This is a genomic window from Mesorhizobium sp. M0991 (assembly GCF_040318915.1).
GTDB lineage: Bacteria > Pseudomonadota > Alphaproteobacteria > Rhizobiales > Rhizobiaceae > Mesorhizobium.
This window is the reverse complement of the sequence record NZ_JAMYNE010000008.1, coordinates 111,877-227,219: the sequence shown is the minus strand read 5'-3', so window position 1 is coordinate 227,219 and position 115,343 is coordinate 111,877. Positions and strand designations below refer to the sequence as shown.

At 61.7% G+C, this 115,343-nt stretch carries 94 protein-coding genes, 1 tRNA gene and 5 pseudogenes (2 of these 100 only partly in view); 63 read left to right on the top strand and 37 right to left on the bottom strand.

The window, feature by feature from the left end; translation table 11 throughout:
* Positions 1-680, top strand: the 3' portion of a protein-coding gene (locus NKH70_RS14975; RefSeq protein ID WP_352977472.1) for a ribonuclease activity regulator RraA. 70 nt of this gene lie to the left of the window's left edge; only the last 680 of its 750 coding nucleotides appear in the window; the start codon falls outside the window, past its left edge; its stop codon occupies positions 678-680.
* Here NKH70_RS14975 and NKH70_RS14970 read toward each other — a convergent pair whose 3' ends face one another.
* Genes NKH70_RS14970 through NKH70_RS14960 form a run of 3 tightly spaced genes read right to left on the bottom strand, consistent with a single transcriptional unit; the run spans position 681 to position 4,246 of the window.
* Entirely contained in the window at positions 681-1,502 is an 822-nt protein-coding gene (locus NKH70_RS14970; RefSeq protein ID WP_353025569.1) for an alpha/beta hydrolase, read from the bottom strand.
* A gap of 11 nt (positions 1,503-1,513) precedes the next feature.
* Entirely contained in the window at positions 1,514-3,001 is a 1,488-nt protein-coding gene (locus tag NKH70_RS14965) for an NAD-dependent succinate-semialdehyde dehydrogenase (protein ID WP_353025567.1), read from the bottom strand.
* 18 nt (positions 3,002-3,019) lie between these two features.
* Positions 3,020-4,246 carry an iron-containing alcohol dehydrogenase gene (locus tag NKH70_RS14960; protein ID WP_353025566.1) on the bottom strand — a complete coding sequence of 409 codons (1,227 nt, stop codon included), beginning with the start codon at positions 4,244-4,246 and terminating at the stop codon, positions 3,020-3,022.
* 197 nt (positions 4,247-4,443) lie between these two features.
* Here NKH70_RS14960 and NKH70_RS14955 point away from each other — a divergent pair, with 197 nt between their 5' ends.
* The 6 genes and pseudogenes from NKH70_RS14955 to NKH70_RS14930 all read left to right on the top strand — a co-directional run bounded on the left by NKH70_RS14955 (position 4,444) and on the right by NKH70_RS14930 (position 7,338).
* The gene (locus tag NKH70_RS14955) at positions 4,444-5,133 is read left to right on the top strand and encodes a GntR family transcriptional regulator (RefSeq protein ID WP_502908360.1); all 690 of its coding nucleotides are present in this window, start codon (positions 4,444-4,446) and stop codon (positions 5,131-5,133) included.
* Positions 5,134-5,284: 151 nt separating this feature from the next.
* Complete coding sequence (locus NKH70_RS14950; protein ID WP_353025564.1) at positions 5,285-5,878, top strand: DJ-1/PfpI family protein; 594 nt, start codon at positions 5,285-5,287, stop codon at positions 5,876-5,878.
* Between the two features lie 104 nt (positions 5,879-5,982).
* A pseudogene (locus tag NKH70_RS14945) lies at positions 5,983-6,327 on the top strand (zinc-binding dehydrogenase); the annotation flags it as partial.
* Between the two features lie 90 nt (positions 6,328-6,417).
* A pseudogene (locus NKH70_RS14940) lies at positions 6,418-6,542 on the top strand (EamA family transporter); the annotation flags it as partial.
* Positions 6,543-6,674: 132 nt separating this feature from the next.
* Entirely contained in the window at positions 6,675-6,902 is a 228-nt protein-coding gene (locus NKH70_RS14935; RefSeq protein WP_352977483.1) for a CopG family transcriptional regulator, read from the top strand.
* Positions 6,899-7,338: pseudogene (locus tag NKH70_RS14930) on the top strand (TA system VapC family ribonuclease toxin). Before NKH70_RS14935 ends, NKH70_RS14930 begins: the two are co-directional and overlap by 4 nt.
* Positions 7,339-8,051: 713 nt before the next feature.
* Here the strand turns inward: NKH70_RS14930 and NKH70_RS14925 are convergent.
* From NKH70_RS14925 to NKH70_RS14910, 4 genes are all read right to left on the bottom strand, one after another.
* Positions 8,052-8,273: a hypothetical protein gene (locus NKH70_RS14925; RefSeq protein ID WP_352977485.1), complete on the bottom strand. Its 222-nt coding sequence runs from the start codon at positions 8,271-8,273 to the stop codon at positions 8,052-8,054.
* Between the two features lie 205 nt (positions 8,274-8,478).
* Positions 8,479-8,721, bottom strand: a complete 243-nt coding sequence (locus NKH70_RS14920; protein WP_292653697.1) for a type II toxin-antitoxin system Phd/YefM family antitoxin — start codon at positions 8,719-8,721, stop codon at positions 8,479-8,481.
* 491 nt (positions 8,722-9,212) lie between these two features.
* On the bottom strand, positions 9,213-10,340 hold the full coding sequence (locus NKH70_RS14915; protein WP_353025562.1) for an NAD(P)/FAD-dependent oxidoreductase: 1,128 nt from the start codon (positions 10,338-10,340) through the stop codon (positions 9,213-9,215).
* Positions 10,341-10,404: 64 nt separating this feature from the next.
* Positions 10,405-11,406: an SIS domain-containing protein gene (locus tag NKH70_RS14910; RefSeq protein ID WP_352977489.1), complete on the bottom strand. Its 1,002-nt coding sequence runs from the start codon at positions 11,404-11,406 to the stop codon at positions 10,405-10,407.
* Between the two features lie 102 nt (positions 11,407-11,508).
* On the opposite strand from NKH70_RS14910, the gene NKH70_RS14905 reads away from it, so the two are divergent.
* The 4 genes from NKH70_RS14905 to NKH70_RS14890 all read left to right on the top strand — a co-directional run bounded on the left by NKH70_RS14905 (position 11,509) and on the right by NKH70_RS14890 (position 16,202).
* Positions 11,509-12,411, top strand: a complete 903-nt coding sequence (locus NKH70_RS14905; protein ID WP_353025561.1) for a PfkB family carbohydrate kinase — start codon at positions 11,509-11,511, stop codon at positions 12,409-12,411.
* A gap of 114 nt (positions 12,412-12,525) precedes the next feature.
* Positions 12,526-13,362, top strand: a complete 837-nt coding sequence (locus tag NKH70_RS14900) for an ABC transporter substrate-binding protein (protein WP_352719119.1) — start codon at positions 12,526-12,528, stop codon at positions 13,360-13,362.
* Positions 13,363-13,438: 76 nt separating this feature from the next.
* A complete protein-coding gene (locus NKH70_RS14895; RefSeq protein ID WP_352719118.1) occupies positions 13,439-14,968 on the top strand; it encodes an amino acid ABC transporter permease/ATP-binding protein in 1,530 nt (509 codons plus the stop codon).
* A gap of 88 nt (positions 14,969-15,056) precedes the next feature.
* Positions 15,057-16,202: a LacI family DNA-binding transcriptional regulator gene (locus tag NKH70_RS14890; protein ID WP_353025560.1), complete on the top strand. Its 1,146-nt coding sequence runs from the start codon at positions 15,057-15,059 to the stop codon at positions 16,200-16,202.
* Between the two features lie 234 nt (positions 16,203-16,436).
* Here the strand turns inward: NKH70_RS14890 and NKH70_RS14885 are convergent, their stop codons facing one another.
* Positions 16,437-17,513: an FAD-binding oxidoreductase gene (locus NKH70_RS14885; protein ID WP_353025559.1), complete on the bottom strand. Its 1,077-nt coding sequence runs from the start codon at positions 17,511-17,513 to the stop codon at positions 16,437-16,439.
* A gap of 91 nt (positions 17,514-17,604) precedes the next feature.
* Positions 17,605-18,462: a LysR family transcriptional regulator gene (locus tag NKH70_RS14880; protein WP_353025557.1), complete on the bottom strand. Its 858-nt coding sequence runs from the start codon at positions 18,460-18,462 to the stop codon at positions 17,605-17,607.
* A 133-nt stretch (positions 18,463-18,595) separates the two neighbouring features.
* Between NKH70_RS14880 and NKH70_RS14875 the strand changes: the two genes are divergently transcribed.
* The 6 genes from NKH70_RS14875 (at position 18,596) to NKH70_RS14850 (ending at position 25,409) form a co-directional block, all read left to right on the top strand.
* Entirely contained in the window at positions 18,596-19,678 is a 1,083-nt protein-coding gene (locus tag NKH70_RS14875; RefSeq protein WP_353025555.1) for an amidohydrolase family protein, read from the top strand.
* Positions 19,679-19,689: 11 nt separating this feature from the next.
* The gene (locus tag NKH70_RS14870) at positions 19,690-20,043 is read left to right on the top strand and encodes a Rieske (2Fe-2S) protein (RefSeq protein WP_352808893.1); all 354 of its coding nucleotides are present in this window, start codon (positions 19,690-19,692) and stop codon (positions 20,041-20,043) included.
* A gap of 112 nt (positions 20,044-20,155) precedes the next feature.
* Positions 20,156-21,763 carry an ABC transporter substrate-binding protein gene (locus NKH70_RS14865; protein WP_353025554.1) on the top strand — a complete coding sequence of 536 codons (1,608 nt, stop codon included), beginning with the start codon at positions 20,156-20,158 and terminating at the stop codon, positions 21,761-21,763.
* Between the two features lie 100 nt (positions 21,764-21,863).
* Entirely contained in the window at positions 21,864-22,910 is a 1,047-nt protein-coding gene (locus NKH70_RS14860; RefSeq protein ID WP_353025553.1) for an ABC transporter permease, read from the top strand.
* Positions 22,907-23,791: an ABC transporter permease gene (locus tag NKH70_RS14855; RefSeq protein ID WP_353025552.1), complete on the top strand. Its 885-nt coding sequence runs from the start codon at positions 22,907-22,909 to the stop codon at positions 23,789-23,791. The genes NKH70_RS14860 and NKH70_RS14855 overlap by 4 nt, the downstream gene beginning before the upstream one ends.
* The gene (locus NKH70_RS14850) at positions 23,781-25,409 is read left to right on the top strand and encodes an ABC transporter ATP-binding protein (RefSeq protein ID WP_353025551.1); all 1,629 of its coding nucleotides are present in this window, start codon (positions 23,781-23,783) and stop codon (positions 25,407-25,409) included. Before NKH70_RS14855 ends, NKH70_RS14850 begins: the two co-directional genes overlap by 11 nt.
* 207 nt (positions 25,410-25,616) lie before the next feature.
* On the opposite strand, the gene NKH70_RS14845 is transcribed toward NKH70_RS14850, so the two are convergent.
* Complete coding sequence (locus tag NKH70_RS14845) at positions 25,617-26,657, bottom strand: EscU/YscU/HrcU family type III secretion system export apparatus switch protein (protein WP_353025550.1); 1,041 nt, start codon at positions 26,655-26,657, stop codon at positions 25,617-25,619.
* Between the two features lie 90 nt (positions 26,658-26,747).
* Between NKH70_RS14845 and NKH70_RS14840 the strand changes: the two genes are divergently transcribed.
* On the top strand, positions 26,748-27,545 hold the full coding sequence (locus tag NKH70_RS14840; protein ID WP_353025549.1) for a tetratricopeptide repeat protein: 798 nt from the start codon (positions 26,748-26,750) through the stop codon (positions 27,543-27,545).
* A 696-nt stretch (positions 27,546-28,241) separates the two neighbouring features.
* On the opposite strand, the gene NKH70_RS14835 is transcribed toward NKH70_RS14840, so the two are convergent.
* The 6 genes from NKH70_RS14835 to NKH70_RS14810 all read right to left on the bottom strand — a co-directional run bounded on the left by NKH70_RS14835 (position 28,242) and on the right by NKH70_RS14810 (position 33,885).
* Positions 28,242-29,600 carry a type II and III secretion system protein family protein gene (locus NKH70_RS14835; RefSeq protein ID WP_352454230.1) on the bottom strand — a complete coding sequence of 453 codons (1,359 nt, stop codon included), beginning with the start codon at positions 29,598-29,600 and terminating at the stop codon, positions 28,242-28,244.
* A 44-nt stretch (positions 29,601-29,644) separates the two neighbouring features.
* A complete protein-coding gene (gene sctV, locus NKH70_RS14830) occupies positions 29,645-31,792 on the bottom strand; it encodes a type III secretion system export apparatus subunit SctV (protein WP_352745151.1) in 2,148 nt (715 codons plus the stop codon).
* 17 nt (positions 31,793-31,809) lie between these two features.
* Positions 31,810-32,121: a tetratricopeptide repeat protein gene (locus NKH70_RS14825; RefSeq protein WP_352745154.1), complete on the bottom strand. Its 312-nt coding sequence runs from the start codon at positions 32,119-32,121 to the stop codon at positions 31,810-31,812.
* Positions 32,122-32,146: 25 nt separating this feature from the next.
* Entirely contained in the window at positions 32,147-32,578 is a 432-nt protein-coding gene (locus NKH70_RS14820) for a hypothetical protein (protein ID WP_353025547.1), read from the bottom strand.
* Positions 32,575-33,579, bottom strand: coding sequence for a SctD/MshK family protein (locus NKH70_RS14815; protein WP_352749238.1), 1,005 nt, complete (start codon positions 33,577-33,579; stop codon positions 32,575-32,577). The genes NKH70_RS14820 and NKH70_RS14815 overlap by 4 nt, the downstream gene beginning before the upstream one ends.
* A gap of 123 nt (positions 33,580-33,702) precedes the next feature.
* The gene (locus tag NKH70_RS14810; protein WP_126092905.1) at positions 33,703-33,885 is read right to left on the bottom strand and encodes a hypothetical protein; all 183 of its coding nucleotides are present in this window, start codon (positions 33,883-33,885) and stop codon (positions 33,703-33,705) included.
* Positions 33,886-34,082: 197 nt separating this feature from the next.
* Between NKH70_RS14810 and NKH70_RS14805 the strand changes: the two genes are divergently transcribed.
* Together NKH70_RS14805 and NKH70_RS14800 are read left to right on the top strand one after the other, a co-directional pair.
* Positions 34,083-34,958, top strand: a complete 876-nt coding sequence (locus tag NKH70_RS14805; RefSeq protein WP_352449139.1) for a MurR/RpiR family transcriptional regulator — start codon at positions 34,083-34,085, stop codon at positions 34,956-34,958.
* A gap of 76 nt (positions 34,959-35,034) precedes the next feature.
* Positions 35,035-44,904, top strand: a complete 9,870-nt coding sequence (locus NKH70_RS14800) for a LysM peptidoglycan-binding domain-containing protein (RefSeq protein ID WP_353025546.1) — start codon at positions 35,035-35,037, stop codon at positions 44,902-44,904.
* Here NKH70_RS14800 and NKH70_RS14795 read toward each other — a convergent pair.
* Together NKH70_RS14795 and NKH70_RS14790 are read right to left on the bottom strand one after the other, a co-directional pair.
* On the bottom strand, positions 44,888-45,853 hold the full coding sequence (locus NKH70_RS14795; protein ID WP_353025544.1) for a LysR family transcriptional regulator: 966 nt from the start codon (positions 45,851-45,853) through the stop codon (positions 44,888-44,890). The two genes, NKH70_RS14800 and NKH70_RS14795, sit on opposite strands and share 17 nt — an antisense overlap.
* 3 nt (positions 45,854-45,856) lie before the next feature.
* Complete coding sequence (locus tag NKH70_RS14790; RefSeq protein ID WP_353025542.1) at positions 45,857-46,579, bottom strand: L,D-transpeptidase; 723 nt, start codon at positions 46,577-46,579, stop codon at positions 45,857-45,859.
* 436 nt (positions 46,580-47,015) lie between these two features.
* Between NKH70_RS14790 and NKH70_RS14785 the strand changes: the two genes are divergently transcribed.
* From NKH70_RS14785 to NKH70_RS14725, 13 genes are all read left to right on the top strand, one after another.
* On the top strand, positions 47,016-47,459 hold the full coding sequence (locus NKH70_RS14785; protein WP_353025540.1) for a type III secretion protein: 444 nt from the start codon (positions 47,016-47,018) through the stop codon (positions 47,457-47,459).
* 17 nt (positions 47,460-47,476) lie between these two features.
* The gene (locus tag NKH70_RS14780) at positions 47,477-48,106 is read left to right on the top strand and encodes a hypothetical protein (protein ID WP_352705959.1); all 630 of its coding nucleotides are present in this window, start codon (positions 47,477-47,479) and stop codon (positions 48,104-48,106) included.
* A 22-nt stretch (positions 48,107-48,128) separates the two neighbouring features.
* Positions 48,129-48,956 (top strand): type III secretion system inner membrane ring lipoprotein SctJ, encoded by an 828-nt coding sequence (gene sctJ / locus NKH70_RS14775; protein WP_353025538.1) that lies wholly within the window; start codon positions 48,129-48,131, stop codon positions 48,954-48,956.
* Complete coding sequence (locus NKH70_RS14770) at positions 48,953-49,573, top strand: SctK family type III secretion system sorting platform protein (protein WP_353025536.1); 621 nt, start codon at positions 48,953-48,955, stop codon at positions 49,571-49,573. Before sctJ ends, NKH70_RS14770 begins: the two co-directional genes overlap by 4 nt.
* A 5-nt stretch (positions 49,574-49,578) precedes the next feature.
* Complete coding sequence (sctL, locus tag NKH70_RS14765) at positions 49,579-50,193, top strand: type III secretion system stator protein SctL (RefSeq protein WP_353025534.1); 615 nt, start codon at positions 49,579-49,581, stop codon at positions 50,191-50,193.
* Positions 50,190-51,548, top strand: coding sequence for a FliI/YscN family ATPase (locus NKH70_RS14760; protein ID WP_353025532.1), 1,359 nt, complete (start codon positions 50,190-50,192; stop codon positions 51,546-51,548). The genes sctL and NKH70_RS14760 overlap by 4 nt, the downstream gene beginning before the upstream one ends.
* Positions 51,535-52,017 carry a hypothetical protein gene (locus NKH70_RS14755; RefSeq protein ID WP_352454244.1) on the top strand — a complete coding sequence of 161 codons (483 nt, stop codon included), beginning with the start codon at positions 51,535-51,537 and terminating at the stop codon, positions 52,015-52,017. Before NKH70_RS14760 ends, NKH70_RS14755 begins: the two co-directional genes overlap by 14 nt.
* Before the next feature lie 29 nt (positions 52,018-52,046).
* On the top strand, positions 52,047-53,159 hold the full coding sequence (gene sctQ / locus NKH70_RS14750; RefSeq protein WP_353025529.1) for a type III secretion system cytoplasmic ring protein SctQ: 1,113 nt from the start codon (positions 52,047-52,049) through the stop codon (positions 53,157-53,159).
* Entirely contained in the window at positions 53,152-53,805 is a 654-nt protein-coding gene (gene sctR, locus NKH70_RS14745) for a type III secretion system export apparatus subunit SctR (RefSeq protein ID WP_352745180.1), read from the top strand. Before sctQ ends, sctR begins: the two co-directional genes overlap by 8 nt.
* A gap of 17 nt (positions 53,806-53,822) precedes the next feature.
* Positions 53,823-54,092 (top strand): EscS/YscS/HrcS family type III secretion system export apparatus protein, encoded by a 270-nt coding sequence (locus NKH70_RS14740; RefSeq protein WP_352467364.1) that lies wholly within the window; start codon positions 53,823-53,825, stop codon positions 54,090-54,092.
* Positions 54,093-54,101: 9 nt separating this feature from the next.
* Positions 54,102-54,917, top strand: a complete 816-nt coding sequence (gene sctT, locus NKH70_RS14735; RefSeq protein WP_352591469.1) for a type III secretion system export apparatus subunit SctT — start codon at positions 54,102-54,104, stop codon at positions 54,915-54,917.
* Positions 54,918-55,078: 161 nt separating this feature from the next.
* Positions 55,079-55,921: a D-glutamate cyclase family protein gene (locus NKH70_RS14730; RefSeq protein ID WP_353025527.1), complete on the top strand. Its 843-nt coding sequence runs from the start codon at positions 55,079-55,081 to the stop codon at positions 55,919-55,921.
* 143 nt (positions 55,922-56,064) lie between these two features.
* A complete protein-coding gene (locus NKH70_RS14725; protein ID WP_353025525.1) occupies positions 56,065-56,922 on the top strand; it encodes a protein-L-isoaspartate O-methyltransferase family protein in 858 nt (285 codons plus the stop codon).
* A gap of 1,391 nt (positions 56,923-58,313) precedes the next feature.
* On the opposite strand, the gene NKH70_RS14720 is transcribed toward NKH70_RS14725, so the two are convergent.
* Positions 58,314-59,117, bottom strand: a complete 804-nt coding sequence (locus NKH70_RS14720) for an IclR family transcriptional regulator (protein ID WP_353025523.1) — start codon at positions 59,115-59,117, stop codon at positions 58,314-58,316.
* 240 nt (positions 59,118-59,357) lie between these two features.
* Here NKH70_RS14720 and NKH70_RS14715 point away from each other — a divergent pair, with 240 nt between their 5' ends.
* From NKH70_RS14715 to NKH70_RS14700, 4 genes are read left to right on the top strand one after another with little or no spacing between them, the layout of a single operon-like run.
* Entirely contained in the window at positions 59,358-60,410 is a 1,053-nt protein-coding gene (locus tag NKH70_RS14715) for an ABC transporter substrate-binding protein (protein ID WP_353025521.1), read from the top strand.
* Between the two features lie 18 nt (positions 60,411-60,428).
* The gene (locus NKH70_RS14710) at positions 60,429-61,937 is read left to right on the top strand and encodes a sugar ABC transporter ATP-binding protein (protein ID WP_353025520.1); all 1,509 of its coding nucleotides are present in this window, start codon (positions 60,429-60,431) and stop codon (positions 61,935-61,937) included.
* Positions 61,934-62,899, top strand: coding sequence for an ABC transporter permease (locus NKH70_RS14705; protein ID WP_353025519.1), 966 nt, complete (start codon positions 61,934-61,936; stop codon positions 62,897-62,899). Before NKH70_RS14710 ends, NKH70_RS14705 begins: the two co-directional genes overlap by 4 nt.
* A complete protein-coding gene (locus NKH70_RS14700; protein WP_353025518.1) occupies positions 62,896-63,867 on the top strand; it encodes an ABC transporter permease in 972 nt (323 codons plus the stop codon). The genes NKH70_RS14705 and NKH70_RS14700 overlap by 4 nt, the downstream gene beginning before the upstream one ends.
* Here NKH70_RS14700 and NKH70_RS14695 read toward each other — a convergent pair.
* Entirely contained in the window at positions 63,841-64,782 is a 942-nt protein-coding gene (locus NKH70_RS14695; protein WP_353025516.1) for an amidohydrolase family protein, read from the bottom strand. The two genes, NKH70_RS14700 and NKH70_RS14695, sit on opposite strands and share 27 nt — an antisense overlap.
* Before the next feature lie 77 nt (positions 64,783-64,859).
* Here NKH70_RS14695 and NKH70_RS14690 point away from each other — a divergent pair, with 77 nt between their 5' ends.
* The 4 genes from NKH70_RS14690 to NKH70_RS14675 are packed head-to-tail and all read left to right on the top strand — an operon-like array spanning position 64,860 to position 68,824.
* The gene (locus tag NKH70_RS14690; protein ID WP_353025515.1) at positions 64,860-66,179 is read left to right on the top strand and encodes an alanine racemase; all 1,320 of its coding nucleotides are present in this window, start codon (positions 64,860-64,862) and stop codon (positions 66,177-66,179) included.
* A 49-nt stretch (positions 66,180-66,228) separates the two neighbouring features.
* Positions 66,229-66,573 (top strand): RidA family protein, encoded by a 345-nt coding sequence (locus NKH70_RS14685; protein ID WP_353025513.1) that lies wholly within the window; start codon positions 66,229-66,231, stop codon positions 66,571-66,573.
* A 9-nt stretch (positions 66,574-66,582) separates the two neighbouring features.
* Entirely contained in the window at positions 66,583-67,590 is a 1,008-nt protein-coding gene (locus NKH70_RS14680) for a succinylglutamate desuccinylase/aspartoacylase family protein (RefSeq protein WP_353025512.1), read from the top strand.
* A gap of 55 nt (positions 67,591-67,645) precedes the next feature.
* Entirely contained in the window at positions 67,646-68,824 is a 1,179-nt protein-coding gene (locus tag NKH70_RS14675) for a hypothetical protein (RefSeq protein WP_353025510.1), read from the top strand.
* A gap of 435 nt (positions 68,825-69,259) precedes the next feature.
* Here the strand turns inward: NKH70_RS14675 and NKH70_RS14670 are convergent, their stop codons facing one another.
* Both NKH70_RS14670 and NKH70_RS14665 read right to left on the bottom strand, forming a co-directional pair.
* Entirely contained in the window at positions 69,260-70,336 is a 1,077-nt protein-coding gene (locus NKH70_RS14670) for a tartrate dehydrogenase (RefSeq protein WP_353025508.1), read from the bottom strand.
* Positions 70,337-70,415: 79 nt separating this feature from the next.
* Positions 70,416-70,928: a phosphatidylglycerophosphatase A family protein gene (locus NKH70_RS14665; protein ID WP_353025506.1), complete on the bottom strand. Its 513-nt coding sequence runs from the start codon at positions 70,926-70,928 to the stop codon at positions 70,416-70,418.
* Between the two features lie 236 nt (positions 70,929-71,164).
* Between NKH70_RS14665 and NKH70_RS14660 the strand changes: the two are divergent.
* From NKH70_RS14660 to NKH70_RS14645, 4 genes and pseudogenes are all read left to right on the top strand, one after another.
* A pseudogene (locus NKH70_RS14660) lies at positions 71,165-71,401 on the top strand (CDP-alcohol phosphatidyltransferase family protein); the annotation flags it as partial.
* A 44-nt stretch (positions 71,402-71,445) separates the two neighbouring features.
* Positions 71,446-71,787, top strand: coding sequence for a hypothetical protein (locus NKH70_RS14655; protein WP_353025576.1), 342 nt, complete (start codon positions 71,446-71,448; stop codon positions 71,785-71,787).
* Positions 71,788-71,856: 69 nt separating this feature from the next.
* A complete protein-coding gene (locus NKH70_RS14650) occupies positions 71,857-72,291 on the top strand; it encodes an antitoxin Xre-like helix-turn-helix domain-containing protein (protein WP_352570002.1) in 435 nt (144 codons plus the stop codon).
* A complete protein-coding gene (locus NKH70_RS14645; protein ID WP_352832712.1) occupies positions 72,288-72,770 on the top strand; it encodes an RES family NAD+ phosphorylase in 483 nt (160 codons plus the stop codon). The genes NKH70_RS14650 and NKH70_RS14645 overlap by 4 nt, the downstream gene beginning before the upstream one ends.
* A 51-nt stretch (positions 72,771-72,821) precedes the next feature.
* Here NKH70_RS14645 and NKH70_RS14640 read toward each other — a convergent pair whose 3' ends face one another.
* The 6 genes from NKH70_RS14640 to NKH70_RS14615 all read right to left on the bottom strand — a co-directional run bounded on the left by NKH70_RS14640 (position 72,822) and on the right by NKH70_RS14615 (position 78,222).
* Positions 72,822-73,841 (bottom strand): LLM class flavin-dependent oxidoreductase, encoded by a 1,020-nt coding sequence (locus NKH70_RS14640; protein WP_353025505.1) that lies wholly within the window; start codon positions 73,839-73,841, stop codon positions 72,822-72,824.
* A 161-nt stretch (positions 73,842-74,002) separates the two neighbouring features.
* Positions 74,003-74,209 (bottom strand): hypothetical protein, encoded by a 207-nt coding sequence (locus NKH70_RS14635; RefSeq protein WP_352832718.1) that lies wholly within the window; start codon positions 74,207-74,209, stop codon positions 74,003-74,005.
* Positions 74,210-74,227: 18 nt separating this feature from the next.
* Positions 74,228-75,370 carry a DegT/DnrJ/EryC1/StrS family aminotransferase gene (locus tag NKH70_RS14630; RefSeq protein WP_352454268.1) on the bottom strand — a complete coding sequence of 381 codons (1,143 nt, stop codon included), beginning with the start codon at positions 75,368-75,370 and terminating at the stop codon, positions 74,228-74,230.
* Positions 75,371-75,623: 253 nt separating this feature from the next.
* Positions 75,624-76,547 (bottom strand): carbohydrate kinase family protein, encoded by a 924-nt coding sequence (locus tag NKH70_RS14625; RefSeq protein ID WP_352977603.1) that lies wholly within the window; start codon positions 76,545-76,547, stop codon positions 75,624-75,626.
* Entirely contained in the window at positions 76,544-76,990 is a 447-nt protein-coding gene (locus NKH70_RS14620) for an RbsD/FucU family protein (protein WP_023679299.1), read from the bottom strand. The genes NKH70_RS14625 and NKH70_RS14620 overlap by 4 nt, the downstream gene beginning before the upstream one ends.
* A gap of 2 nt (positions 76,991-76,992) precedes the next feature.
* Positions 76,993-78,222, bottom strand: coding sequence for an ROK family transcriptional regulator (locus tag NKH70_RS14615; protein WP_353025504.1), 1,230 nt, complete (start codon positions 78,220-78,222; stop codon positions 76,993-76,995).
* A 229-nt stretch (positions 78,223-78,451) separates the two neighbouring features.
* On the opposite strand from NKH70_RS14615, the gene NKH70_RS14610 reads away from it, so the two are divergent.
* From NKH70_RS14610 to bglA, 10 genes are all read left to right on the top strand, one after another.
* Positions 78,452-79,468, top strand: coding sequence for a sugar ABC transporter substrate-binding protein (locus tag NKH70_RS14610; RefSeq protein WP_353025574.1), 1,017 nt, complete (start codon positions 78,452-78,454; stop codon positions 79,466-79,468).
* 89 nt (positions 79,469-79,557) lie between these two features.
* Entirely contained in the window at positions 79,558-80,640 is a 1,083-nt protein-coding gene (locus NKH70_RS14605; protein ID WP_353025502.1) for an ABC transporter permease, read from the top strand.
* Positions 80,637-81,425: an ATP-binding cassette domain-containing protein gene (locus tag NKH70_RS14600; protein WP_352665846.1), complete on the top strand. Its 789-nt coding sequence runs from the start codon at positions 80,637-80,639 to the stop codon at positions 81,423-81,425. Before NKH70_RS14605 ends, NKH70_RS14600 begins: the two co-directional genes overlap by 4 nt.
* Before the next feature lie 175 nt (positions 81,426-81,600).
* A complete protein-coding gene (locus NKH70_RS14595) occupies positions 81,601-84,069 on the top strand; it encodes a glycogen/starch/alpha-glucan phosphorylase (protein WP_353025501.1) in 2,469 nt (822 codons plus the stop codon).
* 145 nt (positions 84,070-84,214) lie between these two features.
* On the top strand, positions 84,215-86,428 hold the full coding sequence (gene glgB / locus NKH70_RS14590) for a 1,4-alpha-glucan branching protein GlgB (protein WP_353025500.1): 2,214 nt from the start codon (positions 84,215-84,217) through the stop codon (positions 86,426-86,428).
* A 35-nt stretch (positions 86,429-86,463) separates the two neighbouring features.
* The gene (gene glgC, locus NKH70_RS14585; protein WP_353025499.1) at positions 86,464-87,729 is read left to right on the top strand and encodes a glucose-1-phosphate adenylyltransferase; all 1,266 of its coding nucleotides are present in this window, start codon (positions 86,464-86,466) and stop codon (positions 87,727-87,729) included.
* Positions 87,730-87,732: 3 nt separating this feature from the next.
* Positions 87,733-89,178: a glycogen synthase GlgA gene (gene glgA, locus NKH70_RS14580; protein ID WP_353025497.1), complete on the top strand. Its 1,446-nt coding sequence runs from the start codon at positions 87,733-87,735 to the stop codon at positions 89,176-89,178.
* A 3-nt stretch (positions 89,179-89,181) separates the two neighbouring features.
* Positions 89,182-90,810, top strand: coding sequence for an alpha-D-glucose phosphate-specific phosphoglucomutase (locus tag NKH70_RS14575; protein WP_353025496.1), 1,629 nt, complete (start codon positions 89,182-89,184; stop codon positions 90,808-90,810).
* A 401-nt stretch (positions 90,811-91,211) separates the two neighbouring features.
* On the top strand, positions 91,212-93,218 hold the full coding sequence (gene glgX / locus NKH70_RS14570; RefSeq protein WP_352977610.1) for a glycogen debranching protein GlgX: 2,007 nt from the start codon (positions 91,212-91,214) through the stop codon (positions 93,216-93,218).
* Positions 93,208-94,836 carry a beta-galactosidase BglA gene (gene bglA / locus NKH70_RS14565; RefSeq protein ID WP_352914446.1) on the top strand — a complete coding sequence of 543 codons (1,629 nt, stop codon included), beginning with the start codon at positions 93,208-93,210 and terminating at the stop codon, positions 94,834-94,836. The genes glgX and bglA overlap by 11 nt, the downstream gene beginning before the upstream one ends.
* A gap of 16 nt (positions 94,837-94,852) precedes the next feature.
* Here bglA and NKH70_RS14560 read toward each other — a convergent pair whose 3' ends face one another.
* The 3 genes from NKH70_RS14560 to NKH70_RS14550 are packed head-to-tail and all read right to left on the bottom strand — an operon-like array spanning position 94,853 to position 97,290.
* Positions 94,853-96,637 carry a pilus assembly protein TadG-related protein gene (locus NKH70_RS14560; protein WP_352914449.1) on the bottom strand — a complete coding sequence of 595 codons (1,785 nt, stop codon included), beginning with the start codon at positions 96,635-96,637 and terminating at the stop codon, positions 94,853-94,855.
* A gap of 1 nt (position 96,638) precedes the next feature.
* On the bottom strand, positions 96,639-97,118 hold the full coding sequence (locus NKH70_RS14555) for a TadE/TadG family type IV pilus assembly protein (RefSeq protein ID WP_352721220.1): 480 nt from the start codon (positions 97,116-97,118) through the stop codon (positions 96,639-96,641).
* Positions 97,099-97,290: a hypothetical protein gene (locus tag NKH70_RS14550; RefSeq protein WP_352914451.1), complete on the bottom strand. Its 192-nt coding sequence runs from the start codon at positions 97,288-97,290 to the stop codon at positions 97,099-97,101. Before NKH70_RS14550 ends, NKH70_RS14555 begins: the two co-directional genes overlap by 20 nt.
* 209 nt (positions 97,291-97,499) lie before the next feature.
* On the opposite strand from NKH70_RS14550, the gene NKH70_RS14545 reads away from it, so the two are divergent.
* The 4 genes from NKH70_RS14545 to NKH70_RS14530 all read left to right on the top strand — a co-directional run bounded on the left by NKH70_RS14545 (position 97,500) and on the right by NKH70_RS14530 (position 102,913).
* Positions 97,500-99,092 carry a peptide ABC transporter substrate-binding protein gene (locus NKH70_RS14545; RefSeq protein WP_352914453.1) on the top strand — a complete coding sequence of 531 codons (1,593 nt, stop codon included), beginning with the start codon at positions 97,500-97,502 and terminating at the stop codon, positions 99,090-99,092.
* 165 nt (positions 99,093-99,257) lie between these two features.
* Positions 99,258-100,181: an ABC transporter permease subunit gene (locus tag NKH70_RS14540; protein WP_292653620.1), complete on the top strand. Its 924-nt coding sequence runs from the start codon at positions 99,258-99,260 to the stop codon at positions 100,179-100,181.
* A complete protein-coding gene (locus NKH70_RS14535) occupies positions 100,174-101,292 on the top strand; it encodes an ABC transporter permease (protein ID WP_352914456.1) in 1,119 nt (372 codons plus the stop codon). The genes NKH70_RS14540 and NKH70_RS14535 overlap by 8 nt, the downstream gene beginning before the upstream one ends.
* A gap of 1 nt (position 101,293) precedes the next feature.
* Positions 101,294-102,913 (top strand): ABC transporter ATP-binding protein, encoded by a 1,620-nt coding sequence (locus NKH70_RS14530; protein ID WP_352914459.1) that lies wholly within the window; start codon positions 101,294-101,296, stop codon positions 102,911-102,913.
* 70 nt (positions 102,914-102,983) lie between these two features.
* On the opposite strand, the gene NKH70_RS14525 is transcribed toward NKH70_RS14530, so the two are convergent.
* Positions 102,984-103,060, bottom strand: a tRNA-Pro gene (locus tag NKH70_RS14525).
* Between the two features lie 206 nt (positions 103,061-103,266).
* On the opposite strand from NKH70_RS14525, the gene NKH70_RS14520 reads away from it, so the two are divergent.
* Entirely contained in the window at positions 103,267-104,781 is a 1,515-nt protein-coding gene (locus NKH70_RS14520) for a phosphomannomutase/phosphoglucomutase (protein ID WP_502908359.1), read from the top strand.
* A 17-nt stretch (positions 104,782-104,798) separates the two neighbouring features.
* Positions 104,799-107,070 (top strand): annotated as a pseudogene (locus tag NKH70_RS14515) (AGE family epimerase/isomerase).
* Here the strand turns inward: NKH70_RS14515 and betB are convergent.
* Genes betB through betI form a run of 5 tightly spaced genes read right to left on the bottom strand, consistent with a single transcriptional unit; the run spans position 107,034 to position 113,335 of the window.
* Entirely contained in the window at positions 107,034-108,497 is a 1,464-nt protein-coding gene (betB, locus tag NKH70_RS14510) for a betaine-aldehyde dehydrogenase (protein WP_352914465.1), read from the bottom strand. The pseudogene NKH70_RS14515 and the gene betB sit on opposite strands and share 37 nt — an antisense overlap.
* A gap of 58 nt (positions 108,498-108,555) precedes the next feature.
* On the bottom strand, positions 108,556-110,208 hold the full coding sequence (gene betA / locus NKH70_RS14505; RefSeq protein WP_352914467.1) for a choline dehydrogenase: 1,653 nt from the start codon (positions 110,206-110,208) through the stop codon (positions 108,556-108,558).
* A 3-nt stretch (positions 110,209-110,211) separates the two neighbouring features.
* Positions 110,212-111,219: a threonine/serine dehydratase family protein gene (locus NKH70_RS14500; RefSeq protein WP_502908358.1), complete on the bottom strand. Its 1,008-nt coding sequence runs from the start codon at positions 111,217-111,219 to the stop codon at positions 110,212-110,214.
* Positions 111,219-112,748: a choline-sulfatase gene (betC, locus tag NKH70_RS14495; protein ID WP_352914473.1), complete on the bottom strand. Its 1,530-nt coding sequence runs from the start codon at positions 112,746-112,748 to the stop codon at positions 111,219-111,221. The genes NKH70_RS14500 and betC overlap by 1 nt, the downstream gene beginning before the upstream one ends.
* The gene (gene betI, locus NKH70_RS14490) at positions 112,745-113,335 is read right to left on the bottom strand and encodes a choline-binding transcriptional repressor BetI (protein ID WP_352449081.1); all 591 of its coding nucleotides are present in this window, start codon (positions 113,333-113,335) and stop codon (positions 112,745-112,747) included. Before betI ends, betC begins: the two co-directional genes overlap by 4 nt.
* A 226-nt stretch (positions 113,336-113,561) precedes the next feature.
* On the opposite strand from betI, the gene NKH70_RS14485 reads away from it, so the two are divergent.
* Both NKH70_RS14485 and NKH70_RS14480 read left to right on the top strand, forming a co-directional pair.
* Entirely contained in the window at positions 113,562-114,728 is a 1,167-nt protein-coding gene (locus NKH70_RS14485) for an acetyl-CoA acetyltransferase (protein ID WP_352914476.1), read from the top strand.
* A gap of 129 nt (positions 114,729-114,857) precedes the next feature.
* On the top strand, positions 114,858-115,343 hold the beginning of the coding sequence (locus NKH70_RS14480) for an asparaginase (RefSeq protein ID WP_352914479.1). It continues 519 nt past the right edge of the window; 486 of the gene's 1,005 nt are visible here — the first part of the coding sequence; its start codon is at positions 114,858-114,860; its stop codon lies off the right edge, out of view.

Below are 115,343 nucleotides of genomic sequence, written 5' to 3'. Positions count from 1 at the left end.
CGACGGTTGCCGGCACGCTTGGCCACATGGGCTTCCGCAATCCGCACATGGTCGGTCCGGTGGCGCAAAACCACGGGAAGTCGATCGTCGGGCCGGCGCTGACGCTGCAGTTTCTGCCGCAGCGGCCGGACCTGTTCACCGAGGGAGAATATGCCGATCCGGAGACCCAACTTCACCGGCACGTGCTCTACCACGCGCAGGAGGGCGATGTGGTCGTGGTCGACGCGCGCGGCGACATGAGCTCGGGCGTCTTCGGCGATATGATGTCGACTTATTTCAAGGGCAGGGGCGGGGCGGGTATCGTCATCGATGGGTGCATGCGCGACCGGCCCAATGTCGAAAAGCTCGACCTGCCCCTATGGCTGCGCGGCTGGACGCCAAATTATCACGTGCAGACCAGCATCTATCCCAATGCCGTCAACGTTCCGATTGCCTGCGGCGGTGTCACGGTGATCCCCGGCGACATCATCGTCGCCGACGACGACGGGGTGGTGGTGCTTCCCGTCGTGATGGCTCCGAAGGTGATCGAAGAATCACAGAAGCATCACGATTGGGAGGAGTTCTCGCGAGCGAAGCTCATGGAGGGCGGTCCGTTGCAACGCTACTATCCGCTGCATGACGATGCCCGCGGAGAGTACGAGGAGTGGCGCAAAACAAATCGCCTGGAGAACCCGAGTTAGTCAGCAGGCCTTGGCGATCAGTTTTGCCAGGCAATCGGCAGCCTCGGTCCCCGGCACGCCGAGCTCTCTGACACTGTCCATGTGGTTGCGGTTCGTGAGCACACGCGACGTTACCAGCGACCCCTGCCGCAGCAAGCTCGCTATGAATCGATCGGCTTGCTGATGGAAAGGTGGCGTCTCATTGGCTCCGACCAGAACCGTCGCCTTGGTTTGAGGATCATGCCGACAGGCGAGCGGCGTGAACATGGCGACTTCCTCGTCGGTTATTCCAATCTCGTTGGCGAGAAAGGAATCCTGGAGCGGTTTCAAATCGTAGAGCCCGCTCAGCAGAAGGGCTGCCCTCACATTCGAGGAGGTATGCGCGCCGTCGAACAGGAACGTTGCAAGATGTGCTCCTGCCGAATGACCACTGACAGTCAGGGCCGTCGGGTTTCCACCATGATCGGCGATGTTGGCCAGGACCCACTGCTTGGCGCGGCGCACCTGGTCGACGATCGTCGCCATTCGGACCTTGGGCATCAGAGCATAATCAAGGATGACGGCAATGGCCCCGGCCTGGGTTATCGTCGTCGCCATGTATGAATAGTCGCGCTTGGAGAACATTCTCCAGTAGCCGCCATGGACAAAGATGTGCACCGGAAGCGCCGTTCTTTTGCACGCGGGAAAGAACAGGTCCATCGTCTCGGTCGGATCTGGTCCGTAGGCCACGTCTGCGGCCATCGCAATGGCGGCGCGGGCGGCCTCGCTGCGGTCAACAATGTCCTGCACGATTTGGTCAAAGTCAGCAACGTGGTCGCGGATGCGAAAGGGATCGCCTTGCATTCTTCTTCTGCTCACATGCTGACGGCGAGGTATTTCGCCTCCATGAACTCGGCAATGCCGTGATGCTGCCCTCCCTCGCGGCCGAGCCCGCTCTGCTTGACGCCGCCGAAGGGGGCTGCAGGATCAGACATCAGCCCGCGGTTGAGAGCGATCATCCCGGCCTCGATCCGGGAAGCCACCCGCATGCCGCGCGCCAGATCGCGCGTGTAGATGTAGGCAGCAAGCCCATATTCGGTGTCATTGGCGCGTGCGATGACCTCGGCCTCGGCTTCGAAGCTCGAGATTGGCGCCACCGGCCCGAATATCTCCTCATGCGCCATCTTTGCGTCGCCCGGCACGTCGCGAAGCACCGTCGGAGGATAGAAGAAACCGCGTCCGGACAGCACTGAGCCACCGCACAAGACCCGCGCGCCTCGTGCGACCGCGTCGACGACAAGGCGGTCTATCTTCTCGACCGCCTTCTTCGTGATCATGGGCCCGCATTCCGTGTCCGGGTCGGTGCCGGCGCCGACCTTGAGCGACGACATCCGCTTCTCGAGGCCCTCGGAGAAGGCTTCGTAGATGCCAGATTGCACGTAGAGGCGGTTTGCAGCCGTGCAGGCCTCGCCGGCGTTGCGCATCTTGGCCACCATTGCGCCATCGAGCGCTGCTTCGAGATCGGCGTCGTCGAACACAATGAACGGTGCGTTGCCGCCGAGTTCCATGGAACACGAGACCACATGCCTGGCAGCCTCTGCCAGCAGAGCGCGACCCACACCCGTCGAACCGGTGAAGGAGAGTTTGCGCACCCGCGGATCGGCCAGCATGGCGGCTGTCAAAGGCCCGGGACTGGAGGTTGTCAGGACGTTGACCACCCCCGGCGGAACGCCTGCGTCCTGGTAGAGCGCGGCTAGCGCGTAGGCGGTAAGCGGGGTCTCACTGGCCGGCTTCAGGATCACCGTGCATCCAGCGGCAAGTGCCGGCGCGATCTTGCGCGTCGCCATCGCGGCAGGAAAATTCCAGGGCGTGATCAGGACGCAGATGCCGATTGGTTCGTAGTCGACCACAATGCGATTGGTGCCGGAAGGCGCAGTACCGAATTCACCGGTAATGCGAACGGCCTCCTCGGCATTCCAGCGGAAAAATTCCGCGGCGTAAGCGATCTCGCCTCGGGCATCCCGCAGGGCCTTGCCGTTTTCCAATGCGATGAGAGTAGCCAGTGCCTCCGATCGTTCCGTCATCAACTCAAAGCAGCGTCTGAGGATCTCGGAACGCTTTCGCGGCGACGTTGTCCGCCAGCCATGGGCCGCCTTGGCAGCGGCGTCAACGGCGGCGGCCGCGTCCTCCAAGGTCGCATCGGGTACGGCAGCGATGACGGCTTCCGTCGAAGGATCGATGACCGGAATTACCCTGCCATCCGCGGACTGCCGCCATTGGCCGTCAATATACAGCCCGTGCGAAATCGTGTGGAAGTCGCTGACGCCCTGATCATCCGACAGAACCTGTGAAAACGTGTTCATCTCGATATTCCCGATTGTTTACATGACGCAGCTGGCGAGGTCGCCATCAAAGGCGGCCTGGACCAGGCGTCGCATGGATCCCAAATCGAATGGCCGCGGATTGTTCTTGATGAGGCGCTCGATACCGATCGCTTGTTCCGCCGTCCAATCGAGCTTGTCGGCAGGCAGCCCTAGCTCGGCCAACGTGGGGATGATCCCGATTGCCCCAAACAGCCGACTGACCTCGCCAATGGTCGCGTCGGCCAACTCTTCGGGCCTCCGGCCTTTTCCATCGAGGCAGAGCGCGCTGGCGATCTCGGCCATCTCGGTCGCTGCGGCGGTTCTGTTGTACTTCATGACGTACGGCAGCATGGTGGCGACACCCATTCCGTGAGGGGTGTGGGTTATCGCGCCAACCGGGTATTGCACTGCGTGCGCTGCCGCCGTACCGGCCGTTCCGAACGCGCAGCCGGCTGCAAGTGCACCCATCATGACGTCGGCCCGGGCGTCCTCGTCAGACGGCTGGCGGTATGCCGTTTCAAGGCTTCGGCCAAGCAGCTTGATCGCCAGCAGGGCGAAATGATCGGTCAAAGCGGTTGTGCCGATAAAGACATGTTTCTGGGGAAGGCCGGGATCGGTCCCACGCCTGACGGCGGTGAAGGCCTCGATTGCATGCGTCAGCGCATCGGCGCCTGCGATCGCTGTCAATGCCGGCGGGCATGTCATCGTCAGTTCAGGATCGCAGATGGCCGCGGCCGCGATCAGGTACGGGCTGGAGATGCCGACCTTCAACGTGCGATCCGGATCCGCGATCACGGCAACCGGGGTGACTTCAGAGCCGGTGCCGGCTGTCGTCGGCACCGCGATCAGCGGCAGTGTCGGGCCGGGCACCTTGAACTCACCGTAGTAATCCTGGAGCTGACCGCCGTGACTGATGAGCAACGCCGCGCATTTGGCCATGTCGAGACAACTGCCGCCGCCAATGCCGATCACCATGTCGGGCGCGAACTTCCGTGCTTCCTCGACGCAGACGGCAACGGTGTCCCGGGGGACGTCGGGTAGCACACGGTCATGCACCAGGACGTCTATCGAGGCGGCTCGCAGCGCCGCGACGATCTCTCCGAACGGGCCCGTTGCGGCAAAACGTTCATCGGTGCAGACGAGTGCGCGACGCCCGAGCCTGGCTGCGACAACCGGGATGACGTGGCGTTGGCCCTTCCCGAACAGGATTTCGCGCGGCAGCCTTATGGCAGCGAAAAGGCTCATGATCTGCATCCTGTGATGATGTCTGGAAAGGCCGCGGGGGCGGCACGCTGTTCCAGCAGGGCCACCGCAAGTGCCATTGCTTTGTCTCGAAACGGCCTCAAATTATATCCTCTATAAAATCGTATAGGATATAGGATTGCATTAATCGGAGCATCGTGTTAGCAACTCGATGTGTCAAGAGGCAAAACATGCAGGCCATGAACTTACTCAATGCGGACGATACGAACCTCGGCGGGCGTATCCAGCGCTCCAGCAGCCTGGTTGAGGACGTCTACGAAGCGATTTTTGCGCAACTCATGTCGTTGAAGATTGCGCCGGGTTCCCGGATCACGGTCGACAGTCTGGTCAAGGAGTTCAACGTATCCCACACGCCGATCCGCGAGGCGCTCGGCCGGCTCGAAGGCGAAGGCCTGGTGCTGAAGACGCATCTGATCGGTTACCGCGCTGCGCCGCAGATCACGAAACGGCGGTTTGACGAACTTTATGAGCTTCGCCTGCTGCTCGAACCTCATGGCGCAGCCAAGGCAGCCGCGCTCATGGACGAGGTAAAGCTCGCGCAACTTCAGAAGTCGGCCGGCGTCATGGCGCGCCGTGAAGGCAAGGACGAGCGCCTGCGGTATTCCAACTTCGCCCGCCAGGATGCCATTTTCCATGACAAGGTCATGGAATTCGCCAACAACGAACTCGTGCGTGAGACACTGGCGCACCAGCATACCCACTTCCACATATTTCGCCTGATGTTCCATTCGCGCGTCACCGAGGAGGCGCTTGACGAGCATGAGGCTATTCTGGCCGCTTTGGCTGCGGCCGATCCTGCCGCTGCCGAGCAGGCGATGCGTCGCCATATCGAGCATTCCCGCGACCGTTTGTTGCTGGCGTTCGACTGAGACTGTCCCGATGTCCCCGTCCCCGCAGTCGACGATCATCACGCAGGCCAGTGCCAACGAATACTACTTCCCCGATTCACCCTTCTAGAAACTCAACCCCACCGGGCAAGTACAGGTCTGGCCCGGCCGTTGTCACAGGAAAGGAAGTACCATGCCAGGCAAAAAGATCCTGATGCTGACCGGTGAATTCACCGAGGAATACGAAATCTTCGTCTACCAGCAGGCGATGGAAGCGGTGGGCCACACCGTTCATGTCGTGTGCCCAGACAAAAGCGCCGGAGACCTGATCAAAACATCGCTGCACGACTTCGAGGGCGATCAGACCTACACCGAAAAGCTCGGCCACTATGCGCTGATCAACAAGACCTTCTCCGACGCTGAGAAGCAGCTGGATCAATACCACGCCGTTTACTGTGCGGGCGGACGTGGCCCCGAATACATCCGCACCGACAAGCGCGTACAGGCGATGGTGCGCCACTTCCACGAAACCAAGAAGCCGATTTTCACGATTTGCCACGGCGTGCAGATCCTGATCGCGGTCGACGGTGTCGTGCGTGGCAAGAAGGTCGGCGCACTGGCGGCATGCGAGCCGGAGGTGACGCTTGCGGGCGGCACCTATATCGACCTGTCTCCAACGGAGGCTTATGTGGATGGGACGATGGTTTCGGCAAAAGGTTGGACGGCGCTTGCAGCGTTCATCCGCGAATGCCTGAAGGTGCTGGGGACGGAAATCCGCCACTCGTAGACCTTTGCTCCGGCGCATCCAAAAAGGGTGCGTCGGTTCCTTTGCTGCGGAGGAAACTTGTCACCGCCAATTCGGCTTCGGATCATAAAGCACCTGCATCACGAACTGCGGGAACAGGTTTCGACGTCGTCTTCGAGGCAACGGGAAACAGCCGTTCGATGCAGTCTGCCTTTGCCTATGTTGCCCATGGCGGCGTCATGGTGATGGTAAGCGTCGTGCCGGACGACATAACCTTCTCAGATCCAGAGTTCCACCAGCGCGAAATGATGCTGATCGGCAGTCGCAACGCGACGCGTGGGGATTTCCAGCACATCATTGCCTCGATCCGCGATGGAAAAATACCAATCGACCAGCTCGTCACCCACCGCACCACCCTGCGCGACAGCCCACGCGACATCGCAATCTGGGCGAAGCGGAAGTCTGGTCTGATCAAGGCCATTTCGACGTAGCGGGATCTGGCTGACGTCAGCAACACAATCAAGATATGTCATCGAGCCCTGGTGCTGCATTATGGGAGGGGGGAGTGGCTCGGTGACGCCAGGCTAAGCGTCGCGCTTGACGCGGTATTCGCTGTGGTTTTCCTCAGTGACAATTGTCCCTGCCGAACTGGCTTGGCGTTTCACTGATTGCAGCGGGCGCAGTTCTCGTCGCATACAAAGGTTGAAGCCGTGGAGCGACGATCCTTCCGGCACAAAACGTGTTCCATGCAAAGTCCACCGGGTATTCGCACCGCTTGAGTATCCGGCGTCGCTGCTCTATGTGATGCGTGATGATTGATGCGCACCAAGGAGGCGATATGAGAACCACTTTGGCAATCGATGACGACGTCCTGGTCGCGGCCAGGGCCATAGCGCGGCAGCAGGATCGCAGCCTCGGCGAGGTCATCACCGATCTCGCCCGGCGCTCGCTGCGCCGGCCTCAAGCCGGCGGCGAGCGCAACGGGATTCCTCTGCTGTCGCCTCGGCCGGATGCACCTCCTGTCACGCTTGAGACGGTCAACGCCTTGCGAGACGAACTGCCGTGACGTTCCTGCTCGATGTCAATGTGCTGATCGCACTGATAGATCCTGGCCATGTCGCCCATGACGACGCCCATGGCTGGTTCGAAGTGACCGGTAACGCGCCGCATGGGCTACGTGTCCCATCACCGAAAACGGCGTCCTGCGCATCGTCGGCAACCAAAGATATCCCAATTGTCCCGGCTCGCCCGCCGTCGTTGCGCAAATCGTTACCAAGTTGCGGGCCCTGCATGGGCACAGCTTCTGGCCCGACGATGTGAGCCTGGTTGGCTCTGGCGACATCGATGCAGCGAAAATCCTGACCTCGGCACAGGTCACCGATACCTATCTTCTCGCGCTCGCCAAGGCGCGTGGCGGCCAGCTTGCAAGTTTTGACCGCAAGCTGTCGGCGGCGGCCGTGAAGGGCGGGAAGTCTGCACTGCACCTGATTCCCACAAGGTAGACCACCGGGCTCTTTGGTCTGTTCCCGCAGTTTGAGAGGGCGTAGCCGCGCAGCACCATCAGGCCGTTGCGCTCAGGCGCAAACGCGCGACCGTTGGTCGAAGGCCACGATTGTCTCGATATACCGCCTCTCATCGAAAGCGGTTGTTACCTGGGCCCAGAAAGCCCGGCTCGGATTCTACACCGCGGGCACGATCCAAAGTCGCCTCAGCGTCGTTGGCCAGCTCGCGGTTCTTTCTGTTCCGGCCGCTTTTCCGGCGCCGGCCCTTTCGATGCTGCGCTCGCTGACAGTTGGATACGTGTGGATCGTCCCGACGCGGCTTGTGTCTGCCGCGCGACTGCGTTGTCGCCGATGGTTCAATGGGTCGGCTTTACCACGCCGGCCTCGTCGAAGGGATGAGGCGGCATGCCAGGAGCATCTGCCCCCCAGCATTGCAGCCACCCTTGTCCCGCATATCGGCGCGTTGTCGAACTGCCAAGGCCGTTTGTGCCCGTTTTTTGCGCAAACAGGATTTTAACCGTGTTGCCGGGCCGACCGGCGGGTCAAGCACCTCTGGGCACAAAATGCCTTCCTGGCCAGATGGCGCAGGTTGCCAGGTCGTTGTCGGTCAAAGTCGGCCAGAAACTCGCGGCGGTCCAAGGGCAGCAGGGCATTGAGAGGGTCGAAGGCTTCGGCACGTCGAACGACATAGGCAGGTGGGTCGAGCGAAGAGGTCAGTTGCCATTCGCGAGCGGCCCGAGAATTCGGACTCCCTGGCGGCGCGCGGCAAGTGCGAGCTTGCGATCGAGGGTGGCCAGCGGCAACTCGGTTTCGATTGCCAGCGCAAGATAGGCGGCGTCATAGGCGCTGAGCCCGTGCGAAGCCGCTAGCGTCAGCACCGCGCCGTCCGACCCGCCGCTCGCGTCCTCCAGTGGCAATCGGCGCAGCCGTGCCATGGTGGTGCAGCTTCGCCCGCCGCGATGCGGCCACGCCGCTCGGCAATCAGTACGACGTTACGCACCTCGTGCCAGAACAAGGAAGGGACAGGCGCCGTTGTTCCCGGCAATCGTCGCATCAGGGCGGTCGCCGCCTCGCTGTCTTCATCAGAAAGAATCCGCCATGGAAAGGTCGACAACGAAAGGCATCAGACGATGATCGCCATCAAGCGCGGCGCCCTTCATCGCGCCAGGCCCGAATTTCGTCCTGCGTCACGGGCTTGGCGCGGGCGCGGGCAGCGCTGATCTCTTCGATCACGGCTTCGACATCGTTGCGCCGTTGAATGCGCGACAGTTTAGCGATGGGATCGTTGCCGCGCGAAATAATCACCTCCTCGCCTGCTTCGACCCTTGAAAGCAGTTCCGAGAGATGCGTCTTGGCCTCGCCAACTTTCACCGTGATGGGCATTTCCTGTCCTTGTACGCGTCGGGGCCCTCGTGGCGAGCCGTGTTCATTGCCGTTGAGCTGAGTGTGGATTGCCCGACAATCGCTGTGCGCGACAATAGGCGCAATGCTGACGCTTGATCAAAGCTTGGTCAAGTCACTACGCCTGGACACTGCCGACCCCTCGCACGCCGCAAGGCGGGCCGTCTCTCAACAAGGTGAAATTGTTCCTTCTGGTGGAACGCGTTTCTGATCGTGCGCAGTATCTGGTTTTCGCAGATGCGGAGGCTTGCGCAACTTGTCGCGCTCAGCGCACTCCAGTGGATCGCGAGCGGCTATCTGGCCATAGTTTGCGGGGCATTCATCTTCTCCCTTGGGCGTCCGCGCTTGGGCGCGCAGCGCCGTCGCCGTGTCTGTTGCCGTATGACGACAACCTAATCACGCGATCCTGTCACCCATCTCTTCCCCAGGCCCGCGGCCCATCTGGACGGTTCGGCCTTGCCCCAATTGCCCTTTCAGCTGAAACGATTAGCGCGAAACGTTGCAAGCATGGGATGCGGATTGCCGGAGACGATTTCTTTGGCAAGCAATTCGCCGACGATCAATCCGAGCGTGGCGCCGCTGTGGCTAAAGGCGACGTGAAGACCGGCGACGGTCTCGACGGAGCCGAGCACTGGCTCGCCGTCGCCCGGGATGGGCTTCGGGCCAACTGCATAGGTAGCGAGTTCGAGCCGCGGATTGCCCTCGAGCACCGCACTAGCCTCGTCGAGCAGTCCTTTTATGGTCTTGTAGTGCACGGTGTAGGTGCCGTCCGAGTTGACCACGACTTCATCCTCCGACCATGCCGAATCCAAAACAAGTGCGCCATCCGGCGTCGGGCGCACCGCCACGCGCGGCGTATTCAGCACGGCACGGAGCTCGGTCTTGATCGGCTTGGTCGTCAAGAGAAGTGAAATCGGCGTAGCGTCGGGGATATGGACTCCGATCTCCGCAAGCATGACAGGCGTCGCTGGCCCAACGGCAAGGACCACTGTATCCGCCTTTAACGGCACACCGTCGGCAGTGACGACGCCACGCGCGCGACCACCTGTGGCATCTATCCGCACGCGTCCAGCGTCCCGAACAAGCTTACCGCCGCGGGAGCGGAATTCATTGAGCAGCAGATCGATCAGGCAGGGCAGGTCAACCCATCCTTCGCCAGGATTGAAGATGGCACCCTGCGGGGTGATTGCGCTGGCGTTGACGCCGGGCGTCACTGCACCGACTTCGGCAGGGCCGAGCAGAAGCGCGTGATAGCCAATATCCTGCTCCAGCTGGCAGATGGACGCGATCTGGTTCGCCTCATCATCCGCATCCCAGGTGAGGCCGCCGTCAAAGCGAAGCCACGACGCCGTTTCCGGCCTTGTGGCGGCCAGGGTCCGATAACGGTCGATGCCTGCAAGCCTCAAGCGGTGGTAGGCAGTGTCCGCACGTCGCGCTGAGTTCAGCCAGGAAAGTGAACGGCCGGATGCACCGTTGGCCGGCGCGCCGTCATTGACAATGGTTACATCAACGCCAAGACGAGCAAGGTGCAACGCGGAAGAAATACCGAAGATGCCTGCGCCGATAACAACGACATGGCGGGGCTTTGGGGATGCAGTCATAGAGAAATCCTTCTTCGCAGAAGACGGGCTGGGGGTTGTTGGATCGCTGCAGAGTGCGGCGGAACTAATAGTCGGTGAGCTTCTTCATGTAGCGCCGGCCCTCAAGCATTGGCCGGCCGCGCAGACCGGCCAGCTCGTAGGCAAAACGCCATAGAGTGTCGAAGAAGACCAAGGGCACGAGATAGGGTTTGATGTGTTCGGACATACCGCTGAGGTCGAGTTCCGCTCCATCGAGCACCAGGATGTTTTCCCGGCTGCCGTACTTGAAAAGGAAATCGCGGGCGCGTTCGGAAAGGCTCCGCGTTTCGTCCAAACCCAGCAAGACCACGAAGCAAGCGTCCCGGTCCACCACCTCAAATGGACCGTGAAAGAATTCGTTGGCGTGTATGGCTTGCGAGTCGAACCACTGCATCTCCATCAACACGCAGATGGCGTACGAATAGGCCGCACCATAGCTGGCACCGCCGGCCAGTGTGTAGATCGCTTTGCGCGGCGCGAAACGGGGTGCGAAGGCCTGAAACCGGGCGGCATAGGTCCGGTGCGCACGTTCGATCGCCGGCTGAAGATGGCTCAGGCTCATCAGCAGATCGGCGGTCAGCCCAGCATTCTCCCGAGCATCGATTAGGCCGGCCAGCAACGTGTAGAGCACGCCGTAATTGCTGCGGGCTGCATCGATCGGTTTGCCCGTCGTGTAGGAGGCCTGGTACGCCACAGGGTGGTCGACGGCGCGCGCGAGGGGCGATACCTGGTCAAGGGTCATGCCGATTGTCGTTGCGCCTCGATTTCTTGCGTGATTGGCCGCTCGGACGGTCTCCTTGGTGGTTCCGGTCTGCGAGCAAAGGACAACGAGCGTGTCAGGTCCCAACCGTCGCGGGTCTCGGCAGACGAACTCATCCGCGTTGTAGATGTCGCAGGCGAATGTGCCGCTGCGACGGTCGACGAAGTATTTGCCTGCCATCATGATCGAGAGCGAGCCGCCGCACGCCACGAGAAACAGGTGCGAAAACTGCCTGCCCGCCGTAGCGGTCAGGGTGCGTTCTACGTCGGCGGGAAGGGCGGAAATCATGAGGGTCCTCTTCTCGATGATAGAGCTTGGGCCGGCGCACAATTGACAAATGGCAGGCCATTGTGCGAACGTTCTCATATCCTTTAAACTGAAAGGCCTGCGATGGTCAAGATTGCCGCGATGGGCGACAACGTGGTCGATTGTTATCTCGCTCGCGGCGAGATGTATCCTGGCGGAAATTGCCTCAATGTCTCGGTCTATGTCAGCCGCTTCGGCGGGCAGTCGGCCTATGTTGGGGCGATCGGCAAAGACCGGGCAGGGGACTTGATCCACGCCGCACTCAAGTCCGAGCGCGTGGACGTCACCCGATTGCGGCGCCTTGAAGGGCCGACCGCCTATTGCCTCATAGGTCACCGAAACGCCGATCGGATCTTCCTGGACTTCGACCTCGGCGTCTCGATGTTCACGCCGACGCAAGAAGATCTGCATTTTCTCTCGGGCTTTGAGGCCGTTCACATTGGCCAATCCAGCGGGTTAGACCCATGGGTTGCTGCGGTATCGAGTAAAGCACTGTTATCTTACGATTTTTCAACGCGGCGGGACCCGGGACATCGACTCGAGATTGGGCCTCATTGCTATCTGGCCTCCGTCTCGGGTGATGGTCTCGACGACAATGAATTGGCTGCAATCGCATCCGAACTTCTTGCATGTGGTTCAAGGTGGGTTTTGGTGACTCGTGGTCGAGCCGGCGCCGTGCTTCACAGCGACACCGTCTCCTACCGCACCCCGGCGCAGCTGGTCGAACCCGTCGATACCCTGGGCGCGGGCGACACCTTCATCGCCAGAACGCTATTCGGCCTGCTTAAGGAAGAGGCGCCTCAGAATATTCTCCGCGATGCTGCAGAGGCGGCGGCTGCTACCTGTCAGTACTACGGCGCGATCGGCCATGCGGCAGCAATCGATATTGGAAAAATTACGGTGGAGATCCTCCGCGGAACGGCACAGGAAACCAGTCTAGCTGCGAAATTCTCCCGACCAATTGACGCGAGAAATGGACAATGCTAGACGAAGTGATAACGTTCTCATTCATCTAACTGAACGCCGCCCAGGAGCGTTTTGATGGATTAGACGTCGAGTGGGATCGCAGGCCGAGTTCGGCCAATCTTAAGAGGAGAAGACATGCAAACGAATTCAAGCAGGCGCCAACTGGTGAAATGCGGTCTGGCGCTGACTATCGCTCTTGTGACAGGACTTAGCACGTTGGCTGCATCAACGCAGGCAAAGGCGGCCACCAATCCCTACAACCTCATTGACCCTGCTGTGATCAGTGTCGGGACGATGGGCGATGCGAAACCCTATGTCTTCACCGACGCCAACGGCAACTTCACCGGCTTCGACGCTGAACTCTTCCGCGACGTGGCGCGCCGGCTCGGGTTCAAGGAGGAGCAGGTCGTTTTCACCGGCCAGGAATTCTCGGCGCTCCTGCCGTCTGTCGCCAACGGTCGCTTCGACGTCGCTGTCGCCGCCATCGGCACGACCGCGGAGCGCAAGAAGACAGTGGATTTTGGCGACGGCTATCTCGCCGGCTACCTGTCGATCATTTCGGCGGATCCGGCACTGACAAGTAATGAAAGCACCGCCGGAAAGCGCATCGGCGTGATCCAGGGGACGCTGCAGGAGATCTATGCAGAGAAGAATCTGAAGGGCGACATCGTCAAATTCCCCGACAACAACACTGCGGTGGCGGCGCTGAACAACGGAACGATCGATGGCCATTTCACTGACTATGAGTCGGCCAAGCAGTATGTGGAGCGCTATAAGAACCTGAAGATAACCATGAATGTGCCGTCCTTCGATGCGCCGGCCGGGTTCGTGGTCAAGAAAGGCAACGATGCCTTCCGCGAGGCGCTAAACAAGGCCCTGCGCGAGGCCATGGACGATGGCACCTGGAAACGGCTGCACGAGAAGTGGTTCCCGGGCACTCCGATGCCGGATCAATATCTGCCCAAGAAGTAAATTCGCGCGTATTTGTTATCGTTTCCGGCCGGACCCGTGAGCAACGGTGCCCGGCCGAGTTGTAGATGGACTTGATATGAGCTGGTTCGACACCTTCGCCCGCAGCTTCCTGGATTTCCAGGCGATGGCAGAAGTTCTGCCGAACATGGTGACGGTCGGCCTCAAGAACACCTTGATCCTGGCCCTTGCCTCGACGTTTTTCGGGACGCTGATCGGTATCGTACTCGCCGTGATGGGGATTTCCGAGAACCAGCCGCTGAAACTCCTTGCCCGAGTCTACACCGATATCTTCCGCGGGCTTCCTGCCATTGTCACAATCCTGATCATTGGCCAAGGCTTCGCGCGGTTGGGCCGAGATCTGTTCGGTCCATCGCCTTATCCGCTGGGCATTCTGGCGCTCAGCCTGATCGCCGGCGCCTACATCGGGGAGATTTTCCGCGCCGGCATTCAGAGCGTCGAGCGTGGTCAGATCGACGCCACGCGCACTCTCGGCATGACATATGGCCAAGGCATGCGCCTTGTGGTGATCCCGCAAGGCATCCGTCGCGTCCTGCCTGCACTGGTCAACCAGTTCATCGGCAATGTTAAAGACTCCAGCCTGGTCTATTTCCTTGGTCTGCTCGCCTCCGAACGCGAACTGTTCCGCGTCGGCCAAGACCAGGCTGTGCTGACCGGCAACTTGTCGCCGCTCTTGCTGGCCGGCGTGTTCTATCTCGTGATCACGGTGCCGCTGACCCATCTCGTCAACTACATCGACGCGCGCATGCGTGTCGGCAAACGAATCACCGCCGTGCAGAGTGGCCTCAAGGAAGTCACCGAGCTTGCCGAAGCCGTCGTGCCGGGCGCAGCGACGTTGCCCGCAGCACAGCCCATTCGCTTCAAGGGTGGGGGCATCGAGGTGAAGAATATCGACATGGCCTACGGCGCCGTCCAGGTGCTCCATGACGTCAGTCTGAAAGTGCAACCCGGGACCGTCACCTGCCTCATCGGTCCGTCCGGCTCGGGCAAGTCCACCTTGCTGCGTTGCCTCAACCGCCTAGTAGAGTGTCGAGCCGGTGACATTCTGCTCGATGGCGAAAGCATCTACAAACAGACCCCTGACCAGCTCCGGCGGCGCGTCGGCATGGTTTTCCAGCAGTTCAATCTGTTTCCCGACCGCAGCGCGCTCGCCAACATCACTCTGGCGCTGCGCAAAGTTAAACGCATGTCGCGCGAGGAGGCTGAGGGCGCGGCCTTAGCCAGGCTGCATGAAGTCGGACTGCTGGAGCGCAAAGATCATCGGCCGGCCAATCTCTCGGGCGGGCAACAGCAGCGGGTGGCCATCGCGCGTGCGCTCGCCCTCGAACCCGAAATTATGCTGTTCGACGAAGTCACCAGCGCGCTCGATCCGGAATTGGTCAAAGGCGTCCTGAACTTGATGGCCGATCTCGGTCGGGGCGGGATGACGATGGTGGTCGTAACACACGAGATGAATTTCGCCCGCAAGGTCGCGAACCAGGTCGTATTCATGGACGAGGGGCGGATCGTCGAGGCAGGGCGACCGGAGGACCTTTTCGACAATCCGCAGAGCCCGCGTCTTCGGCGCTTTCTGTCGGAGGTGCTGTGATTCAAATGGTGTGCGCAACGGCGGGTGCTGCGGTGTTCGGCCTTGCGGGGCGTGCCTAACTGCCGCTAGTTCGTCGCCACGACGTTGCATGGTCGGCGGGACTTGCTGGGTGACTCAAAGATCCAAAAACGCAACTATCATCGAAGTCGCTCGCCGGGCTGGAGTGAGCTCTGCCACGGCTGGGCGCGTTCTTGGTGACTACGGCTACAGCAGCCCTGAGGTCCAGGAGAAGGTGCGCGCCGCAGCAGCTGCGCTGGGTTATCGCCCCAATCGCCTGGCCAAAGGTCTGATCACCGGTAAGACGCAGACTATCGGAGTTGTCGTGGGCGACATCGAAAGCCCATTCTATGCAAGCGTGCTGCGCGGAATAGGGGACGTCGCGCGCCGTGGCGGCTTCGGGGTTATCGTTACGAATAGTGACGAAAATGCCGAACTCGAGCGAGAGGCGGTGCAGCTGCTGTTGGAAAAGCAGGTCGATGGTTTAGTCGTCTCATCGACCTTCTTGGACAAGCCGGATCATCTTCGTGACGCAGTCGCGGCCGGCTGTCCCGTCGTGCAGTTCGATCGCATCGTGGCGGGCATGGAAACCGATTCGGTCGTGGTCGATAACGTTTCTGTAACGCGTAGCAGCATAGCGGCGATCATCGCCGCCGGACACAGCCGCATCGGAATATTGGCGGAACTCGGGCCGGACCAACGCGATGATGTTGGCTCCTTTGTGACGAACGCTGATCTCTCCAGCTCCGACGTTCGCTACCATCATCCAAGCTGGCAACGATTGTTGGGTTATCTCGAAGCCCATCGCGCTGCGGGCATTTCGCCGGATCCGCAGTTGATCCGCCGCGTGGCGGTCTATTCCAGCGAGGCAGCACGAAAGGAGGCACTCGATCTACTGACAATGCGCAATGCGCCGTCCGCCCTGTTTACCGCGGACGGTGTGATGTCGACAGGCGTTCTGGAGGCGACATCCGCACTGAAGCTTGCGATTCCGGGAGAGGTTTCGCTGCTTTGCTTCGACGATCTCGACTGGATGCAGTTCGTGGCCCAAGGTATCACAGCCATCGCGCAGCCGGCGCATCTGATCGGGGCGACGGCAGCCGAGCTTCTCTTGAAGAGGCTGGCTGGCGACACCGCACCGTTTGAACACCGTGTCCTCGCGGGTCGCCTGGTGAACCGTAATTCGATTGCGGTTCATCTCAACCGCAACGCCCCTGATCCGGCCGCGACGGTGTAGCTGGAGCCGAATTGCCGCGCCTCTTTGTGCCGAGGTCGATCCCATGCAACGGCTGAATGATAGCTCAAGCGTATTGCTGGGTAGGACTTTTGTCGCTTGCGATGCCCAGCGTGAGCTGCGCCAGAAATGGGGCAAGCCCATCCGGGTTCCGAAACCTAATCACTTGCGGTCGCAGTAGTATGGCTTGGTCGTTGAACGCATAGGCTGCCCGATTTCGTTCCGCGATGGGTAGAATTAGAGATCAAGCAAAATGTCGCCTTGTGGGCGGCTGCAGCACGCCAGGATATAGCCTGCCGATTTGTCCTCCAAGGTCAGTCCGCCTAGGTCATCCATGACGACTTCGCCGGACAGCTTGGCGATCCGGCACGTACCGCAAACTCCCTGCTGGCAAGCGGTTGGGACATAGACGCCACATTGGCGCGCCGCTTCCAGCAGGGTCTCTCCGGGCGCGCAGTGATATGCAAGGCCGGAGCGGGCGAAGCGGACCGAAGACGAAACCTTTGAATCCGATAGCGAACGCGAAATGTTGCCGCCCCCGAAGCTCTCCTCATGATACTGTGAAGGGGCGAGCCCGATTGCATCGAGGCAGCTGCGTGCAGCCTTCATGTAGGATTCCGGCCCACAGGCGAAAACTGTGCGGCTATGGAGATCGGGAACCAAGGTCACGAGCATCTCATTGTTAATTCGCCCGGTTGGACCCGTCCAGGCCGGGTCTCCGTGACTGCAAATGCAAGTCACATGAACATTGGGAAAGCGAGCGGCAAGTGCGTCCAGTTCGAGCCGAAAAATGATGTCGTCCGGCGTTCTCGCACTATGAATGAAGTGGATCTCCTGGTCGGCTGCGCGGTCGGTAAATGCCCGCAGCATTGACATGACGGGAGTTATCCCGCTGCCACCTGAGAGGAAGAGGGACTTTGCATGCGGCAGATCGTCGAGATTGAACGAGCCGAGCGGGCCTTCGATTTCGATCCCATCGCCTGGCCTGAAATTGTCATGGAGCCAATTCGAAACGAGCCCGCCCGGCGTCCGTTTCACGGTAATCTGAAGGTCGAGCGGTCGCGTCGGTGGTGACGAAACAGAGTAGGAGCGCGTCACTGCGGCACCGTCGATCCTCAGGTGCACCAGAACATACTGGCCAGCGCTGAAGCAGAACATCCGATCAGAAGCGGGTGTGAGAACGAAGGTTTTCACATCGTGCGTTTCGTCGATCACGCGCCGGCAGAGCACAAGCTGCGGTGTGGTCTGTGCCCGTTGCCGGTGACGCTTTGTTGGGACGAAGCCGGAGGCTGCAAAGGCCGCGTATGCATTCATCAGTCAACTCGGGTTTGAAGTCGAGCCAACATGCCACTTCAAACCCCGCTGAACAGCCGCGCAATCCTGCCTTTATGATCGGTAATTTCGATTAGACTTCCAGTGACATCACAGCAACCTGGAGAGCTCGGATGCCTTTGCGAATAATTGGTTCGTGTTTGCGGCGCGCGAGTATCGCGGTGTGGACTGGCTGGTGCAGCGTCGGCGCTCCCTCGACGAGGAACGATGGGAGCTCCGCAGTGAACCTGCGCGCATCGTCGCTACGCATATAACAGGTGCCGCCCGTTCGTCGGAGCATGATCTCCGCCAGAGTTTCCGATCCCGTCGAAAGCCGACAGATCGCCAGCTCGGCCAGCAGCTCTGCGTGCGTCTTTTCCAGCACGGCGGTGTAGCCCGGGCGAATGTAGGTTTCAGGGTCGACGTCGGACAGCGTTCTGGCAGCCGACGAAACCATCACATATTCCTCGACCATCAGATGTTCGTAGGCGATCTCAGGCAGGTAGCGAGGAGCATAAAGGACGGCGATATCCAGATTTCCCATGCTTAAGTCGCTGACCATCTGGTTCGAATAATCCGACTCGACATGGATCGAGGATTTTGGAAGGGCCTGGCACAATGTCTCGACCCATCCCGGCAGAACCGACCGGGTCATGCCTACCTGTGCGGCGATGCGCAAGGTGCCCTCGAACCGGTTGAACGCTCGCACGTCGTGTCGAGCTTGCGACCAGGTCGACAGCAGGGATCTGGCGTAGGCTTCGAACCGCCGTCCTGCGGCTGTCGGCTCAGCACCGGCGCGCCCGCGCTGGAAGAGCTCGGACCCGATCGCGCTCTCCAGATTCTTGATCCGGGTGCTGATCGTCGACTGGGTCAATCCCAACCGCTCGGCGGTGCGATTGAAATTTCGCGACTCGATGATGTCGAGAAAGGTTTCGATGTGATCTAGCTGCACGTGACCTCCAATCGAAAAAGTCGATCATATTGCGCTGGATCATAAGCTTGATCAAACAATACTCAAGGCGGAAGCTGCATGGGAGAAATCGGCCGGCAGCATCGACCAGGCTGAAGCTACGGAGCTGAGCAACGTGTTCATAGTCGACTGCGATTGTCACAATTACTGGTCAAGCGCCACTGTACTGGAGCCCTACCTTTCCGGCCTGTGGAGGGACATGTTCGTCGAAGGCGAGAAGACAGGTCCCGTTGGCGCCTTCCCGCATGGCCATCGTCCCTGGTTTCATCCGCAGGACTTCTCCCGCAAGGACGTCCGTCCGAAAACGGAAGCCGACAACTATCTCATCATGAAGGAGAAGCACCTCGACAAGTACAAGGTCGACGTGGCGATCCTGACCGGCGACGAGCCGATCGAGGCGTCTACCCTCGCCAACCCCTATTATGCCAGCGCTCTGGTCAGCGCCTACAATGACTACCAGATCGATCACTGGCTACCGAAGGACGATCGCTTCATGGGCTCGATCATCATTGCGCCACAGGATCCGAAGCTCGCGGCCGCAGAGATACGCCGCTTGGGCAATCATCCGCGGATGGTTCAGGTTCTTGCCTCGCAAGGCTCTGTCAAGCCGTATGGTGACCCGTTTTACCACCCGATCTATGAAGCATGCGCCGAAGTGGGGCTGCCCTTTGCCATTCATCTGGGCGGCCATGGCGGCGTGAATTCGACCGCGATTGCTCCTGCCCCGACGACATTCTTCTGGGAGACGCACGCCATCCTGCACATGTCGGCGATTTCACATGTCGCAAGCATGATTGCGCATGGCGTCTTCGAAAAATGGCCGGACCTCTACTTCGTCGTCATCGAATGCGGCGTGGCCTGGGTGCCGTCGGTATTGTGGCGCCTGGATGCGGATTACAAAGCGCTGCGCAAAGAGACGCCATGGCTGAAGATGCTGCCGTCGGAATATTGCCGGCGCAACATCCGCTTTTCCACGCAGCCGCTGGAGCAGCCCGCAAACATTCAGCATCTCTGGTCCACTCTCGAAGCGATGGACGGCGAAAATACGCTGATGTTTGCCTCCGATTATCCGCATTGGGATTACGACGACGCCAACACGCTGCAAATCCCTCCCGCCTGGAAGAGCAAGATCATGGGGCTGAATGCGTTGGAGGTCTACAAACGCATCCCCCGCGCGCAAGCGGCGAATGCCGCCTGAGGAAGCAGACGATGCCTGAGAAGACATATATTTGCCGTGTCGACGAGATCGAAACCGGATCTCCCTTCATCGCCAAGATCCGCAGCCTTTCGGTCGGGGTTTTCCGCATCGGAGATTCATTCCACGCGCTGCTGAATGTTTGTCCGCACCGCGGCGCTCCGCTTTGCGAGGGGCCGCAATGCGGAACAACTGCGCCGGTCGAACAGGCGCAATTCATCTATCATCGCGAAAACGAGATTGTGCGCTGCGCCTGGCATGGCTGGGAATTCGACATCAAATCAGGCGCGGCCCTGGTCGATCCGTCCGTTCGCGCGCGCACATTTCCAGTCACCGTCGAGGCGGGCAGCATCTATGTGACAGCCTGATCGAGGTGCGGATTTGAGCGGTCAGAAGAAAGGGTGATCGCGGCTGACGAGCAGATTTCTTCACAGGTGCTTGACGAACAATAACGCGGAAAATCCGCAATGGGAGAGTCAAATGTCAGAATCTGAATACAAGCTTGGTATCGCTCAAAGCCAGATTGGCCGCGGCAAGATTTCCCGTCGCGACTTCATTCATCTTGGGCTGGCCGCTGGGCTGACGCTTACCGCTGCGGACAAGCTCTTCGTCAGCACGGCCCGGGCCGAACCGCTGCAGGGCGGCTTCGCCAAGCTCGGCATGGCACATGGCGCAACAACGGATTCGATCGATCCGGCCGGCTACCCGGACACATTCACACAAACCGCGTTCTCGGGCTCGATGTCCAACAGCCTCACCGAGGTCGACGCGAAAGGCAACGTCCAACCGGACCTGGCCGAGAGCTTTGAATCATCGGACGGGGCCAAAACCTGGGTCTTCAAGCTGCGCAAGGGCGCAACCTTCCACAACGGCAAGAATGTCACGGCGGACGACGTCGTGGCTTCGCTGCGCTATCATATGGGCGACGAAACCAAATCGGCGGCGAAGCCGCTGCTTGAACCTGTCGCCAGCATCAAGGCGGACGGCCCGGAGACGGTTGTCTTCACGCTCAAGAGCGGCAACGCCGATTTCCCCTACATCATGAGTGACTACCATCTGGTCATCATGCCGGCCAAGGATGGCAATGCGGATTGGGGATCAGGCGTTCGCACCGGTGCTTTCGTGCTTGAGAACTTCCAGCCCGGAGTTTCGGCCAAGCTCAAGCGCAATCCGAACTACTTCAAGAACGGCAAACCCTATCTCGACGAGGTGGAGTTCATCGCCATCACCGATCTCGCCGCTCGCATGGCCGCGTTATCGACAGGGGAGGTGGACTATATTGGCCGCGCCGACCTCAAGACCCTCGGCATGTTGAAACGCAATCCCAAGGTGGAGATCGTCGAGGTCACCGGCTATGGCCATTATACGTTGCCGATGAATGTCACGATGGCGCCGTTCGACAATCCGGACGTCCGAATGGCTTTGAAATGGGCGATCAATCGTCAGGAGATCGTCGACAAGATCTTTCTCGGCCACGCCACCGTGGCCAACGACAACCCGATCGCGCCGGCAATCAAATTCGCCACGAATCCGCAGCCGCAACACAGTTTCGATCCGGAGAAAGCCAAGCATTATCTGAAAAAGGCCGGAATGGAAAAACTGAAGGTGGATCTCTCGGTCGCCGATGCCGCTTTTGCAGGCGATGTGGACGCGGCTGCGCTCATCCGCGAGACGGCCGGCCAGTGCGGCATCGACGTAAACGTGGTGCGCGAGGCCGAGGACGCCTATTGGGACAATGTCTGGCTCAAGAAACCGTGGTGCGCTTCCTATTGGAGCGGTCGCGCGACCGCCGACTGGATGTTCACACAAGCCTTCGCCGCAGACTCCAGCTGGAACGAGTCGTTCTGGAAAAATCCTCGCTTCAACGAGTTGCTTGTCCAGGCGCGCGCCGAGACGGACGAGGCCAAGCGGTCGGCAATGTATGCCGAGATGCAGCAACTGACCCATGATGATGGCGGCAGCATCGTACTGGTCTTCAACAATTTCGTCAGCGCCAAATCCAATAAGCTCGCACATGGCGAAGTGGCGCCGAACTGGGAGAACGATGGACTGAAGATGGCCGAACGCTGGTGGATCGCCACTGCGTGAGAGTGCGGGCCGGACCCGTGATGGTTGCGAGGGTCCGGTTGGCCCCGGTGTGCCCTGCCGGATGTGGCGGGGCAGCGGCCGCAACGGGAAACGCGTGCAAATGAACCCCGTCGCAAGAACGGTTCTGCAGCGCCTTGGCCTCGGCCTGGTCACGCTGTTCATCGTGTCCATCATTATCTTCTCGGCGATCGCAATGCTGCCGGGCGACTTCGCCAAGGCGACGCTCGGGCAATCCGCGACACCCGAAACGGTCGCCGCCTTCCAGCGAGAAATTGGCATCGACCGTCCGCCTGTCGAGCGCTACTTCGTCTGGGTCGGGCAGATGCTCCACGGGGATTTCGGCTCTTCGTTCGCGAGCCGCACCGGGTACCGGCGAACCGTGGCTGAGATCATCGCGCCACGCCTCTACAATACGATGTTCCTTGGATCGATGACCGCGCTGTTAGCAGTTCCGCTGGCCCTGGGACTTGGCATCCTCGCTGCGCTCTACCGCAATGGCTGGTTCGACCGGCTGGTGAACGCAGTGACGCTGACAACCATTTCGTTCCCGGAGTTTTTCGTCGCCTATATGCTTGCCTATCTGGTCATCTCGCGCGACACGTTCATCGGATCCGAGTTCGCACAATCCCTGCCGCACTGGCTCGCAGTGTCACTGAACTGGATGCTCAACGCATTTCCCAAGTTCCCGACATTGTCGAATGTGAACGACCAGACGCCATTCTGGGAGCATGTCTGGAGAGTAGCCTTGCCGGCAATCACACTTACGCTCGTCATTGTTGCCCACATGATGAGAATGACACGAGCGGCGATCATCAACATGCTGGCAAGCCCCTATATCGACATGGCGCGTCTGAAGGGAATGTCGCCGATGGCCATCGTACTCAGGCATGCGTTGCCCAACGCCTGGGCTCCGATCGTCACGGTGGTAGCGTTCAATCTCGCTTATCTGGTCGTCGGAGTGGTCGTGGTCGAAGTGGTGTTCGTCTATCCCGGCATTGGTCAGCTGATGGTTGATGCGGTCAAATCCAGGGATGTTCCGGTTGTCCAGGCCTGCGCCCTGATTTTCGCGGCGACCTACATCCTGCTCAATCTGACCGCCGACATCATTTCGATCGCCACCAATCCAAGGCTCTTGCATCCACGATGACCAGCTACGAACCCATCGCTCAGGTTCACAGGCTGAGGCGCTCGCGTGCCACCCGGGCCAAAACGGCGCTGAAGAAGGCACCCTTCAGTGCCTGGTTCGGCATCCTGGTGATCATCGGCTATGTCATCGTTGCGGTGTTCGCGCACTGGATCGCCCCATACGGCGAAACGCAGGTCTTCAGCGAAGCCTTCGCATCGTGGAGCCAGCAGTTCAAACTGGGAACCGACCAGCTCGGCCGCGATATGCTCACACGCTTGATTTACGGTGCGCGCAACACCATCGGTATCGCCGTCGCGACCACACTGCTGTCCTTCGCAGTCGGCGTCTCGCTCGGCCTTCTTGCCGCATTGTACAGGGGATGGCTCGACCAGATACTTTCGCGTGCGGTGGACGTGTTGATGTCGATCCCAAGCCTGATCTTCGCCCTGGTGCTGCTTTCGATCTTCGGGTCGTCGATCACCAGCCTGATAATCATCATTGCGCTGCTCGATTCCACCCGCGTCTTTCGGCTCGCACGCGCCGTCGGGCTTAACGTAGCAGTGATGGAATATGTCGAGGTGGCGCGATTGCGCGGCGAAGGCCCGAAATGGATCATCGCCAAGGAAATCCTTCCCAATGTCATGCCGCCGCTGGTCGCGGAGTTCGGCTTGCGATTTTGCTTCGTATTCCTCACGATCGCGGCACTGTCCTTCCTGGGCGTCGGCATTCAGCCGCCGACCGCCGATTGGGGATCGATGGTGCGCGAGAATGCAACCCTGATCACCTACGGCGATGTCACGCCGCTGCTGCCGGCCGGCGCGATTGCCCTCCTCACGGTATCCGTGAATTTCGTCGTCGACTGGTTCCTGCACGCAACAAGCGGGTTGCGGGATGAAAGGTAGCGGTCCGGCCTCGCGCGAAAAAGGTAAGGATCTACTTCAGATCCGCAATCTCCATGTGGAGGGCTTCTCGGACGAGCGATGGCATCCCATTGTCCGCGGGGTCGATCTGGCGCTGAAGCGGGGGGAGGTTCTTGGCCTGATCGGCGAGTCAGGCGCCGGCAAATCCACCATTGGCCTCGCCGCGATGGGTTACGCCAAGCCGGGCTGCCGTATCACACAGGGCTCGATCCTGTTCGACGGGCTCGATCTTCTGGCACTCAGCGAAACAGGGCGGCGTCGCCTCAGAGGCTCCCGTATCGCCTATGTCGCACAAAGCGCCGCGGCCTCTTTCAATCCGGCCCACCGGCTCCTCGACCAGACTGTCGAAACTGTGGTGGCGCATGGGATTGCCAGCCGAGAGAAAGCGAACCGGAGTGCCGTCGATCTTTATCGGCGTCTTCAGCTTCCAGACCCGGAGACCATCGGCTTTCGCTATCCTCATCAGGTTTCCGGCGGACAGTTGCAACGGGCAACGACCGCGATGGCGATGGCCTGTCGTCCGGACCTCATCGTCTTCGACGAGCCAACGACGGCGCTCGATGTGACGACGCAGGTCGAAGTTCTCGCCTCCATTCGCAATGTCGTGGAGGAATTCAACACGGCTGCAATTTATGTGACGCATGATCTGGCGGTGGTGGCGCAAATGGCGGACCGCATCATGGTTTTGCGCGATGGACTTACCGTGGAGGAGGCTGAAACACGCCAGATGCTCGCCTCGCCCAGCCAGGAATATACCAAAACGCTCTGGGCCGTGCGCAAGCTCGCCAAGCCCGAAGTTCCGGCCGATGAATATCTGCTTACGATAGACAACGTCACCGCGGCTTACGCGCGGAGGGTCAAGGTGCTCCAGGATGTCTCCATCAAAGTTCCACGTGGACGAACAGTGGCTGTGGTCGGCGAATCCGGTTCCGGGAAATCGACGCTCGCTCGCGTCGTTACCGGCCTGTTGCCGCCGCTTTCGGGGTCGATTTCCTTTGCCGGCCAGGCCCTTTCCAAGACCCTGGAGACCCGCCCAAAAGAGATTCTGCGTCGCATACAGATGATTTATCAAATGCCCGACAACGCGCTAAATCCGCGCCAGACGGTCGAAGAAGTCATAGCTCGGCCGCTTGAATTCTATCTTGGCCTCAAGGGAGCGCAGCGGGATCGGCGGATCGGCGAACTCATGCACATGGTCGAGATGAGCGAAACTTACTTGGATCGTCTGCCGGCCGAACTGTCGGGGGGCCAGAAGCAGCGCGTTTGCATCGCCCGAGCGTTGGCCGCCGATCCGGAACTGATCATCTGCGACGAAATCACGTCTGCGCTCGACCAGATTGTGCAGGAGGAAATCCTCAAGCTGTTAATGCGGCTTCAGCGCGAGCTCGGCATGAGCTACATTTTCATCACCCATGACATTGCCACCGTGCGGGCGATCGCCGACGAGGTTGTGGTCATGCACCAGGGGAAAGTCGTTGAGCAGGGATTGAAGAGCGAAATTCTCACGCCGCCGCATGCCCCCTATACCGAACGGCTTTTATCCTCCGTGCCGGAAATGGATCCGGATTGGCTGACAAGGCTGCTGGCCAGCCGGGGCTGAGGACGCATTGTTATTCAACGCGAATGAACGCAAGCTGCGGATCGGGCGGCATGACAGGTCCTCCGAAACGCCCTCATTGAATCGGCCTGCTCGGTCTTCCGCCGTGCCGCCTTGACACTGACGGATGCGCGACCAGCGGACTTCCGCTTCGCTTCCACCAGCCGACAGGGCTAGACTGGCATAGAACGACAATCGCAGGATTTTGGCTCAAGTGAGCCCGTGCCGGACGAGGTGGCGAACGACCGGGGAAAACATCTGCTGGCCGATATAAGACCCGATGTTCGCATTTTCGAAGATCGCTTGGGCGGTAACGGCATCCTCGACTATGGGGATACCTGCCTCGCGCGCCTGAGCCATCATATCTTCGGCCGCACGGCCCTGACCCTTGCCGACAATTGTCGGCACAGGCGTTTCGCCCTTGACGTAGCGCAACGCCACGGCGCGCTCGCCTGACACCAAGACGATGACCGCGTTTTTCACACCTAGCTTCGCAGGCTGCATCACTGCTTCGCGCCGCTGTCGCTGCTGTTCACGGCGGATCAATGGATCGCCTTCGAGATCTTTGTGTTCGCGCTTGTATTCGGTTGTTGTCATGCGCATGTCCCGTAGGAACAGCCAGCGCTGAATAGGAACATCGATCAAGCCGATGACGATAAAGGCCAGGGCGGCGGCAGTCCCGAGAGGTGTCATCACCGCCTTGATGGTCGGCTCCAGGCATGTCTGACCACAGCCTGGCGCATCGAAGAGAGGCTGTAGCCAGGCGATCAGGATGAATACGAAAAGGCTTGCCAGGAACACCACCTTGACGAGGCCCTTGGCGAACTCGATGACATTGCGGAGCGACAGGATCTTCTGAAGGCCCTTCGCCGGGTTTATGCGATCGAACTGCGGCTTGAGCGGCTCGAACGAGAAGACCGGCCCGAACGTGGCCAGCATGCCGAAGGCTACGGTGAGAACCACAACGATGCCGACTAGCGGCAATGTGGCAAGCATCAGCAATGAGAACGAGTGGTGGATGGCACGCAGGCTGACCTCCTCGAAAGAGCCGCCGGGCACCGTCACAGTCTGCACGAGTTCCGAAAGATATTTGAAGAGCAGCGGCCAGCAAAAATAGAGATAGCCAAGCGCTGCGAAAAGAGTGAAGCCGGATACCAGGTCGCGGCTTTGCGAAACCTGGCCCTTGCGGCGGGCGTCACGAAGCTTCTTGTCGGACGCCGGTAATTTCTTTTCCTCAGCTTCTTCGGCCATGTTGCAATCTTACCGCACTATCGTGGTTCCAGTCGGCCGATGCCCTGTGTAAGGTGGGACGGGCTTGAATACGGAGAGGTGGATTTGCGGTTGCGTGTCGTATTCATGCCAGTCGTCGTCGCGCTGGCGCTGAGCGGTTGCCAGACGACCCAAACCGGCTCCGTGCAGGCCAAGGCGCAGGGCCCATCGTCTCAATCCGAGCGCCTGATCAAGCTTGCCGACGATATTGATGCGCGCGGAGAAAGTGATACCGCCATCGCGCTCTACCAGCGCGCCGCAGCAATGCCGGGCGCCAAGGCGAGCGCGCTCGTCAAGACAGGCGACGCTTACATGCGGGCAGGCTATCCTGCCGATGCCGCCAAAGCTTATCGGGCCGCGCTGGCCAAAGCTCCCAATGACGGGGGAGCAATGCTTGGGCTTGGCTCGGCGATGATGGAGGTAGGCGATATCGATGCAGGCATGCGCGCGCTTGCGCAGGCAGCGCCGCTGGTCAACACCAGCGGCGCCTACAACCGATTGGGCGTTGCGCAGACTTTCGCCGGGCAGACAGGGCAGGCGCAGGAGACTTTCGCCCAGGCGTTGAGACTTGCGCCGGGCGATCTTGACGTCGAGACCAACATGGCATTGGCGGCAGCCCTCGAAGACAATTCCGCTGCGGCGCTGCCGCTGGTGCAGAAAATTGCCGCCGCTCCCAATGCGCAATTGCACCACAAGCGCAACATTGTGGTGGTGTACGGGCTTCTTGGCCAGGCCGACCAGGTCAAGGCCTCGCCGCCAATCGGGCTGACGACCAAGGAGGTGGCCACCCTGCTTGCCCGCGCAAGAACCATTCGGCTGAAGGGCAGCACTCAGGCCAAAGCGAAGGCGCTCGGCTCCATCCTCGGCTAGCGAATCGGGCCGGAGGGCCTGAAGCGATCTTCCGCCAAGCGCGACGCGTAGGGTGACACTACGCGGGCGAATACCGCGCCGGCTCACTCGACTGGGAGCGTTGTTTGCGGCACCGACGGCGCGCTGTTGGCGCCGCCTATCGGAGCCTCCTCGCCATCGAGGTAGCGACGGGCCGCGCGCGCGGTCGGTGCCGCCGCCGCCGGGGCCCGGGGGGGGGGGGGTTCGGGGGGGCGCGGGGGGTGGGGGGTGGGGTGGGCCGCCCGGGGGGGGGGGGGGGGCGCCGTGTTGCGCCCCCCCCCGGCCGGGGCGCGGGGGGGGGGGGGGGGGGGGGGGGGCCCCCCCCCCCGCCGCCGGGCCCATGCGGCGGCCTTCTACGAGGTCACGCTGGCTTTCGGACATCCGCTGAAGATTGAAGGCATTGGCGCAACCGGGCGGCAGATGGGAGCCGACGCCGGAGACGATCGTCAGATTCGTCTTGGCAGCAGAGTTGTCGTCGTCGGCTGGCTCGGCCAGACAGGCATCGGGAGCAAGAACTGAGCCGCCGACACCTTTCTCGGAGCCGCCTGCATCCGTCGAAACATAGTTGTAGCCAGGCGAATAATCCTGCCGCTGTTGCGGGCTGCTCGCGCAGCCGGCCAGAACCAGCGCTGGAACAACGCAGAAAAATGCGATGGGGGATGTCATATCCGGTCCTCGTTACTTGATGATCAGACCCGTCGCCGATGCGTCATTGGCGTGCTTGCGGCTGCGGTGCTTGGCTGCCGGACGATCAAGCGGCGTGGCGAGGCTGTCGCGCACCGGTTCCACCAGATAGGGCGTAATCAAAATGACCAGTTCGGTCTCTTCGTGCTGGAAACGCTGTGATTGAAAAAGCGGGCCAAGCACCGGTACATCGCCCAGCACCGGAAACTTTTCCAGATTGCGCGAAGTCCGCTGCTGGAAAAGGCCGGCGATCGCAAATGTCTGACCGCTCGCCACTTCGACCGTGGTGTCGGCCTTGCGCACGACGAAACTCGGCATGGCGAAACCGTTGGCGCTTACGGATCCGGTCTCAGATAGAGAACTGACTTCCGGCTGGACATGGAGCGCGATGCGATTGCGGCCGATCAGCGTCGGGGTGAAGCCGAGGGACACGCCGAAGGGCTTGTATTGGACGGTGACGACGTCGGTTCCTTGCGGGATCGGAACCGGAATTTCGCCACCGGCGAGAAAGCTTGCCGTCTGACCGGTCATGGCCGTCAGGTTCGGTTCGGCCAGTATCTTGACGATGCCGTTGCGTTGCAGGGCTTCGATCAGAATGTCGAAGTTCAGGCCATGCGCCTGGTCCATGTTCAAACCGAAATTCCCGTTGCCCGAGGGCACACCGTTGTCCTGGAACATGTTGAATTCGAAGCCGCCGCTCCTGTAGCCGACGGACCAGTCGACGCCGTAGGACTGCAGTTCCGTGCGCGAGACCTCGGCGAAGCGAACCCGAATGTTGACTTGCTGTGAGCCCTGCACGGTCATGTTGTTCAGCGGCGGCTGTTCCGGTGGCGAGAAGGTCCGGGCGACATTGTCCAGATCCGTTGCCTCATCGACGCCTCGCGCCTCGCCTGTTGCAACGATACGGGTGCCAAAAATGTGGAGATTTGTCGCCGAGCTCGGCTGCATTGCTTGCTTGGCTTCGGTAGCAGGCGTGACATCGGGGGTGACGCGGAACTGGGCCGTTGCCTCGATCCGTTCATCGGCCGTGATCGCAATGAGGTTGGTCAGGCCGGGTTTGAGGCCGAACACATAGACCATGCTCGGCGACACGACCTGAAGGTCCGCGATCGTGGTGTCGGCAATCAGCACGGATTCGACCGGTTCATTGAACCGCAATAAGCGTCCTTGCCCGACCGGCAAGCCGACCGTTGGTTTGCTCGGCAACGCTGATATGTTCTGTGCCGTCGCATCGGCCAGTGTGAGCAACAACGCCAGCAGGACACCAATCGTCGCGATAGCGAGCCGGCCTAAATCTGCCCGCCGGGCGAAAGCGGCTGATCCTACGCCTGCCGCGGTGTTGTGGATGGTCATGCCATTTCTCTCCTGAATCCCCAATGTCGTCCGTCCGGCTGGCGTCAGGAGGGCGCCTCCTGCGCGGCATTCGCCTGAGCCGACGGGAGCGAATGGGAGACGACGCGCGCGCCGGCTTTGCCGGAGCGGCCGGCGATCGTGGCCAGCGGCTGGACATTGAACTCGTGTGCGAGTTCCTGGAAGGATAGGACCGGAAGCTCGATGCCATTGTGTGCCAGCAGGCTGCGCATGTGACGGCGCACATCCATCGCGGCGAGGACGACCGGTGAAACATCGGTGGCGTTCTGCGACCGGGCTCGCTCGATTTCGGTGACCAAAGCCTGCGCATCATCGTCCGACAGATTCAGGAAGGTGCCGGTCGACGTGCTTTGCACCGCGTTTCGCAGGATGTCTTCGGCCGACCGCTGCAGCACATAGGCCGCGATGATGTTGTTGCGGCCGGCGAAGCGGAAGCTGATCTGGCGCTTCAAGGATGTGCGGACATGTTCCGTCAGCAAGAGGACGTCCTGTTCGCGTTGGCCCCATTCGATGAGTGCCTCGAGGATAAGGCGCAGATTGCGGATCGGGACGTTTTCCCCGACGAGCCGGCGGAGCACTTCCGCGATCTTCTGGAGCGGCACGGTCTCCTGCGCCTCCCTGACCAGATCCGCATAATCCGGTTCCATGTCCGAGAGCAGCCTGCGTGTCTCCTGAATCCCGACGAAATGGCCGGCATAAAGACGAAGTGCATGGCCGGTCCATTTGGCCGCTATTTGCACCGGCGTTGAGAAGACGAACCCGGCTTCCTTCAGTGCTGACAGGTAGCTGTCATCGGCCCATTCGAATTTACGCAGACCGGCAATCGGAGAACCTTTTTCGTAGGGTATTTCGAGCAGATCGAGATGCGTCGTGTCCGCTTCGACAAGAACACGGTTGGCACGAATTTCGGCATCCAAGATGGGCGCACCTTCCAGATCGACACGGACGCTTCGTGGCGAAAGCATCTCGTCGACCTGCATACCGATGGCCGGAACGTCGACACCGAGATCACCGAAGAGGTCGCGGCGCACGCCGTCGGCGAGCGCGGCAAATTCGAGCTCCGGGACCAAGCGTCCGAGCTCGGTTCCGAAGCGCACGACGACGCGGTAGGACGGAGACAGTGTTGCGGTGGAGATTGCCGAAAGCGACGCGGAATTCCCCCGCTGTGCAGGCGCGGCGATATGGCCGATGTCTTGAGGCTCGGATTCCTGGGCGGTGCGGCGATTGATTGCATAGGCGCCGGCTCCGCAGCAGGCACCTAGGACTAGGAAAGCGATGGAGGGGAAGCCTGGCACCATGGCAAGGCCGACCATGATCACCGCGGCGAGCGCGAGCGCGCGGGAGTCGCGCAGCAGCTGGCTGGTTATTTGCCGGCCAAGATCGCCCGTTCCGTCCGCGCTGCCGACGCGCGTCACCATTGTGCCGGCGGCCACAGCGACGAGCAGTGCAGGTATCTGCGCCACCAGGCCGTCGCCCACGGTGAGCAGCGTGTAGGTCGCAGCCGCGTCGCCGATCGACATATCGTGCTGCAGCGTACCGACTGCGAAACCACCGATCAGGTTGACCAAAATGATCACAATGCCTGCGATCACGTCTCCCTTGACGAATTTCATGGCGCCATCCATTGCGCCAAACAGCTGGCTCTCGCGCTCCAGCTGCTGGCGCAGGTGGCGTGCCTCCGCCTGATCGATGTCGCCGTTGCGCAACTCGGCATCGATGCTCATCTGCTTGCCCGGTAGCGCATCGAGCGTGAAGCGCGCGGCCACCTCGGCGACGCGTTCGGCACCCCGCGCAACAACGATGAACTGCGCAACAGTGATGATCAGGAAGATGACGAGGCCCACCGCAATGCTGCCACCGACGACGAAGGTGCCGAAGGCGGTAATGATCTCGCCTGCGTCGGCCTGGAGCAGGATGAGTCGCGTGGTCGTGATCGTGATCGCCAGCCGGAACAAAGTGGCGATGAGGATGACCGACGGCAGTGACGAAAACTGGAGTGGATGAGAAACGTAGAACGAGGCCAGCAGGATAAGCACGCTGATGGCGATGTTTGCGGTGATGAGAATGTCGACGAGAAACGTCGGCAATGGAATGAGCATCATCACCACCGCGACGAGCATCAGGATGGCAATGACCAGATCGCTGCGGCGTGACAGCCTGGCAAGAAATTGCATCAGTCGTTCCGAGACGGTCATCCGACGCCTCGTTGCGACAGGAAGTTAAGCAAGGCACTGCGCGCCTCCGTCTTGCGCCCCGCCACGAGCAAGGCGCGGCTCTTCAGCAATGTAAGCACCGGGTGATCCATTCCTTCCAAGGTCTCCAGCCTGGCAATCGTGGCAAGCGCCTTTTCCGCCTCGCCATCGAGTATGAGAAGGTGCGCCAACGTTCTGAGGATGCCGGCATTTCCCGGCGAGAGCTGTGCAGCAATAAGCAGGTAGGCCGCGCCCCGCTTTGCCTGCCCGTGACACCCGTAGAGATAGCCTAGGACATGCAAAAGATGCACGGTGTCACGCGGCTCGGTCAGAGTTCTATCCTTCCTGCATGCGACCAAGCAGATCGCGATGACGCTCGATTTCATCCTCCATCAGCGTTCTGGCGAGCGTCTTGAGTTGCTCCCCGCCCTCCAGGTTTGGGACCAGGTGCGTTACAAGATGCTGGAGAATAGGCACGGAGCGACGCAGGATGGCTGGTTCGGGAATATTGGGCATGACGAAATTGGCGAGTATCTCGTCGAGCGACTCGCCGGCCGCACCTTGAGAAGCCTGGAATTCCGCCGTTTCCGGCCTTTCTGCACCGGCGGCTGATTTCGTCCCCTGAGCACGGTTTGCTGCTTTGTCGACCCCATTCATCCGCCGCCGGCTGATGGCCTGGCCCCGCACACCTTCCGCCTGCCGCCCCTCGCGGCCCGCCGTGTCAACCCGTGCCGTGTCGAATCGTGCCGCTTCAAGCCGCCGGTTCACGGATATTTCAGCGCGACCGTGGCGCCGCCCTTGGTCAGGAAAAGTTCGGTTTCGCCGATGTGTTTGACGGCCCAGCCGTCATCGGTGAATGCACCTTCGTGATAGCGCGCCCCATCGGCTGCGATGACGTAGGGCCGCTCGCCATACCAGATCGCCTGCAGCCTCAGGCGCGGGGCCTGCTGCGCATTGCCAACCATGACGTTTGAGATGAGGGGAAGGTAAGCGCCGAACGACTGATCGAACCAGGATTGCGTTTGTGCCCAGACATCACTCTTGTCATTCGGGATCATACCCGAGACCACGAGGCGTCCCTCCGATTGCAGAACCGTTAATGTGCTTATGCCGGATTGCTCGAGGCGCAGCTTGAGCTGGCTTTCCGCTTCGGCGGCAGTGTGGATTTGCGCTGGCGATGAATCGTCCAGGATTTTTTCCCCTGCCTGGCCGACGAAAGCCACTCTGACTGGTTGCCCGTCTTGAGAGGACGCCTTTGCGCCAATCTCTTGCTTGGCGAAAGAAAACCCGTTCGCGGCGACGGAAATTGCGAGAACCGCACAGAGAACGCTGCTCGCGACTAGCAGCGGGCGATTGGCAAAGGACCATCGATTGGGTACGCGTTGCAGGCTGACCAGCTTGATGCGCGCCTCGCCAACACTTATGGTGAGCGGCAGCCTGCAGCGGCTGCCATGTCCCTCATGGATGGTCTCGCCCGTGGCCAACGTGACATCGCCGCCGACGGCTTCGATTTCAACTTGGCTGCCCTTGCGCCGCAGCCTTGCGTGAATCGGTGCGATGCCGGCATCGCGCAGGACAATGTCCGACTCAGTGCTGGAGCCGATCGTATATTGTGGCTCGACCAGACTGACTTCGGCGCCGGCGTGAAATCCGTGGGTCACGCTCAGCGCAATGGAATGTCCGGTTTCCGGAGAGGGGGCGATGATCGATCCGAGTCGGCGCGCCGGCGCTGCTGGTTCCAGATGTTTGGTGATAGGACGAGCGGTCATGCCACTTCATCTCCCGCCGATGACCATTTCAAATGCGGCCTGATGACGGCGCTGAAAAAATTGCGCCGTGCAAAGTACGCCGCCGGGTGCTTGCGGCGGCGCATGGTTCGGGAATCCGCCGCCTTAGGCCTTTTCAGCCGACTGGCCGAGCGTCCTGGCGGTGCTCATCAGCATGTCATGCTGGGATTTCGCGATCTCTTTCGTGATCTCCAGGCCAAACATGCGCTCCTGGTGCTTGATCATCTTGTCCAGGTTCTGTTCCGGCGACCCTGCTGAGCCGGAGGTAATGGGAGGGGTAGCAGCCATCATTGTCTCCTTGAGGGACTATCCAAGTTGCAAACTCCGGACTCACATCGCTGCAGTCCGGAGGGTTGCGAAGGCAGCTTAAGGCAGCATGGCCGAAAATGAAAGTCCAGTTGGAATATTTGAGACACTTCGGTTCCAACTGTTGCGTCGCGTGTGTTCAAGGAGTACCTTGGCAGGTGGGTGAATGGGGTTTCAGAATGGAAAAAGGTCCTTTGGCCGAGCTTTTGGTCGAACGGTTCGAGACTATGCCACCGCAGTTGCGGGTCGCCGCACGTTTCGTGCTGGATCATCCCAAGGATGTCGCACTGATGTCGATGCGCGAGCAGGCGCACCAGGCCGGCGTTTCGCACAGCACGATGATGCGGCTGGCGCGATGGATTGGCCTTGAAGGCTACGAAGATATGCGCAGCCTTTATGCGCGCGCGCTGCGCGAGACCATCGCGGGCGAGCCGGCGCGACAGGGTATCGGACAGCATGGCGATCCGGGATATTCGACTGCCGGCGTCGTTGCCGACACGCTCGCCGCCCAGATCTCAAGCCTTGGCGAATACGGCAACGCCATGCAGTTCATCGCGGCAGCCGGTCTGCTCGCCCGGTCACGCGATCTGTTCGCTGTCGGCTCGCGCGCCGCCTATCCGGTCGCGAGCCACTTCGTTCACATCATGTCCTTGCTGGCTGGCACCGACTGCAAGGTGACGCTTGTCGGCGAGATGGCCGGACCGGGCCTGGATGCCCTCCAGCACGCGGGACGCGGAGCGGTACTTCTTGCGGTGGGCCTATCGCCCTACGAGCGCACGACGATCGACGTTGCGCGCCAGTCGGCTCGGCAGGGCATCGGCGTGGTGGCGATCACCGACAGCAGCGTGTCGCCGCTGACACAGATCGCGCGGGAAACAATTATCGTTACGTCAAATTCGCAGTCGTTCTTCCGAAGCATGGCGCCGGCGTTCGCCGCCGTCGAGATTCTGGCGGCGCTGGCGGCAGCGCAGTCTGAAACGAACGCCGCAGAACGGGTAAAACAGTCGGAAGAGCAGCTTGCTGCTTTCGGCATTTATTGGAAGCCCCCTCGATAACATCCGAAAGGTTGCGATCGGGCGGGCGTGACGGCAGCCAGGCTGCCGGCAACGTTGATTTCCGGAGATCGTCCTCATGGTTCGCCCGATAACGCCCACCAAGCCGCCGGTCCAGCCGCAAAAGGTCAATGCCAAGGCAAACGCCGCGCAGATAGCGCGGCTGGAGGCCCAGGCTGCCAAGCTGCGGGAGCAGATCAGGCTTGCCAACAGGATGGGCGAGCGTGATTGGGCGGCACAGGCCCGCCAGGAACTGGCCCATGTGAGCACGCAACTGGATTCGCTTCAGTCGCCGCCGGTTGCGGCTTCGGCAGCGCCGAGTGTCAACGTCGTCAACGCCAGCAACGGCACATCCGTCAATGGCAGGACGGTGACCCCGGCTCTCTACACGCAGACCGATCTCGCGCTGGCCGCGACACCGGTGAAACTGGATGGCAGCACGCCCGAAGACAACGGCGCGGAAGCGACGGCTGCGCGCAACATTGTCAGCGACGTTACCGGCGGCAAAAGCATCGACCAGATTGCATCTGCCCGGGGCGTGACGCGCGAACAGGTTATCTCCGCGCTCAGGTCCGGCGGGATGACCGTTTCGACCGCTGACCCGAGCGGCAATGGCGACGTGCTGACGACGAAGATCACGGATGCCAGCGGCCGCACCATCACGCAATATTACGACTACCAGCACGACAGCTACTACACGAGCGTGGAGCAACCCAACGGCACGGCAACCACTACGCCGATCCGGGATGGGCTCGGGCGCAAGGAAACCAGCAGCTATAATCCCGACACCGGTGCCATCACGACGCGTTACGAAGACGATCTGCGCACCGGAACCGTCACCGAGCGGACCACCTTGCCGAACGGCGCTTCGGTGGAAACCGTTACACCCGGGAACGGGCCGGCCTTGCCGGTCACCACCGTCAACGGTCCAGATGGTCGCAAGACCGTCCTCGCTGCATCTCAGGATCCGGGCGGGGCAACCACCCAGGGCATCAAGGATGATCTCGCGGACGGCAAGAGCATCGAGCAAATCGCGCAGGAAAGGGGTCTGACCAACGAGCAGGTCATCGCCGAGCTGCAGGCCGCCGGCTATCAGGTCACGACGCGCGAACCGACGAGCGACAATGGTGACGTGCAGTCGGTTGAAGTCGTCGATCCGCACACCGGCGACAAGACCGTCTACTATCACGACTACCAGCATGATGAGCGCACCGCCGTGACGACGTCTGACGGCAAGGAAACGACGGTGTCGGAGGACGGGAACGGCAGGACGCGCAACAGTGTTCGCAACACCGAAACGGGCGAGACCACAACCACAATGGTCGATCCGAAGGCCGGAACTGAAACCACGATCGTCACCGACAAGGACGGTCGGGTGACGACAACGACTACCGAGGAGATCAATGACGGCGAGCCCGTCGAGTACGAGGTCAAGCCAGGCGACAACCTGACCCTGATAGCGCAGCAATATGGCGTGTCGCTGGACGATCTGAGGAGAACGAACCCCGAGCTCTTCAATTCCCCTCGTGACCCCGACATCATTCACCCGGGCGAAAAGGTTACCATCGAAAACGGTACCCGCACGACCGTGGAAGTCACCTTCAACGGTTATACGCTGACCACGAGCCCTGATGGCAGCATGACGCTGCACAACAACACCACCGGGACCGACCTGAAGATCGAAGCAGGAAGTACGCAGGAGGCGTTGGCCAGGACGCTGTTGGCGGTGAACCCCAACAGCAGTGATGCCACGGAGGCAAAAGAGGGCGAGGTCGTAAAGACCTTCGTCGAAGGGCTGCTGGCGGGTGAAGCCTTGCCCAGTCTCATCGACGCGGCAGAAGAAGCCGGACAAAACAAACAGGACCTGATCGAGAGATATGGTCTAGGTACCGTCGCCACGCCCGAGCTGGACGGTGAGAACAGGGTTGTCAATCCATTCGGCGATCCGCCGCAGGGTAATGCACCCTCCGGCGGAAAGTGGACGCCGATGAAGATCGATGGCGTCTGGACCTGGGTCGATCCCGAGGTGGCCCAGGCCATCATTGCTGAGAACATCGCGCTGTCCCAAATTACAGAGACGCGAGCTCTGGCCGGTCAGCGGCAGGAACAGTTCAACGTCTATATGCTCGACTCCGCCTACAAGGATGCTGTTGATGGGGCGCAGACAGTTATAAACGAGGCGTTGGCACCCCATGGTCTGCAATGGACCCCGCAGAAACCGGAAGGCACGCTTGCCGATGCGCAGGAGCGGCTTACCAAGGCCAACACCTTGCTGCAGAACGCGCAGGATGCCCGTGGCGAATATGAGACTGCCGGGCGCATTCTCGCCGACGCCATCACCCAGCAGAGCGAACTAGCCCCGCTGATTGATCCCAATGCAGACGTTGCATCCGCGCAAGGGCAGCCAGGTCCCAATCGGCAAACGCAGTACGCGCAAGGCCTCGCGGATCATGCGGCTGTCGATCAGCTGTTCTCCGAAGTCGGCCTGCATCTGAGCAAGGGCGACAAGCTCACCATCGACTTCCTGGTGGGGCAAGCCGAGCTTGACGGCATTCCGACCGACTCGAAGGAATATCAGGACCTCAAGGCGCTGCAGACGACAGCAGGCAATCAGCTCGAATTGGCGGAAGCCTATCAAAGCTACTTCAACGCCCATGCCGATGCCACGCAAGTGGGTGCGCAGCAGACGGACCTCGAGCAGAGACTGCTCGCCGAATATAATAGCGAGCACCAGTTTCTGTTCGAACAGGGAAAGAAACATCAAAGGGTCAGTGGCGATTATCTGGGTCTCTTCCAATCGCAAAAACTTGAGGTCCGCGACGGCCAGCTGTGGGTGGTCAACCAGTTCGAAGAGGGCACGACCGAGCAGCAGCTCACCTACAATCTGAGCGAAACGAACATCAGGGATGAGTACCGCGATCGGCAACTCAACAAGGACTGGCAGCAGCTTTTGGGCGGCAGCAGTTCCACCGGGCCGGTGTGCACGGCAAATGGCCTGGAAGCGGTGAGGGCCAGCGAGGCGCAGGCGGCGCAGAATCTCAACGATGTCCTGGATCGGCAGCTCGGCGACAGCATTGAAGACCTGAACTCCGAGCTGTCAACGCTGCAGACCAACTTCAACAATGCGTTGACGGAGCACGGGCCAGGAACAGTCGATGCTCCTGAAGGCACCCTGCCCAATGGCGTGCAGCCTGTCGAGATCAACGTCGGCGGACAGACAATCAAGGTGGCGCCGGAGGTTGCCCAGACATACAACGAGATAGGGATCGATGCGTTGACCCAGAGCGGGAAGGCAGTCTGGATCGACCTGGATACAAAAGATGACGATGCCAGTGGACGCTGGGTTGATCCCGAACTAGCGGTCGCCAAACTCAAGCTGGACGCGACAAGGCTTCAGATAACGCAGGCCGAGGAGCTGCGCGGGCTGGTGCAAGGCTTCAGCGACTATCATGAGCTTCGGTCCACCGATCCCTCGTTGCTGGTTGACCGCAACAGCACGGTGGATAAGACCTATCTAGACGAGCATGAGCAGCAGACGCTTGACGGCATCTATCAGCCGAAGTTCCAGCAACTGCTCGACAGCGGCTACGACAACGAGTTCCGTGAACAGCGCGGCACGGTCCTTGAGGAGACGGTCGCCAGAACGCTCGGCATAGATCGTTCGACCGAGGAAGGTCGCGAGGCGATCGAGAATGTGACGGAAGAGATCCGCGACATCGGCGGCGACAATCCTTATGTGCGCAGCGTGCCGATTTTCTATGTTGACGACGAGGTCGGGACACAGCAGGTCGCGCTGTTTGCTGTGCGTGACGGAGACGGCAACACTCGCTATGTCGATGTGACCGGCAAAAAGTTCGACGACCTCGGAGATTTCCAGGACAACAACAACCAGTTCGGCGAAGATGGCAAGCTCGTCGTCCCCAAGGGTCTGGAGATGAAGGCCGGCGATGACGGCAGGATCGAACTGGAAGTCGTCAAGTCGCGCAATGTTTCTGCTTGGGACAAGGTCGTCGATCCGCTGGTTGGCATCGGGACGGGTATAGCCACCATTCTGTCGTTCACGCCGGCCGCGCCGATTGCAGCACCCTTGGCCTATACGGGCGCTGCCTATCTCGGCACCCGAGCGGTCATAAATCAGGTCAACCATCTGGAACATGGCGGCGAGTGGGACGATACCGAGTCGCTGATGAATGTCGCCAGCGTGGCAACCACGGTTCTGCCGATCGCTTCCAGCGGTCTGCGCACCATTGGATTAGCAGGAAGGGAAATGACGGCCGCCGGATTGGCGGGAAAGGAAATGACGGCCCTGCAGGCCTTCCGTGGCAGCCTAGGCGCAACACGGTCCAGCTCGCCCCTGGCGCTCGAAACCCGAACCTACATACAGTCGACCGCCGGCCTGAACAAGCTGGCGTGGGGAGCGGATGTCGGCTCCGTGATTGTCGGTGCACCTTTGCTGGCGACATCGGCCTACGATCTCGCCGTCAACGCAGACCAGATGAACGGTCTTCAGCTTGCCAACGCGCTTACGGGCCTTGGCACCGGCATTGCCGGCACGGGCCTCGGCATTCACGGTCTGCGGACACTGCGACCTGGAACGGGCACGCAGGCAAGCGCCAATGGTCCCGGCGCCAACCAGCCATCGGGCAGCGGCGGACCGCACCAGCCGCCGCCATGGTCCGACGGCAGAGGACCACGGCAGTCGCCTCCGGCGCTGGAACCCGGCCCCTCCGGACGTCCGATGAATGTCTATGAAATTGGCGCCGACGGCGTTTACAGGCCGACGGGGGAGCGGGTCTTCCAGGATCCCAACCATCCTGTGATACCGGGAGAAGTGATCAAGACCAGCGACGCCAGCGGTGACGGTCCGACGATGCTGCCGGGCCGCGATCCGCATGGGTCGACCGGGCGCAATTCACCGCCTCCCGCTGATAGCGATCCCATCATTGTGCCGAACAAGCCGGCAGGAAAAGACGACTCGATGCGCCTCGTCTGGGATCCGGAGACGCGCAGCTTCACCGGCATGCCGGAAGCCGACACAAGCGGGTACATCTACACCAGTGGCAAGGATACCAAGACTCCCTCAGCCTATCTTGACGGGCTGAGCGTCGAGCAGCTTGTAGCGCGATACGAGGCAGAAAAGAGCTATTATTCGAACCGCGAGTTGGCCGAGCGCTACGGCCCGGATGGCGTTCAGATACCGCGCACGCCGCTCCGCGACATACTGCCCGACTTCCGCATCGGCGTCACATTCCGGACGCGCTTAAATACGGGCCAGGCCTTCGACATCGGCTCGCCGACGGTCGCGGCCGTGGGCTTCGGTATTGGGACAAAGACCGATGTCGGCATGATCGGGTGGTCGGTCGTCGACAGCATCAACCAGCGCAGCCTGACACCATTCACGGATGCGCTCGGCACTCAAGGCGTCGTATCCTACCGGGCACGGGAATACAGGAACATCACCGGGCTTCAGGCCGGTGTCTGGCCGGTGTCCAATCAGACGGCTTTCCCGGTTCGCAGCAGCGATCTTTCGGCGGCGGCAACCAAGGCGATATTCAGCGATGCGACTGGCTACAACGCCAAGCCGCTGGATGCTACCATCGTCGGCGTGACGCCAGACGGCGAAGGCACCGTGATCGAGATGACCTATACGCCTTCGCTCAAGGGCGAGGAGGTCACGCTCGCCCCCGGCCAGCACGATTTCCTTGGCGTGCCGGCGGAAAACAGCGCTGGCCACGTCAAGCTGGAAGGTGCGCTTCCGTTCGACCGTGTCATGACCGAAACAAAGGTCGGACTGCGGCTGCCGATCGTGGCCAATCATGTCGGGGCGGTCGACCAGATGCCACGCGTCGGCTTCGAGAAGCGCCCGGAAGTGCCCGTCAAGGACACGCTCCAGCCGGGTGACATCGTGTCGAAGCAGACCTACGACCAGATCCAGTCCGCTCTCGGCTCGACAAGCCTGAAGATCCAGTTCGCGGTCGAGGATCCGGCGAAGGCGTCCGAACTCATCGCAGCGATCGGACAGGGTGATGGCATCCGGTCGATCCGCGACCTCGTCAAATCAGGTCAGATCGATCGGTCGAACACAGTTTCGTTTGTTGATGAACCGACGCTAAGCGGGTTGCGGCTTTCGGCCGTACCGGGCAAGGCGCCCACGGCAGACATCGTTTTGCTGACCGGTGAGAAGGCACGCGTCGTCAATCCCGAGGCGATGCTGGTCGACATCATCTTCAACGACCGCAACAGGCTTCCCGGTGTGCTGGGTTTCAATCCCGACCGGACGATAACTTCCGCGGCCTATAAGGTGAAATCGACGGTACAGTCATGGCTGCCGGCGCGCTTCAGTCCCGACGAGACGCCGCAGCCCCGTTATATGCCGAGCGCCGGCAACATCTATCAGAACCTGTACGGTTCGCACGGCACGCCGGCGACACGCTACACGCTTTCACTGTCGACACCTCCTCTGCCTGCCGGGGCGGTGGCTTTCAGTGCTGAAGTGAGAATCCAGTACAAGTCCAAGGCTGCCAAGGTCGCTCCTTCAATCGCCAAGGATGAAACAGCGACGCTGACCTTCGATCGAGCCGATGGACAGAATGAAACGCTGACGGTCCCGGCCTGGCTTGCTCATGCCTTAGAAACCTCGCGTGACGGCGCGGCGACAGCCATTCCGAAGGGTGGCAAGGCCTCCCTGGAGCAGTTCCTCGGCCAACTGGAAAAGAAGGCGAGACCCGACCAGCGCGCGGCGATAGAGCAATTCCGGACGGAATTCGGCCCGTCAATCGTCGATGGCGGCTTCATGCGCCAGAACGTTGCCGATGGCGTGCTGACGTTCCTCTCCTCGCAGGTGGGCAGCCGCCGAAGCGGACCGATCCAGATAAGGGACGAGAACGGGCAGTCCGTGACGGCAACCCGTTACGGACCGCTGCCAAAGAGCCCGGAGAATGTCTATGTGCCGCCGGCCGACGGGTCCAGGGCGAATGGCGACGAACCGGAGTTGGTGCATAGATCGCATATCCTGTTCCGGGATCCGGAAACCGGAGAGCCCTATGTTCTGCCATGGATACGTGGTGCTTCCGACGACCATGTGCCGGGGAGCCTTGGGCATCCCGATGAGGGCAACCAGCCTGTCGAAGGCGCGGGCGACCCTACAAGACCCTTGCGCGGCAATGTCGGCCCGTTTGTGTTCCGGGCCGATACCCGCTCGCCAACCGAGATTAGGGACGCGGGAGGCTTCTCGCCACCGCCCCCGACAGGAATCTGGGTGGACAATCCGCAAGGCATCGCCCTGAGCAGCTATGTCATGGGCAATACCCATGGCCGTTTCGTCGGCACGAGCCAGTCGATCTCGGGAGCCAAGGCTTTCGTTTCGGAAGAGTCACGAGCCGCGCGGCAGCAAGGTTACACTTATCTCTACACGCTGAATCCGAGCAGACCGCGCCTCCACGTCCCGACTGAATTCGAGGCAATGGGCCGACCCGTCGGCGACAGGATGGCCCGCGTAGACGAGACCGCAATCGACGGCAGCATACCATGGAGCGAGGTCTATGGCTGGCGGACGATGGATCCGGACGGGAATTTCGTCGGTGAGTTCACGCGCAATGAAGATGCCGTCGCGCCCGGCACCTCGACACAAAAACGCCCGCAGGTCATCTTGCGGCCGGCCGACGAGTTCTGGGATGTCAATACGCCAGCGCCGACCGAAGCGCCGTCGCCCCCAGTGGCCGAGGTGGTCAGCAACGAAGCCCCGGCTGTGACTGGCGAAACGCCGCAGGCGGTGAATATTGCTGCCGAAACGCCGACAGCCGCTACCTGGCCGCCGGCGCCCGACCGGGGCAGGGCGGTTTTTGACCCTGCCAGCGGAAAGATCGTCAGCCTTGAGCTTCCGGTGAGCTCCGCCGCGCAACCAGGATATGCGGAACCGGTGCGGGCGCCGACCGGGCCGGAGGTCAGGGCGCTTTCAGCCGATCAGATTTCCGAACTGACCGGCACGCAATTGCACGCCATCAAGCCGGAGCACATCGCCAAGCTGGCGCCCGAGCAGGTTGCTGCACTGAGCCCCGAGCAGATCGGGCAGCTGACGTTTGATCAACTTGCGGCGCTTCGACCGAAGCAGTTGCGGGCGCTGAGTGCCGAACAGCTCCAGGCGATCAGGCCAAGCAGATTGCAGGCCGTTGCCCCTGGCCGTATCAGCGGTTTGCGACCGGATCAGGTCGCTGCCTTTTCACCCGAGCAGCTTGCTGCCTTGACCATTGAGCAAGTGCGCAAGCTGACACCCGACCAGATCGCCAAGCTCAGTGATGAGCAGCGCAATGCGCTTACGTCGGAACAAGTCGCCGCCATGAGACCTGCCCAATTCGGCCATCTCGATGCGACCCAGTTCGCGGCGTTGGACCCTGATCTCGTCGCAGCACGCGATCCCGCGACAACGGCAAAGCTGTCGCCGGACCACATCTCGGCGCTTATGCGGGAGCAGCTTGGTGCTCTGACCATTCATCAGATCGAGGCGCTGACGAAGCAACAGATAGCGGCGCTGACGCCGAAGCAGCTTGGCGAGTTAAGCCCCGGCCAGTTGCGCAAGTTCACGCTCAAGCAGTTTGCCTGGATGTCGACGGAGCAAACAAACGCGCTTTCCGTGCTGCAGATAACGACCTATCGGGCGACCCATAAAAAGGCGATGACGCCGGATCAGGGCACCAGCGTCGATCTGGCCCTCAGCCATGCCAGGATGCGGGAAAACGCTCAGGCGCTCGCCACCTTTGGCGGCATGTCGACCACCTCCTACATGTTGTGGAGTTCGTTGCCGCCAACCTGGACCGCCACCGCCGGATCGGTGGCATTTGGCGTGCGAGGCATGGTTTTCGGCGCGCAGGCGCTCTTCCCCAACGCAACCGCAAGTCACAAGCCGTTCGGGCGATTCCTCAACGCGCTCGGCGGAGCCACATTCATTGCCGCAGCACCAGGTGCCGCGACCGGGATGATCCAGGGTAAGGATCTTGTCGTCAACAGCACGTTCACGCTCGGCAACATCGTCTATGGCACGAAGTCGATGCTGCAGTCGTTCACCGGCAGACCGGTGATCCGAAACCTGGCCGAATATCTGGCTGGACCCGGCTATGTGCTTGGCTGCGCTGTCTACACGGTGCACTCCTGGCCGGCGCCGATCGCCACAGTCGCCGGCACCATGTTCACCTTCGGCTGCGCGGAATTCTGGGCGTCGGCCATAAGGACGGACCGGATGAATCGCCGTTCAGTGCCGCGAACCGATGCTGATATCGCGGCGGCGGAAAAGTCCGACAAGAGATGGGCTGCATGGGATCGGTGGACTCTGGGCATCACCTTCGGCGTTGGAATGCTTCTCTTCTCGCTGGACGCCCTGCTCGCGGAGCCTTGGGAGGGCGCGAAGACGCCCCCTCCACCCGATCCGAAAAAACCGGATGGCGATGCCTCGTCCCAGCAACCCGATGATCCTTCGGATGTTCCAGGTGGCCCGCAGATCCCGGGGGAGGATTTCCCGCAACTTGTCGTGGTCGCCGATGACGGCCTGAATTTGCGGACCCGGCCTGACGGGGATTCGACCGTGGGAACCGTTCTGCAATCCGGCACATTCGTCGAACAGACCGCGAAGCCATCGACCGATGCGTCAGGGGAGACCTGGATACCTGTCGAAGGTTTCGCACCGGATGGCGAAATACATAGCGGCTGGGTTTCCGGCGACTATGTCGAGGCTCATGCCGAGGGCAGCAGCAACCCTGAGGGCCGCACGAACCCAACGCTGGAGAAAGACGGTTATCAGTGGGTCGAGGTCAGGGATGGCGACAGCATTCGCCTGATAGCCAAGACCCATTCTGCGGACGTGGCGGACACGGTTGTGCTCAACATGGATCATATTGTGAGCCCGGACGTGATCTTCTCAGGCGACCGCGTCTATCTGCCGATCACCTCGATCGGCTGAGAAACCGCGGGCCGAGCCTATCGTCCATTGACTCCTGCGCCTTGTCGGTTCTCGCGGCATACGCGTTTGCGACACTGGCGGCGAGCTTTGCCGCCCGCTCAGCTGCCGGATTGGACGGTTCGGAGGAGTAGGAGGCTGTAAACTGCAGATCTGACGGATGCCATTCGCAGTCGACAATGCGCAGTTTACCGCTTGCGGTATAGTCCTGGACGACTTCCTCAGGGAGAGAGGCGATGCCGATACCATTGAGTGTCATTTTGATGGAAGCGGCCAGCGAATTAGCGGGAAAGATACGCGGCGTCTCTTCCAGTTCGCCGGTCAGCTTGCGGTAAAGTTCGCTGTAGGGTCTGGTGGTCCGCGCATAGCTGATGATTGGGAATTGCATCAGATCAGTCAGCGTCAGCTTGCGCCGCGGAGGCAGTTTCAGGTGCGGCGAGCAGACCCACACGAGGGGAAAGGACGGCATCTCGATGTTCTCGATGCTGTGTTCCAGAATTGGGCCCATCAGCACCGCAAGATCGAGTCGGTGCGACATGAGTTCGTTGCGAAGGGTGGTCGTCGCATCAACGACGATATCGGTATCGACAAGCGGATAGTTTGCTTGCAGCTCCCGGAGGAAATCCGGTAGCCAGGTGTGAACGATCGTTTCGGCAACCCCGAGCCTAAGCACCCCTGCCGTCTCCGAAAGCGAGCTGGCCGTCAGTTGCAGCCGTTCCGCTACCCGCAGGACCCGTTGAGCAGACGGCAGAAGCCGTTGCCCCTGGGCTGTCAGCCTGACATTGCCGCTCTGCCGCTCGAACAGCTTGGCACCCAGCGCTTCTTCCAGCCCGGCAATTCGGTTGGATACTGCGGGCTGGGTGGTGTTCAGGCGTTCGGCAGCCTTTCGAAAGCTTCCGAAAGTCGCCACCAGTAGAAAGGTTTCGAGCTGCTTGATGTTGAAAGGGATCACAATTCAATGCCGGACAATAATCTGAGCGCCGACCTTTACGCGGTCATACAGGTCAATGACGTCTTCATTGGTCATGCGAATGCAACCAGAGGAGTTGGCTTGTCCGACGGTCCACGGCTGATTGGTGCCGTGGACGCGATAAAGCGTGTTTCCGATATACAGTGCCCGTGCGCCCAAAGGGTTGTTCGGGCCTCCGGCCACGTGCGCAGGCAAGATACGGCCTTTTGATGCTTCTCTGGATCGCATTTCGGCCGGTGGCCGCCAATCTGGCCAGTCCCTCTTTTTCGAAATCGTGTCGCGACCGGACCACTCCAGCCCCTCCTTGCCGACCCCCACCGCGTATCGTAGCGCTTTGCCGCCCCCCAGCATGTAATAGAGACGCCGCTCCGTGGTGTTGATCACAATCGCCCCCCTCGGCTGAGCCTCGCTGAATGTCACAACCTGCCTGGGAATCTCTGACTCCTCGGGCGTGAATTCTCCGTCCGCCGTCAGGCCGGAAGCGCTAGGCGAGACCAGTACATTTCTTCCCCGATCGTATGTCCAACTTCTAGGGTCATAACCGCTGTTCGATTGGGCCTGCGCCGACGCGATTGCGGCAATCGACGCCACCGCGACCAGAACCGATGCACTCAATGCCTCGATGAGACGCGTTGCCGCAAACCTCTTGCCTCGAGCAACGCCTGCGGGCACCTCCAACTTCGCGAGCAGGCTGTTGGTTTCCGTCACCGAGACCACTCCTTTCCACATTGAACCAATGACCCCGAACCCGGTGGTAACCGATTCCTACGCCGCACTGTATCGTCTTGCGGTTCCTTCGCAACATTTGGCACAGGTCGTTGATATACAATCCAATTGGACTTCCCATTTTCGAGTGTCCACGATAGAATGACATCGGCGGACAAGCTATGAAGCAAGCGAGGCGGGGCATTACTCGTGGGTCGCTTTCGATAGGACCAATGTGACGGTACCCAGTATCAACCATGCTGATCGGTTATCTCGAGGCAGAGCTGCCCTTGTGGCCTGCCGGCTTGCCGTCGTCCTGGCGCTCGGCTTTGGCTCCCAGCCTGCGTTTGCTGCCGAACCGCGCTGGCCCCCTGGCCCTTACAAATACATCACGATCGATCAGTCGGTGACAGACGCGCTGGTTGAGCTCGGCCGCAACATGCGCGTGCCGATGCGTGTCAGCAAGCTGGTAAAGGGGCGCCTGAGCGCCGGCATGCCGGTTGAAACAGCCCGCGAGTTCCTCGAAGAGATATGCAATCGATACGGATTGATCTGGCATTTCGACGGCATCGTCATGAACGTCGCGACCGAAGCCGAAGTCCAGACGGAAATGATTCCGCTTGATGCCAATATGGCTGCTGGCGCCGAAGACAGGCTTTCACGGCTGGGCGTCAGTGACCCGCGGTTTCCAATAAAGGTCTCCAAGCAAGACGACGTCATCTCGGTATCGGGTCCGCCATCATACATCGAGCTCGTCAGGAAAACCCTCGGGGTGCCTGCCACGCCGAGCGCCAAGCAGGAGACCGGCAAAGCTGTGTCGGTTCGCGTTTTCCGCGGAAGGCAGGCGGAGGCGCAGATTGTCCCCTCCGTCAAACCGAACTAGGACAGGAGGGCAGATTCTTGCAAATAGCACCGATTGGAGCCCTAGAGGCTACGCTTGCAAACTTAACCACCAGCATAAGTTCGCAGCAGCAAATCACCGTCGGCGCGGCAGCCCAGCCCGGCAACCGAATGGTGGGCGCCAAGCAAGAAAAGCACGATGCCGCGAAGGTCAATACACCTGAGCGCAGTGATGTCGCCACGCGGGCAGGTCAGCAGGTGGCGCAGACGCCCGGCGCCAATCCGGCAATAGGCGGCCAGGCTTTCAAGCCGGAGAAGACCGAGCCAATCCTCGAGCACAAACTCTTCGACTACATGGCCGAGACGGAGAAGGCTGCAGGTGGGGTGTTCACGGATCCATCGGCCCTTTTCGGTTCTGCCGTCAAGTCGCTGGAAGGAACCATGCAGCAGGTACAGAAGGCTCTTGGCCAGGCTAACGCCCCCGAAAGTGCTGAAACGGCCGCCGCGCAGGATCGCGCCGACAAGATGGCTCTGTCCGGCAAGGAAGGCGAAGACTCCCGAGCCAAGAATGCAGAGCAACTCCTGGAACGATCGATTTCGGTGATGTGGGCGGCCGCCAATCTCGAGGTGGTTACGAGCAGCGTGACGGCTGTCACGTCGTCCACCAGCACGCTGATCAAGCAACAGTAAGCGCCGCGGAGTGTTCGCGCCCATGCCAACCTCGCTGCGGCGTTTAACGCGATTGGATCGATGCGGCGCCAGGTTTCGCGTTGCGCTCGTTGTCATGGGTATGCTTGTGCTCCAGGCGTGTTCGGTGGAGTTGTATTCCAACCTCAACCAGCGGCAGGCCAACGAGATCGTGGCCACGCTCATGCGTCACGGGATCCCGGCCCAACGCGAGGTCGGCAAGGACGGCAAGATGACGGTTTCCGTACAGAAGGGCCGCTTCGCCGAAGCTATGGCCATTCTCGACGAGAGCGGCTTGCCCAAACAGGAATTCCAGACGCTCGGCGAGGTGTTCAAGAGAGATGGGCTTGTGTCCTCGCCGGTGGAAGAGCGGGCAACGATGATCTATGGCCTGAGCCAGGAGCTGTCGCAGACGATTTCGGACATCGACGGCGTACTTTCGGCGCGCGTTCATCTCGTACTGCCCGAAAACGATCCGCTGAGGCAGCAACTGCTACCGTCGTCCGCCTCCGTGTTCATCCGGCATCGCGCATCCGTTCCGATGAATGAGCTCATCCCGCAGGTCAAGATGCTGGTGGCCAAGGGCATCGCCGGACTGACCTATGACAATGTTTCTGTCACCCTCATTCCGGTTGCAGCGACGGCTCCCAACCAGGAAACCGGCGAGGCCGGTCTCACCACCTTCCTCGGCCTGTGGCTGCATCCAGACAGCGTCGCCGCCGCGATGTCACTGTTTTATGGCATGGCGGCGGCCATATTCGTGCTGGCTGGTCGGTTGGCCTACATGCAGTGGTATCGACGGCCCGGCGTCTACGCGCTCGATGCTCCCGCAATGCCGGTGAAGAAGACATGACCCAGCCCGGCTCGGAGCAAACTGCCAGCCCGGAATGGCAGGCATTCATCTCCAAACCCGCGTCCTATGTGGATGCGGCTTGGCTCGCGGAGTGCTTTGACGGCGCGGTCTGCGAGGCTACCTGCGAGCGCATGCTGCGCTCGCAACGCTTGCAGGAGCGACTGTCGAAGCTTCTGCTCGATCGGCATAGGCTCTCTCCAGTGGTCGAAGAGCCGGCCGATGAGGTGGATCGAGCGATCGCCTTGTCGTCTGGCGAAGAGCTGGAGGAACTTGCACTTCGCTCGGGCGCGATCTACTGGGCTGGAAGTCTGGCCGCTGTCATTGTTGGGCGCGAAGCGGCCGCATTGCAGGCGGCGCTTGGGGCTGATCTGTGCGCTTTCGCCCTCGCTAACCGCGATCTGGCCGGCCCGATTGAGCGATTGGGGCCGCTGGAAGACATTTCCGGTCGCGTCTACGGCGACGGCCTGAGCTGCCTTGGCGCCTGGTGTCAGATCATGCCGGGCGATACGAGCATGCGGGTGCGTCTCAAGCTGGTGCCGCAAGAGCTCATCCACCAGCCGTCAGCCGAACAATTTGCCGAGGTCGGCCCCGCAATTGTTCGACGAGCGATGAGCTAGACGAGATGATCGAATCGGGCAAAGCGTCGGAAGCTCTGAGGCGTCCCTACGCTCGGATCCTGCGGGCCGCCGAGGTGCGCACTCTCCAGGATGGGCATGCGTTTCTCGATGAAGCAAGGCGTGATGCGCAGCAGTTGCGCGACGCCGCTCGGCGAGCCTATGCGGCCGAATATGCGCAGGGCTATGACGACGGCAAGACGCAAGGCGATGCCGAGGCCACGCGGCTAGTCAGCGAGACGGCGGTCAAGGTGGATCGCTATTTTGGTGGGCTGGAATCCGAAGTCATTGGCCTCGCCGTCGATATCGTCAGGCGAATTCTGGGAGAATTCGACGTCGGCGCGCTTGTCGCCAAAGCCGCAAGACAGGCGGTGACTGAAATCCGCCGCGCCAAGTACCTAAAACTCCGAGTTCATTCCGGGTCCATCGAAAGGGTTCGTGATGAGCTGGAGGCAGTCTTGCGCGAGAGTGATCTGGCGATGACGGTTGAGATCGACGCGGATGACGCGCTGGCTGCGGACGCCTGCATCGTTTCGACCGACTTTGCCGTCGTCGACGCGAGCATCGACGCGCAGCTCAAAGCCATAGCTGCCGCGATTGCGCCGAAGACGGAGGTCCGATGACCGCGCCCGCCGCTGATATCGAAAGCCGTCTGGCCTCCATCATTCCGAATTTGCGTTCGGGCCTGCGCGACGATACCGGCCGGCCCAGGAAGGGGCGTGTACGGCGTGTCGCCGGCACCGTCATTCATGCGACTGTGGAGGAGGCCCGTATCGGCGAGATATGCGAACTCGTCGACCCTAGGACCGGAAGGGTGACCAAGGCGGAAGTCGTCGGCCTCATGGACGAAATGGCGATCCTTGTTCCGCTGGGCGATTTGGCCGGTCTTTCAAACCTGACTGAGGTCGTGGCGACCGGAAAAGACCAGCAGGTGCCAGTCGGTCCCAGCCTTCTTGGTCGAGTGATCAGCGCGCTTGGCGAGCCATTGGACGGCAAGCCGCTTTCGCCGAATGGCATCATCGGCAGCTATCCGGTCAATGCCTATCCGCCATCTCCGTTGGAGCGCAGCTTGATTTCCGAGCCGATCCAGCTCGGAATACGCGCCCTCGATGGGCTGCTCACCTGCGCGCGCGGGCAGCGCGTCGGCATCTTTGGCGAACCTGGGGTGGGAAAGTCGATCCTGCTTTCCGATATCGTCAGCGGCACCGATGCCGATGTCGCCGTGGTCGCCCTTGTTGGAGAGCGCGGACGTGAGGTGCGCGAATTCCTCGAACAACAGCTCGGGCCGGAGGGGCGGGCGAGGGCCATTGTCGTCGTTGCGACCTCCGACCGTCCCGCCATTGAGCGTGTCAAGGCTGCCTATGTGGCGACCAGCATTGCCGAATATTTTCGCGACCAGGGCAAACATGTGTTGCTTGCAATGGACAACCTAACCCGGTTTGCCCGTGCGCACCGAGAGATTGGCCTGGCCGCGGGCGAGCCGCCGACGCGTCGCGGCTTTCCGTCTTCGCTGTTTGCGGTCTTGCCCCGTCTGCTCGAGCGGTCAGGCACGGGTCGCGTCGGATCCATCACCAGCCTCTACAGCGTTCTTCTTGAAGGCGACGGTACGCTGGACCCTGTCGCCGAGGAAGTTCAGGCCCTCCTTGATGGCCACGTCTTCTTGTCGAGCGAGCTTGCGCAGCGCAACCATTTCCCGGCCATTGATGTCCTGCGCAGCCGAAGCCGCCTCATGGATTCGGTTGTGGCGCCGGAACATCGGTCCGACGCCGGCCACCTGCGTGAACTGCTTGCCCGCTACGCTGACATCGAGCTTCTCCTGCGCGTCGGTGAATACGAAAAAGGCAGCGATCCCGTGGCGGACGAGGCAGTGGCGAAGATCGGTGTCATCAACGCCTTTCTGCGTCAGGCGTCCGCCACTCATGAGAGCCTGGAGAGGACACGCCAACTCATGCGGGAGATCGTCGGTGAAAGATCGTGAGATGATCACTCGATTACGCGAGCTCAGACGCCGCCGTGAGGACCGTGCAAGGGAAGAGGTGATCAAACGGCACGCCGCTTTGGACCGGGCCGCGAGGGAGGGTCGGCAGGCGGCCAGTGCGGTCACGGAGCACCTGCAGCGCACGGTCGATGCCGAAGATGCAGCGTTCGGCTCGCTTATTGGGCATCGGATAAAAGCTGCCAGCCTTCACCAGCTACAGGGCCGGTTTGAAATCGCCGCCAGAAAAACCGAGCAATTGCGTGAAAACGAGAAGATGGCCGGCGTCGCCGAGCAGCAACGGCAAGCGGAACTGTCGGCAGCTCGCAATGATCATCGTGAGGCCATGAAAGCTCTGACGAAGCTGGACGGGGTATTGGAGCATCTGATCAACCGCACCGCACGACGTTGCCTGGCGCTTGCCGAGCTTTCCGAGGAAGAAGAGCGCGGTCCAACGCGCCTGCCCACATAGCCCAGTTTGTCATCGTGAATATGGATGTGATGCCCCAAGCCTTTGCGTCGGGAAAAACGAGAGCGCAGGTAAAGCCGGCAAAACGCAAGGCCTCACGGTCGAGCGTTGGCGAGCGGCTGGTGCTGAACTCTGTTGCGTCTGTCGACGTTGAGGCATTGAACGCCTTCTACCGCCGGCGCGCGCACGCGGAAATCACGATCGCGGGCAGGGCGGTGCCGATTGCTGCCGTCTGGCCGGCGCCGAACCCTGCGGACCAGCGGTGGTACACCATTGCGTTCTCCGTCGGAGACACGATGGGCAAATTGCGCCTGCCGCTTTCCATGGTCGAAAGAGGCTTCGCCAGGGCAGACGAACTGGTCGACATGAAGCGGCTGGCCCCCGCCCACGCCGCACTGCTGCTGGAATCCGCGTTTGAAGAGGATCTCGAATGGATTGAGGCCAAGCTGGGCGACAGTATCGCGCTCACCTCGGTCACACAAACAGAAGCAGTTTCGGTTTCGGGTGAGACCCCGTTGGCTTTTGTCCTGACCGACAGCCAGGAGACGATTGACTGCGTCTTGAACACGAGTGACGCCAGCCTGGCGGTTCGGATCGGCCGTCTTTTTGACGAGATCGCCAAGGCCAGACCGCCGATCCCGGCCGAATTTCCTTTGCCGATCTGCCTTCGGCGTGGCGCACTCAACCTAACCCTTGGCGAGCTTAAAAGCCTCCAGCCTGACGACGTAGTGCTTTTCAGGAATGAGGCGGAAGAACGCATGGCGGCACTCATCATTGCCGAGCGCCTTTATGCGCCGGTCGCCCTGACGGCCGCCGGGCCGCAATTGCTTGCCGCGCCGATGGCTATCGCCGGATCGAATTGGGAGTGGACCATGAACCAGAACACGTCGCCGCCAGCCGGCCAGACTTTGGAAGAATCAACCCTGGACGAGTTGCCGGTCGTGCTTGCCTTCGAGATCGGCCGCACGGCAATGCCTCTCGGGGAGGTGAAGCAGCTTGCGCCCGGCACTATTGTTCCGCTCGCCGATGTGACCGAGGCGATTGTCGACATCATCGCCAACGGCAAACGTGTCGGCCGCGGTGAGATCGTGCGGATCGGCGAAAGCCTGGGCGTGCGGATCGTGCGCATGTTCGATAATGCTTGAGAATTCGCCCAATCTGCTTGGGATTCTGATCGCAGTCGGCTTTGTCGGGTTGCTGCCTCTGGCGGTCGTCACGATGACGGGATTCTTGAAGATCTCGGTCGTGCTGTTTCTCATCCGCAACGCGCTCGGCGTCCAGCAGATGCCACCCAATCTGGTGCTATACGGCATAGCGCTTGTGCTCACGGTCTATGTGACGACCCCGTTGCTGAGCGAGATGTCGGGCCGACTTGAGGAAGGGCAGGTTCAGTTCCAGACCACGGACGACCTCGCCAGAGCGGCGCAACTGGTCAGGGAACCATTGCAGCGACACCTCATGAAGTTCACCCAGCCGCAGGAGCGGCAGTTCTTTCTCGATGGAACGAGCCGCCTGTGGCCGGAACAGGCGCGGCAGAACCTGAAGGACGACGATCTCTCGATCCTTGTTCCGGCCTTTGTCGCATCCGAGCTGACCCGTGCCTTCGAGATCGGCTTCCTGCTTTATCTTCCTTTCCTCATCATCGATATCGTTGTTGCCAATATCCTGATGACGCTCGGCATGATCATGGTCTCGCCGGTCCTCATATCGATTCCTCTGAAACTGTTCCTTTTCGTTGCCATAGATGGCTGGTCGCGCCTGATGCATGGCCTGATCCTGAGTTACGGCTGACGACACGGCGGGTACGCATGAGCAATGACTTCATCCTGGCGAAGGTCCAAAGCGCGCTTTTGACGGTGCTGTTCGCGTCCAGCCCAGCGATCATTGCGGCACTGGCGGTCGGCATCCTCGTCGGCCTTGCCCAGGCGCTGACACAGATTCAGGACCAGTCGCTGCCGCAGACGATCAAGCTTGTCGTGATCCTGCTGGTCATCATCGTCTTAGGTCCTGTGCTTGGCCAACAGATCGCGCAGCAGGCATCGACGGCTCTGGACGAATTCCCGGTCGTCACACGTTGAGGCACGCAGGTGCCGGTCGAACCACTCTTCGCATCTGTCAAAGACCTTCAGGTCTATCTCCTGGCAGGCGCTTTCGCGCTCGCACGCGTGGGTGGTTTCATGCTTCTGATGCCGCTGTTTTCGCGTGTGCCGCTATCAGGGCTTCTGCGCAATGGCGTGGCATTGGCGCTGGCAGTTCCAATCTTTCCAATGGTCGTGAGCAAGCTGACGAACAGCGACATCACGACCACGATGATCGCAGCCTACATTCTCAAGGAGGTTGTGGTCGGTGTAACGCTCGGGCTGTGTATGGGGATACCATTCTGGGCAGCAGAGGCTGCCGGTGACATCCTCGACCTGCAGCGGGGCTCTACGATGGGGACGCTGATCGACCCTATGATGACGCACGAGACGAGTGCTACCGGCACCTTGCTCGCGGTCATCATGGTCACAATCTACCTGGCTGCCGGCGGCCTGCAGCTTTCCCTGACCAGTCTCTACGAGAGCTACGGCCTGTGGCCGATCGACAGTCTTCTGCCTGTATTCAGCAAGGATGCTGCGGGAATATTCCTGCGTCTGCTGAATCGCATCATGGCGATGGCGCTGACCCTCGTTTTCCCACTCATCATCAGCATGCTCCTGTCCGACATTGTGCTGGCTTTCCTGGCGCGGGCCTCTCCGCACCTGAATGTTTTTGCACTGTCGCTTATCGTGAAGACGCTAGTGTTCAGTCTCGTCTTTGTACTCTATGCGGCTTTCCTGCTCTTCTACATGAACCGCGATCTTGGTTTCCTGCATGAGGCAAGCCGACAGATAGAAGCGATCGGCTGCCGCGAGTGTCAATGAGAATAAATATGAGCAAAAGCTAATAAAAAGCGCCATCCTTCGCCGGCCAATAAATACGATTTATCAATGAGGAAAGATTCTGATGATTTGACAAGCGGCAGACCCGCCGATGATCTTACGCGCTATCGACGTGTCGTTGGAACGCGCATCCGTTGGAAGCCATGGCTCGCCCGATCACTTTACCGATCTACGAGGATTTGCGAATGGTCGATGCGGGCAGATTGCGCAGACTCGTCAGGATGGGTGCCTATGAAGGGCATACAGGAGGGCTTGCGCGCGGCAAGCTCCAGGCCAACGTCGTGATTGTGCCGCGCAGCTTTGCCGCCGATTTCTATCAGTTTTGTGTCCGCAATCCGAAACCCTGCCCTTTGGTCGGTGTGAGCCGTGCGGGCAGCCCATTTCTGCCTGCGCTGGGCGATATCGATATCCGGACCGATGCACCACAGTACAGCATCTATCACTTCGGCGAGATGATCCGCCAGACCACAGACATCATCGACCTGTGGCGAGATGACTTTGCGGCCTTCGCGCTCGGCAGTTCGCTCACCGTCGAGGCCGCACTTGTCGAACGAGGCGTGAAACTCCGGCGTATCGGCCGTGGAAAAACCGGCCCCAAGTTCCGCACCAAGATCGAGACGTCCCAAGTCGGACCGTTCGGTGGCGAAATGGTCGTCTCCATGCGTCCGATACGGCATAGCGAAGTCGACAAGGTTCGCGTGCTCACCGCGCGCTTTCCGCATGCGCACGGGTCTCCCATCCATGTCGGAGAGCCCACGACGGTCGGCATCCGAAATTTGATGGCTCCCGACTGGGGTGATGCCGTCGAAGTCTTGGACGGGGAGATCCCTGTATTCTGGGCGAGCAGCCTGACCGCCCAAGACGCTCTTGCTCGTGCCGAACTCGCGATCTCCATCACAGTCTCGCCGGGCCATATGCTGATCACCGACGTGGATGCACGAGCGCTGTCTTGGCCTAATTTCGAGCTTGGCGCGAGCTTGCAATGATCGCGCTCAAGTCGGAGCTTGCCTGATCCAACGGCTCCGAATCACTTCGACTGCAGGGCGGACGCGAGGATAGGTACCCTTTGCCGCCGTTCGGTTTTCTGAGAGCATGACTCGGGTACGCGCAATCCGGGAGCCGATATTCCATGCCGACAAGAACCGATGCCAGTGAAGCGCGCCGATGGTTTGCCGAAGACCTGCGTGTCGCGTCACCGGTCTTACACAACCCTGCGGTCATCGAGGCCTTCGCAAAGGTTCCGCGCGAACACTACCTTGGCAACGGGCCGTGGCGCATCCATTCGAGATTGCAGATCGGGGCGGTCCATACCAGCCCTTCAGCCGCACTTCATGAGATTTACCACGACGTTCTGGTCTCACTTGACGAAAAACGCGGATTAAACAGCGGTTTGCCATCGCTTTGGGCCTTGGTTTTCGACCATGTGAACATCGCTCCCGGCCAGACCGTCCTTCAGGTCGGCGCCGGTGTCGGCTATTTCACCGCCATCCTCGCCGAACTGACGGGTTCTCAAGGGCGCGTGATTGCCTATGAGATCGACGAAGAACTAGCCCGGCGCGCGCAAAGCAATCTTGCCCATTACGCCCATGTCGAAGTGGTATCCGGTGATGCAACGCAGGCAGTTGATCTGCCAGACCTCAATGTCGTGGTCGCCTTTGCCGGAGTGACGCACGTGCCGGAACGGTGGCTTTCGAATTTGTCCGACGCTGGCAGGATGGCACTGCCGTTCACGGCTGAAGACCAACGAGGCTTCATGATGCTTCTGCAAAGGGCTGGCGATACGTTTCCTGTACGGTCTCTTATGCCATGCGGGTTTTACCCGTGCAGCGGAGCCAGGCGCAGTGACGAAGAAAAGGCCTTGAAGGCTGCCCTCAAGGCTGCCCGAGGCAAGGTCACCCGTCTCGCGCAATACCATCGACGGCGACCAGCAAATGGTCTCGAGAACGCTTGGCTGATGACCGACACATACTGGATTTCGAAAGCCTAGAGATCGATGTCAATCTTGCGTGTCGCCGTCGTAGCGTGCGGCACGTCGTTCCACCAGCGATCTATGCCGTCGGGAGCAGTCCGAAACATCATTGCGTCCGAAATTTCCCCGATCCGCGCGCGCGGATCGCAACCGCGGTCCTGGCCGGCTGCAGCGCAGGCTTTCTCTTGGCTTCGAGAATGCTTGGCTGATGACCGACACATGCTGGATTCGAAAGCCTGGCGATCGATATCAATCTCGCGTGTCGCCGTCGTAGGGTGTGGCCCGCATTGAAGGGCGTTCCACGAAGGGTCTATACCATTGTGCCAGTCGTGGCCTTCCCTGCAGGAAGTCGGGCACTCCGCGGAATTCCAGCCAGCTTAGACAAGTGGCTAGCGCGATGTGGCCGGGGAGATAGTGATGCAGCACCTCGCCAAAGTTTCGCTTGTCGAACGTCTGGCCACAAACGGGGCAGAACTCGAAAAACCCTGCTTCGTCGTTGGCCGGCGTCGCGTGGCGCTTGGCCCTGGTGCCGGGTGCGGGGTTGTTGGATCGATCTCGTCTCACGTTGGTCGCCACCGCGCGTAACTTTGATGGGGACGGGCGGACAGCCGATCGGGGTGACCGGTGGGCCGCCGGACCTAACCGGCTGCCAACGGCGCTGCCGGCTACGAGCGAATTATAGCCCGTTTCATGCGTCATTAGTAATTCAATAAAATGATAGTGTTCCGTTCCTCTAGCTCGTCTAGCCGCCAGACCGGGCGCGTTCATTGCCCCTATGATGCGGACTCTGGTGGACAATCTGCCCTAAGGGGGACGGATGGACACTCGAGGTCAAGTTCGACTTCGTGATCGATGACGCCGATATTCGCATTCTCACTCGCCGCGTTGTCGATTGGACGACGAAGTAGGCCGAGTAAAGTGAGCCCATCAACCTACGAATCTAGTGTCAGGAGTTCTAAAGTAAGGTAGACGACGTCCGAACACGCCTCCGAGTCCGGATGATCGTACCGCCGGCGTCCTTGAAGATGGTTTTATAGACGACCGCATCATCTAGATATAGATATCAGGGAAGCGTCCCGCTGCGTGTGCCGTTGGGCGACGGGTGTAGCCGAGCTCGAGCTTGCGTTTGTGGCCTTCGTGCGCCAGCCGAGGCCTACATCCTTCACACTCGAGGGCGATTGTAGCGATGATTCTGGACCTCGCATCCGTCGCGACCTCGCCCGACTGAAGATACTCATTAAGGTCAATGTTGTCGGGCGACCCGTCCTAAAAATCTAGAAATCAAATAATTAGAAGATCTGGTAGCAGGAGCGCGCTGCCGCCTTTGCCATACTCCGGAGTATCAGTTCCGGCTTCGCTGCTGCGGCTGAACGAACGGAGCCTATCCCGGATCTTCGCGTGCCGATTTTTTACTCGCTTCCCGCCAACGACAACCCACGGGCGCGCTCGCATAGCAGGGCAAGCAATTCGCTGCGCCGCGCTTCCGGTGTGTCGACGGGCAACACGAAGCAAAGCGTCTTGTTGATGGCCCCGTTGCCGTCGCGGATGGGCGCGGCCATGCACCACGTGAAGCGGTCGGCCAGAGCAGCCGTCTCGCTGAAACCTTGCTGGCGCGCCAGAGCGACATCGCCGAAGAACTCGGCTGGTGCAATGACGCGGCCGTCGGGAAGCTTGTAGTCGCCAGGCGCAATGAAGTCCCGTATTTCCTGCTCGCTCATATGGCCGAGCAGCAACCTTCCGGACGCCGTCCACGGGATCGGAACCTCGACTCCGACATCGCTTGAAATCCGGAACGGGCCAGGAGAGTCCCTGCAATCAAGGACGACGTATTTGTTCCCGCGCAGGCCACACAGTTGGACGGTCTCGCCCGTCTCCGCGGCTAGTCTGTCCAGGGTTTCGATGATGCGCCGGTAATGGGCATTATGATGTGAGTAGGCCCAGCCGAACAGATGCATCGCCTTTCCGAAATAGACATAGCCTTCCGTTCCGACGTTCTCGAGCATTTCGGCTTCCAGCAGGCTGTTGACGATTTCATAAGTGGTTGAACGCGGCGCCCCGATCATCTTGGCGATGTCGCCGACGCGCATCGGCGCGCGGTGCCGCAGAAGGGCCTCGAGTAGCATGATGACGCGGTCGATCCCGCGACGCCGTTCGCCATTGCGCGGCTCGGCGCCGGCTTCCGTTTCAATTAGACCAGTGACGCCATCGCTCATGTAGGCCGCACCCGCGCAAAAATCATTTCGGCCCTCGTCTCAAGACGCTTGAAAGATGTCAAGGCTCAGTCTAGCATCCCCTTTGTCCGATATACAGGCTTATTGTCTGAGATATCGGACAATAACGAGCCAGGCGCAGTAAGTCCTGACGAGAAAAACGGGCGGTTTCCGATACGGGAACCGGCGGGTTTTCTCGTCCCGACCCCGCACGTCCAGGCATAACTTCAGAAGGGAACAATCATGACGAAATCATCGTTTTTCGCATCCGCCAGTGCCCTTTGCCTCGGCCTTCTCCTCAGCCTCGGCGCCGGGTCGCAGGCCAACGCCTCGGCTAAATGCATCAAGGGCGATCGCAAAGCGCCATATACGATCGGCTGGGCCAATATCTATTCAGTGCCGACCTGGATGAAGCAGACACAGGGCACGATCGAAGCCGAAGTCGAGACTTTGAAGAAGCAAGGCTTGGTCGACAAACTCGTCGTGACCGATGCCCAGGGCGACGCCAACGTCCAGATTCAGCAGATCCAGTCGATGATCGATTCCGATGTCGATGCCATCATCCTGATCGCTGGTTCGTCGACCGCGCCGGCGCGCGTGCTGGCGGACGCCTGCGCCAAGGGCATCGCCATCATCAACTTCGACAGCCTCGTCGATACCGACCAGGTGACCGCCAAGGTCAACACCGATTCCTCACAGTGGGGCGACCAGGCGGCCAAGTTCCTGATCGACGCCATCGGTGGCAAGGGCAAGATCCTCATCCTCAATGGCCCAGCCGGCGTTTCGGTCAGCGACGACCGGCGCAAAGGCGCCGATGCCGAGCTTAAGGCCCATCCCGATGTGAAGGTGCTTGCCGAGACGAACACGCCTTACAATGTCGCGCCCGCCCAAGAGGCCGTCACCAGCCTACTTTTCGCCAACCCCGAAATCGACGGCATCCTGTCGCTGGGCGGCGCGTTGTCGGCGGGCGCCGTGCTCGCGCTCGACAAGCAGGGCCGCGACCAGGTGCCGATCACCGGCGAGAATGCGCGCCAGTTCCTCGAACTGTGGAAGGAAAAGGGCCTGAAGAGCTGGGCGACGATGCAGCCGAACTGGCTCGGCGCCTTCGCCACCTACACCGCCGTCCAGGCACTGGAAGGCGAGGATGTGCCGGCTTTCGTCAAGATCCCGTTGCCGGTGATCGACAATTCCAACATCGACGAATACCTCGCCCGGGCGAAGGATTTCCCGGCTGACGGTTATATCTATTCGCCGTACGATGAGGATCTATTTAAGAAGCTGCTGGCCCAGAAATAAGCCTGAAGGGTTGTAGCATTGACAACCACGGCTCCGCTTCTCGCCGCGCGGGGGGTGTCGAAGTCCTTCTTCGGCAACCCCGTTCTGCGCAACGTTTCCATCGCTCTCCAGCCGGGCCGCGTGCATGCGCTGCTGGGCGAGAACGGCGCAGGTAAGTCGACACTGATCAACCTTTTGTCCGGCGCCTTGCGCCCGGACGGCGGGGCGATCGAGGTCGATGGGCGCCCGGTCTCGCGCATGATCCCCGCCAATGCGCGACAGGCCGGGATCGCTGTTGTCCAGCAGGAACTGAGCCTGACGGCCAGCTTGTCCATTGCCGAAAACATCGGGCTCGGTGCCTATCCCAAACGGTTCGGCTTGATCGACTACAACGAGCTTGCCGTCCAGGCCAAAGCCGCATGCGATCTTGTCGGGCTTTACGAACCGCTGTCTACGCCGGTGGGGCACCTGTCCCTCGGCCGCCGGCAGATGGTGGAGATCGCCAAGGCGCTTTACCGCCGGCCGCGCGTGCTCATTCTCGACGAACCCACCTCATCGCTATCGGCAACTGAGACAAAAATCCTCACCGACCTGCTGGAGAGGCTTCGGGGCGAGGGCATCGCTATTCTCTACATCTCACACCGACTGAACGAGGTGATGACGCTGTGCCAGCATGTCACCGTGCTCAAGGACGGGACCTGCACGGCGGACTGCTCGCTGGAAGGAACCGATGCCGCCGGGCTGGTACGGCTGATGGTCGGCCGCGACCCCGGCGATCTCTTTCCACGATGGCGGCCTTCGCCATCGCCGGCCGACGCCATCTCGGTACGTAAATTTTCGGCCGGCCTGATGCGCGACGTCGATCTCGACATCAGGACGGGCGAGGTGCTTGGCATTGGCGGCCTGGTCGGGCAGGGGCAGGAAGATCTGCTGCTTGGCCTCTACGGCGCGATCCCCGCCAGGACGGTATCCGCGACGGTTAACGGTGTTTCGGGTTTGCCCCGTAGCGTGCCGAACGCCAATGCGCTCGGCCTCGCTTATGTCCCGGCTGACCGCAAGCGCGAAGGCCTGCACCTGATCCATCCCATCATCACCAATATGATGCTGCCCGCCTTCGCAAGGCTGCCGGCGCTGAAGCTGCGCAGCCGGCGTGCCGAGCGCGATATGGCAAGGGGTCTCGCCGCCCAGCTTGCCATCAAAGGCGACCTCGACCGCCCGGCGCAGGCACTCTCAGGTGGCAACCAGCAGAAGGTCGCGCTGGCGAAATGGATGCCACACGAGCCGCTTGTGCTTCTCCTCAACGACCCGACGCGCGGCGTCGATGTCGAGACCAAGCGTGAGATCTACATGATGCTTCGCAAACTCGCCGCCGCCGGCAAGGCGATCGTGCTACTCAGTTCCGACACACCCGAACTGGTGCACCTTTGCGACCGCGTCGGCGTGGTCCGCGAAGGCCGCATCGTGGCCATGCTCGAGCGCGAGGCACTGAGCGAGGAAGCCATCGTTTCCGCCGCAATGGGCGCCGAACAGCAGAAAGTTGCGGCATGAGCGCGGTTGCATCCTCAAGCCAAGCCGGCGCGCTCTACTGGCCGGTTCAGCTGCGCCGCAATGTCGGCGTGCGCAGCCTGTTCGCTGTGGTCCTGGCGTTCGTCATTGCCTACGGTTCCCTGTTTCCCGGCCTCTTGACAGCGTCTGGTTTCGCCAAATTCACCCAGAGCTGGTTTCCGCTGGCGCTGGTCGCCATGGCCCAGGCGATCCTCATGCTCACCGGCGGCATAAGCCTGGCCATCGGCGCCATGGTCAGCCTGGGCGCGGTGATCGCTGCGACGACGATGACTGGGCCGCTGGGCGTAGCCGGCGGTGCCGCTGAGGTGGCGCTGACCGGTCTCGGCATCGGTGCCGCGATCGGGTTCATCGTCGTGAAACTTCGGTTGCCGGCGATCGTGGTGACGCTCGCTGGCTCCTTCATTATCGGCGGCGCTGCGCTGCTCATCCTGCCGAGGCCGGGCGGCGCCATACCCGAGTGGCTGTCGGACCTGCTTGCCGGCAACACGCCGGCGGCATTCGTGCTGCTGGTACTCATCGTGCTTTTGTGGAAACTCTATCTCGCCACGCCGCTTGGTTTGAGCATCTATGCTGCAGGCGAAAATCCCGTCGGCGCCTACCGCTCCAGCGTGCCGGTCGACGGTGCCCGGATCGCCGCCTACGCGATTAGCGGCCTACTTTGCACAGGCGCCGGCCTGTTCATCGCCGCGCAAACGGGTTCGGGCGATCCAGTCATCGGCACGGCGTTCACGCTGAATTCCATTGCCGCCGCAGTGCTCGGCGGCATCGGTTTCCTCGGCGGCCAGGGTACAATGCGCGGCGCTCTTGCGGGCAGCCTGCTGCTCAGCCTGATGATCAGTGTCATGTTCTTCCTCGGCTTCACGCCGGTCGCCCAATATGTCGCCCAGGGCCTCATCATCATCGGGGCGGTCGCCATCCCGCAATTCCGCAAGGTGCAGCAATGACAGCACGGAAAGACAGCGTGAGCGGCAGGCGCGCACTGACGATTCTGCGCAGCCGGCCCTTCCTTACGATCGCTATAGTTGCGGCGGTATGGATCGCGGCGAGCTTCGCTTCACATGGCTTCGGCGCTTATGGGCATTTGCGCTATTTGGTTGAATTGGGCGCGGTGATCGGCCTGGTCGCGGCGGGCCAAACTTTCGTGGTGATTGCCGGCGGCATCGACCTTTCCGTCGCGGCGATCGTCACGGTTAGCGCTGTCAGCCTGCCGCTGCTTTCGTGGCAGGCGGATCCGACAGGGCTCACCGCCGTTCTTGCAGTTCTCACGTTGACGAGCGCAATCGGTCTGGTGAACGGGCTGGGCGTGGCGCTGTTGCGCGTTCATCCAATGATCATGACACTGGCGATGGCGACATTCCTGCAAGGTCTGCTGATCATCATCGCCGGCGGCAGTGCCGTGACCGCCGAGAACCCGCTGGTCCGCTGGCTCGGCAATGCGCGGCCGGTCGGTATTCCGGCAGGCGTGCTTTTGTGGGTGGTCATTTCAGTGATCGTTCTGACCACGATGCATGCGACATCCCTTGGCGCCCGGATATTCGCGATGGGCGCCAATCCGCTCGCCGCGGCGCTGTCCGGGGTTCCGGTCGCCTCGACCACGCTGGCGGTCTACGGCATCAGCGGCTTCTGTGCGGGACTTGCCGGTGTGTTGGTCCTCGGCATGAACGGACAAGGCTATGTCGGTATCGGCGATCCTTATCTGCTCGCCTCGATTGCCGCCGTGGTGCTTGGCGGCACCTCGATCCTCGGCGGGCTCGGCACCTATGCCGGCACCATCCCCGGCGCCATCCTGCTGGTTACGATCACGGCGCTGATCACCGTGGTCAACGCATCGCCCGGCTGGCGCAGTATCCTGTTTGGGTCCCTGATCCTGGGGCTGCTGCTTCTCTCAGGCAGAGAGCAGGCCCGCCGATGACATATCGTCCAGCCGATAAATGCGCCGTGCATTGCCGTAGAACAGTGCCGTCTGCTCGTCCGCGGAAAGCTCTCCTGCAATGGCCTTGAAGCTGTCATACACCGCATCGAACGATGCATGCAGGCCGGCGACCGGAAAGTCGCTGCCGAACATCGCGCGCCGCGTACCGAAACAGTCGATGCAATGCATGACAACCGACCTTAGGCTGTCGAGCGTCCAATCATGATCGTAGGCGACCAGATCCGATATCTTGATGGCGACGTTCTCGCGCTCCGACAAAAGCCGCAGCCCTTCGCGCCACACCCGCATCCCGTCCGCATCGCGATCGATCGGGCTGCCGCAATGGTTGAGAACAAAGAGCTGGTCCGGAAAGGCCGCTGCAAGGCGCGCCGCGCCGGTGAGCTGGCGCGGAAATACCATCAGGTCGAAAACCAGCCGGCGACGCCCAAGCAGGGACAGGCCGGCACGCCAGGCCGGATCGTCCATGATGCCGTCACGGGCGGCAAAACGACGGGCGGGATCCGGATCCCAGCTCAGTATGTCGCGTACGCCGACGACACGGTCGAATGCCGCCTGCGCCTGGACCAGCGCCGGCGCTTGGCGGTTCGCCAGAGGTACGTGAACGACATAACGGGCGGCCACGCCGCGCGACTTGTCGAGGGTTTCAAGCCACCGCGTTTCACCGACGCAGTCATCCCCGGCCCAACCGGCTTCAACATGGACGGTGGCGACGACACTGTGCTGGCCGGCGTCGCGCAAATAATCTTCAGGAAGGTAGTTTCGCCGCAAGGGGCCAAGCTCGCCCAGACCGCCGCGTTCGCCAGCCGTGGGCGTGAGCCAGGGATGGCGGCCGAGGCCGAGATCCCAAAGGTGATGGTGGGCATCGATGATCGGTCCGCAGTAACGCTTTGGCACGCATCTCTCTCATGGTGTGGCCGGCATCGGAAATCGATCCGGACTTCATCCTGCGAAAGCGAAAGGACTAGCATCGGATGACCGAAAACTCACCCGTACTGTCGCTCGCGACCCGTGAAAATTTCCTGCTCGACGATCGTATCCGCGGCGTGCCGCCTGGCACCCTCGGGCTGGACAGCAGCTTTGTCGCATCTGAGCGCTGGCATCCAGCGCATGGACGTATGTCGTTGCCGGTGTTGACCCTCGACGAGGAGGCCTTCATCGCCAATCGTGACCTGTTCCTGGGGTATGCGCGAGAACAGGGCGCCGTGATCGCCCCGCATGCCAAGACCCCGATGGCGCCTGACCTTGCCCGGTCGCTGATCGAGGCCGGAGCATGGGGCACGACCGTCGCCGACATAAGGCCGGCCACAGTGATGCTCAGAGCCGGGCTCTCTCGGCTGATCATCGCCAATGAGGTCGGTGGACCAGGTGGTGCAAACCGACTTGCTGTCCTTGTCGGCGCCTGGCCAAGCGCCGAGTTCTACGTTTTTGCCGACTCTCTCGATGCCGTGAATGCGCTTGCTAAAGCTTGGCGCGCCAATGCGACGCTGCCGCCATTGCGCGTGCTCGTCGAACTTGGTGCGGGGAGGGCAGGCGCCCGGACCACCGGCAAAGCCGAGGCGATCGCCGACGCGGTTGTAGCAGCCGGCGGGCGGCTGCTGATCGCCGGGGTCGCAACCTACGAAGGTGCCGCGGCGCAAGCCGATCCTGGCCGCACCGATGAGGCGATATCCGCCCTGTTGGCAATGACAGCCGATATGTTCCTGCGGCTCCGCGCCCGCGTCGGCGGCGACACCCCGCTGATCGTCACCGCCGGCGGCTCGGTGTACTTCGACAAGGTGGTCGGAGCGCTTTCGCCCCTCGTCTCCAGGGACGGCAATGCCACGTTGGTGCTGCGCAGCGGCGCCATCTTCTTTCACGACCATGGCGTCTACGACAGGTCGCTCGGCGCACTCGATGCCCGCGACGGTTTTGCGATCGGCGGCGTCAGTGCTTCCGCACGAAATTCCTTCCATCCGGCTTTGCGCCTGTGGGCCGAGGTACTGTCGCGGCCGGAGCCCGGCCTTGCTATCTGCGGTATGGGCATGCGCGACGTGTCGTTCGACCAGGGCTTTCCGAAGGTCGTGACCATCTTTCGTGCCGGCAAGCAGCTGCCGAAAGCGCGTGCCGAGGTCTTCAAGCTCAACGACCAGCACGCCTTCCTGGAAATTGCGTCGGGCGACGATATTGCCGTTGGTGACGTCGTTGAATTCGGCATCTCGCACCCCTGCACCTGCCTCGATCGCTATCGCGTGATCTTCGGCGCCGACGCGGCCGGGTATGTCCGCCACGCCTTTCCTACCTATTTCGGCTGAGCAGATATCGCGGCCACTTCCAAAAAAGAGAACCTCGAAAGGATCTGATATGATCAAGTACTTCCAGTCCGGCTCCCGCATGTCTCAGGCGGTCGCCTATGGCGGCCTTGTGCACATCGCAGGCCAGGTGGCAGACGACCGCAAGGCCGGCATCGAGGGTCAGACGAACGACGTGCTCTCCAAGGTCGAGGCGCTCCTTGTTGAGGCCGGCAGCAGCAAGTCGAGGCTAGTGGCGATCAATATCTTCCTGCCGCAGATCGCCGACTTCGATGCCATGAACAGCATCTACGATGCCTGGGTGGATCCTGCGCGCCTGCCGGCGCGCGCCTGTGTCGAGGCGCGTCTCGCCGATCCCGACCTCCGCATAGAGGTCACTGCGATCGCAGCTGTCTGAGCCGCCGCCATGCACACCGGCCTCAGCCATACGCTCGACTTCGACCGGGACGGCAAGACACTCGGCCATCTCAGCATTCCGTTTTCGATCGACCGTTCGCCCTATTTCCAGGTCAAGGTCCCGATCTGCCTTGTCCGCAACGGCGAAGGCCCGTCGGTGCTTCTGATGGCCGGCAATCACGGCGACGAATATGAAGGCGAGCTGTCGCTGGCAAAGCTGGTGCGCCGGCTCGATCCCAAGCGGATCAAGGGTCGCGTCACCATCCTGCCGACGGCGAACGTGCCGGCGGTGATCGCCGCAAAGCGCTGCTCGCCACTCGACGGCGGCAATCTCAACCGCGCCTTTCCGGGCGACCCGTCAGGCACGCCAACAAGCCGGCTTGCCAATTTCCTGGAGATGGAACTGTTTCCCCGCCACGACGTCATCTTCGACATTCATTCTGGCGGCACCTCGATGGAGCATCTGCCGACCGCGCTGGTCGAGCACAATACCGATCCCGACCGGCACCGGCGCGGTGTGGAGCTGATGCGGACGCTCAGCATGCCCTATGGGTTCGTGGCCGACAACGGCCAGGCCTCACCGACCTCCATGGGTGCGGCGCGCCGGGCCGGCGCCATCGGCGTCAGCGGAGAGTTCGGCGGCGGTGGCACTGTCACGGTCGATACTATGGAGATTACCGCCCGCGCACTCGACGCCCTGATGGCCGCCTTGGGAGTGGTTGAGGCGCCGGTTCTTGCACCGGCAACCGGGCCTTCGGCGCCGACGCGGCTTCTTTCGTTGTCTCGGCACAGTCAGGGCCTTTATGCCACAAGCCGTGGTTGGTTCGAGCCGGCAGTCAGGCTGGGCGACAGCGTGACTTCAGGCCAACTGGCGGGCTGGTACCACGACCTCGAACGGCTCGACCTCGCCGAGCAAGCCCTGCACTTCGTCGAAAGCGGCATTGTGCTTTCGCGGCGGCTGCACACGATGTGCGAGGCGGGAGACTGCCTCATGCAGGTCGCCGAGCCGGTCGACTGATAAGAAGCCCTCCCGACCATACGCCCATATCGGGATCAAGACTGAGGATAACCGGATGCAACTGTCCATGTGGACCTATCCTTGGGATGTCCAGGATCTGGGCTTGGAGACGGTCGAGCGCGATCTTGTCGAGCGTGCCGGGCTCAACATGATCAGTCTGGCGACTTCCTATCACGCTGGCCGGTTCCTGCAGCCGCGCAGCCCGCGCCGGAAAGCCTATTTTCCGGAAGACGGAACCATCTATTTCAAGCCAGATGCGGCACGCTGGGCCGACCTTGCCATCCAGCCCAAGGTGGCGGACGTGATCATGGAAGGCGGCGATGTGCTTGGCGACCTTGTCCGCCGGCGCGAGGTGGGCGGGCTCGGCGTTTCGTGCTGGACGGTCTGCTTGCACAACACCCGGCTCGGCATGCTTCATCCGCAGGCCGTAACCCGCAACGCCTTCGGCGATCCCAACTACTACAATCTCTGCCCATCACATCCGGATGCGCGCGCCTATGTCCGCGCGCTGATCGCCGATATCTCGCACAGCTACAGGCCAGACCGGATCGAGCTTGAAAGCCCTTCCTTCATGGGCTTCGCCCACGAATACCATCATGAGAAAGATGGTGTCGGGCTGACGCCGGAAGTCGATTTTCTGTTGTCGATATGTTTTTGTCCGTCCTGCCTTGCGCGCGCGGCCGGGGCCCGCGTCGACGGCGAAGTAGCGCGCAAGCTCGTCGGGCAATGGATCGTCGAGACCTGCGAGCGCGCCGTGCCCGAACGGCGCTTTCCAGATTTTCCGGGGAGCGGCCTCGACACTTTTTTGCCATGGCCGGAACTCCATGGCTACCTGCAGTGGCGGTTCGAACCGGTGACCAGCCTGGTCGCCGAACTGCGCGAGGTGGCCAATCCGGCGACCCGCGTTGTCATCATCGATTTGAAAGACGGTTGGCTTGGCGGCTGCGATCTCGCGGCGCTCGGCAAGGTCTGTGACGGGGCAATCCTGTGTGCCTACGACATGCAGCCCGGCGAGGTCGCCAGACTGATGGCAGCCGGACGCGCAGCCCTTGGCGCGGAAAAATTCCTCGGCGCCGGCTACCGGCTGTTCTATCCGGAAATGGCAGGCCCCGATATCCTCACCGCCAAGGTGAAACCTGCGATGGCGCCGGATGTCGACGGCATCAATTTTTACAATTACGGCCTTGTCCCTGCCGCACGACTCGATTGGCTGAGTGCCGCACGATCCGTTTGAAAAACCGATCCGTTGCCTCAGTCTGCTAGGACTGACCTCGCTTTGCCTTGGAGCTTTATGAGCGTGCCGACTATTCGCTTCGGTCACATTGGCCGGCGGCGGCCGGACAAGCTGAAAGCATGGCTGTGAAGGTCCATGGGGATCTAAGATTATACGCTCTAGCGTATTTTAGTCTTTATACGCTTCCGAGTATACGTAGCGGCGGTGCCGCCTTCGTCAGGCCGGACGGCTTTGTCGCGTGGCGGTCAACGCACGGTGTGCTTGATCCTGTACAGGTGCTTATCGAAACACTTGATGGGTTCGGTTTCCGCACGGAGGCGCACGAACACTATCGGTGAACGGCGGCGAGTGCGGATGCCTCCCGCCTTCGGGCATGACTTCCTTGCCGATGCCATCACTGGGAATGACAGCGATGCCAGGCGCTTGCTCCTTTTCCTACTCGTTGTCGCCGAGTAGGGCCGTGCAAACCGCTTCGGTGACCTTGTCGGTGGTGGCGGTTCCGCCGAGGTCGGGCGTGTGCAGTGAGGCGTCCGCCGTCACGCGCTCGATGGCGCGCATCAGGCGCGCCGCGGCAGCCGGCTCGCCGAGATGCTCCAGCATCATCACCGCCGACCAGAACGTGCCGACCGGATTGGCGATGCCCTTGCCGGTGATGTCGAAGGCCGAGCCGTGGATCGGCTCGAACATCGACGGAAACCGCCGCTCGGGGTTGAGGTTCGCAGTCGGCGCGATGCCGATCGATCCGGCAAGTGCGGCCGCAAGATCCGACAGGATGTCGGCGTGAAGGTTGGTCGCGACGATCGTGTCGAGCGAGCACGGATTGAGCGTCATGCGCACCGTCATCGCGTCGACCAGCATTTTGTCCCATGCAACATCCGGAAAATCAGCCGCGACCTCATGCGCGATGTCGTCCCAGAGCACCATGCCGTGACGCTGGGCGTTCGACTTGGTGACCACCGTCAACAGCTTTCGCGGCCGTGACCGCGCCATCTCGAAGGCGAAGCGCATGATGCGCGTGACGCCGGCGCGGGTGAAGATCGAGACCTCGGTTGCAACTTCCTCAGGCAGGCCGAGATGCGAGCGCCCGCCCTGGCCGGCGTACTCGCCTTCCGAATTCTCCCGAACGATGACCCAGTCGAGATCCCCTGCCGTGACGCCGCGAAGCGGGCTCTCGATACCGGGCAGGATGCGGGTCGGGCGCACGTTGGCGTATTGGTCGAAGGGCTGGCAGATCGCGAGCCGCAACCCCCAAAGCGTCAGATGGTCGGGCACGTCTGGCGCGCCGACGGCGCCGAAATAGATCGCGTCGAAGGCCTTCAGCCGCTCGGTGCCGTCCTTGGGCATCATCACGCCGTTCAGCTTGTAGTAGTCCGAGCCCCAGTCGAAATGCTGCACCTCGAGACTGAAACCGCCGTCGCGCGTGGCGCAGGAGGCCAGCGCACGAAGGCCGGCCGCTACGACTTCCTTGCCGATCCCATCGCCTGGAATGGCCGCGATCCTATAGCTTCGCATTGGTCCAGTCCTCCTCTTGTGGCGCTAAACTCGCATGGACCATCGTGCTGGCCTTTGGCAGTGGGGCCGAATGCCCCCATTACCGCAAATGGTCAATCAAACCGTTCAGCAGGAGCAGCAACGCCCCAGCGACGACAGCCGCGGCCGCGTCGTCCAGCATAATGCCGGCCCCACCCCTTACCTTGTCATGCATGATACGGATGGGCCAAGGCTTGACGACGTCGAAAAACCGGAAAGCAAGGAAGCCTGCTGCCCACCAGAGTGGGTCGATCGGAAGCATGGAAAGTGTCGCGGCGGCGCCGAAGGTCTCATCGATGACGACGATCTGCGGATCCTCCGTCCCGGTACCGGAGATAACATGCGATGACGCCCATACGCCAACGGCGAACAGGGCCGCATAGGCAAGCACGGTCAGCCAAGGCGATGCAGGTATCAGAGCTGCGGCAACAGCCACTCCAACCATTGCGCCGACCGTGCCCGGCCATACTGGAGATAATCCCGCGCCAAGAGAGGTCGCGAGCAGGTAGGCAAACCTGGGTGAAAATTTATGCATCGAGTTTCGGCCGGCTTCCGACGGATGGCAAGCAATCATAGTCACATCGTTCGGGTGCGGCCGCCAGACCGCCGGTCGATTTGCTCCGTCAGCTTTGGCGAGCGCCTTAATCCGCCGGCCGCATCCGCCAAAAAGAAATCGCTGTTGCGGCGGGTTGAGAACGTTGCTGAGCCAGTTCTCCGTCTGCGTTGACCAAGTCGAACGGTGGCGACGGTGGAACAAACCCGCAAATTGCTGGTAAAGCTCGGTGAAACGACATCATCAGAGGAGCCGCCATGATCGCCTGTCTCATGAAAAGTCGCATCGACCCGCTATGGGAGCAGGCCGCCTCTCCGCTGATCGGGATCGGCATGACGCCGAACCAGGTTACGGCTAGCGGGCTCGTGCTCGTCGCCTTGTCGTCGGCCGCCTATGTCTATCACCATTCAAGTCTTGCCTTTGGCCTTTGCCTGGCGTTTGCCTTCACCTTCGACGCGCTGGACGGTGCGGTCGCCCGCCGGACAAATATGAGCACCAAGGCCGGTATTTCGACGCTGTCGTCGACCGCTATCAGGAATTGGCCGTCTTTGCGGCAATCGGCTGGGTCGCCGATCTGTGGGCGATCGCAATGTTCGCGTTCGCCGGCGGGATACTCACAAGTTACGCCAAGGCACGGACGGCGCTGGAAATTCCCGTAGAAAACCATGGTTGGCCGGATTTCTTCGAGCGGATGGAACGTCTGGTGTTCATTTGCGTGCTGCTCGCCGCCGACGGAGTCGCGACCGCCATGGGCGCGGCTTCGCCCTGGATTCTGGCGGGTGGGTTCGCGCTGTACGCAGTGCTGGCCAACGCCACAGCGCTACAACGGATCAGTCGTGCATTTACGATGCTTAAACGAGCCGACGGCAACCAGCCGTGAGACCGCAAGAACGCTTGCATTCAGCCTCATGTGAGGCTATATACTGCTTCATATGAATGGGAAGCAGAGATGTTAGCATTTGGAAATATAGCCGACGTGCTGGGGCTGTCGCCCAAGGAAACGGCTGCACGGTCGCCATTCGGGCTGATGGCTCGAATTGAAGGCGGATTGCCCATCGGCGCGCTCGAACGCGTCTCACAATTGCTGGCACCGGCCGATGCCCAATTCAAATACCGCCTCGTTCCAAAGGCAACCTATGAACGTCGGAAGAGGGGCGCTCTTCGACTGTCTTCGGAGGAGGGCATGCGGGTGGCACGGGTGGCTCGTGCATGGGACTTGGCCCTCGACGTCTGGAAGATCGAAGATGAGGCTCGTGACTTTCTATTTCGACCTCATCCCATGCTGGAAGACCGACGCCCGATCGAAATGGTCATCCGAAACGAGATCGGCGCCGAGCTGGTGATCGATATCCTTGCAGGCCTGAAATACGGCACTGCCGCTTGACGGCGCAGATACTCGATCGGACGCTGCCGTGCTTCAGGATCGGCGATCCTGCCGGCACCTATCCGATCTTTGACGCGACGGGCTCGACGATCGCGCCCGGCCGCTGGAACACGCCTGGCAGCCCAGTGATTTACACTAGCGAGCACTATTCGACAGCGTTGCTGGAAAAGCTGGTGCACGGCAGCGGCAGACTGCCGCCCAACCAGCACTACGTCCAGATCATGGTTCCGCGCGGACTAAGCTACGAGATATTTTCGCAGCCGTCGCTGCCGGGGTGGGATATGATGCCGGCAAAGGTGAGCAAGGAATTCGGCGAGACGTGGTATGTCGAGCGCCGCAGCGCGATCTTGATCGTGCCAAGCGTCGTGGCTCGCCTCGACAACAACGTGTTGATCAATCCGACCCATCCGGAGTTTGCCTTGATCACAGCCAGCCTGCATCAACCCGTATATTGGGACAGTCGCCTGTTCGGCTCCTGAGCAGGTCAGGAGGGGCAGGTTCTTGCCTGTGGCGTCGATTGTTCAAACTCGTCAGCGCCAGGCCAAGCCTGGGGCGACATGGGTCAGAATCGCCTCGATGACATGGGCGTTGTAGTCGACCCCGAGCTGGTTGGGGACGGTAAGCAGCAGCGTATCGGCCTCGGCGATGGCTTCGTCGCCCTTTAGCTGCTCGATGAGGACGTCCGGTTCGGCGGCATAGGAGCGGCCGAAGACGGCGCGCCTGTCTGCCTCGATGTAACCGAACTGATCTCCGCTCTCATTGCCGCCGAAATAGGCGCGGTCGCGATCGTCGACCAAGGCAAAAATGCTCCGGCTGACCGACACCCGCGGCTCGCGCGTGTGTCCGGCCGTCTTCCAGGCCTCACGAAAAGCCCGGATCTGTTCGGCCTGCTGGATGTGAAACGGCTTTCCGCCTTCATCGAATTTGAGCGTGGAGCTTTGCAGGTTCATCCCCAGCTTCGCCGCCCATTCCGCCGTGGCGTTGGTGGCGGCGCCCCACCAGATGCGGTCGCGCAGGCCCTCCGAGTGTGGTTCAACGCGAAGCAGGCCGGGCGGGTTGGGAAACATCGGCCGCGGATTGGGCTGCGCAAAGCCTTTGCCCAGTAACACTTCGAGCAGCACTCCGGTGTGTCTGCGGGCCATGTCGGCATCGCTCTCGCCCTCTTGCGGGGCGTAGCCGAAGTAGCGCCATCCCTCGATCACCTGCTCCGGCGAGCCGCGGCTGATGCCCAGCTGCAGACGCCCTCCGGCGATTAGGTCGGCGGCGCCGGCGTCCTCGGCCATGTAGAGCGGGTTCTCATAGCGCATGTCGATCACCGCCGTGCCGATCTCGATTCGGCTGGTCTTCGCCCCAACCGCTGCCAGCAGCGGGAAGGACGAGGCGAGCTGGCGCGCGAAGTGATGCACGCGGAAATACGCGCCGTCCGCACCCAGCTCCTCGGCCGCGACGGCCAGCTCGATGGACTGCAAAAGCGCGTCGGATGCCGTCCGCGTCTGCGATTGCGGCGAGGGCGTCCAGTGCCCGAACGAGAGGAAACCAATCTTCTTCATGAGAACCAGCCTAAAGGGGAGCCAGGTGCAGACTATGCTGCGGCGCGCAGCAAAGCATCGCAAAATCGGTGCCGATGATCGCCTGCCTTGACGCGCAAAGCTTGAATCGGCGGTTGTTGATCAACGATGCCGACCGTGCCGAGCTGCCGTCGGACGCGAGTCTAGGAAGGCGCCGCGAATGCGAGCGCTATCGCGATGATGATCAACAGCGGCCCCATCCATTTAAAATGGGTTCCAAAGTTGGTCCACCATGCCTGCTGTTGGCCCGGGCGAGCTTGAGAGGGGTTCGAGAGAAATCCGAAGCCGACGCCAGCCATCCACAACCCGGCGCAGAACATGATGAACTCGTCGATGTATTCCGAGACCACGCTTCGAAACTTTCGAATTTATGCCGCCGCTACATGCGCCGAATTCGAGCCGATATAGTTACGGATCGTTTCGATGATCCGGTCCTGGTCAGCCTCGCTCAGATAGGGATGCATCGGCAGGCACAGGATGCGCTTCGGCAGCTCTTCCGAAACGGCAAGGCCGGTCGGCGTGCGCGGATAATCGCGATAGGCAATCTGGCTGTGCAGCGGTTTCACATAGTAGATGACCGACGGAATGCCCTTTTCACCGAGATGTGCCTTGAGCCCGTCGCGTTTCGGCGTTTCGATGGCGTATTGCGCCCAGGCCGAGCGGCCGCCGCCCAGATTGCGCGCCGCCTTGACGATATCGCCGAGACCTTCGGCATAGCGATTGGCGACCGCTTGCCGCGCCACCATCTCGTCCTCGAGGATGGCCAGCTTCTCTATCAGGATCGCCGCCTGAAGCGTGTCGAGCCGTGAATTGATGCCGACGCGGACATTGTCGTATTGCGTTTCGCCCTTTCCGTGAAAGGCGAACGAGCGCAGCTGTTCGGCCAGCGCATCGTCATTGGTGAACATCGCACCGCCGTCGCCATAGCAGCCGAGCGGCTTTGCCGGATAGAAGCTGGTCGAGCCGACGGTGCCGAACGAGCCGCACATCTTGCCGTGAGCCGAGCCGCCGGTCGCCTGCGCCGCATCCTCGATGACCATCAGGCCTTCGCGATCGGCGATGGCCATGATCGCCTCGTAATCGGCGGCGAGGCCGAACAGGTCAACGGGAATGATTGCCTTCGGCCTCAGCCGGCCCTCCGCCTTGATCATGGCGATTGCCGCCTCGAGGCTGGCGATGTCGATATTGTAGCTGTCGGCATCGACATCGACGAACACCGGTTCGGCCTTGGTCAGCGCCACCACTTCGGCCGTGGCGGCGAAGGTGAAGCTCGGCACGAACACCGCGTCGCCGGGGCCGATGCCGGCGGCAAACAGCGGCAGCAGCAGCGCATCGGTGCCGTTGGCGCAAGCGACCACATGCTTGGTGCCGATATAGGCGGCGAGCTTGTTTTCGAATTCGGTGACCTGAGGTCCGAGAATATAGCGGCCCTCGTCGACAACTCGGTCGATTGCCGCTTTCAGCCTGTCGCGGATGCGTTCGCGCTGCGCGCCAAGATCGATGAACTGCATGTCGGCCTCAAACGGTTTTAGCCAGATAACCGGCCGCTGGTAGCAGACTTGGCATTGCCGAGAAAGCCGCAGGGCAAAACCCTGAATTGCTCAAGTGTCGCAGCCTGTTACCTCTGATTTCCGATCTGCCCTCTTAAACGCGGGGAAATCCGGGCTTCGGCCGGCCTGATACAGGCTTCGCATCCCGCCCGCCAGGCTGGGCGAAACATAAAGTGATCGCCGGTGAGCAGTCCATGGGCTGCGCACCAGCCGGTCAAGCGAGTTCATGCCGCCATGGTGGATTGGCGCCGGCCCGCGATACCGTCACCGCTGCGGCCTTGGCGCCGAGCGTCAGCGCCTTTTGGATGGCATCTTCCGGCAGGCTGGCGATTGCCGTCTTCGACAGCAGACCCTGTTCGTGCAAGGAAGCAAGGATGCCGGCGTTGAATGTGTCGCCGGCGCCGACCGTATCGACCACCTCGACCTTGTCCGGTACGACGGTGACCCGGTGCTGGCTGCTGTAACCGACCGCGCCCTCGCTGCCATGGGTGACGACGATCAGCTTCGGACCGCGGTCCAGCCAGTTCCGGACCACGTCCTCATGCGAGCCGGCTTCGCCGAACCAGTTCAGATCCTCGTCCGACAGTTTCACGACGTCGGCCATCGCCATCATGTTGCGGATGCGCCTGAGGTGCCTGGCCTTGTCGGGAATGAAGTTTGGCCGGATGTTGGGGTCGAGCATCATCACGCGGCGCTCGTGCTCGCGTCGCATGAACTCCTCATAGGCCGACCCGGCCGGTTCCGAGATCAGGCTGATGGCGCCAAACAGCATCGCCTCGATCTCGCTGCCGAGTTCCGGCAGGTCCTCGATGGTCAGCATGCGCCCGGCGGTGTTCTCGTCATAGAATGTGTAGGTCGCCTGGCCGTTGGTGAGGCGCACGAAGGCGAGCGTAGTCGGCCGCGGCGAGGTGTGTGCATAGGTGGAACTGACCTTGCTGGCCCCCAGCGCCTCCCTGAGCTGGCCCCCGAACAGATCCGACGACAGGCCGGAGAAGAAGGCAGCGGGCGCGCCGAGCCGGCCAAGCGCAATTGCCGAGTTGAAGACGGCACCGCCGACATAGGGCGCAAAGGCCGGCTCGCCCTCCGTCGTGGTGCGGGGCAGCATGTCGATCAGGGCTTCGCCGCAGCAGAGGATCATGAAGTCTTGCTTTCCGGCGGATAGATCACGCCCTTGCGGATGATGATGTTGGCATAAAGCCGCGGCTCGCTCGTCGCGACGATCGCGTGCGCGGCCTTGACCCGTGCATAGAAGTCGGCGCCGGCAAGCGCAACCACCTTGCGGCCCGGCGCACGCCTGGCGCAGATCGCTTCCATCTCGTGGTGAACCGGATCGGCGAGCAGGGGATCGCCTTTGGCCGAGGCGCGAAACAGCGCCTGCGGCACGGCGTCATCGACCGGCAACACGCTCAATACGGCATCCAGCACCGGGACGAGATGGTGACCGTCGGCGCGGATCAGCCGCTGTGCCTGCTGCTCGGCCGGGTAGTTGCCGTCGACAAGGGCGATCTCGTCGCCATGGCCCATGGCGCGCAATATCGCCAGAAGCTCCGGGCCGAGCAGCGCCGGGATGCCGATCAGCATGCTCAGAAGCTCCGGGAAATCGTGGTCGAGCTGATGAGAAAGCGCTCCGATAGCGGCAGGCTGGCGCCACCTAGCGCTCGCGCATGGATGCCGACCGTTCCCTCGCGAACGCCCGGCAGCCTCAGGCCTTCGCCGTCGATCCTGCCGATAGCTTCGATGACGGCGCCGACGAGCCGGCGGCGCACGGCGAGCGGCATCCATCCGTCGATCACCGCGGCTTCGAAATCGATGACAGAGGACGCCGCAACGATGGCATAGGCGAGTGCCTGCGAGGCGCTGGTGATCCAGTCGTCGAGCTCGGCGCCGATCTCGCCCCAGTCCTGCGGTGAGGTCCACAGATGCGAGGCCTCGACGCCGCGCGCGTTGAGCGCCTTTTCCAGCATGGCGATCGACGCCACGTCGATCAGCTGGGTCGGCTTGCCGTCCGGCCCGGGCACCGGCATCGAGCCCAGCGCGCCGGCATTGCCGGTTGGGCCGCCAAAAAGCCGGCCATTGAGCACGATGCCGCCGCCGGCAAAGGCGCCGATATAGAAATAGACGAAATCGCGCGCCGCGCCCGCCGCCTGGCCGAACACGAGCTCGGCGCCGCAGGCCGACGTTGCGTCGTTTTGCAGATAGACTGGAAATTCGCATTGCGCCTGGATATCGGCGCGAATATCGCGATGGCGCCATTCGTCCATGATTTCGCGCGGCGCGCCGGCGGTGTCGGCCCAGTTCCACAATTCGAACGGCATGGCGATTCCAAGCCCGGCAATGCGCTTGTCCTGCCCCGGGGTGAGTTCGCCGCGCATCTTCTTCATACCGCTTGTGACGAATTCCACCGTCTCGCGCGGCGCCGGATAGCGGTAGGAATGCTGCAGCATCGAGCGTACGTTGCCGAGGAAATCGATCAGCACCAGTTCGGCGCTACGGCGGCCGATCTTCAGGCCGATGAAATAGGCGCCGTCGGGATTGAGCGCCATGGGTATCGAGGGCTGTCCGATCTTGCCGCGCAACGGCGCTTGGCGAACGAGCAGGTCGTCCTCCTCCAACTCGCGCATGATGACCGAGACTGTCTGCGCCGAAAGGCCCGTCATGCGTGCAATGTCGGATTTGGCCAGGCTGCCGTGCTGGCGCACCAGCGACAGCACCAGCCGCTCATTTTGGTCCCGCATGCCGCTTTGATTGGTGCCGCGGTGCAGACGGCTTTCGGCCGCATCGGGCGAGCCGTGCCTCGTAATGCCGGTCTCCACCCTGTTCCTCCCGTCGTTTCCCCTCAAATGCTTTTGGTCTAGAGTGAGTGAACAATCCTGCGTTGTCAATAATAAATAAGAGTGATTTAATTATTGACAGTGCTGGCGGACTGGTGTCTCTTGACGTCGGCGTCGACGCTGGGAGATTTCGTCGGACGCGCTGCAGATGTCGGTTGGCCGGCATCCTAAATGGTTCCATGGGAGGAAAATCGTGACCACGTCAAAACTGTTGAAATCCACCGTGTTTGCCGCGGCTGGACTGAGCCTGATGGCTTTTGCATCGACGGCATCGGCCGCCGGGGTCGGCGCCTGCTTGATCACCAAGACCGACACTAATCCCTTCTTCGTCAAGATGAAGGAAGGTGCCGCCGCGAAAGCCAAGGAAATTGGCGTCGACCTGAAGTCCTACGCCGGCAAGGCGGAAGGTGACAACGAGGGCCAGGTTGCGGCGATCGAATCCTGCATCGCCGACGGCGCCAAGGGCATTTTGATCACCGCCACCGACACTGCGGCCATCGTGCCGGCGGTGAAGAAGGCGCGCGATGCAGGGGTGCTGGTGATCGCTCTCGACACGCAGCTCGAGCCTGCCGATGCCGCGGATGCGACGTTTGCGACCGACAATTTCAAGGCCGGCGAGCTTATCGGCTCCTGGGCAAAGGCTACCTTGGGCGACAAGGCCAAGGATGCGCACATCGCCTACATGGATCTGATCGCCAGCCAGCCCTCCGTCGACGTCCAGCGTGATCAAGGCTTCATGAAGGGCTTCGGCATCCACCTCGGCGATCCCAAGAAGATCGGCGACGAAACCGACGCACGCAACGTCTGTCATGATCTGTCGAGCGGCAATGAGGATGGCGGGCATACTGCCATGGAGAATTGCCTCCAGAAGGATCCGGATATCAACGTCGTCTACACCATCAACGAACCTGCGGCCGCGGGCGCCTACCAGGCGCTGAAGGCAGTCGGCAAGGAGAAGGACGTCCTGATTGTCTCGGTCGATGGCGGCTGCCCTGGTGTCAAGAACGTTGCCGAGGGCGTGATCGGCGCCACTTCACAACAATATCCACTGCTCATGGCCTCGCTCGGCATCGAAGCGATCAAGACCTTTGCCGACACCGGCAAGAAGCCGGAGCCGTCGCCCGGTCTGGATTTCTACAACACCGGCGTCACGCTGATCACCGACAAGCCTGCCGCCGGCATCGAATCCATCGACACGAAGCAAGGCCTCAGCAAGTGCTGGGGTTGATTTGATCCCCTGATCGGCTCAACTTCAAAACAACAATAGAGAATGTGGAGCGGTTTCGGCCGCTCCACATCACAGGCGGGGAGGCCGACTTGAGCGTAGAAACAACCAGGAGCAAGGGACCGCAGGAATTCGAGACGGTCCTGGCCGCCAGCGACGCCAGCGTCGCTTCATTCGAGACGCATTCCCGCTCGACATTGGAGAGCATCCAGCACCGCTTGCACAAAAGCCCCGCCATGGTGCCGCTGATCATCCTGCTCATCTCGGTGGTTCTGTTCGCAGCCGTCGTCGGTGGCCGCTTCTTTTCTCCCTTCACCCTCACCCTGATCCTCCAGCAGGTGGCGATAACAGGCATGGTCGGCATCGCGCAGACACTGGTGGTGCTCACCGCCGGCATCGACCTGTCAGTCGGCGCCATCATGGTGCTGAGCTCGGTTGTTATGGGCCAGTTTGCCATGCATTACGGTGTTCCAGCGCCGGTCGCCGTTGCCGTCGGGCTGCTTGTCGGCGCGATTTGCGGCTTGATCAACGGCATTCTCATCGCCTGGGTGAAACTGCCGCCCTTCATCGTGACGCTCGGCACCTGGTCGATCTACGCTGCCATCAACTTCATCTATTCCGGCAACGAGACCATCCGCAGCCAGGATCTCGAGGCGACGGCACCGCTGCTGCAGTTTTTCGGCGGCTCGTTCAGGATCGGCGGCGCCGTTTTCACCTATGGCGTGCTGTTGGTGCTGATCATGGGGGCAATTGCCTGGTACGTGCTCAATCACACGGCATGGGGCCGGCATGTCTACGCAGTCGGCGACGACCCGGAAGCCGCGGAACTGTCGGGGGTGCGCGTCAGCCGGATGCTGGTCACGGTCTATACGCTGACTGGCATCATTTGTGCCATCGCCGGCTGGGCCTTGATCGGACGTATCGGATCGGTCTCGCCGCAGGCTGGGCAGTTCGAGAACATCAATTCGATTACCGCCGTGGTGATTGGCGGCACATCGCTGTTCGGCGGCCGCGGTTCCATCCTCGGGACCATCTTCGGTGCGCTGATCGTCGGGGTGTTCGCGCTCGGCCTCAGGCTTTGGGGGACAGATCCCCAATGGACGCAATTGTCCGTCGGCGCCCTTATCATCATCGCTGTTGGTATCGACCAGTGGATCAGGAAGATCTCGGCATGAACCAGACTCAGGAACCGATCCTTACCGCCCGCAGCCTGGTCAAGCGCTACGGCCGCGTCACCGCTCTCGACAGCGCAGACTTCGACCTCTATCCGGGCGAAATCCTTGCTGTCATCGGCGACAACGGCGCCGGCAAGTCGTCGCTTATCAAGGCGATTTCCGGAGCCGTCACCCCTGACGAAGGCGAGATCCGGCTTGAAGGCAAGCCTATTGCCTTCAAATCGCCGATGGAGGCCCGCGAGGCCGGCATCGAGACGGTCTATCAGAACCTGGCTCTGTCGCCGGCGCTGTCCATCGCCGACAACATGTTCCTCGGCCGCGAGATCCGCAAGCCGGGCTTTCTTGGCAGCTGGCTGCGCATGCTCGACCGTCCGGCGATGGAAAAGCGTGCCCGCGACAAGCTCACCGAGCTTGGCCTGATGACCATCCAGAACATCAGCCAGGCGGTGGAAACGCTCTCGGGCGGCCAGCGTCAAGGTGTGGCGGTGGCGCGCGCCGCCGCCTTCGGCAGCCGGGTGGTGATCATGGATGAGCCGACGGCGGCACTTGGTGTGAAGGAGAGCCGGCGCGTGCTCGAATTGATCCTCGACGTGAAGAAGCGGGGCCTGCCGATCGTGCTGATTTCACACAACATGCCGCATGTCTTCGAGGTGGCGGACCGCATCCACATTCACCGGCTCGGCCGTCGCCTGTGCGTCATCGATCCGAAGCAGTATACGATGTCCGACGCGGTCGCCTTCATGACCGGCGCCAAGGTGCCGCCAGAAGCGGCGCTGGCGGCTTGAGCAAGAATTTGAGGCCCATCGCCGAGGGGCCAAAATGCGCTGTTTCAAAATACCAAATTGCCGCAGGGCAACCCGGCTTGCGGTCGCCTGAATCGATTGAACATTCGGTGAGATGCATTAGCATTGGCAGAGATGGTGAAAGCCGCATGATCCTGGCAACGTCACGAGAGGCAGCATGACGCGCGCGATGACAACCGAAGCTCCTCTGCCCACGCTCGAAAACCCGGATCCCAAGACGCTCGCCGAGGAAGTCTTGCAGGCCCTCAAATACAGGGTCGGCAAGGGCACCAACGTTGCAACCCAGTACGACTGGCTCACCGCCTCGATCAAGGTTGTGCGCGACCGCATCGTCGATCACTGGATGCAGGCGACCCAAGAGGCCTACGCCCAGCAGGAAAAGCGCGTCTATTACCTGTCGCTGGAATTCCTCATCGGCCGCCTGATGCGCGATGCCTTCTCCAATCTCGGACTGATGGACAACATGCGCGAGGCGCTGTCGTCGCTTGGCGTCGACCTCGACATCATTGCCGCGCTCGAACCAGATGCTGCCCTTGGCAATGGCGGTCTTGGCCGGCTCGCCGCCTGCTTCATGGAAAGTATGGCTACCGTCGATATCCCCGCGCATGGCTACGGCATCCGCTACGCCAACGGCATGTTCCGGCAGGAGATCCATGACGGCTGGCAGGTGGAACTGCCCGAAACATGGCTCGATCACGGCAACCCCTGGGAGTTCGAGCGCCGCGAACGCTCCTTCGAGGTCGGCTTCGGCGGCTCGGTGGAATCGGTCACCTCGAAGGACGGCCGGCTCGAGCGCCACGTCTGGAAACCGACCGAACATGTTCTGGCAGTCGCCTATGATACGCCGGTTGTCGGCTGGCGGGCCAACCGCGTCAACACGCTGCGTCTGTGGTCCGGCATGCCGGTCGACCCGATCCTGCTCGACAAGTTCAACGCCGGCGATCACATCGGTGCGCTCGCCGAAAGCAACAAGGCAGATGCGTTGTCGCGCGTCCTTTACCCGGCCGATTCCCACAAGGCGGGCCAGGAGTTGCGGCTCAGGCAGGAGTATTTCTTCTCCACCGCCTCGCTGCAGGACATCGTCCAGCGTCATCTCAGCCAGTATGGCGACCTGCAATCGCTGCCCGACAAGGCGGCGATCCATCTCAACGACACCCATCCGGCGATCGCCGTAGCCGAGCTGATGCGCCTGTTGATGGATGTCCACGGCATGGATTTCGACCAGGCCTGGAGCATCACCAAGCGCACCTTCGGCTACACCAACCACACGCTGCTTCCCGAAGCGCTAGAAAGCTGGCCCGTGCCGCTGTTCGAGCGGCTGTTGCCGCGCCACATGCAGATCGTCTATGCTATCAACGCCGAGGTGCTGCTCGAGGCACGCGCCTCCGACCAGTTCTCGGACGAGCAGATCAGCCGCATCTCGCTGATCCAGGAAAATGGCGATCGCCGCGTGCGCATGGGCAACCTGGCCTTTGTCGGCTCGCACTCGATCAACGGCGTCTCGGCATTGCATACGGAATTGATGAAGGAGACGGTGTTTGCCGACCTCCACAGGCTCTACCCGGACCGCATCAACAACAAGACCAACGGGATCACGCCGCGGCGCTGGCTGATACAGTGCAATCCCGGCCTCACGGCACTCACCCGAGAGGCGATCGGCGACGGTTTCCTCGACGACATCAACGAGATAAAGCGGCTTGATCCTTTCGCCGAGGACGCCGCCTTCCGCGATAAGTTCGCCGCTGTCAAACGGGCGAACAAGACGAGGCTTGCCAATCTCGTTGCCGACCGGCTCGGTATCAAGGTCGACCCCTCGGCGCTGTTCGACATCCAGGTCAAGCGCATCCACGAATACAAGCGCCAGCTCTTGAACATTCTCGAAGCGGTCGCGCTTTACGACCAGATCCGCTCGCATCCGGAGCGCGACTGGATGCCCCGCGTCAAATTCTTCGGCGGCAAGGCGGCGCCCAGCTATCACAACGCCAAGCTGATCATCAAACTTGCCAACGACGTCGCCCGGGTCATCAACCGCGACCCGGCGGTGCGCGGTTTGCTGAAAGTGGTGTTCGTGCCGAACTACAATGTCAGCCTTGCCGAGATCATGATGCCGGCCGCCGATCTTTCGGAGCAGATATCGACCGCCGGCATGGAAGCGTCCGGCACCGGCAACATGAAGTTCGCGTTGAACGGCGCGCTGACCATCGGCACGCTCGACGGCGCCAACGTCGAGATCAAGGAATGCGTCGGCGACGACAACATCTTCATCTTCGGCCTGACCACAGAGGAAGTCGCCGAGCGGCGCAACAATGGTTACGATCCGCGCGTCCTAATCGAGGGATCGCCTGAATTGGCGCAGGCGCTTGCCGCGGTTTCGTCCGGGGTCTTTTCGCCTGACGATCCGGACCGTTATCGCGACCTGATCAACGGCCTTTACCAGAGCGACTGGTTCATGGTCGCTGCGGATTTCGATGCCTACGCCGCCACCCAGCGCGACGTCGATGCCGTCTGGCGCAACAGCCCGGACTGGTACGCCAGAGCGATCCGCAATGTCGCCCGCGTCGGCTGGTTCTCGTCCGACCGCACGATCCGCCAATATGCGAAAGACATCTGGCACGTGCCCGCCTGATGTGATTGCATGAGACCAGGAACAATGTGGCCCTAGTGGAGTGATTTGACCTTCGCATCCCTTGGAAGGTCAGGCGGCCTGCGACTGTCGAATTCAAAACTTCACTAGAAACACACACTTGGTGCCCGAGGAGGGACACTGCCTGATGAGCAAGCCGCGCGCGACCGTTGCGACAAGCGGGCCGGACGGATTGGCGCCAGCCGGCGATGTCGCGGCGATTGTCGCCGGCACGCATGGCGACCCGTTCGCCGTGCTCGGCGTGCATGAGGCGGGGAAGGGCTTTGTCGCCCGCTGCTTCGTCCCTCATGCCGAGTTCGTCACCGCCTATACGCTGACCGGCAAGAAGGCCGGCGAGCTGTCGAGACGCGACGACCGCGGCTTCTTCGAAGGCAGACTGTCGCTGCGCAAACGCCAGCCGCTGCGCTATCATGCCAGGAATTCCGGCGGTGACTGGTGGCTGACCGATCCATATTCCTTCGGCCCCGTGCTCGGCCCGCTGGACGACTATTACATCGCCGAAGGGTCGCATCTCAGGCTGTTCGACAAGCTCGGCGCCCATCTCATCGACCATGAAGGTGCATCGGGCGTGCATTTTGCGGTGTGGGCGCCCAATGCAAGGCGCGTCTCGGTGGTCGGCGACTTCAACGAGTGGGACGGCCGCAGGCACACCATGCGCGACCGCCGCGATACCGGCATCTGGGAGCTGTTCATTCCCGACATCGGCGCTGGCCGCCCTTATAAATACGAGATCATCGGGCCGGATGGCGTGAGATTGCCGCTCAAGGCAGATCCGTTCGCCTTCAAGTCCGAACTGCGCCCGGCCACCGCCTCGGTGACGGCGCTGCCGCCGGCGCACGAATGGGGCGACGAGGCGCATCGGAACTACTGGCGCAATGCCGACCACAGGCGCGAAGCCGTATCGATCTACGAGGTCCATGCCGGGTCATGGCGGCTTCACGACGACGGCAGCTTCCTGTCGTGGGACGAGCTCGCCGACAGGCTGATCCCTTACGTGGTCGAGACCGGTTTTACCCACATCGAATTCATGCCGATCTCCGAACATCCTTATGACCCGTCCTGGGGCTACCAGACGACGGGTCTCTATGCGCCGACTGCACGCTTTGGCGATCCGGACGGTTTTGCCCGTTTCGTCGACGGCGCCCACCGTGCAGGCATCGGCGTCATCCTCGACTGGGTGCCGGCACATTTCCCGGTTGACGAACACGGTCTGGCAAAGTTCGACGGTACCGCGCTCTACGAACATGCCGATCCGCGCAAGGGCTTCCATCCCGACTGGAACACCGCGATCTATAATTTCGGGCGCCGCGAAGTGATCTCGTTCCTGGTCAACAATGCGCTGTTCTGGGCCGAGAAATATCACGTCGACGGACTGCGCGTCGATGCGGTCGCCTCGATGCTTTATCTCGATTATTCGCGCAAGGCCGGTGAATGGATTCCCAACGAGAAGGGCGGGCGCGAGAATCTCGAAGCGGTCAGCTTCCTGCAGCGTATGAACAAGGAGGTCTACGGCCACCATCCGGGTGTGATGACCATCGCCGAAGAATCGACCTCGTGGCCGAAAGTCTCGCAGCCGGTGCATGAAGGCGGACTGGGCTTCGGTTTCAAATGGAACATGGGCTTCATGCACGACACTTTGGAATATTTCTCCAAGGAGCCGATCTTCCGCAAGCATCACCACAACGACATCACCTTCGGCCTGGTCTATGCCTTCAGCGAGAATTTCGTGCTGCCGCTGTCCCATGACGAAGTGGTGCACGGCAAGGGCACGCTGCTCAACAAGATGGCCGGCGACGACTGGCAGAAATTCGCGACGCTGCGCGCCTACTACGCCTTCATGTGGGGCTATCCCGGCAAGAAGCTGTTGTTCATGGGCCAGGAGTTCGCACAACGCCGCGAGTGGAGCGAGGCGCGCGCGCTCGACTGGAACCTGCTCGATTTCCGGCTCCATCGCGGCGTCTGGCAGACGGTGCGCGACCTCAACTATCTCTACCGCTCGCGCCCGGCGCTGCATGCCCGCGACTGCGAGCCGGAGGGCTTTTCCTGGCTGATCGTCGACGACAGCGCGAACTCGGTATTTGCCTGGCTACGCAGCGCGCCGGGCGGCAATCCGGTCGCCGTCATTTCCAACTTCACGCCGGTGCCGCGCGACAATTACCGCGTGCCGTTGCCGCAGGCCGGAAAATGGCGCGAAATCATCAACACCGATGCCACGGATTATGGCGGTTCCGGCAAGGGCAATAGCGGCGGCGTCGAGGCTCGGGCGGAAGGAGGAGGCATTTCGGCGACGATGCTTTTGCCGCCGCTGTCGACGATCATGCTCGAATTCGTCCCGGACTGAGCTATGTCTGGAGCATCTAACCTGGGAGGATAGGAATGGCTGAAATAAAACGAACACAGCCGCTGGCACGCGACGCCATGGCTTATGTGCTGGCCGGCGGCCGTGGCAGCCGGCTCAAGGAACTGACCGACCGCCGCGCCAAGCCGGCGGTCTATTTCGGCGGCAAGACCCGCATCATCGATTTCGCGCTCTCCAATGCGCTCAATTCCGGTATCCGCCGCCTCGGCGTCGCCACCCAGTACAAGGCGCATTCGCTGATCCGGCACCTGCAGCGCGGCTGGAACTTCCTGCGGCCCGAGCGCAATGAGAGCTTCGATATCCTGCCGGCCAGCCAGCGTGTGTCGGAAACGCAATGGTATGAGGGCACAGCCGATGCCGTGTACCAGAACATCGACATCATCGAGGCCTATGGGCCGGAATACATGGTCATCCTGGCCGGCGACCACGTCTACAAGATGGATTATGAGCTGATGCTGCGCCAGCATGTCGACGCTGGCGCCGACGTCACCGTCGGCTGCCTCGAAGTGCCGCGCATGGAAGCCACCGGCTTCGGCGTCATGCATGTCGACACCAAGGATACCATCATCTCCTTCATCGAAAAGCCGGCCGATCCGCCGGGCATTCCCGACAAGCCGGATTTCGCGCTGGCCTCGATGGGCATCTATGTCTTCAAGACCAAGTTCCTGATGGAGCAATTGCGTCGCGATGCGGCGGAGCCCGGCTCGAGCCGCGACTTCGGCAAGGACATCATCCCCTACATCGTCGAGCACGGGAAGGCGATTGCCCATCGTTTTGCCAAATCCTGCGTGCGCTCGACCGCCGAGAACGAGGCCTATTGGCGCGACGTCGGCACGGTCGACGCCTATTGGGAAGCCAATATCGACCTGACCGACATCACGCCGGAACTCGACCTCTACGACCGCGACTGGCCGATCTGGACCTATGCCGAATTGAAGCCGCCGGCAAAGTTCGTGCATGACGAGGATGGCCGCCGCGGGTCGGCCGTGTCGTCTCTCGTGTCGGGCGATTGCATCGTTTCGGGCGCGTCGCTGAAGCGAAGCCTGATCTTCACCGGCGCACGCATCAATTCCTATTCGACGCTGGAGGAGGTCGTCATGCTGCCCGACGTCCATGTCGGCCGCAACGCCAGGCTGAAGCGCGTGGTCATCGATCACGGCGTCACGATCCCGGAGGGGCTGGTGGTCGGCGAGGATCCCATCCTCGACGCCAAGCGTTTCCGCGTTTCGGAAAAAGGCATCTGCCTCGTCACGCAGGACATGATCAACAGGCTGGGATCGTAGTGCATGCAGGTTCTGTCGGTGGCGCCCGAGATCTTTCCGCTGGTCAAGACCGGAGGGCTCGCCGACGTGACTGGCGCCTTGCCCGTGGCATTGGCCGGCAACGGCGTCACCATGCGCACGCTCGTCCCCGGCTATCCTCAGGTGATGGGAGCCTTCAGGAAAAAGAAGGCGGTTCAGCAATATTCATTGCTGCAGGGTGGGAAGGCCTCGGTGCATGCCGTCCAGATCGCCGGGCTCGACCTGTTCGTGCTTGACGCGCCGCATCTTTTCGACCGCCCCGGCGGCCCATACGGCAACGCGACCGGCGCCGATTGGCCGGACAATTGGCGGCGGTTCGCGGCCTTAAGCCAGGTAGGCGGTGACATTGCCGGCGGCGCGATCTCGGGCTACCTGCCCGATATCGTCCATGCCCATGACTGGCAGTCGGCAATGACGCTCGCCTACATGCGCTACGGCAAGGCGGTCGGCACGCCGTCGATGATCACCGTGCACAACCTCGCCTTCCAGGGCCAGTTCGGCGCCGGCATCTTTGGCGAGCTTGGCCTGCCGGCGGGGGCGATGGCGCTCGACGGCGTCGAATATTATGGCGGCGTCGGCTTCCTCAAGGCCGGCCTGCAGGCCGCCTGGGCGATCACCACGGTCAGCCCGACCTATGCGCAGGAAATCCGCTTGCCCGAATTCGGCATGGGCCTAGACGGCCTGATCAACATGCGCTCCGTCGATCTCCATGGCATCGTCAACGGCATCGACACCGAGATCTGGAACCCGGAAACCGACACGCATCTGGTCTCCAACTACACGGCAAAGACGCTTAAGGCGCGAATGCCCAACAAGGCCGCAGTCGAGGACCGTTTCAGCCTCGATCGCGATGACAGCCCGATCGTCTGCGTCGTCAGCCGGCTGACCTGGCAAAAGGGCATGGACATATTGGCGGCGGCCGTCGACGGCATTGTCGCGGCAGGTGCACGGCTGGCAATCCTTGGGTCTGGCGACGCTGGGCTGGAAGGCGCGTTGCTTGCCGCCGCAGCTCGCCATCGCGGTCGCATCGGCGTCGTCGTCGGCTATGACGAGGGGCTCTCCCACACCATGCAGGGCGGCTGCGACGCCATCATCATCCCGTCGCGCTTCGAACCTTGCGGGCTGACGCAGCTCTACGGCCTGCGCTATGGCTGCGTGCCGGTCGTCGCCCGCACCGGCGGCCTTGCCGACACGATCATCGATGCCAACGAAGCCGCCATCTCGGCCGGCGTTGCGACCGGTTTCCAGTTTGCCCCCGCCAATGCCGGCGCCTTGCTGCACGCCGTCCGCCGCCTTGTCGAGGCGCATGCCAATCCCGCAGTGTGGACATCGATGCAGCGGCAAGGCATGAAGGCCGACGTGTCGTGGGACAAAAGCGCCGAAAAATATGTCCAACTCTATCGCTTGCTGCTTTCGAAAAGGGCTGCCTGACTGATGATCCGCACTATCGCCACCAAACCCTATCCTGACCAGAAACCCGGCACCTCCGGGCTGCGCAAGAAAGTCCCGGTGTTCCAGCAGGAGCACTATGCCGAGAACTTCATCCAGTCGATCTTCGATGCGCTGGACGGGTTCGAGGGCAAAACCCTGGTGATCGGCGGCGACGGCCGCTTCTATAACCGCGAGGTCATCCAGAAGGCCATCGCCATGGCCGCGGCAAACGGCTTCGGCAAGGTGATGGTCGGGCAGGGCGGCATCTTGTCGACGCCGGCCGCTTCGCATGTCATCCGCAAATACAAGACCTTCGGCGGCATCATCTTGTCGGCCAGCCACAATCCGGGTGGCCCACATGAGGATTTCGGGATCAAGTACAATGCCGGCAATGGCGGCCCGGCGCCGGAAAAGCTGACCGACGCGATCTTCGAAAAAACCAAGGCGATTTCAAGCTTCAAGATCGCCGATATCGGGCCGGTCGACATCGACACGATCGGCACGGTCAAGGCGGCTGATATGACCGTCGAAATCATCGATCCGGTCACCGACTATGCCGAACTGATGGAAAGCCTGTTCGATTTCGATGCCTTGCGGGCGCTGTTCAAATCGGGCTTCCGCATGCGCTTCGATGCCATGCATGCGGTGACCGGCCCCTACGCCAAGGAGATCCTCGAAAACCGGCTCGGTGCGCCGAACGGCACCGCCCGCAATTTTATCCCGCTGCCGGATTTCGGCGGCCACCATCCCGATCCCAATCTGGTGCATGCAAAACACCTCTACGACGAGATGATGGGGCCGGATGCGCCAGACTTTGGCGCTGCCTCCGACGGCGACGGCGACCGCAACCTGATCATCGGCAAGGGCATTTTCATCACCCCGTCGGATTCGGTGGCGATGCTCGCTGCCAATGCCCATCTGGCTCCGGGCTACAAGGCCGGGCTGAAAGGCATCGCCCGTTCGATGCCGACCAGCGGTGCTGCCGACCGCGTCGCCGAAAAGCTCGGCATCGGCATCTACGAGACGCCAACCGGCTGGAAGTTTTTCGGCAATTTGCTCGATGCCGGCATGGCAACGATCTGCGGCGAGGAGAGTGCCGGGACCGGCTCCAACCATGTCCGCGAAAAGGACGGCCTGTGGGCCGTGCTTTTGTGGCTCAACATCCTTGCCGTGCGCGGCGAAAGCGCCAAGCAGATCGTCACCCAGCATTGGGCGGCCTATGGCCGTAACTACTATTCGCGCCACGACTACGAGGAGGTCGAGACCGATCGCGCCAACGCGCTTGTCGACGAGCTGCGCGCCAAGCTTGGCTCGCTGCCTGGCACCAGCGTGCGCGGCATGACGATCGCCAGCGCCGATGATTTCGCCTATCACGATCCGGTTGACGGCTCGGTCAGCAAGAACCAGGGCATCAGGGTGTTGTTCGAAGGCGGCTCACGCGTCGTCTTCCGCCTGTCAGGCACCGGCACCTCGGGCGCGACGCTACGTCTTTATGTGGAGCGCTACGAGCCGGACAACAGCCGCCACGATCTCGACACCCAGGAGGCGCTTGCCGACCTGATTGCGGCCGCCGACGACATTGCCGGGATTCGCAGCCATACCGGTCGCGCCAAGCCGAGCGTGATTACGTGAGCTTGGCATCCAACTTTGTCCTCGCGCTTATCAGGAGGGTTGGACCGTATTGCCGATCGGGGTGCTGCTTTCGCGACGCAGATATTTGACAGGTCGGATGTGCTTGCGCTGGCGGATCGAATGCCTTGGAGATCGACCACAACACCTGTCGTTTCCTCATCCTGGGGCGAAGCAAGGAGCGAAGCGACGCGGCGCAGACCCCAGGATCCATGCCATGACTCCAGAGCGATGCCACGGTGCAGAATTCTGTTCGGCCGTGCACTTCGGCCGAGGCCACGGCATGGATCCAAGGGTCTTCGCGACGAAGCTTCGCTCCTGCTTCGCCCAGGGATGACGAAGTTGGAGAGGCCTGCTCGGCCAATCCCGAACCTTTGCGCTGCTCAACAACAAGGTTGGTCCGCGTGAGCCAGCTCGGCGCAACCATCACCAAGGAAGGTATCCGCTTCGCCGCATGGTCCTCGTCGGCTCGGCGCATCTGGGTCTCGATCTTCGACGAGCGCGGCAACCGCGAGATCGACCGGCTTGAACTCCAGCCCGAGGGCGACGGCGTGCATACGCTTTTTGTTGCCGGTCTCGCCGCCGGCACCCGATACGGGTTCCGCGCCGACGGCGACTACGCGCCGGAACACGGTCTCTGGTTCGATCCCGACAAGCTGCTGGCCGATCCCTATGCCGTCGAGATCGACAGGCCCTATGCCTATGACGGCCGGCTGGCCGCGCGCCGGGGCGAGGCGGCCGACACGGCGTCGCTGATGCCGAAGGCCATTGCTGGCGCCTTGCCGGAACCCTTGCCTGCCTTGCCGCCTCTGTTTCGGTCCGGCGGCCTCATCTACGAAGTGCCGGTACGCGCCTTCACAAAGCTGCATCCGGACATTCCCGAGAAGCAACGCGGCACCATTGCAGCGCTCGCTCATCCCCTTGTTGTCGAGCATCTGCAAAAACTCGGCGTCGCAGCCATTGAGTTGATGCCGGTGACTGCATCGATCGACGAACGGCATTTACCGCCGCTCGGTCTGCGCAACGCCTGGGGTTATAATCCCGTGACCTTCATGGCGCTCGATCCGCGACTGGCGCCCGGCGGTCTGGCCGAGTTGCGCGCCACGGTTGCCGCGCTGCGTGAGGCCGGCATCGGCGCCATCCTCGACCTGGTGTTCAACCACACCGGCGAAAGCGACCGGCTCGGCCCGACATTGTCGCTGCGCGGGCTCGACAACCGCGCCTACTACGGGCACGAGGCCGACGGCGCTCTGGTCAATGACACCGGAACCGGCAATACGCTCGCCTGCGATCATCCCGTCGTCCGGGAAATGGTCCTCGACGCACTTCGTCACTTTGCCCAGCACGCCGGTGTCGACGGATTCCGCTTTGATCTGGCGCTGATCCTCGGCCGCGTCGACGGCGTTTTCGACGCTGATGCGCCGCTGCTGAACGCCATTCGCAACGACCCTGTTCTTGGCGACCGGGTGCTGGTCGCCGAGCCCTGGGACATCGGACCGGATGGCTATCAGCTCGGCAATTTTCCGCCGCCCTTCCTCGAATGGAACGACAGATACCGTGACGATATCCGCCGCTTCTGGCGCGGCGACGGCGGCATGATCGGCGCGCTGGCGACGCGGCTTGCCGGTTCGTCCGACGTCTTTTCCAAAGCAGGCCAGACAACGAGCCGCAGCGTCAATTTCATCGCTGCGCATGACGGCATGACGCTGGCCGATATCGTTGCCTATGAGCACAAGCACAACGAGGCCAATGGCGAACAGAACCGCGATGGTCACGACGACAACCTGTCCTGGAACAATGGCGTCGAGGGCAAGGCCGACGACCGCGCAATCGTTACGGCCCGTTTCGATGACCAGCGCGCGCTGCTGGCGACGCTCTTTGCCTCGCGCGGCACGATCATGCTGACGGCCGGCGACGAGTTCGGCCGCACGCAACGCGGCAACAACAACGCCTACGCGCAGGACAATGACATCACCTGGCTCGACTGGGCCGGGCGCGACCAGGCGCTTGAGCAGTACACCGTTCTGCTCGCCAAGATGCGTCGTGCCGTGCCGGCGCTTTTGGACGCAAGCTTTCTCACCGGCGAGCCAGCGGCCGGCTCGGAAATGCCAGACGTTGCCTGGCTGACTGAAACCGGCGTGACGCTCGACGAGGCAGCCTGGCACGATGCCACGCGGCACCGGCTGGTCATGGTTCTCGCTAGCGATCGGGACAGTCGTCTTGCAGTGATCATCAATGGCGACCGCCGGGCCTGCATGTTCACGCTGCCGGAACGGGCGGGTTTTCATTGGCGCCCAGCCATCGAAACGGATAGTGGCGATATCTCACGGCCGGTGCCTGGGCGAACGGTCATATTCATGATCGAACGCAGGACCGCGCAGGCGGGCGCAGAGGAGAGCCATGATGGCTGACAATGCCGAATGGTGGCGCGGCTGCGTCATCTACCAGATCTACCCGCGTTCCTTCCAGGACACGACAGGCGACGGCAGCGGCGATCTCAACGGCATCACCTCGAGGCTGGCCCATGTCGCATCGCTTGGTGTCGACGCAGTTTGGCTGTCGCCTTTCTTCAAGTCGCCAATGGCCGACGTGGGCTACGACGTTTCGGATTACTGCGCCGTCGATCCGATGTTCGGCACATCAGAGGATTTCGACGCGCTGATTGCAGAGGCGCATCGACTCGGCCTGAAGGTGATCATCGACCAGGTCTTGTCGCATTCGTCGGATCGGCACGAATGGTTCGTCGAAAGCCGCACGAGCCGCGACAACCCCAAGGCCGACTGGTACGTCTGGGCCGATGCGAAGCCCGACGGCACCGCCCCTAACAACTGGCTGTCGCTTTTCGGCGGCCCGGCCTGGGAATGGGACGCAACGCGCAGGCAATATTACCTCCACAATTTCCTCGCCTCGCAGCCGGACCTTAATTTCCACAATCCGCAGGTGCAGGACGCCTTGCTGGAAACGGTGCGGTTCTGGCTCGAGCGCGGCGTCGACGGGTTTCGGCTGGACACGGTCAACTACTATGTCCACGACCGCTGGCTGCGCAGCAACCCGCCTTTGGCGGAAAGCGTCGCCGGCGTCAATACGGCAACCAGCACCTATCTTTACCAGGAGCATCTGTTCGACAAGAGCCAGCCGGAAAACCTGGCTTTCCTCAGGCGCTTCCGGGCCTTGCTTGACGAATATGAAGGCCGCGCCGCGGTCGGCGAGATTGGCGACGAAACCCGTTCGTTGCAGACACTCGCCGCCTATACCGGCGGTGGCGACAAGCTCCAAATGTCCTACACCTTCGACCTGCTCGGCCCGCAATTCTCGGCGGCGCATGTGCGTGGCTGTGTCGAGGCCTTCGAGAGTACGGTGTTCGACGGCTGGGTTTGCTGGGCATTTTCCAACCACGATGTCGTGCGCCATGTCAGCCGCTGGGCAAGGCAGGGCGGCGCGCCGGACAAGCTGGCGAAATTCTCGATTGTGCTGCTTTCCTGCCTGCGCGGATCAATCTGCCTCTACCAGGGCGAGGAGCTCGGGCTGGAGGAGGCCGAACTGGCCTTCGAGGATTTGCGCGATCCTTTCGGCGTCCGCTTCTGGCCGGCAATCAAGGGGCGGGATGGGTGCCGAACGCCGATGGTCTGGGAGGCTAGCGTCGACAATGCCGGCTTTTCGACCGGCAAGCCGTGGCTTCCAATCCCGGCAAGCCATCGCGCCCGGGCGGTCGACGTCCAGTACGGCGAGCAAACCTCCGTCCTGGCGAGCTACCGGGCGATGCTGGCCTTGCGCAAGCAGCATCCGGCGCTGGTTCGAGGCTCGATCCGGTTCCTCGATGCCGAAGGCGACGTCCTTGCTTTCGTTCGAGAAGGCGGTGACGAAAAGCTGCTCTGCGTCTTCAATTTCGCCGACGAGTTGGCCGACTGGCAATTGCCGCCAGATCTGGATGCGATAGAACCGATAGATCTTGGCGGTGCTGACGGGGTCTTGCAGGAAAGAACTCTGTCGCTGTCGCCGCTAGGCTGCTTCCTCGGCCGGATCGGCTGATCTCTATTTCATCATCTCATTGAACAAGCACAGAGCGCCCGCAAGTCGCGCCGACAACCCGGACATCGGCCTCGCCGACATGCACACCAAGCGCCGCAAGCACGTTATAGACCAGTGCGTCGACCGGCGCCGTCACGCCGTTCAGAACCGTTACCACCGCCGGCTTAACCGTTCCGAGCAGGGCCGTCACGTCCAGCCCGAGGCCCAGTGCATTGACCGAGAGCGAGAGGCCGCTGACCAGCGATGTCGTGAGTGATTGCGTCAGGTTTTTTGTGGCGACAGTTTTTATCGTCTTGTTGGCGATATCGGTGCTGTCGAAGGTCAATGTGGTCGGATCGTTGTTGGTGATGGCAAGTGATGAAGAACCCTTCACATCGAGCAGATTGAGGGTGAGCAGCAGAAGCTTCACGCTTACCTGTGCAATCGTGGCATCGGAGAACGATTGCGGATTGCTGAAATCGGCGAAGGCCGATGGGTTGTTGTCGGCGTCGCTGGCGGCAAGGTGCAGCGAGGCCACACCGGGCTGCGCGGCGATCGAGACCTTGATGCTATCCGGCCGGCCCGTCGGGCAGCTGATGTCGGTTAGCTTGGCTTCCGCATAGGCGACTTCGACATGCAGAGGCAGGTTGACGGACAGCAGACTGATGCCGCCGCCGAGACTGGAATTGCCGATGCCGACTGTGGTGACCAGCTTGATGCGCGTCTGCGCGGTGCGCACCACGGTGCCTTTTTCCCCGACGGCCAGCCAGGGTGAATATTGCATCGGTTCACCGATAGCGATGGCGAGCGTGGTGGAGGTAAGTCCCGGAATAGTGGCGCCGAGATCGACCTGGACCTGGTTTGAGCCATTGGCCAGCGAGGCGGCGGCACCCAGCATGCCCATCGCGCTTGCGTCGACGGAAAAGCCGGGAGACTTTTGTCCGAGGCCGAGCCTACCGATCGAGCCAAGATCGATAAGATGACTGAGGGGTATCTTGACCGCGTTGGTGGCCCTGGATGCGATCGTCTGCAGCACAAGTTTGCTGGCGCTGCCCGACCCGGACGCATTGGCCATGGCGGTCGCGATCTGGCCTACCGTCGCTTTTGACGCCAGCACGTCGGAATAGCTGACACCTGTTAGTTGCAACTGTACGGCAAGGGCATCGACGAACGAAAGCACGTTGACATCGGCCGAGATCAGCGCGTTGTAGTCCATGACGCTGAGCGAGATGTTGGCGCCCAGCAGCTTGCTGAGAAGCGCGTTGAGGATGCCGCCATTGACGCTGAGCAACCTGGACCCGACCGAGAACATCGCTTGCGGGGTCACGCTGGCAATGGCTTCGGTGCCGACAACCGGGGTAGGGATGAGCGAACTGGCGAAATACCGGGCGGGGATTTTTTGGAGAGTGACGCGAACGGCGTTGTAAGGCGTTTTACCGGCTTCGAAGCGCTTGTCGACTTCGACGGAGGACGCCGCTGAGTATCGGCCGCCGGTGACGGACACGACGGTTTTCCCAACCGTGGGAACGATTGTCTCACCTGGCTTTTGAACAATGATGCCGGGCATTCGGTTGTCACTGAGCGTGGTTACCGCCGCGGCTTCCATATTGTTGATGTTCGACGCCGCGGTGATCGCCGCCAGATCGGTCATCGCCTGGGCTTCCCTGCGCTCCGTGTAGATCGAACCTTCGTCGACAGCGAAGGCCGCCAGCCCCAGCGCGAATGGCGCTATCAGCGCCGTCATGACGGCAAAGTTCGCCTTCTCGTCGCCAACCATCGAGCCAGCGATCCGGCCGATGCCCCTCAGCAAGAACTGCGACATTTCAAATGCCTCCAATCCTTATGGTAGACCTGCGTGAGATCGTGGTTTGGGGCATTGCAACGCTTGGTAACAGGTTCCAGATCGGCAGGTTGCTGGCATCGTACTGGATCGACACGACGAACTGATTTCCGTCGGCCGTGCTGTCCGTCGCCTGATAGGTCAGCTTGCCGGAATCGACGAACGGGTATCCACTGGCATTGTTTTTGACGAAACCGGCCACCAGCGCCTGGCGCTCGGTTTGATTCAATCCGGCAATTGCAGTGCGGGCGGCATCGGCGGCGATCTGCTGCAAGGAGTTGCTTGCACCAAAATAGATACCATATGCAACCATTCCGAGTATGAGCAGGATAAAGACCGGTGAAAGCAGGGCGAATTCGACCGCGGAAGTTCCCGACTCATCTCCAATTTTGCGTAGATTTGTCCTTATTTGGCGCGATATTTTACGCTTTAATGCGACAGTATTACTGTCTATCTTGTTCATTGCCCTTGCCCGTTGGACCATAAGGTCGATCTGCCGAACCCATCGAAATTTGTAACCCTTGGTTGCCTAAGAACCAATTAATACATTCCGGTAAACTGAAATGATCGGCCAGATTATTTCCCAGATCGGCGTTCTGGCCAGGAAACCCAGCCAAACTCATGGTTTCGATCATTGATTGGCCGCTCGCAAAGCGACTGCCCCGGCCCCCTTACTTTGGGTGACCCCGAGAGTCTGTTGAAATAAAAAATCTCCACGTTACTGTTTGGCCACCAGCTGCCGGAAAGGGAACCGGCTGCGCGCTCGAAAGGAACCAATCAATCGGTTTCGGGGCGTCAACACTTAGAGACGTGGCTGAAGGGCGACGTCATTAGGGAGAACTCCATGCTGAAACATGTGCTGAAGGCGACGGTACTCGCCACGACCATGGTCTTGGCCGCCGGTACGTTCTACACGCCGGCTTTCGCCGAAACCGTCTACAACCGCGGAGCCGCCGCCGAAGCGGAGACGCTCGATCCGCACAAGACCTCGACGGTCTACGAAGCCGATATCATACGCGACCTGTTCCAGGGCCTCGTCATGCATGACCAGAAGACGAATCTCATTCCGGGCGCCGCCGAAAGCTGGACGGTGTCCGACGACGGCACTGTCTACACCTTCAAGTTGCGCAAGGACGGCCTCTGGTCGGATGGCAGCCCGGTGACGCCGGACGACTTCGTTTATTCGTTCCGTCGGCTGGAAGATCCGGCCACCGCTGCCGAATACGCTTCCATGCTCTATCCAGTGAAGGGTGCCGAGGAAGTCAACACCAAGAAGGGCAAGCCGGAGGAAATGGGCGTCAAGGCGATTGACGCAAATACCCTCGAAGTCACGCTCAAGGCGCCAACGCCTTACTTCCTGGAGATGCTGACCCATCAGGCGACCTATCCGGTTAATAAGGCGTCTATCGAAAAGCTTGGCGCCGACTGGATCAAGGCAGGCAAGCTGGTCTCCAACGGGGCCTTTACAGCGGCGGAGTGGATTCCCAACGACCATCTGAAGCTGGTCAAGAATCCGAAATTCTGGGACGCCGCGAGCGTCAAGTTCGACGTGGTCAACTACATCCCGACCGAGGATCGCTCGTCGGCGATGAAGCGCTTCGAGGCCGGCGAACTCGACAGTTACGGTGACCTGCCGACCGAACAGCTCGCCGACCTCAGGGCCAAATTCGGCGACCAGGTCCGTGTCGGGCCATATCTCGGCACCTACTATTATGCGATCAAGACCGACAAGGCGCCGTGGGACAATGTCGAACTGCGCAACGCCATCTCGATGGCGATCGATCGCGACTTCCTCGCCGAAAAAGTCTGGCAGAATTCGATGCTGCCCGGCTATTCTATGGTGCCTCCGGGCATCGAGGGCTACACGCCGGCACTGGCCAAATACGCCGACATGTCGCAGATCGACCGCGAGGATGAAGCCAAGAAAATCCTGGAAAAGCTCGGCTATACGCCCGAGCATCCGTTGAAGATGGAAATCCGCTACAACACCTCGGAAAACCACAAGAACACCGCTGTCGCCATCCAGGAACAGCTGAAGCCGCTTGGCGTCGAGGTCAGCCTGCTCAACACCGATACCAAGACCCACTACTCGTTCCTCGAGCAGAAGGGCGACTATGACGTCGCGCGTGCCGCCTGGATTGCGGATTACAAGGATCCGGAAACCTTCCTTGGCATCTCCCGCAAGGCCAGTGGCAACAACTATTCCATCTACAACAGCCCGAAATACGAAGAGGCCATGGACAAGGCCGCCGCCGCCGGCGGCAAGCCCGAAGAGCGTATGAAGGAACTCGCCAAGGCCGAGCGCATCCTCGTCGATGAGGTCGGCAACATTCCGATCCTCTACTATAGCTATCACGACATCGTTTCCTCAAAGCTGCATGGCTTCGACGACAATGTGATGGACATCCATCCGTCCCGCTTCATCAGCAAGGACTGACCCTTAGCCAGGCCGCCGCGCACCTCAATGCCCGGCGGCGCTGGTTTGCCATCGCATCGGCCCGGGAACCGGATTCGATTTTCGACAATGTCGGTGCGAAGATTTGAAGGCTAGAGCGCAATCGTCCAGCTGGACGCGCGCTGCTCTGGATCAAGCGGGGCATCGATGCTGCGTTACGTATTTCGGCGGCTGCTGACCGCCATCCCGACGCTATTCGTCATCGTGACCATAGCGTTCTTCCTGATACGCGTCGCACCGGGCGGACCGTTCAACCAGGAGCGGGGCCTGAGCCCCGAGATCAGAGCTAATCTCGAAGCCCAGTTCGGCCTCAACGACCCGCTCTGGCTGCAGTACCTCCATTATCTAGGCAATCTTCTGCGCGGCAATTTCGGCCCCAGCTACAACATGCCGGATTTCACCGTCGGCGAGCTGTTCAGGGAAGGCCTGCCGATCTCGATCCAACTCGGCGCTTCGGCGCTCGTTCTGGCGCTGCTCCTCGGCAGCGTGCTCGGCACTGTTGCCGCGCTCAACCAGAACAAGCTTGCCGACTATTCGGTGATCGCGCTGGCGACCGCCGGCAGTACCATACCGACCTTCGTCATCGCCCCGGTAATCCAGCTTGTATTCGGATTGACCTGGAAGCTGCTGCCGATCGGTGGCTGGGGCGATGGAGCCCTCATCAACAAGGTCGGCCCGGTGCTGACGCTCGCTCTGCCGCAGATCGCCATCGTCGCCCGCCTGATGCGCGGCTCGATGATCGAATCGCTGCACTCGCATCACATCCGCACCGCGCGCGCGCTCGGCCTGTCCGACTGGTCAGTCGTCGTCAAGCATGCGCTGCGCGGCGCCATCCTGCCGATCGTCTCCTTCACCGGTCCGGCAGCCGCAGCCCTTCTCACAGGCTCGATCATCGTCGAGACCATCTTTTCTATCCCGGGCATCGGCCGCCATTTTGTCGTTGCCGCGCTAAACCGCGACTACACTCTGGTGATGGGGACGGTGGTGGTCATCGCGCTCTTCACCATTGTCTTCAACCTGATCGTCGACGTCCTCTATGGGGTCGTCGATCCGAGGGTGCGCTATGACTGATATCGCAGTTGCCGCACCGGTCGTCGGCCGATCCCTGTGGGGTGACGCCTGGGCGCGCCTCAAGGCCAATCGCGCGGCCATGTTCAGCCTCTATTATCTTGCCTTCATCGCCGTCATCAGCGTGTTTGGGCCCTATTTCGTGCCGCACCAATACACAACCATCTATGCCGACTATGTCCGGACGCCGCCGAGCTTCTCCGCCTATCCGAAGGCCGACATGATCGAAGGCGCTCTCGATGAGGCGATCAGGCGTATGCGCGTCGACATCAAGGAGTGGCGGCAGGAGGGCAGCCGTGTGTTCGTTACCGTCAGATCGTCCAAGCAGATCGACGACCGCAACATTCGCTACCTTGATCGTTCCGATACCTTTGATGACACAAAGATCGAGAGCAAATCGCCGGATGGTCTCGAAATGGTGATGAGTGCCTCGATCAAGCAGCAATATTTCCTGTTCGGCACCGACAATACCGGCCGCGATCTCCTGTCCCGAACGCTGATGGCCGGGCGCATATCGCTGGCCATCGGCCTGCTTGCCGGCATTGTGGCCGTGGTCATCGGCGTGCTCTACGGCGCCACCGCCGGCCTCGCCGGCGGCAGGGTCGACGAGGTGATGATGCGTATCGTCGACGTGCTCTATTCTTTGCCGTTCATCTTCTTCGTCATTATGCTGGTGGTGTTTTTCGGCAGGAATTTCGTGCTGATGTTCCTGGCCGTCGGCGCCGTACTGTGGCTCGACATGGCGCGCATCGTGCGCGGACAGGCGCTGTCGATCCGCCGGCAAGAATATGTCCAGGCGGCGGAGGCGATGGGCGTCAGGCAGCGCGGCATTCTGCTGCGCCATGTGATCCCCAATTTGCTCGGGCCGGTGGTGATCTACATGACGCTGCTGGTGCCGCAGGTCATCATCCTGGAGAGTTTTTTGTCGTTCCTCGGGCTCGGCGTCCAGGAGCCGATGACCAGCTGGGGCGTGCTGATCTCGGTCGGCGCCCAGAACATCGGCTCGGCCAACTGGCTGCTTTTGTTCCCGGCCTTCTTTCTCGTCTCCACGCTGTTCGCGCTGAATTTCGTCGGCGATGGGCTGCGCGACGCGCTCGACCCGAAGGATCGTTGAGATGGCTGCTTCCGAAACCATCCTCAGCGTCAAGGACCTTCGCGTCCGCTTCCGCACCCTCGACGGTGTGGTGGAGGCGGTGAAGGGCATCAACATCCACGTCAAATCAGGCGAAACCGTCGCCGTCGTCGGCGAATCCGGTTCCGGCAAGAGCCAGACGATGATGGCGGCGATGAGCCTGCTCGCCTCGAACGGCGAAGCCACCGGCACCGTCGATTATCGCGGCCGCAATCTTTTGACCTTGAGCAAGCCCGAGCTCAACAAGATCCGCGGCCGCAAGATCAGCATGATCTTCCAGGAGCCGATGACTTCGCTCGACCCGCTCTATTCGATCGGCAACCAGTTGATTGAACCGATCCGCAAGCATCGTGGACTTGGCGCCGCCGAAGCACGCGAGGAGGCGCTCAAGTTGCTGCGGCTGGTCCATATTCCCGATCCGGAGCGGCGGATGAACTCCTATCCGCACGAGTTGTCGGGCGGTCAGCGCCAGCGCGTCATGATCGCCATGGCGCTGGCCAACGACCCCGACATACTGATCGCTGACGAGCCGACGACCGCGCTCGACGTGACCATCCAGGCGCAGATCCTCATGCTGCTCGCCGAACTGCAGCGTAAGCTCGGCATGGCGATCGTCTTCATCACTCACGATCTCGGCATCGTCAGGCGCTTTGCCGATCGGGTCTATGTGATGCGCTATGGCGAGGTCGTCGAGGAGGGCGAGGCGGAAGCGATCTTCGCCAACCCGCAGCACGCCTATACCAAGATGCTGCTCGCCGCCGAACCGACCGGCACCAAGGCGCCGCCGCCTCCGAATGCCCCTGTCCTGCTTGAAGGCAGGAACGTCGAGGTGACCTTCAAGATCGGCGGCGGATTTCTTGGCGGAGAACCGCTGATATTGCGCGCTGTCGATCGCATTTCGATCCAGCTGAGGCGTAACCAGACCATCGGCATCGTCGGCGAATCCGGCTCGGGAAAATCGACGCTCGGCCGCGCCTTGCTGCGGCTCCTGCCCAGCGACGGCATCATCCGGCTTGGCGACCGCGACATTTCCCACGCCGACCGGCAGGCGATGCGGCCGCTGCGGCGCGAATTGCAGCTGGTTTTCCAGGATCCATTCGGCTCGCTATCGCCACGCATGACCGTCGGCCAGATCATCACCGAGGGGCTCCTGGTCCACGAGCCCAATCTGTCGGGCAGGCAGCGCGATCTCCGCGCCGTCGACGCCTTGCTCGAAGTCGGGCTCGACCCCAATACGCGCAACCGCTATCCGCATGAATTCTCCGGCGGCCAGCGGCAGCGCATCGCCATTGCGCGCGCCATGATCCTCAAGCCGAAAGTGGTGGTGCTGGACGAGCCGACCTCGGCGCTGGACCGCTCGGTGCAGAAGCAGATCGTCGAATTGCTGCGCAAGCTGCAAGCCGACCACGAGCTGTCCTATCTGTTCATCAGCCACGATCTCGCCGTCGTGCGCGCCATGGCCGACTACATTATCGTCATGAAGCAGGGCAAGATCGTCGAGGAGGGACCGGCCGAGGCGATCTTCAGCAACCCGCAGGCCACCTACACACAGACGCTGATGGCCGCGGCCATCGACGTGACGCGATTTCGCCTGAGCGCATAGCGCGATTGGTCAGAACTGCGGCGGATGGTGGTCGTTTCGGGAACAAGAACAGCTAAGCCGCTGTTTTTTCTGGTCGGAGTGGCAGGATTTGAACCTGCGACCCCATCGTCCCGAACGATGTGCGCTACCAGGCTGCGCTACACTCCGTGACCAGACCGCGGGCTTATAGCCGCCGCGTTTGGTTACTGCAAGCGCCAATGGCAGCGCTTCGGTCGCATTTCTTTCGCTTTAGCCGCCACGTCATACAGGTTTCAGTTTCCTGTCGCACAAACACGGCTTAAAGGGGCTTCTGGGTAATCGTCCACTTGCCTCGAAGCACCTGATTCAGCCGCCTGGAGTTTGCAGCCTTGTCGATGAAGATCGTTAGCGATGTCAGACCAAACACTTTTGAGTTTGAAACCTCGGCGCTGATCAAGCCGTCCGGGTTTCGCGAATATGATGCGCGCTGGTGGTTCGGCCATCCCGGCTCGAACGAGCCGCCGGAACTCAATCTGATCGGCGTCCAGGCGCTCGGCATGGGGCTCGGCACGCTGATCCGCCGCCTGGGTGCCGGACCCGACATCGTCACCGGTCACGATTTCCGCTCTTATTCGCTTGCCATCAAGCTGGCATTGGTTTCCGGGCTGATGGCGGCCGGCGCACGGGTCAAGGATGTCGGGCTTGCCCTGTCGCCGATGGCTTATTTCGCCCAGTTCGCGCTCGACACGCCCTCCGTCGCCATGGTCACTGCCTCGCACAACGAGAATGGCTGGACCGGCGTCAAGATGGGCGCGGCGCGCCCGCTGACTTTTGGTCCGGAGGAGATGAGCGCGTTGAAGGCGATAGTGCTCTCAGGCGATTTCGACCTTGTCGGTGGTGGCTCCTATGACTTCGTTGCGGATTTCCGCAAAACCTACCTTGACGATCTGACAGCGGGAAAGCGTATCTCGAGGAAGCTCAAGGTGGTGGCCGCCTGCGGCAACGGCACCGCCGGGGCTTTCGCTCCCGAGGCACTGGAAAGGATCGGCTGCGAGGTGATCCCGCTCGACGTCGAGCTCGATCATACGTTTCCCAATTACAATCCCAACCCCGAAGACATGCAGATGCTGCACGCCATTCGCGACAAGGTGCTGGAAACGGGCGCCGATGTCGGGCTCGGTTTCGACGGCGACGGCGATCGCTGCGGCGTGGTCGACAATGAAGGCAACGAGATCTTCGCCGACAAGGTCGGCGTCATGCTGGCGCGCGACATCTCGCACCTCTACCCAGGCTCGACTTTCGTCGTCGACGTCAAGTCGACCGGATTGTTCATGACTGACAAGGTGTTGCGGGAAAATGGCGCGGTCACCGACTATTGGAAAACCGGTCACTCCTATATCAAACGGCGCGTCGCCGAACTCGGCGCCGCCGCCGGTTTCGAAAAATCGGGCCATTTCTTCTTCAATCCGCCGATCGGCCGCGGCTATGACGATGGCCTGGTAACGGCCATCACCATATGCCAGATGCTGGATCGCAGCCCGCAAAGCAGCATGGCCGACCTCTATCGCGATCTGCCGCTAACCTTCGGCACGCCGACCATGTCGCCACACTGCGCCGACGAGCTCAAATACGGCGTCGTCGAGCGCGTCGTAGGCGACTTTCGCAAGATGAAGGACGAGGGCGCGGTCTTCGCCGGCCAGAAGATAGCCGAACTGATCACCGTCAACGGCGTCAGGGTCGTGGCGGAGGATAGTACCTGGGGGCTGGTGCGGGCATCATCGAACAAGCCGGAGCTTGTGGTGGTGGTCGAAAGCCCGGTATCGTCCGAGCGGCGGCGGCAGATGTTCGAAGCCGTCGACGCGGTGCTGCGCCGCAGCCCGGAAGTCGGCGCCTACAATCAGACCTTTTGAACGCGGGGCTTGTTTTCATGACCGAACGGATCGTCAGTTTTGTGATGAGCGGCGGCGTCGGCTCGCGGCTGTGGCCGCTGTCGCGCGAGGACAATCCCAAGCAGTTCCATGATTTCTCCGGCGACGGCTCGATGCTGGCCAAGACGCTGCGGCGGCTGACCGCGCGGCCGGAGGGCGAAACGCCGGTTTTCCTGATTGCGTCGGAAAGGCATGCCGACCGCGTTCATGCCGACATTGCTGGTCACGAGCTTTCCGGCGGCGGCCCGCTGTTCGAGCCGACCGGGCGCAACACTGCCGCGGCCGTCGCTTTGGCAAGCCTGCGCACCTTGTCGGAATTCGGCGACAGCCTGGTGCTGGTGGTGCCGTCCGACCATGAGATTGCGACCGCGCAGCAATTCTGGCGGAGCGTCGAGGCCGGCACGGCGGCGGCGCGCGAAGGCAGGCTGGTGGTGTTCGGCATCAAGCCCGCCCAACCCGAGACCGGGTATGGCTACATCGAGGTGGCCGGCGAGCGCGATGGTATCTGCGATGTCTCGCGTTTCGTCGAAAAACCCGATCTCGCCACCGCGCAGAGCTATCTCGAGGCCGGCAATTTCTACTGGAACACCGGCATCTTCCTGTTTCGCGCCAGTGCCATGCGCGACGCGTTCATGGCTTTCCAGCCAGACATCTGGAGCGCCACAGAGGCTGCCTACCAAGCTGCGACATCGGACCTTTCCGGCCTCTACATGCCTCTGGAGCTCTATGCCGCCATCCCATCGACATCGATCGACTATGCGATCATGGAGCGCGCCAGCGGCATCGCCATGGTGCCGGCCGGCTTTCGCTGGAACGATCTCGGCTCCTGGCAATCGCTGCTCGACGTCGGCCCCTCCGACACCCAGGGCAATGTCATCGTCGGCGACGTCGTCGCCATCGATTGCGAGAACTCCTATATCCGCAGCGACGGCCGCCTGCTGTCGGCCATAGGCCTGAAGGACGTCGCCATCGTGTCGACCGCCGACGCCACTTTCGTCGCTCCGGTCAGCCACAGCCAGAACGTCAAGAAGATCGTCGAGCAGCTCGAAAAGAGCGGTCGCCTGGAGACCAGGTTCACGCCCGCCGACGATCGAGTCATCGAAAGCGGCGCCTGGCAGCGCCGCGTTCACCATTGGCTGTTCGAGGAGACGGTGCCGTTATGGTCGACGGTCGGCGTCGACGAGCGCCATGGCGGGTTCCACGAGGCGCTCGGTTTCGATGCCGCCCCGCTGATGAAACCAAAACGCATGCGCACTCAGGCCAGGCAGATTTACGCCTTCGCGGTCGCCAAGGCGCGCGGCTGGAACGGCCCGGCCGATCGGCTGATCAGCCACGGCCTCGAATTCATGGCCAGGCACGGCCGCACCGACAATGGCGGCTGGGTACGCACGCTCAACATCGACGGCACTGTCGCCGACGCCGCCGAGGATGCCTATGACCATTCCTGCGTGCTCCTGGCGCTGGCGCATGCCCATATGTGCGGCAATCCCGATGCGTTGCGGCTTGGCGAGGAGACCTTTGCGTTCATCGACGCGCATCTCGAGGACGAACGCCTGACCGGCTTCCGCGAGACCTCGAGCGGCGAGGGCGAGCGCCGCTCCAACCCGCACATGCATCTGCTCGAGGCATTCCTGGCCTGGCATCAGGCGACGGGCGAACGCGCCTATCTTCGCCGCGCCGCGCGCATCGTCGATCTGTTTCGCAGCCATTTCTTCGACCCGGAAAGCTGGACGCTGGGTGAGTATTTCGACAATGAATGGCGGCCGGCCCCTGGCGAGAAGGGCACGTGGACCGAACCCGGCCATCATTTCGAATGGGCCTCGCTGCTGGTCGACTTCGCCGGGCGCAGCGGCCAGAGCGGCTTGACCGGCCTTGCCCGGAAGCTTTACGCGTCGGCAATTGCCAATGGCCTCAACCGCGCCAATAGGCCTCGCCTACGGCGCGGTCTCGCGGCAAGGGCTGCCGCTCGACCGCGTCTCGCGCAGTTGGCCGCAGGCCGAAGCGATCAAGGCGGCGATCGCGCTGGATGGTTCGGGCGGTCCCGACCTGAAGCCGGAAATCGAGGCGCGTGTCGGCCGGCTGTTCCGCTGGCACATCAATCCGGCACCGCTCGGCCTGTGGATCGACCGCATCGACGAGCGTGGCCGCTCGCTGGCAAGCGAGGTGCCGGCCAGCATCTTCTATCATCTCGTCTGCGCGCTGACGCAGTATCTGGACGGCACCGCCCGCAAGGATCAGTATGGGCTGGCGACGTCCCCCGTCTCGACATAGACCGACTTCAGCTGCGAATAGAGTGCCAGTGCCGCGAGCGAATTCTCGCGGCCGATGCCGGACTGCTTGAAGCCGCCAAAGGGGATTTCGACCGGCGTCAGATTGTAAGCGTTGATCCAGCAGGTACCGGCCTGCAATTCGGCGATGACGCGGTGGGCGCGCTGCAGGTCGCGCGTGAACACGCCGGCGGCGAGGCCGAATTCGGTGTCGTTGGCGCGCTCGACTACCTCGTCCTCGCTGTCGAATTTCAGCACGCTCATGACTGGCCCGAAAATCTCCTCGCGGGCGATGCGCATCGTGTCTGCGACACCGGTGAACACCGTCGGCTCGACGAAGAAGCCGCCCTGGAAGCCCTGCAACGCCGGCACGTTGCCGCCGCAGGCGAGCACCGCGCCATCCTGTTTGCCCGCTTCGATGTAAGAGACCACCTTGTCATGCTGCGCCTTGGAGACCAGCGGCCCCATCTGCGTGTCCGGATCGAGCGGATCGCCGATGCGGATTTTCTTGGTCCGCTCGGTCAGCCTCTCGACGAAACGGTCATGGATGCTGCTCTGCACGAACACCCGCGTGCCATTGGAGCAGATCTGGCCGGTCGAATAGAAATTGCCGAGCATCGCGCCGCCGATGGCGTTTTCGAGGTTGGCGTCTTCGAAGACGATCAGCGGCGACTTGCCGCCGAGCTCCATCGTCGCGTGCTTCATCTTCGAGCCGGCGAGCGACAGCACCTTGCGGCCGGTCGGCACGGAGCCGGTCACCGAGACCTTGGCGACGACCTCATGGCCGACAAGGCCGGCGCCGACATCGCCAAAACCTTGCACGACGTTGAACAGGCCGTCGGGCAGGCCGGCCTCGGTATAGATTTCGGCGAGCGCCAGTGCTGAAAGCGGCGTGTTTTCCGACGGCTTGAACACCATCGCATTGCCCATGGCGAGCGCCGGTGCGGATTTCCAGCCGGCGATCTGGATCGGGTAATTCCAGGCGCCGATGCCGACGCAGACGCCGAGCGCCTCGCGCCTGGTATAGGCAAAGGGTCCGCCGAGATCGACGGCCTCGCCATTAAAGGCGGCGACCGCGCCGCCGAAATATTCCAGGCAGTCGGCCGCCGACGGGGCGTCCGCAACCAGCGTCTCCTGGATAGGCTTACCGGTATCCAGCGTCTCGATGCGCGCCAGATCGGCATTGCGCGCGCGCAAGATGTCGGCGGCGCGGCGCAGGATGCGGCCGCGTTCGACCGGCTTCAGCCGCGCCCAGGCCGGTTGTGCCACACGCGCCGCCTCGATCGCGAGCTCCAGCACGTTCGGCGTCGCCGAGCGCAGCATGGCGATGGTCTCGCCGGTTGCAGGATAGATTACCTGCAGCGGCGCGCCGCGCTCGTCGTCGATATAGCGGCCGTTGACATAATGCGATGCCGTTGGCTGGGCGCGCATGACTGTTCTCCAAATCGTCTTTTCGCGGCATCGGAATATGCGTCCGCCGGATCATGGCCTATCTGTCCGACGCCTGCCAGCGCGGATTGATCCATGGTTCCTGGTTGGACGGTGGCAGCGGCGTACGCCCGAGAATGTGGTCGGCGGCCTTCTCGCCGGTCATGATCGACGGCGCGTTGAGATTGCCGTTGGTGACGCGTGGAAAGATCGAGGAATCGGCGACCCGCAGCCCTTCGACGCCAATGACGCGGCATTCCGGATCGACGACGCTCATCGCATCATCGGCACGGCCCATCTTGCAGGTGCCGCAAGGGTGGTAGGCGCTTTCGGCGTGGTCGCGAATGAAGGCGTCGAGCTCCTCATCCGATTGCACATGCGAGCCCGGCGACAGTTCCTTGCCGCGGTAGGGATCGAAGGCCGCTTGCCCGAAGATCTCGCGGGTCAGCCGGATGCAGTGGCGGAACTCCGTCCAGTCATCCGGATGCGACATGTAGTTGAAGCGGATCACCGGCTTCGACTTGGGATCGGGCGAGCGCAGCGTGACCGAACCGCGCGACTTCGACCGCATCGGCCCGACATGCGCCTGGAAACCATGCGCCTTGGCCGCCGCCTTGCCGTCATAGCGGACCGCGGCCGGGATGAAGTGATACTGGATATCGGGATAGTCGACGCCGGCGCCCGAGCGCACGAAGGCGGCCGCCTCGAAATGATTGGTGGCACCGAGGCCGGATTTGAAGAACAGCCATTGTGCCCCGATCAGCGCCTTCGAGAACGGGTTCAAGACGGAGTTCAGCGTGATCGGCTTTGTCGATTCCTGCTGGATGTAGAGTTCCATATGGTCCTGCAGATTGCGACCGACTCCAGGCCGGTCAGCGATCACCGGAATGCCGTTCTCCCTAAGGTGCTGGCCGGGGCCGATGCCGGACAGCATCAGGATCTTGGGCGAGTTGATCGAGGACGCGGCAACGATCACCTCGCGCCGCGCTCTGACCGCCTGAATCCGTTTGCGCACTTCGATCTCGACGCCGGTGGCGCGTTGATTCTCGATGATTACCCGCCGGGCGAAACCCTTGACCAGGCTGACATTTTTCCGCCTCAGCGCCGGCCTCAGATAGGCGCTCGCGGCCGACCAGCGACGGCCGCCGCGGATGGTCTGCTCCATCGGCCCAAAGCCTTCCTGCTTCGCGCCGTTATAGTCGTCGGTCAGCTCGAAGCCGGCCTGACGGCCTGCCTCGACGAAGGCGCCATAGAGTGGGTTCGTTCTCGAGCCGCGCTGCACAGTAAGCGGGCCGCCATGGCCGCGCCAGCCATCCTCGCCGCCTGCGCTGTCCTCCATGCGCTTGAAATAGGGGAGCACGTCGGCAAAGCCCCAGCCGGCCGCGCCCTGTTCGGCCCAGTGGTCGAAGTCGCGGGCATGGCCGCGCACATAGACCATGCCGTTGATCGACGACGAGCCGCCGATCACCTTGCCGCGCGGCGTCGCCAGCACGCGGCCGCCGAGGTGCGGCTCCGGCTCGCTGACAAAGCCCCAGTCGTAGAGGCTCATATTGAGCGGGATCGACAGCGCCGACGGCATCTGGATTAGCGGCCCGATATCGCTGCCGCCATATTCGATGACGATCACCGAATGCTTGCCGTCCTCCGACAGCCGGTAGGCCATGGCCGAACCGGCCGAGCCGGAGCCGATAATGACGAAATCCGCTTCAAGCATAGTTCATGCGCGTCCATGGTTCATATGGGCAATGAAATCGGCCAGCGAGACGTTGCCGCCGGTTGCCATTACGAGAACGGTCTTGCCGGTCACGTCGACCTTGCCGCCGAGCAACGCCGCCAGCGAAGCAGCGCCGGATGGTTCGAGCACCAGCTTCATCCGCTCGAAGGCGATGCGCATGGCGCGCCGCACCGAAGCATCGTCGACGGTGACGCCGCGAACGCCGGCGGCCTTCACCGCTGCGAACGGCGCGTCGCCGGGCCGCCGCGACATCAGCCCGTCGCAGATCGATTTCGGCCCGATCGGCATGGTTTCGATGGCGCCATGCGCCAACGACGAGCCCATGCCGTCAAAACCTTCCGGCTCCACGCCGATGATCTTCGTGGCTGGCGACAGGTAGTGGAAGGCCAGCGAAACACCGCCGATCAGGCCGCCGCCGCCGACCGAGCAGAACAAGAGATTGGCCTCGGCTTGCTTGGCGGCGAGCTGGTCGAGTGCCTCCAGCCCGGCACCGGCCTGGCCGGCGACGATCTCCGGATCGTCGAACGGGTGCAGCAGCGCCAGGCCTTCGCTCGCGGCGATCTCGCGCGCCTTCGCGGCAGCGACTTCCTCACGCGCGCGCTCGCCATGGTCGGTCAGCACGACACGGGCGCCGTAGCCCGACGTGGCATCGCGTTTGGCGGCAGGCGCGTCGATCGGCATGACGATGGTGACGGGAATGCCAAGCGCTTGGCCTGCCGCCGCCAGCCCTTGCGCGAAATTGCCGGAGGAATAGGCGACGACGCCCATTTTGGCTTCGTCGGGCGACAGCCGCTTCAGCCGCCAATAGGCGCCGCGCACCTTGAACGATCCGGCCCATTGCAGCGACTCGGCCTTGACGAAGACGCGTTCGGCGCCGGTCTCGCGGGCGAGTGCCGCCGATTCCAGCAGCGGCGTGATCTGCGTCGCCTTGGAGGTGACGGCATAGGCCTGCCTGAGATGGTCGACAGAGGGGACGAGACTGTCTGCCATCATTCGCCTCGGGGAAAGCGCTTCTGCTCTTCGAGCAGGTCGAGGTTCATGTGATTGCGCATGTAGCGTTCCGACGCCTTCTGCAGCGGCTGGAACTCCCAGGGATAATGGGTGCCGTTGCGCAGCGCCGGGTAGACCACCCAGCGGCGTGCCTGGCTGGCACGCACCGCGGCATCGAACGCCGCCATGTCCCAGCGCTCCCGCACCTTGTCGGTGAAAGCGGCCACCAAAGCCGCATTGGCCGGATCGGCGGCGAGGTTGGTCAATTCCCGCGGATCCGATTCAAGATCAAACAGTTGCGGCGGGTCGATCTCGCAATGGATGAATTTGTAGCGGCCCCCGCGCATCGCCACCATCGGCGCATTGGAGCCTTCGGCCGCATATTCCATCAGCACCGGCGCGGAGCGTTTCTTTCCGTTTAGCAGCGGCAGCAGCGACTGGCCGTCGGTCCACGGCGCAATCGCGCTGATGTCGATGCCGGCGAGATCGCAAAGCGTCGGCGTCACGTCGAGATTGGAAACCGGCGTCTCGATCAGCCCGGCGTGTATGCTCTTGCCGGCGATCATCAGCGGCACCCGCGCCGAACCCTCGAAAAAGCACATCTTGAACCACAGCCCGCGCTCGCCGAGCATGTCGCCATGGTCCGAGCAGAACAGGATGATCGTGTCGTCGAGCATGCGCGTGCGCTCGAGCACCGACAGCAGCTCGCCGAGCTTGTCGTCGAGATAGGAGACATTGGCGAAATAGCCGCGCCGCGCGCGGCGTATCTGCTCAGTGGTGATGTCGAACCTATCATAGTCGCTGGCGCGGTAGAGCCGCTGCGAATGCGGGTCCTGCCTGTCGTAAGGAATGAAGCCGACCTCAGGCTCGAGCGCCGGGCAATCCTCGTAGAGGTCCCAGTAGCGCCGGCGTGCGACGTAAGGATCGTGCGGATGGGTGAAGGAAACCGTCAAGCACCAGGGCCGATGTGCGGCATCGTCCGAGACGCGGGCAAAATCGTAAAGCTTCTGCACCGCATGGAAGGCGACCTCGTCGTCATATTCCAGCTGGTTCGTGATCTCGGCAGTACCGGCGCCGCTCACCGAGCCGAGATTGTGATACCACCAGTCGATCCGCTCGCCGGGCTTGCGATAGTCCGGCGTCCAGCCGAAATCGGCCGGATAGATGTCGGTGGTCAGCCGCTCCTCGAAACCGTGCAATTGGTCCGGGCCGACGAAATGCATCTTGCCGGAGAGGCAGGTGTGATAGCCGGCAGCGCGCAGATGATGGGCAAATGTCGGGATCGAAGACGCGAATTCGGCGGCGTTGTCGTAGACCCCGGTGCGTGACGGCAACTGGCCGCTCATGAATGCGGCGCGGCCCGGCGCGCAGAGCGGCGAGGCGGTGTAATTGTTGCAAAAACGCGCCGAACGTGTGGCCAGCGCCTTCAGATGCGGCGCGTGCAGGAAGTCCGCCAGCCCATCCGGAAACAGCGTTCCGTTGAGCTGATCGACCATCACGATCAGGATGTTGGGTCGCTTGGATGTCACTGCTTCTGCCGTCCGCTGAGCTTCGTTTCGAGATAGTCCTCGACCAGTGCAATCGCGGTCGCGGCATCGGGGACGCCGTCCTTCAGCGCGCGCCTGATATAGAGCCCGTCGATCAGCGCCGCCGTCGCTTCGGCGACCCGGTCCGCCTCGCTTCTGGGCAGGATGCCGGCCAGCCCGCTGAGCAGATTGGAATGCAGCCGCCGCGCATAGACCTTGAGCAGCCGGCGAAGTGCTGCCGATTTCTGCGCCTCGACGTAGAAGGCGAGCCAGGCGGCGATCGTTTCGGGCTGGAACTGGATGTCGGAGAAATTGACCGCGACCACTGCCGAGACGCGCTGGCGCGCCGTGCCGGCCGCGCGAAGTGCACGGCGTGTATCGGCGGTGAGCTCGCTCAGGATGTGCCGCATCGTCGCCAACAGCAATTCGTCCTTGGCGCCGAAATAATGGTGGGCAAGCGCCGAGGACACGCCGGCGCGCCCGGCGATTTCCGACATCGTCACATCAAGCGAACCGCGCTCGCCGATCGCCGAGATCGTTGCGTCGATGAGCGCCCTGCGGCGCAACGGCTCCATTCCGAGTTTCGGCATTCTTGCTCCGGTCTTGTCATGGCAAGATTATTTTTTATTGACGCATCAATCAACAAAAATCCAGCCTGATTTGCTGGCAAAAGCCAGGCACTATGACCAGATATCAAGATCAAGCGATTGTGCGGTTCTGGCCCCTTCACGACGCCGGGCGGAACGGTTCATGCTTGAACAATGCTGAGGCGCGCCGCAGTATCGCGTAGCCCAGGTCCACAGGATGGAGATCGCCATGACAGCATGCATCGTCGGTTGGGCGCATTCGCGCTTCGGCAAGCTCGAAGGCGAGACGCTGGAGGGCCTGATCACCAAGGTGGCAGTCGAGGCGCTCGACCATGCCGGCATCGGTCCAGATGACGTCGACGAGATCGTGCTCGGCCACTTCAACGCCGGGTTTTCCGCCCAGGATTTCACCGCGAGCCTGGTCCTCCAGGCCGACGACCGGCTGCGCTTCAAGCCGGCGACCCGCGTCGAGAACGCCTGCGCCACCGGCTCGGCGGCGGTCAGGCAAGGCATCCGCGCCATCGACGCCAATGCCGCCCGTATCGTGCTGGTGGTCGGCGCCGAGCAGATGACGACGACGCCCGGTCCCGAGATCGGCAAGAACCTGCTCAAGGCCTCATATCTGCCGGAGGACGGTGACACGCCGGCAGGCTTCGCCGGCGTCTTCGGCAAGATCGCCCAAGCCTATTTCCAGCGCTACGGCGACCAGTCGGATGCGCTGGCGACGATCGCCGCCAAGAACCACAAGAACGGCGTCGACAATCCCTACGCGCAGATGCGCAAGGATTTCGGCTACGAGTTCTGCCGGCAGGAAAGCGAAAAAAACCCCTTCGTCGCCGGTCCGCTGAAGCGCACAGACTGCTCGCTGGTGTCGGACGGCGCCGCCGCACTTGTCCTTGCCGATACGGCCACGGCGCTGAAGATGCGCCGCGCGGTCGCTTTCCGCGCCAATGAGCATGTGCAGGATTTCCTGCCGATGTCGAAGCGCGACATCCTCGCCTTCGAAGGCTGCGAGCAGGCCTGGAACCAGGCGTTGAAGAAGGCGGGCGTGACGCTCGGCGACCTGTCCTTCGTCGAGACGCACGACTGTTTCACCATCGCCGAACTGATCGAGTATGAGGCGATGGGCCTGGCAAAGCCGGGCGAGGGCGCCAAGCTGGCCTTGGATGGCGAGACGGCGAAAGATGGAAGGCTGCCGGTCAATCCGTCGGGCGGGCTGAAGGCCAAGGGCCATCCGATCGGCGCCACCGGTGTATCGATGCATGTGCTGAGCGCCATGCAGCTCGTCGGCGAGGCGGGCGGCATCCAGGTGCCGGGAGCAAAGCTCGGCGGCATCTTCAACATGGGCGGCGCCGCGGTCGCCAACTACGTTTCCATTCTCGACCGGATCAGATAAAAGCGGCCCCGCATTACAGCGCCGCGCGACCGTTCGGGAGCGCAAAGGACGCTGTAACACTTTGATTTTGCGCATGATCCTTTTCGAAATGGATTCCGATTTTCGAGATCATGCGCTAGCGGGGAATTCATGACAAATCCGGTTCTGGTCGAAGTCTTGCGCGGCGCAATCGTCGAGAGCGCGCATCGCGGCGCTGTTGCCGTCTTCGACGCTGACGGCAAGCCTGTCTGGGAGATCGGCGACACGGCACAGCCGGTGTTCCCGCGTTCGGCGGTCAAGGCGATCCAGGCGTTGCCGCTGGTCGAGAGCGGCGCTGCCGATGTCTACGGCTTCGGTGACCGGGAGCTGGCGCTGGCCTGCGCCTCGCATTCCGGCGAGCCGCCACATGTCGAGCTCGCGCGGGCCATGCTGGCGAAGGCCGGCCTGGACGAGGCGGCACTCGAATGCGGCGCGCATTGGCCGTCGAGCCATGGAGCGACGCTGGCGCTTGCCCGCGCCGGCAGCGTGCCGAACGCGCTGCACAACAATTGTTCCGGCAAGCACTCAGGCTTCCTATGCACCTGCGTTCACAGCGGCATCGCCCATCGTGGTTACGTCAAGGCTGGCCATGCTTCG

What these genes read in the sequence shown, in the direction of transcription:
- NKH70_RS14970 (WP_353025569.1), bottom strand. Translation starts at nt 1,502, where the DNA reads ATGCAAGGCGATCCCTTTCGCATCCGCGACCACGTTGCTGACTTTGAC.
- NKH70_RS14965 (WP_353025567.1), bottom strand. Translation starts at nt 3,001, where the DNA reads ATGAACACGTTTTCACAGGTTCTGTCGGATGATCAGGGCGTCAGCGAC.
- NKH70_RS14960 (WP_353025566.1), bottom strand. Translation starts at nt 4,246, where the DNA reads ATGAGCCTTTTCGCTGCCATAAGGCTGCCGCGCGAAATCCTGTTCGGG.
- NKH70_RS14955 (WP_502908360.1), top strand. Translation starts at nt 4,444, where the DNA reads ATGAACTTACTCAATGCGGACGATACGAACCTCGGCGGGCGTATCCAG.
- NKH70_RS14950 (WP_353025564.1), top strand. Translation starts at nt 5,285, where the DNA reads ATGCCAGGCAAAAAGATCCTGATGCTGACCGGTGAATTCACCGAGGAA.
- NKH70_RS14935 (WP_352977483.1), top strand. Translation starts at nt 6,675, where the DNA reads ATGAGAACCACTTTGGCAATCGATGACGACGTCCTGGTCGCGGCCAGG.
- NKH70_RS14925 (WP_352977485.1), bottom strand. Translation starts at nt 8,273, where the DNA reads ATGGCACGGCTGCGCCGATTGCCACTGGAGGACGCGAGCGGCGGGTCG.
- NKH70_RS14920 (WP_292653697.1), bottom strand. Translation starts at nt 8,721, where the DNA reads ATGCCCATCACGGTGAAAGTTGGCGAGGCCAAGACGCATCTCTCGGAA.
- NKH70_RS14915 (WP_353025562.1), bottom strand. Translation starts at nt 10,340, where the DNA reads ATGACTGCATCCCCAAAGCCCCGCCATGTCGTTGTTATCGGCGCAGGC.
- NKH70_RS14910 (WP_352977489.1), bottom strand. Translation starts at nt 11,406, where the DNA reads ATGATTTCCGCCCTTCCCGCCGACGTAGAACGCACCCTGACCGCTACG.
- NKH70_RS14905 (WP_353025561.1), top strand. Translation starts at nt 11,509, where the DNA reads ATGGTCAAGATTGCCGCGATGGGCGACAACGTGGTCGATTGTTATCTC.
- NKH70_RS14900 (WP_352719119.1), top strand. Translation starts at nt 12,526, where the DNA reads ATGCAAACGAATTCAAGCAGGCGCCAACTGGTGAAATGCGGTCTGGCG.
- NKH70_RS14895 (WP_352719118.1), top strand. Translation starts at nt 13,439, where the DNA reads ATGAGCTGGTTCGACACCTTCGCCCGCAGCTTCCTGGATTTCCAGGCG.
- NKH70_RS14890 (WP_353025560.1), top strand. Translation starts at nt 15,057, where the DNA reads ATGGTCGGCGGGACTTGCTGGGTGACTCAAAGATCCAAAAACGCAACT.
- NKH70_RS14885 (WP_353025559.1), bottom strand. Translation starts at nt 17,513, where the DNA reads ATGAATGCATACGCGGCCTTTGCAGCCTCCGGCTTCGTCCCAACAAAG.
- NKH70_RS14870 (WP_352808893.1), top strand. Translation starts at nt 19,690, where the DNA reads ATGCCTGAGAAGACATATATTTGCCGTGTCGACGAGATCGAAACCGGA.
- NKH70_RS14865 (WP_353025554.1), top strand. Translation starts at nt 20,156, where the DNA reads ATGTCAGAATCTGAATACAAGCTTGGTATCGCTCAAAGCCAGATTGGC.
- NKH70_RS14860 (WP_353025553.1), top strand. Translation starts at nt 21,864, where the DNA reads ATGAACCCCGTCGCAAGAACGGTTCTGCAGCGCCTTGGCCTCGGCCTG.
- NKH70_RS14855 (WP_353025552.1), top strand. Translation starts at nt 22,907, where the DNA reads ATGACCAGCTACGAACCCATCGCTCAGGTTCACAGGCTGAGGCGCTCG.
- NKH70_RS14850 (WP_353025551.1), top strand. Translation starts at nt 23,781, where the DNA reads ATGAAAGGTAGCGGTCCGGCCTCGCGCGAAAAAGGTAAGGATCTACTT.
- NKH70_RS14845 (WP_353025550.1), bottom strand. Translation starts at nt 26,657, where the DNA reads ATGGCCGAAGAAGCTGAGGAAAAGAAATTACCGGCGTCCGACAAGAAG.
- NKH70_RS14835 (WP_352454230.1), bottom strand. Translation starts at nt 29,600, where the DNA reads ATGACCATCCACAACACCGCGGCAGGCGTAGGATCAGCCGCTTTCGCC.
- sctV (WP_352745151.1), bottom strand. Translation starts at nt 31,792, where the DNA reads ATGCAATTTCTTGCCAGGCTGTCACGCCGCAGCGATCTGGTCATTGCC.
- NKH70_RS14815 (WP_352749238.1), bottom strand. Translation starts at nt 33,579, where the DNA reads ATGACCGCTCGTCCTATCACCAAACATCTGGAACCAGCAGCGCCGGCG.
- NKH70_RS14810 (WP_126092905.1), bottom strand. Translation starts at nt 33,885, where the DNA reads ATGGCTGCTACCCCTCCCATTACCTCCGGCTCAGCAGGGTCGCCGGAA.
- NKH70_RS14805 (WP_352449139.1), top strand. Translation starts at nt 34,083, where the DNA reads ATGGAAAAAGGTCCTTTGGCCGAGCTTTTGGTCGAACGGTTCGAGACT.
- NKH70_RS14800 (WP_353025546.1), top strand. Translation starts at nt 35,035, where the DNA reads ATGGTTCGCCCGATAACGCCCACCAAGCCGCCGGTCCAGCCGCAAAAG.
- NKH70_RS14785 (WP_353025540.1), top strand. Translation starts at nt 47,016, where the DNA reads ATGCGCGTGCCGATGCGTGTCAGCAAGCTGGTAAAGGGGCGCCTGAGC.
- sctJ (WP_353025538.1), top strand. Translation starts at nt 48,129, where the DNA reads ATGCCAACCTCGCTGCGGCGTTTAACGCGATTGGATCGATGCGGCGCC.
- NKH70_RS14770 (WP_353025536.1), top strand. Translation starts at nt 48,953, where the DNA reads ATGACCCAGCCCGGCTCGGAGCAAACTGCCAGCCCGGAATGGCAGGCA.
- sctL (WP_353025534.1), top strand. Translation starts at nt 49,579, where the DNA reads ATGATCGAATCGGGCAAAGCGTCGGAAGCTCTGAGGCGTCCCTACGCT.
- NKH70_RS14760 (WP_353025532.1), top strand. Translation starts at nt 50,190, where the DNA reads ATGACCGCGCCCGCCGCTGATATCGAAAGCCGTCTGGCCTCCATCATT.
- sctQ (WP_353025529.1), top strand. Translation starts at nt 52,047, where the DNA reads ATGCCCCAAGCCTTTGCGTCGGGAAAAACGAGAGCGCAGGTAAAGCCG.
- sctR (WP_352745180.1), top strand. Translation starts at nt 53,152, where the DNA reads ATGCTTGAGAATTCGCCCAATCTGCTTGGGATTCTGATCGCAGTCGGC.
- NKH70_RS14740 (WP_352467364.1), top strand. Translation starts at nt 53,823, where the DNA reads ATGAGCAATGACTTCATCCTGGCGAAGGTCCAAAGCGCGCTTTTGACG.
- NKH70_RS14730 (WP_353025527.1), top strand. Translation starts at nt 55,079, where the DNA reads ATGGCTCGCCCGATCACTTTACCGATCTACGAGGATTTGCGAATGGTC.
- NKH70_RS14725 (WP_353025525.1), top strand. Translation starts at nt 56,065, where the DNA reads ATGCCGACAAGAACCGATGCCAGTGAAGCGCGCCGATGGTTTGCCGAA.
- NKH70_RS14720 (WP_353025523.1), bottom strand. Translation starts at nt 59,117, where the DNA reads ATGAGCGATGGCGTCACTGGTCTAATTGAAACGGAAGCCGGCGCCGAG.
- NKH70_RS14715 (WP_353025521.1), top strand. Translation starts at nt 59,358, where the DNA reads ATGACGAAATCATCGTTTTTCGCATCCGCCAGTGCCCTTTGCCTCGGC.
- NKH70_RS14705 (WP_353025519.1), top strand. Translation starts at nt 61,934, where the DNA reads ATGAGCGCGGTTGCATCCTCAAGCCAAGCCGGCGCGCTCTACTGGCCG.
- NKH70_RS14700 (WP_353025518.1), top strand. Translation starts at nt 62,896, where the DNA reads ATGACAGCACGGAAAGACAGCGTGAGCGGCAGGCGCGCACTGACGATT.
- NKH70_RS14690 (WP_353025515.1), top strand. Translation starts at nt 64,860, where the DNA reads ATGACCGAAAACTCACCCGTACTGTCGCTCGCGACCCGTGAAAATTTC.
- NKH70_RS14685 (WP_353025513.1), top strand. Translation starts at nt 66,229, where the DNA reads ATGATCAAGTACTTCCAGTCCGGCTCCCGCATGTCTCAGGCGGTCGCC.
- NKH70_RS14680 (WP_353025512.1), top strand. Translation starts at nt 66,583, where the DNA reads ATGCACACCGGCCTCAGCCATACGCTCGACTTCGACCGGGACGGCAAG.
- NKH70_RS14675 (WP_353025510.1), top strand. Translation starts at nt 67,646, where the DNA reads ATGCAACTGTCCATGTGGACCTATCCTTGGGATGTCCAGGATCTGGGC.
- NKH70_RS14670 (WP_353025508.1), bottom strand. Translation starts at nt 70,336, where the DNA reads ATGCGAAGCTATAGGATCGCGGCCATTCCAGGCGATGGGATCGGCAAG.
- NKH70_RS14665 (WP_353025506.1), bottom strand. Translation starts at nt 70,928, where the DNA reads ATGATTGCTTGCCATCCGTCGGAAGCCGGCCGAAACTCGATGCATAAA.
- NKH70_RS14650 (WP_352570002.1), top strand. Translation starts at nt 71,857, where the DNA reads ATGTTAGCATTTGGAAATATAGCCGACGTGCTGGGGCTGTCGCCCAAG.
- NKH70_RS14640 (WP_353025505.1), bottom strand. Translation starts at nt 73,841, where the DNA reads ATGAAGAAGATTGGTTTCCTCTCGTTCGGGCACTGGACGCCCTCGCCG.
- NKH70_RS14630 (WP_352454268.1), bottom strand. Translation starts at nt 75,370, where the DNA reads ATGCAGTTCATCGATCTTGGCGCGCAGCGCGAACGCATCCGCGACAGG.
- NKH70_RS14625 (WP_352977603.1), bottom strand. Translation starts at nt 76,547, where the DNA reads ATGATCCTCTGCTGCGGCGAAGCCCTGATCGACATGCTGCCCCGCACC.
- NKH70_RS14620 (WP_023679299.1), bottom strand. Translation starts at nt 76,990, where the DNA reads ATGCTGATCGGCATCCCGGCGCTGCTCGGCCCGGAGCTTCTGGCGATA.
- NKH70_RS14600 (WP_352665846.1), top strand. Translation starts at nt 80,637, where the DNA reads ATGAACCAGACTCAGGAACCGATCCTTACCGCCCGCAGCCTGGTCAAG.
- NKH70_RS14595 (WP_353025501.1), top strand. Translation starts at nt 81,601, where the DNA reads ATGACGCGCGCGATGACAACCGAAGCTCCTCTGCCCACGCTCGAAAAC.
- glgB (WP_353025500.1), top strand. Translation starts at nt 84,215, where the DNA reads ATGAGCAAGCCGCGCGCGACCGTTGCGACAAGCGGGCCGGACGGATTG.
- glgC (WP_353025499.1), top strand. Translation starts at nt 86,464, where the DNA reads ATGGCTGAAATAAAACGAACACAGCCGCTGGCACGCGACGCCATGGCT.
- glgA (WP_353025497.1), top strand. Translation starts at nt 87,733, where the DNA reads ATGCAGGTTCTGTCGGTGGCGCCCGAGATCTTTCCGCTGGTCAAGACC.
- NKH70_RS14575 (WP_353025496.1), top strand. Translation starts at nt 89,182, where the DNA reads ATGATCCGCACTATCGCCACCAAACCCTATCCTGACCAGAAACCCGGC.
- bglA (WP_352914446.1), top strand. Translation starts at nt 93,208, where the DNA reads ATGATGGCTGACAATGCCGAATGGTGGCGCGGCTGCGTCATCTACCAG.
- NKH70_RS14560 (WP_352914449.1), bottom strand. Translation starts at nt 96,637, where the DNA reads ATGTCGCAGTTCTTGCTGAGGGGCATCGGCCGGATCGCTGGCTCGATG.
- NKH70_RS14555 (WP_352721220.1), bottom strand. Translation starts at nt 97,118, where the DNA reads ATGAACAAGATAGACAGTAATACTGTCGCATTAAAGCGTAAAATATCG.
- NKH70_RS14550 (WP_352914451.1), bottom strand. Translation starts at nt 97,290, where the DNA reads ATGATCGAAACCATGAGTTTGGCTGGGTTTCCTGGCCAGAACGCCGAT.
- NKH70_RS14545 (WP_352914453.1), top strand. Translation starts at nt 97,500, where the DNA reads ATGCTGAAACATGTGCTGAAGGCGACGGTACTCGCCACGACCATGGTC.
- NKH70_RS14540 (WP_292653620.1), top strand. Translation starts at nt 99,258, where the DNA reads ATGCTGCGTTACGTATTTCGGCGGCTGCTGACCGCCATCCCGACGCTA.
- NKH70_RS14535 (WP_352914456.1), top strand. Translation starts at nt 100,174, where the DNA reads ATGACTGATATCGCAGTTGCCGCACCGGTCGTCGGCCGATCCCTGTGG.
- NKH70_RS14530 (WP_352914459.1), top strand. Translation starts at nt 101,294, where the DNA reads ATGGCTGCTTCCGAAACCATCCTCAGCGTCAAGGACCTTCGCGTCCGC.
- NKH70_RS14520 (WP_502908359.1), top strand. Translation starts at nt 103,267, where the DNA reads ATGAAGATCGTTAGCGATGTCAGACCAAACACTTTTGAGTTTGAAACC.
- betB (WP_352914465.1), bottom strand. Translation starts at nt 108,497, where the DNA reads ATGCGCGCCCAGCCAACGGCATCGCATTATGTCAACGGCCGCTATATC.
- betA (WP_352914467.1), bottom strand. Translation starts at nt 110,208, where the DNA reads ATGCTTGAAGCGGATTTCGTCATTATCGGCTCCGGCTCGGCCGGTTCG.
- NKH70_RS14500 (WP_502908358.1), bottom strand. Translation starts at nt 111,219, where the DNA reads ATGGCAGACAGTCTCGTCCCCTCTGTCGACCATCTCAGGCAGGCCTAT.
- betI (WP_352449081.1), bottom strand. Translation starts at nt 113,335, where the DNA reads ATGCCGAAACTCGGAATGGAGCCGTTGCGCCGCAGGGCGCTCATCGAC.
- NKH70_RS14485 (WP_352914476.1), top strand. Translation starts at nt 113,562, where the DNA reads ATGACAGCATGCATCGTCGGTTGGGCGCATTCGCGCTTCGGCAAGCTC.